Genomic DNA, 112,319 nt, shown 5'->3' with positions numbered 1-112,319 from the left:
GATGTCGTCGGCTCCGCCAGGCTCCTGCTTACCGAACTGGTTGCAGGGGAAGCCAAGCACCACCAGCCCTTGATCGGCGTATTTTTTGTACAGCGCTTCAAGACCCGCATACTGGGGCGTAAAGCCGCACTGGCTGGCCGTATTAACAACCAGAACCACCCTACCCGCATAGTCGGCCATAGAGATCGGTCGGCCATCAAGGCTGGTAGCGGTAAATTCGTAAAAGTGCGTCATCTGTGTGGTACCTGTTCTGCTAAATCGAGAGGTGGATACAAAAATACGAGGTTCAGGACTGACATTCCAGATCTTCGCGAGTGGGCCCCTGAAAGTAGACGGTACCAATATGGCAGCTACGGGGCTGAGTCAGCACAAAACGCACCGTTTCCCAGACAGATCGTCCATTCATTAAGCGCTCCCCCATTCGTGAGCGATCGTCGACAAGCGCGTCTATCCCGGTAAGTTCAAAATCGGGTGGATACAAGCCGGTCACCCTTATATTTTCCCGGGACAATTGTTTTGACAGTTTGGTGATAAAGCCGCTCATTCCATGTTTGCTGGCAAAAAAAGCGGGATGGGCAATGGAATCTGTAAAGTTCGGAATACCGCATGCGGATATAATCGCAATGATGTCTGCGCCGTCTGAACGTCGCAATCCTGAAAGCAACGCCTGGGTGAGCAGGATTGAACCTGTCAGGCCTGAACTGACGGTATTGACGATTTCTGTGCTCGATTGTTCGTCTAGAGTCCCTGACAGCCACTGAGCAGCATTCAGTAGTAAAATATCAATTGGCCTGTCTGCATGTAAGACCTGCGAAGAGAACTGAGAAACGGATTCCGGCTGGGCTAAATCGCAGAGATATCCTCTTGCCACACCCCCTTCAGCCGCGATGAGGGCGCAGGTTTTTTCTATATCCTCTACCCGACGGGCGCTAAAATCCACGTCAACGCCCTCTCGCGCCAGCCAGACGCACAGCGCCTGACCAAATCCCCCGCCGCCACCCGTGATAACAGCGCGTTTTCCTCTCAGCATAACTCTGCGTCCTTTATCGTGATGAGTCTGTGTCGGAGGATTTATAGCATGGTGAGGCGGGGTAACATCTTCCCGTTAGTGCCGTAGCGCGAACTTCCCGTCCTACACCGCCGACTTCGGCCGTAAATTCTCGTCAAACGTCAGCCGCTTGCGTTCAGGCTCAGCCTCGCGCAGCGGCTCGACCTGGTGCATAGTGAGCTTGCAGCGCTCCACCAGCACCTGATACTCCCGCGTGCCCTGCTGCTTCCAGGCCAGCTCCTGCTCGCTCAGCTCACGGATCGCCTTTGCCGGGCTGCCGATGATCAAATGGTTGGCAGGCATCTCCGCTTTGGCCTTCACGAACGCCGCCGCGCCGACGATGCTGTTTTCACCAATGACCGCCCCGTCCATCACCACCGCGTTCATGCCCACCAGCGCATTGCGACGGATCACGCAACCGTGAAGAATGGCGCTGTGGCCGATGTGCCCGTCCTCTTCCACCACCGTGTCCTGCTCCGGGAAACCGTGCATCACGCAGTTATCCTGAATGTTCGCCCCGTCTTTCACCACGATACGGCCAAAATCACCGCGCAGGCTGGCATTGGGACCGACGTAAACGCCTTTGCCCAGAATCACGTCACCAATGAGCACCGCTGTGGGATGAACGTAGCTCTCGTCCGGCACGACCGGCGTCAGGCCATCAATTTGATAAACAGGCATCTTCCCTCCTTATGCGCTTGTAAGACCACCAAAGCGTTGATAGTAGAGCGTGCCGGGCACGGGCAGTTCGCCGACAGAGGTTTCGCCCTTCTCGCTGACAAACGCCAGCGCCCCCGGCGCGACACGCTGATAGATATTAATGCAGAGCTGTCGGGCGCTTTGTCCCGCCCAGTGCGCAGGCAGTAACTCTTCCGGCAGCAGCGGGTCCTTCAGCACCACGCGACGATAAAAGTGAATCAGCAGCAGCTGGATCTGGAAGCAGCGTTCCGGCGTCAGCTCCTCTGGCGCAGCCTCTTTCAGCAGCGGCAGCAGCGGCCGGAATGAGCTGATAAACGACTCGTACATCGCGTTTTGCTCGGTTAACTGCCAGCACTCTTCTACGCGTGAACGCAGCGCGGCGCGCGAGAGCGCCAGCGGCGAGTGGGCTTCAAAGAAAATCACGTTTTCCGCCACGCCGGCATCGTGAAGCAGGGACTGCACGTCCGCCAGATGCTGTGACGGCGAGGCCATCAGGCTCGGCGCCAGCGTGCCAAACCCCTGCCAGATCAGCTGCTTTTTAACGTCGGCCAGGGTGGTTTTATCCAACCCCTCGGAGAGCAGCAATAACCATTTACCGTCCCAGGCGGGCAGTTCCGCGCGGTAGATCTTATTCTCCGCGCGACGCGTCAGACGCAGCCCCTTATCGCTCAGGCGGTAAAAGCTGCGTCGCCCGATGCGCGAGACGTCCAACCAGCCCTCTTTGTTGAGGCGAAACAGCGCGGTACGCACGAACCGTTCGCCAAACCCCATGCCTTCCAGTAAGGCAGCCAGGCTGCCGAGCCAAATCTCACCGCCGCGATGGGAAAGCGCGTCACCGTATAACGAGGAGATAAGCGAGGTCCCGCTGACGGGAACAGAGCTGACCGCGTGCTGGATAAAGGCGTCGAGTTTATTCATGTGATTCATTCTGTTGTTATTTTTGTCCTGGATGAATCATAGCATAGGACCCTCACCCTGACCCTCTCCCCAGAGGGGAGAGGGGAAAATGCCACACCGAGCAGTCCCTTCGCCCTTTCTGAGGAGGCAAAAGACCGCACCGTACCGTCCCTTCTCCCCTTCGGGGAGAAGGCCAGGATGAGGGGGGTGTTGTTTTAACCGTTGGCCGCAACTTTACGCAGGTCAAACACCCGGCAGGCTTTGCCCTCCGAGCGCGGGATGCTGCCGCAGTTCACGATCATGACGTCGGTGGAAATCCCCACCATCGATTTAATGCGGTGCCGCAGCTGGTGGCACACCTGGCAACGCTGCTCGTGGGTCAGCGTCAGGCTGCTCTCTTTCAGCTCCACCTTCACGGAAAGTGAATCAAGATGTCCGCGACGGTTCACCTCCAGCTGGTAGTGCGGAGAAAGGTGTTCGAACTTCACAATCTCCTCTTCCAACTGCGACGGGAAGACGTTGACGCCGCGAATGATCAGCATATCGTCGCTGCGGCCGCTGATGCGGTCCATACGGCGCATGCTGCGCGCGGTTGCCGGGAGCAGACGCGTCAGGTCGCGGGTGCGGTAGCGGATCACCGGCAGCGCCTCTTTGGTCAGCGTGGTGAACAGCAGTTCGCCCTGCTGACCGTCATCCAGCGGCGTGCCGTCGTTCGGGTTGACAATCTCCGGGTAGAAGTGATCTTCCCAGATGGTCGGGCCGTCGACGGTTTCGATACACTCCATCGCCACGCCCGGCCCCATCACCTCGGAGAGGCCATAGATATCCAGCGCCGTAATCCCTAAGCGTTTTTCAATTTCACGGCGCATGGCCTGCGTCCACGGCTCGGCGCCGAAGACGCCCACGCGCAGGGAACAGGTGCTGGCATCGCCGCCCATCTGGCGCTCCAGCTCCTCAATCAGGTTGAGACAGTAGGATGGCGTCACCATGATCATGTCCGGCTGGAAATCGCGGATCAGCTGCGCCTGTTTCTCCGTCTGGCCGCCGGACATCGGGATCACCGTCGCGCCTAAACGCTCGGCCCCGTAGTGCGCCCCCAGCCCGCCGGTAAACAGGCCATAGCCATACGCCACGTGAATTTTGTCCTTCGCGCTGCCGCCCGCCGCGCGCAGGGAGCGCGCCACCAGGTTGGCCCAGTTGTCGATGTCGCCCTGGGTGTAGCCGACCACCGTCGGTTTGCCGGTGGTGCCGGATGACGCGTGAATGCGCACCACCTGCTCCATCGGCACGGCGAAGGTATCGAACGGATAGTTATCCCGCAGATCCTGCTTGGTGGTGCACGGGAACTTACGGATATCCGCCAGCTCTTTGAAATCGTCAGGATGAACGCCCGCAGCATCAAACTTGCGTTTGTACATCGGCACGTTGTTATAGGCGTGATGCAGTGTCCATTTCAGACGCGCGGTTTGTAGCGCCTGTAACTCGTCAAGGGAGGCCGTTTCAATCGGATCAAGCTTTGTTGTATTTGTCATCGCAGGGTACTCACATTGTTTTTATGCTCAAACACGCTCAAGGATCATGGCAATGCCCTGACCCACACCGATGCACATCGTACACAGCGCGTAGCGCCCGCCGCATCGGTGCAGTTCGTTACTCGCGGCCAGCGCCAGCCTGGCGCCGCTCATGCCCAGCGGGTGGCCCAGCGCAATCGCGCCACCGTTCGGGTTGACGTGCGCGGCGTCATCCGGCAGGCCCAACTGACGCAGCACGCCCAACGCCTGCGCGGCGAAAGCTTCGTTAAGCTCAATGACGTCCATATCGTGAATACTGAGTCCGGCGCGCTCCAGCACCCTGCGGGTGGCCGGTACCGGGCCGAGCCCCATCAGACGTGGCTCCACGCCCGCCGTCGCCATCGCCACGATCCGCGTGCGAGGAACTACCCCCTGCGCCAGCGCCATCTTCTCGCTGGCGACAATCAGCGCCGCCGCGCCGTCGTTAACCCCGGAGGCATTTCCGGCCGTGACCACCCCGTTCTTACGGAACGGCGTTTTCAGCCCGGCAAGCTGTTCGAGCGTGGTGTCCGCGCGCGGATGTTCATCCACGCTGAACTCAGTGATCGCCCCTTTTTTACCCGGCACCGGCACCGGGACGATCTCCTGCGCCAGAACGCCGTTCTGCTGCGCCTGCGCGGTACGCTGCTGGCTGCGCAGCGCGAAGGCGTCCTGATCGGCACGGCTGATATTTAACAATTCAGCTACATTCTCTGCCGTTTCCGGCATACTGTCAGTTCCGAATTGCTGATGCATGAGCGGATTCACAAATCGCCAGCCGATGGTGGTATCGAAGATCTCCGCCTGTCGCTGAAACGCCGCGGTGGCTTTGCCCATCACAAACGGCGCGCGGGACATCGACTCCACGCCGCCCGCGATCAGCAGGTCGCCGTCGCCCGCCTTAACGGTGCGCGCGGCAAAACCAATCGCGTCCAGCCCGGAACCACACAGGCGGTTGATCGTCGTGCCGGAGACCGTCTGCGGCAGACCGGCCAGCAGCGACGACATGCGCGCCACGTTGCGGTTATCTTCCCCCGCCTGGTTGGCGCAGCCGAAAATCACGTCGTCAATCCGCTCCAGGTCGAGCTGCGGGTAGCGGGCCAGCAGCGCGCGCAGCGGCACGGCACCGAGATCGTCAGTTCGAACAGTGGAAAGCGCGCCGCCGTAACGGCCCACCGGGGTTCGAACGCCATCACAAATAAATGCGTCACGCATCAGGCCTCTCCTGTCACGCTGCCGCCGATGCGGTGAGATTTTCCGCGAAAAAGGGCGACGGTTTTCTGTTGTTGGTTCTGGATTTCAATGTCATACACGCCGGTCAGCTTGCCCTGATGCTTCACCCGCGCGGTGGCGGTGAGCGTGTCCCCGGCGAAGCCCGGTCGCAGAAAGTCAATCGAGCAGCCGGAGGCTACCGCCGCCAGCCCCTGACTGTTGCAGGCATAGGCAAAGGCGGTGTCCGCCAGCGAAAACAGCTGGCCGCCGTGGCAGGTTTTGTGGCCGTTCAGCATCTGCGGGGTAATGGTCATGGTCACCACCGCGTAGCCCTCGTCCATCTCGACAATGTCCATCCCCATCGCCTGCGCGCAGGCGTCCCGTTCGTACATGGTGCGGGCGTTATGCCAGGCGTTATGACTCATAGCTACTCTCCAGAAGCGCGCGCTGGCGCAGCAGTGAACAGGGGCGATAGCGCTCTTCGCCGTAATGACGCTGCAGGTTCTCCAGCAGCGTCAGCAGGCGCTGCCAGCCCAGGCGCTCGCCCCAGGCGATCGGCCCGCTCGGGTAGTTCACGCCCAGGCGCATGGCCGTGTCGATTCCCTTCTCGCTGGCGACCCCTTTTTGCAGGGCATCCAGCGCCTCGTTGGCAATCATCGCCAGCGTCCGCCAGATCAGCAGGCCGGGATAATCGGCGATTTGCACCACCCGATGCCCCTGCTGCTGCAGGTAGCGGATGGCTTTTTGCGTCGCGGTATGCGGGTTGCTGGCGGCGGCGGCAATGACCGCCACATCACGCTCAATCCGGTCGACCACCACCACCGGGCCGTTGAGCCGTAGCGCCAGCGCCTGCGCGGTCTCGCCCTGCGTTTCAACCAGATAGACATCATCTATTTCCGTGACACCGTCACGTCTTTTTTCTACGCGCATCGGGCTATAGCGGTCGTTCACCGACTCAACCCACTGCACGTCAGGTTTTTCACCCTGCCAGTCGTACACGCCCTTCCCGCTCTTTTTGCCCAGCCTTCCTGCCAGCACCAGTTCCTGCTGAACCAGCGAAGGCAGAAAACGACGCTCCTGCCAGAAGGCGTTAAATACCGAGCAGGTCACCGCAAAGTTGACGTCCTGACCAATCATGTCGGTCAGCTCCAGCGGCCCCATCGGGAAGCCGCCGCCTTCACGCAGGGCGGCGTCAATCACCTCCGGCGGAGCGACCTGTTCTTCCAGCGCGCGCCAGGCTTCGGAATAGAACGGACGCGCGACGCGGTTGACGATGAACCCCGGCGTTGACTGGCAGCGAACGGGCTGTTTGCCCCAGTTCAGCGCCAGCTCGCACAGCGCGTCGGCCACTTCCGGGGAGGTCGCCAGCCCGCTGACCACCTCCACCAGCTTCATGACCGGCGCCGGGTTAAAGAAATGCAGGCCTGCGACGCGTTCCGGGTAGTGGACGTCCGCCGCAATCGCCGTGACGGAGATGGAAGAGGTATTGCTGGTCAGCACCGTCTGCGGCAGGCAGATCTCAGCCAGTTGAGCAAACAGCGCCTTTTTCACCTCCAGACGCTCTGAGGCCGCTTCTATGACCAGATCGGCCGCGGAGAGCGCGTCGATATCGGTGACGGGAACCAGCCGGGCAAGGATCTGGCTGCCGGCATCGGCGGAGAGCTTTCCGCGCGTTACACGGGAGGCCAGACGCTGGCGGATCCCGTCGATGGCGCGCGAAATCGCATCGCTGGAGATGTCGTAGATCAGCACCGGATGACCATGGCTGGCGGCGACTTCGGCAATCCCTGCGCCCATCGTGCCGCTGCCGATCACGGCGACAGTCCGTATGTTCAGCATCTTATTTCCCCGTAAAGTTCGGCGCGCGCTTCGCCAGGAAGGCGCTGACGCCCTCGCGGTAGTCGTCGCTGCGCCCGGCCAGGCGCTGATAGTCGCGCTCCAGATCGAGCTGGGCGTCCAGAGTATTGGTTTCCGCAGCGTTGATCGCCTGCTTGATCAGCCCCAGGCCGAAGGTCGGCTGCGACGCAAAATGCAGTGCCATCTGCTGTGCCGTGGTGGAGAGCTGTTCGTCATCCACCACCTGCCAGATCATGCCCCACGCCTGCGCCTGTTCGGCGCTGAGTTTGTCCCCGAGCAGCGCCAGCCCCATGGCGCGGGCGCGTCCGGCCACGCGCGGCAGCAGCCAGGTGCCGCCGCAGTCTGGCACCAGGCCAAGCTTGCTGAAGGCCATCACGAAGTTGGCCGAACGGGCGGCAATCACCATGTCGCACCCGAGCGCCAGCGTGGCGCCCGCGCCCGCCGCCACGCCGTTAACGGCACAGATGACCGGCTTCGGCAGCTTTGCCAGGCGGCGCACCAGCGGGTTGTAGAAGGTTTCAACGGACATGCCCAGATCGGGCGCCGGGCCGTTGGGGTCGACGTTGCGGTCATTCAGGTCCTGACCGGCACAGAAACCACGTCCTGCGCCGGTGAGCAGCAGGCAGCGAACGGTGTCATCGCGCTCGGCCTGTTTCAGGCACTCGGCCAGCTGCTGGTGCATCACGTCGTTAAAGCTGTTCAGACGCTCCGGACGGTTCAGCGTAATGGTCATCACGCCCTGTTCTACATGACTGAGAATAAATTCCACAATTAGCGTCCTTTAAAGTCGGGGGTGCGTTTTTGTAAGAAGGCGTCGATGCCTTCCCGGCGGTCTTCAGTGGCGGAAAGCAGCGTAAACAGCTGGCGCTCCTGGGCCAGACCGGCCTGGAGCGGCACCTCCTGTGACTGCCGCAGCGCCTGTTTGGCCGCCTGCAGCGCCAGCGGCGAGTGGCGCGCCATCAGGGCCGCCTGCTTCAGGGCATACTCCAGCGTCAGCGCCACCGGGAAAACATCGCTCACCAGCCCGGCGTTCAGCGCCCGCTCGGCGGAAATGCTCTCGCCGGTCAGCACCATTTTGCTGGCGAGCGATTTCCCGATGCTACGGATAAGGCGCTGGGTGCCGCCCGCGCCGGGCATGATGCCGAGCGTGATTTCCGGCAGGCCGAAACGGGCGTTGTCACCGGCAATCACCACGTCGCACAGCAGCGCCAGCTCGCAGCCCGCGCCCAGCGCGAAGCCGTTCACGGCGGCGATCAGCGGTTTAGGAAAAGCGTTGATACGCGCCCACAGCTGCGGGCGAATATCGTTCAGGGTGGCAGGCAGGTCTTTCTCCGCCATCTCATTGAGATCGGCCCCGGCGGCAAAGCAGCGCTCGCTGCCGTAAATCACGCAGACGGCGATGTCGGCATCCACAGCGGCGGCCTCAAGCTGTTCCGCAAGCTGGGTCAACAGCGCGTTGTTGAGGGCGTTGCGCGCTGCCGGACGGTTTAGCGTCAGCTGCAGCACGCGGCCATGACGGGTAACAGTCAGCTCGCTCATGCCATCCCCTTCGCGTCGAAGTCGACGATCACGTCGGCGGTTAACGGTAAAGACTGGCAGCTCAGCACATACCCGGCGGCCAGCTCGTCCGGCTCCAGGCTGTAGTTGGTCGCCATGTCCACCTTCCCGCGCAGCACTTTGCATTTGCAGGTGGCGCAGACGCCGCCCTTGCAGGCATACGGCAGATCCGCCCCCTGACGCAGGGCGGCATCAAGAATGCTTTCGTCGTCCGCCGTCAGGGTAATTTCACGGTCGCGCCCGTCCTGGCGAACGGTCACTTTCTGTCCGCCCGCCTGCACGTGTACCGCGCGCTTAACGGTGATTCCGGAGGTGTTAAAGCGCTCAAGGTGAATGGATTTGTCCGGCATCCCCAGCGCCTTCAGCGTGGCTTCCGCGTCATCCATCATTGCGGACGGGCCGCAGATAAAGGCCTCGTCATACTGGCGGAAGTTGATCAGGGTTTTCGCCAGCGCCTGCAGTTTTTCCCCGTCGATGCGGCCAAAGAGCAGATCACTGTCCAGCCGCTCCTGACTGAAGATGGAGACCAGTTGCAGCCGCTGAGGGTATTTGTCCTTCAGGTCCGCCAGCGCCTGGCGGAACATCATGCTCTGGCTGCTGCGGTTGCCGTAGATCAGGGTGAAATGACTGTTCGGTTCGGTCGCAAGCGTCGCGGAGATAATCGCCAGCATCGGGGTGATCCCCGAGCCTGCCGCAATCGCCAGGTAGTGGCCTTCGCGTTCGGCCTGTGGCTGGTAGCCAAACTGCCCCTGAGGAACCATCACCTCCAGCGCCATGCCCGCTTTGATCTCATCCCGGGCATAGCGGGAGAAGCGCCCGCCGTCGATGGCTTTGACTGCCACGCTGATTTCGCCCGGAGCGGTACTCCGGCAGATGGAGTAGCAGCGGCGCAGCTCGTCTCCGCCAAGCGTCGTTTTTAACGTCAGGTGCTGGCCGGGACGAAAGCGGTAGGCCTCCTGCAGCGCCTGCGGCACCGCAAAGGTAATGGTCACCGCGTCGCGGGTTTCGGGTTCCACTTTTGCCACTGTTAATGAATGAAACGTTGTCATGGCAGCCTCAAATACATTTGAAATAGTCGAAGGGCTCGCGGCAGGAATTGCAGCGGTAGAGCGCTTTGCAGGCCGTCGAACCAAATTCACTGATAAGCGAAGTGTCGGTGCTGGCGCAGCGCGGACAGCTCACCTCCACCGGCGCGTGCGCGTGACAGCTATGCCCCACGGGCGGACTGATGCCGTACGCCCGCAGGCGCTCACGCGCGTCGGGGGTCATCCAGTCGGTGGTCCAGGCGGGTTCAAGCTGGAGCACAATGTGCACCGGAGTAAAACCGTGCGTAGTCATCGCCTCGCGGATCGCCCCCAACAGGTGTTCCGTCGCCGGACAGCCCGAGTAGGTCGGCGTAAAGCCAATGACCCAGCCTTCCCCCTGCGCCTTCACGCTGCGCACCATGCCTAAATCGGTGATGGTTAACACCGGCACTTCCGGGTCAGGGATCTGGCTTAGCAGCGCCCAGATCTGCGGGATTTGCGCGGGCGCGATGTCGACGAGGCGTTGCATAGCGTTCTCCTTTACCACTGCTGACCGGGATACGCGCGCTGGAGATACTGCATTTCCGCCAGCATCGGGCCCAGATGTTCGGTATGCAGCCCCTGCTTGCCCCCGGTGCGGTACGCCACCTCGGCGGGCACCTGCAGGCAGGCTTCATTCAGACCGGCATACACTTCGCTTTCCCACGGTTGGCGCAGGAGGCGCGGGTCAACCGCCACGCCGGACTCAATCAGCTCCCGTTCGACGTCATCGGCTTCAAACAGCTCGGCCGTAAAACGCCACAGGTTGTTGATGGCCTGCTGCATTTTTTGCGCGGACGTTTCGGTCCCGTCGCCCAGACGCACCAGCCAGCCGCGGCTGAAGCGCAGGTGGTAGCGCGCCTCTTTAATCGCTTTGGCGGCAATGGCGGCAAGCTGGCCGTCGCGGCTTTGGATCAGGCGTTCATACAGCGCCACGTTCCAGGCATCCATCAGGTACTGGCGGGCAATCGTGTCGGCGAAGCTGCCGTTCGGCTGCTCCACCAGCAGGACATTGCTGAACTGGCGCTCGTCGCGGCCAAACGCCAGCGTGTCTTCATCGCCCTGGCCTTCCCGCTGCGCGGCATAGGTCAGGAAATTGCGCGCCTGTCCCAACAGATCGAGGCCGATATTGGCGAGCGCGAGGTCGATTTCCAGCTCCGGCGCGTGGCCGCACCAGGCGCCGAGACGCTGAGAAAGCACCAGACCGTTGTCGCCCAGACGCAGGGCATAGGCAGTCACTGAATTCATTCTTTGCCTCACATGTGCTCGATGCCGTCAGGGATGGTGTAGAACGTCGGATGGCGGTAAACCTTGCTTTCCGCCGGATCGAAGAACTCGCCGCGCTCTTCCGGCTGGGAGGCGACAATCTCGCTCGCCTTAACCACCCAGATAGAACAGCCTTCGCTGCGGCGGGTATAGGCATCACGCGCATTTTCGAGCGCCATGCGATCGTCGGCGGCATGCAGACTGCCCACGTGACGGTGGGATAACCCTTGTTTGCTGCGTACGAACACTTCGTACAGCGGCCAGTAGACATTGCTCATCGTGATTCCTCTTAAGCCACTTTGCGGGCGTGTTGTTTTTCCGCGTGCGCCAGTGCGGCTTCCCGCACCCACGCCCCCTCTTCCCAGGCTTTACGTTTGGCGGCCAGGCGTTCGTGGTTGCAGATGCCGCGCCCGTTAATGACCTCGTCAAACTCCTGCCAGTCGATCTCGCCGAAGCGATAATGACCGCTCTCTTCATCAAAACGCAGGTCGGGATCGGGCACCGTCATGCCCAGCATCTCTACCTGCGGCACCGTGTTGTCGACAAAGCGCTGGCGCAGCTCGTCGTTGCCGAAGCGTTTGATTTTCCACGCCAGGCTGCGGGCGCTGTTCGGCGAATTGTCGTCGTTCGGCCCGAACATCATCAGCGCCGGCCACCAGAAGCGGTTGATGGCATCCTGCAGCATCTGGCGCTGGGCTTCACTGCCCTGCGCCAGCGCCATGCAGGCTTCAAAACCCTGACGCTGGTGGAAGCTCTCTTCTTTACAGATTTTCACCATCGCGCGGGCATACGGACCGTAGGAGGTTCGGCACAGCGCCACCTGGTTGACGATGGCGGCGCCATCTACCAGCCAGCCGATCACGCCGATATCGGCCCAGCTCAGGGTCGGATAGTTGAAGATGGAGGAGTATTTCATCTTGCCGTCGAGCATCTTCTGGTAGATGTCTTCCCGTGCGCAGCCCAGCGTTTCCGCCGCGCTGTAGAGGTAAAGCCCGTGTCCGGCTTCGTCCTGCACCTTCGCCAGCAGGATTGCCTTACGGCGCAGCGTCGGGGCGCGGGTGATCCAGTTCCCTTCCGGCAGCATGCCGACAATTTCGGAGTGCGCATGCTGGCCAATCTGGCGGATCAACGTCTTACGGTAGGCGTCAGGCATCCAGTCCTGAGGCTCAATCGCCGTCTCCTGCGCTATGCGCTGCTCAAACCGTTGTTCTTGCGTCACGTCATCACCTTTATGATTCGTTAGTTTGCAAATTAAAGCGTAATGTTGAATCACTTTGTTTTTTAAAAGTTACACAAAGGTTAAATATAACCCCAAGAATTGTTTCCTGATTATGTGACGCTGCTCGCAAGGCTTTTACTACAGCCCCGCTGAAGAGCGTCCTGGCGCGCCGTGTTTCATCAGAGCGGATCACAATGTTAACAATTCATTAAAACTCAGCTTGATTTTTATGATTCATGATCAAACTATTAATGGGTAAATTACGTAACATTTGGAGATAAGCAATGCAGCAGTTAGCCAGCTTCTTATCCGGTACCTGGCAGTCTGGCCGGGGCCGCGAACGCACTATTCATCACGCCATCAGTGGCGAAGCGCTGTGGAGCGTGACCAGCGAAGGGCTGGACATGGCGGCCGCCCGTCGCTATGCGATTGAGCGCGGCGGCGAAGCGCTTCACGAGATGACCTTTATCGAACGCGCGGCCATGCTGAAGGCGGTGGCAAAGCACCTGCTTAGCGAGAAAGAGACGTTTTATGCCTTATCCGCCCAGACCGGGGCGACAAAATCAGACAGCTGGGTCGATATCGAAGGTGGGATCGGCACCCTCTTCACTTACGCAAGCCTGGGCAGCCGCGAGCTGCCGGATGACACCGTGTGGCCGGAAGACGAGCTGATCCCGCTGTCAAAAGAAGGCGGCTTTGCCGCGCGTCACGTCCTGACCTCCAAATCCGGGGTGGCGGTGCACATCAACGCCTTTAACTTCCCCTGCTGGGGAATGCTGGAAAAACTGGCCCCGACCTGGCTTGCCGGCATGCCCGCCATCATCAAACCCGCCACCGCCACCGCACAGGTGACGCAGGCGATGGTGAAATCCATCGTCGACAGCGGGCTGGTGCCGGACGGCGCCATCAGCCTGATCTGCGGCGGTGCGGGGGATCTGCTCGACCAGCTCGACAGTCAGGACGTAGTGACCTTTACCGGCTCCGCCAGCACCGGGCAAAGCCTGCGCGTGCACCCGAATATTGTGGCGAATGCCATTCCGTTCACGATGGAAGCCGACTCCCTGAACTGCTGCGTGCTGGGGGAAGACGTCACGCCGGAGCAGCCGGAATTTGCCCTGTTCATTCGGGAAGTGGTGCGCGAGATGACCGCCAAAGCCGGGCAGAAATGTACGGCCATTCGCCGCATTATCGTCCCGCAGAGCCAGATTGACGCCGTGAGCCAGGCGCTGGTTGCCCGGCTGGAAAAGGTGGTGGTGGGCGATCCGGCGCAGGAAGGGGTAAAGATGGGCGCGCTGGTCAACGCCGAACAGCGTGCGGACGTGCAGGAGAAAGTGGAGCAACTGATCGCCGCAGGCTGCCAGGTCCGCCTGGGTGGCAAAGCGGATTTGCAGGCCGCTGGCGCGTTCTACCCGCCGACCCTGCTGTTCTGCCCGCAGCCGGATGAAACTCCGGCTGTGCACTCAACCGAAGCTTTTGGCCCGGTTGCGACGCTGATGCCGTATCGCCACGCGCGCCACGCAATGCAGCTTGCCCGCGCGGGCGGCGGCAGCCTGGCGGGCACGCTGGTTACCGCAGACCTGGACATTGCCCGCCAGTTTATTACCGGTGCGGCGCGCGCCCACGGGCGTATTCAGATCCTCAACGAGGAAGCCTCGAAAGAGTCCACCGGCCACGGTTCCCCGCTGCCACAGCTGGTGCACGGCGGCCCGGGCCGCGCGGGCGGCGGCGAAGAGCTGGGCGGCCTGCGTGCGGTGAAGCACTACCTGCAGCGCACCGCCATTCAGGGCAGCCCGACGATGCTGGCGGCTATTGGCAAACAGTGGGTGCGTGGCGCAGCGGTGCAGGAAGATCGTGTGCATCCGTTCCGCAAATACTTTGAGGAGCTACAGCCGGGCGACAGCCTGCTGACGCCGCGCCGCACCCTGACGGAAGCGGACATCGTGAACTTTGCCTGCCTGAGCGGCGACCACTTCTACGCCCATATGGACAAGATTGGCGCGGCAGAGTCGATCTTTGGCGAGCGCGTAGTGCACGGCTACTTCCTGATTTCTGCCGCAGCAGGGCTGTTTGTTGATGCGGGCGTCGGGCCGGTGATCGCCAACTACGGCATGGAAAACCTGCGCTTTATCGAGCCGGTTAAACCGGGCGATACCATTCAGGTGCGTCTGACCTGCAAGCGTAAAACGCTGAAGAAACAGCGCACCGCCGAGGAAAAACCAACCGGCGTGGTGGAATGGGCGGTTGAGATTTTCAACCAGCACCAGCAGGCCGTGGCGCTCTACTCCATCCTGACGCTGGTGGCGCGCCAGCAGGGGGATTTCTGACACCTTCCCTTCACCGCCTTTCCTGCCGGGTGGCGCGATGCTTACCCGGCCTACCACGACCAGCCGGGGTGTGACATCGCCCCGCTCTTTTTTTAACCTGGCAAGACTGGCAAATAATCTGGCAGATGCAGGCAAACGCTTTTCTCAGGCGCCTGTCAGGATAAGGCTGTCACAACACAATAAACACAACAAGATGAGGTCTACGATGGGAAGCAATTCTTCTTTTTCTGCCCGTAGAACGGCGCTGGCTATGGCCGTTGCGCTGTGTTGCGCCTGGCAATCCCCTGTTTTCGCCCACGGCAGTGAGGCGCATATGGTCCCGATGGACAAAACGCTGCAGGACTTTGGCGCCGACGTTCAGTGGGATGATTACGCACAGATGTTCACCATTGCGAAAGACGGCGCCTTTGTGAAGGTCAAACCGGGCGCGAAAACCGCCATCGTCAACGGGAAAACCCTCAAGCTCGAGGTGCCGGTGGTGATGAAAGGCAAAAAAGCCTTTATCTCTGACAGCTTCATCAACGATGTTTTCCAGTCCGGTCTTGACCAGACTTTCCAGGTTGAAAAACGCCCTCACCCGCTAAACGCGCTGACGGCGGACGAAATTAAGCAAGCCGTTGAGATTGTCAAAGCCTCAGCGGATTTTAAACCGAATACCCGCTTTACCCAGATTGCCCTTGCTGAGCCAGAGAAAGCCAAAGTGTGGGACTTTGTGCTTAACGGTATGGCTGTGGATGCCCCGCGTCAGGCAAAGATTGTGATGCTCGATGGAAAGCACGTTATCGAAAGCCTGGTGGATCTGAAGGATAAAAAAATCCTGCGCTGGGAGCCGGTGAAAGATGCGCACGGCATGGTGCTGTTGGATGATTTCACCGCGGTACAGCAGATCATCAACGACAGCACGGAGTTTGCCGAGGTGCTTAAAAAACACGGCATCACCGACCCGAAAAAAGTGATTACCACGCCGCTGACCGTCGGCTATTTCGACGGTAAAGATGGCCTGAAGCAGGAAGATCGCCTGCTGAAAGTGGTGAGCTATCTGGATGTCGGCGACGGCAACTACTGGGCGCACCCGATTGAAAACCTGGTGGCCGTGGTCGATCTTGAGCAGAAGAAAATCCAGAAGATTGAGGAAGGTGCCGTTGTTCCGGTTCCGATGACGCCGCGCCCCTACGATGGCCGCGACCGTATAGAGACGCCGAAAAAACCGCTCGACATCATTGAGCCGGAAGGCAAGAACTACACCATTACCGGCGATATGGTGCACTGGCAGAACTGGGACTTCCACCTGAGCCTGGACTCCCGCGTCGGCCCGATGATTTCAACCGTCACGTATAACGACAACGGCAAAAAACGCCAGATTATGTATCAGGGGTCGCTTGGCGGCATGATCGTCCCTTACGGCGATCCGGACGTGGGCTGGTACTTTAAAGCCTATCTTGATTCCGGCGACTACGGCATGGGCACCCTGACCTCGCCGCTGGTGCGCGGTAAAGACGTGCCGTCCAACGCGGTGATGCTCAATGAAATCATCCCGGACTACACCGGCGCGCCGATGGAGATCCCGCGCGCAATCGCCATTTTCGAGCGCTACGCCGGCCCGGAATATAAGCATCAGGAGATGGGCCAGCCTAACGTCAGCACCGAGCGCCGCGAACTGGTGGTGCGCTGGGTGAGTACCGTGGGCAATTACGATTACATCTTCGACTGGGTGTTCCATGAAAATGGCACCATCGGCATTGACGCCGGTGCGACGGGTATCGAAGCGGTGAAAGGCGTGCAGGCGAAAACCATGCACGATGCCACCGCCAAAGACGATACAAAATACGGCACGCTGATCGACCACAACATCGTGGGCACCACGCACCAGCACATCTACAACTTCCGTCTTGATATGGACGTGGATGGTATCAACAACAAGCTGGTTGCCATGGATCCGGAAGTGAAGCCGAATACCGCCGGTGGCCCGCGCACCAGCACCATGCAGATCAATCAGTACGATATTGATACCGAGCAGCAAGCAGCGCAGAAGTTCGACCCGGGCACGATTCGCCTGCTGAGCAACACCCGTAAAGAGAACCGCATGGGCAACCCGGTATCGTACCAGATCATCCCTTACGCGGGCGGCACGCACCCGGTGGCAACCGGCGCGAAATTTGCGCCGGACGAGTGGATTTACCATCGCCTGAGCTTTATGGACAAACAGCTGTGGGTGACCCGGTACCACCCGGATGAGCTCTACCCGGAAGGAAAATTCCCTAACCGCTCCGTGCACGACACCGGCCTGGGGCAGTACAGCAAGGATAACGAGTCGCTCAACGATCAGGATGACGTGGTCTGGATGACCACCGGCACCACCCACGTGGCGCGTGCGGAAGAGTGGCCGATCATGCCGACGGAATGGGTGCATACCCTGCTTAAACCGTGGAACTTCTTCGACGAGACGCCAACGCTCGGAAAGAAAAAAGACGAAAAATAACCATCCACCGGGCAATTGCCCGGTTTTTTTTGCCCTGAAGTTTGAGGATCGCCCTGGCTTGCTTATAGTTACTGATATCTCACCTGCATGATTTATCCCCCGGACGGGAAAGGCCTTTATGGAAAAAAGAAAACAACCGACGCTGGAACGGGCAACCTGGTCCACACGCCATGCCATGGTCATGCATGGGCTGGCGATGAACCTGCCGTGGCTCGCCTTCGTCAACGTCAGTTTCGCGGTGATGATCCTGCTGCGACACATCCTGCTTAAGGCCAGCGATCCCCTTTATCCCCACTCGCCGCAGCTGACGAGAATGGTCGATGCCTCCATGCTCGGCATTATTATTCTCTCTGCTGCGCTGATCCTGATGGCCTGGCGGCGTATCGCCGGAATCAGCGTGGTGTTGTTTATCTGTAGTGCCATCTGGTCGGTCTCCTGTTTCTGGTTCATCACGCAATTGCTACTGCCCCACGTCTGGCCGCTGTGCGTCATTCTGTTACTCGCCGGGTTAACGGCGCTCTATTTTTACCCTGAGGGGCTGCTCGCCTTTGTGCTCCCGCTCTGGATCACCCTGCCGGTTGCAAGCTGGGTACGCAATGATGGCCTAAACCTGCACTTCATCATCATCTGGAGCGTGTTTACGCTGATCCTGGTCTGCGGGCGTTTCATTCTGCTGAGCTGGTTTGACGAAGCCTGGCGACGTAACCAGCAAAATCAGCTGCTGATATCACGGCTGGACGCGCTGGCGCACCAGGACCCGTTAACCAAGACCGCCAATCGCCGGAAAATGGAGGTGGTGCTGGAGAACGCAGTTGAGCAGAAAAAAACCTTCTCGGTGATCATGCTGGATATCGACTACTTCAAGCGCTACAACGATACCTACGGGCACCAGGCAGGCGACGACTGTCTGACCCGCGTGGCGCGCGTGCTGAAGCAGTCGGTGCGCACACCTGATGATGTGGTGTCACGCTACGGGGGTGAGGAGTTCGTGGTCATCCTCTTCAATTGCCCGGCAAACATCGCGGAAAAGGTTGCCCTGCGTATTCAGGACGGCCTGCGTACGGAAGCCATACCGCACGACGCCTCCACGGTCAGCGACCATGTCACCGTAAGCATGGGGATTGCGAGCATGGCGGAGGGGCTGGCCGGCACCGAGATCATCGCTCGCGCCGATGCGGCGCTTTATCGCGCGAAAGAGGCCGGACGGGATCGGTGGTCGCTCTAAATAAAAGCCGGGTAACGCTGCGCTTACCCGGTCTACGGTTCGAGGTGTTGTAGGCCGGGTAAGCGCAGCGTTACCCGGCTTGCTTTTTAATACCGTACGCAAACCGACTTGGTTTCACACCAGCCGTCCAGCCAGTCCGGACCAAAGTCGCGCCCTGTCCCGGACTGCTTCATGCCGCCGAACGGCAGGTTGGCGTCGATCAGCGTATGGCTGTTGACCCAGACGGTGCCCGCCTGCAGCCGGTCGGTATATTCCAGCGCCTTGCTGATATTCTGCGTCCAGACGCTCGCCGTCAGGCCATAGTCGCTGTCGTTTGCCAGCTGCAGCGCCTCTTCCCCGTCGGCGACGCGCACCACGTTGACCACCGGGCCAAACACCTCTTCGCGGGTCAGGCGCAGCGAGGCATCCGGGTTCACCACCAGCGTAGGCGAAACGTAATAGCCTTTGCCTTCCGGCCCACGGTTACCGACAATCAGCTCCGCGTTGCGCGACTTCGCCTCATCGAGGAAGCTCTGCACCTTGTCACAGTGCGCACGCGACACCAGCGGGTTGATAAACGCCTCTGGCGACATGCCCGGCCCGACGCTGAGGGATTTCACCGCCTGCTCAAACCCGCTGACCAGCGTGTCGAACAGCGGCGCTTCAATATAGATGCGGGAACTTGCCGCACACACCTGCCCCTGGTTCAGGAAGCTGCCGGTCATCAGGCCTTCGATTACCCACGCCGGGTCCGCATCCCTGAGTACAATTGCCGGGTTTTTCCCGCCAAGCTCCAGGGTCACGCCGGTGAGCGTGTCCGCCGCCGCGCGGGCGATTTGCTTACCCGTCGCCGTTGAGCCGGTGAAGCTCACCTTAGCAATATGCGGATGCGAGGTCAGCGCAGCGCCACACACCGCGCCGCTGCCGGTCACCACGTTGAACACCCCGTCCGGGATGCCCGCTTCACTGGCCAGTTCCGCCACGCGCAGCATGGTCAGCGGCGTGGTTTCAGACGGCTTGATGACAATAGAGCAGCCCGCGGCCAGCGCTGGCATCACTTTCCACATCCCGATCATCAGCGGGAAGTTCCAGGGCACAATCCCGGCCACCACGCCAACCGGCTCTTTACGCGTCCACGCCTGATAGCGGGCGCCCTGCGGTAGCGGGATGGAGAGGTCGAGGGTCTTACCCGTAATTTTGGTGGTCAGCCCGGCGGTATAGCGCATCCAGTTCAGGGTGCAGCTGACTTCAAACATACGGGAGATGTTGATGGATTTGCCCTGCTCCAGCGTTTCAAGCTGGGCCAGCTCCTCGCTGTGCTGTTCCACCAGATCGGCGAAATGGAGCAGGATCCGCTCGCGCTCCGCTGGCAGCTTTCCGGCCCAGGTACGGGCCACAAAGGCGCGCCAGCCGGACATGACGGCACGATCAACGTCGTCGACGCTGGCGTCGGCAGTCGAGGCGATGACCTCGCCCGTGGCCGGGTTGTAGACATTCAGCCGCTTTTCACTGTCCGATGCGGCCTGACGCCCTTCAATCCACAGGCCATGCTGTCGGTCTAAAAATTGTTGCACGGCAGGCTGAATAGCTACCAGTGATTCAGACATAGGATACTCCTTCGTTATTCTTCGCAGGGTGTTCATCCAGTCTAAGTGGGGTTTTGCATTCTCGCTTTTGTCTCTGTGACATTCGCTTTGCCACCTGTGACAGGCTCCGCAAATCACGATAAATGCCGCTTATATCGCTGTTACCGGTGAGTGTTCTTTCCTATAGTCAGCCTCATAGCTCTGACAAAATGCAACACAAATGCAACAATGCGAAAACGTTGACGGTGCAGTGAGAGAAACGATGGCGTGTGCAAGCGAGCAGGAACAGTATCAGCAGTGGCTGGCGCAAATTAATCAGGTTTGCGGGCGTTTTAACGCGCAGCCCACCGAGGGAAAATTCTACGGCGAGCTGGAGACCAGCTATGCGCGCAGCCTGAAGCTCAGCACCGTCACCGCCGGCGGCGTCAACCTGTTCCGCTCCCGTCAGGAGATCAAACAGAGTAACGATGCCTGGTTCTATACCGTGTTCCAGCTCGAAGGGAGTGCGGAAATTGAGCAGGATGACCGTCGCGCGATACTCAGAACCGGTGATATTACGCTGATTGACGCCTCGCGCCCCTGCTCGATCAACTGGCAGGAAAAATCCCGCCAGATTTCGCTCCTGGTTCCCCGTCAGATTATTGAGCAGCAGTGCCGCTTTCAGGAGATAAGCTGCGCCACCGCCCTTTCCCGCACGCTGCCCACGGTACAGTTGAGCCATCGCCTGTTGATGGAGAGTATGAGCAATACCAGCCTGAGTGACCGGGAGAGCGAAGCGGCGCTCGAAGCGATGATCTGCCTGCTGCGCCCCGCTTTCCAGCAGCGCGAAATCATTCAGCCGCGTAAGGAACGCCAGTTCCAGCATGTGGTGGCGCTGATTGACGACCACATTCAGTCTGAATCGCTGCGCCCGGAATGGATTGCCGCCGAGAGCGGTATGTCCGTGCGTAGCCTTTACCGCATGTTTGCCGAGAAGGGGCTGGTGGTTGCACAGTACATTAAAAACCGCCGCCTGGATCGCTGCGCGGAGGTGCTGCGCGCTGCCGGTGATGACGAAAAGCTGGCGGGCATTGGCTACAGCTGGGGCTTCACCGACCATAGCCATTTTTCAACAGCGTTTAAGCAGCGCTTTGGCGTTTCGCCGGGTGAATACCGCAAGCGCTACCGCTAGCTATTTTTTGAGCCACTTTCCGTTAATGCCCTTCACGTACTCGCCCGGCTGCGCGCGGGCAACCAGTTTCTGCCCTGCCATTTTGGCCACTTCATCGACCGGCAAATTATTGCTGTCAGCCAGTTTCTGGTAGCTTTCCGTGCGCGCCGCGTTAATGCGATTAACCAGCGCCAGCGTTTCGGCGTCCTGTTGAATCGGGGCAAGATAACCGCTGAGGGTTTCCCCCACGCGCCCCTGTGCCCGGGCGTCGTTTAGGGTGAGCGTAGCCGCCTGCACGTTCATCCCCAGCGCCAGTAAAATCAGAGCTACTCGTTTCATGGCGTCCTCAGAACAGATCGCTGCGCGATTTCAGCAGGGTTTCAACGTCTTTATCGACCTTAATGTGGATCTCATGTTCGATTTTGACATTCATATTGATGGTAATCGGCTCCTTTGGCGCAGCGACTTCAATGCGCGGCGTACAGCCGGACAGTAGCACGGCAACGGCAACGGTGAGCGCACCAGCCATCTTTTTCATTGTTGTTCCTCACTTTCCTTGCCAGTCGAACTGCGGAGACCGGGTATCGCCGCGTGTTGCTCAAACCAGGTTTGCAGATTGTCTCCAAAACGCAGGCTGCGCCAGAGGGTAAAGACATTCTCGTCATGGGTATAGTTCAGGTTGACGGAGCTGCTCTTGCCATCGACCCGGCTGGTCCCCTTGATGGTCGCCTGCATGGTTAATTCACCCAGGTTATCTAAATTGATTCTCGTCCACGAACGCGAAATTTCCATATAGCGGAGCCAGTTAATCGCGGCACCCGCGACCATATTGTCTTTGACGATGGCGTCGGCCGTATCTTTGTCGATGCGCAGCGTCATAGGCCCCGGGTTAGTCAGCCAGCCATCCTTAATGATCCATTTTTCGTTGTCCAGCCAGAACGGCAGCGCCCCGCTGACCGGCCCCGACATGGCAAACTGTTTTGGATTGACGGCGCTAATCAGCTCGCTCGAAGAGATATTGTCTACCCGCAGCAGGGCCGGATCGTGCTGCGGCATCCGCAGCTGCTGCATGGTGATCTTCCCGCCGAGGGTTTCCACCTTCACGTTGGTGAGCAGCAGCGGATTGTCCTCCGTCCAGGGATAATCGCCCTGTAAATCCGCGGTAATGTTGCGCGCGGTCACCAGGTTTACCACTTCGCCAATGCGCAACGTGACCGGTCCGCGCGTGCCCAGAGACCAGGTTCCCTCGCTGAAGCGGAACGGCAGCACAAAATCGACGCCGTTTATCTGGTTGTCCGGCATCCAGGCGCTGCCGGATTTCAGCACCCCGTGACCACCCGCTTCAAAGCCCTGCTCGGCCGCCGCCGAGAAGGCAACCTGCGCATAAAGCTCACCGTCGCGCAGCGTCATTTTCCAGTCCGGCGGGATAAGCGGCTGGAATACGGTGAGGGACTGTTTCGGCCACCAGGCCTGCCCGCGCAGGCGCACGCCATCCCACCTTCCGTTGACCTGTACCGGGCCGATGTTGTCCGCATGGAGGTCGCCCTTAAACTGAAAAATTGTCGGGTCGGTGCCGTCGACGCTGAAGGTCAGGACCGATGGCGGCAACACGCTGCCGCCGGAGAACCGCGTTTGCCCGGCCTTCAGCGACAGCGCACCGCTGAAGGCCGGTTTTTCGGCATCGCGCAACCAGCGTACAGGCTGTTCCAGCACCAGACGCGGCTTGCTGACCTCCATCGTGCCGTACTGGAGCTTGTCAAAACCGGTGGAGAGCGCCGTCAGCTCAATAAGGTTGTCGCGCCACTCGCCCTTCCCGGCGACATCCCAGCGGGCATGCATCGGCGTAAAGCCGCCCTTCCCCCAGTATCGCCACTGCCACAGGCCGTTATCAGGTAAAAAGTCGTTGGCCTGACCGTCCAGGTGGAATTCAAAATCGCCCATCTCGTTTTCATGAGCGCGTAAAATCGCCTGTAAACGACCGTCCACGCCCTTCTGGGTGAGCTTCACGCCCGCCAGTGGCCAGCGGATTTCATCGATATCGAGTGAGTTAATGATGCGTCCTCGCGAGCGGAGCAGCGCGCCCGGCTCAAAGGCCAGCTGCGGTTCATACAGGCTGCCGGTCAGCGTGGCGGGCAATTTGGCGTAAAGAATGAGATCGTTTTGCTTCGCCTCGCCGCTCAGATGCAGCGGCATGTCGCTGTTTTCCATGCTGAGCCTGCCGGGCCCGATATTCAGTACCGCGTTGCCTTTCCCCGCATCGCCTTGCGTCAACACGTTCAGTCGTCCGGTCAGCGTGGCTTTCTCCAGCCCCTGCTGCCAGTTGTCGGCGCGAAGGGACACCCGCCCGCTCAGCGGCATACCCGAGAGATCCCAGTTCCAGCGTCCGTCGCTGATGTTGAGCTGTTCCGCCGTGATCTGCCACGGCAGGTCGAGAAGCGGATCGGGGTTGTCTCTCGCCATCACCACCAGCTGTCCCTGATTGTCTTCCCAGTCGAGATCGGCATCGACCAGAGACGTTAACTGTGGCACGTTAAAGGTCGCCACCGCGTGGCCTTTCACCGGCACGCCGTCCGGCACCAGCGGCAGGGTAAACTCGCCCACCAGCTTAACAGGCTGCGGCTGGTCAGGGAGCTGAACATCGAACTGGCTGACCGAGAGCGTCTGACCGCGAAGCGTGCCTTTAATGCTGACCTGCTCGCCTTTATAGGCGATCTCCTGGCTGGACGGGGTCAGGGACGCGTGAAGCTCACCCTGCCACTGCTGCCAGGGCGACAGCGTCAGGCGGTGAACCGTAAGCCAGGTATTGGGCAATACCGCCTGCCATTCCGCCAGCGTTTTCGGGGCGACCGTTGAAGGCGCTGACTGGGGAATTTTGCTCAGGCAGACGGAGTTAAGATCCAGCGCGCCGATGTCCAGCTTCCAGCGGCTGGGATGTGACAGCGTCACGTTATCGATGCGGGCAATTTCGCAGTCTTCCACCAGATAGCGAAGGTCGGGGATCACCAGCGCGTGGCGAGTCAGTTTCGGGCTCTCTTCGAAAGCGATGCGCGTCCCGACGGGAAGCCAGATCCCAGCGAGCGTCGGCACCCACTGGGCGAGCGTCATCAGCAGCGTCAGCGGCAACAGTATGAACAGCAGTAAAAGCGCAAGAGCGGCTTTGTATTTACCCTTCATGGGCAGTTAATATCCTGATTTAGCGAAAGAATTAAGCCGGCAGTGCCGATCATTGTCGCATGTTTAGCCAGTCAGTTGAAGGGAATGCCATTTTTAAGGATAGATGCTCTAGAATAATTGATAGAACTTATTGAATTCAATAATATTTTAGAAATTGTAAGATAATTTTAATCATGCTAACGTGAATGCAAAATCACTGGAGAAAGTCTTATGAAACTCGCGGTATACAGCACAAAGCAGTACGACAAAAAGTATCTGCAACATGTTAACGAGGCTTACGGGTTTGAGCTTGAATTTTTCGACTTTCTGCTGTCCGAAAAAACCGCTAAAACGGCGCACGGCTGTGAAGGCGTCTGCATTTTCGTAAACGATGATGGCAGTCGTCCGGTGCTGGAAGAGTTGAAAAAACAGGGGGTGAAGTACATCGCCCTGCGCTGCGCGGGCTTTAACAACGTGGATCTCGACGCGGCAAAAGAGCTGGGTCTGAAGGTGGTGCGCGTCCCGGCGTACTCCCCGGAAGCGGTGGCGGAACATGCGATTGGCATGATGATGTCGCTCAACCGTCGTATTCACCGTGCTTATCAGCGCACCCGTGACGCCAACTTCTCGCTGGAAGGGCTGACCGGCTTTACCATGTACGGCAAAACCGCTGGCGTGATCGGGACAGGTAAAATTGGCGTGGCTGCCCTGCGCATCCTGAAAGGCTTCGGCATGCGTCTGCTGGCATTCGATCCGTACCCAAGCGCCGCAGCGCTGGATCTGGGCGTGGAGTACGTCGATCTGCCGACGCTGTTCTCGCAGTCCGACGTGATCTCCCTGCACTGCCCGTTGACGCCGGAAAACTACCACCTGCTTAACCAGGCGGCATTTGACCAGATGAAGGATGGCGTGATGATCATCAACACCAGCCGCGGCGGGCTGGTTGACTCCCAGGCCGCTATCGAAGCGCTCAAGACCCAGAAAATTGGCGCGCTGGGGATGGACGTCTATGAGAACGAACGCGACCTGTTCTTTGAAGACAAGTCTAATGATGTCATCCAGGACGACGTGTTCCGTCGCCTCTCTGCCTGCCATAACGTGCTGTTTACCGGACATCAGGCGTTTCTGACTGCCGAAGCGCTGATCAGCATTTCGGAAACCACGCTGGGCAACCTTCAGCAGTTAGAAAAGGGTGAACCGTGCCCTAACGAGCTGGCTTAACTGCTACGCCGGGTGGGGCTAAGCCTCACCCGGCGCGTTTGTTTCCCAGCTCCGGTGCGCAACGCGCCACCAGAGCAGGACGGCAGCCAGCGCAATGGCGCTCAGGACACTGAATGCCGTCGCAAACGAGTAATGTCCGGCGATCGTCCCGGTTAACGCCGGGCTCATGGATGCCCCTACTCCCTGCATCAACATCACCACACTCTGCCCGGCATTGACGTGCCCGCTTCCACGCAGCAGCACCACAATAAACGACGGCACGACGACTCCCAGGATCCCGGCGGCCAGGCCGTCGAGAATTTGTACCGGGATCATCATTAACGGCGCGTCCGTGGATGCCGCCAGCGCCGCGCGCACCGGCATAACCAGCAGCGCCAGCATAATCAAGCGCCAGTAACCATAGTGTTCGATCCGGCGCGAGGCCCATATGGCGACGGGGATCATCACGGCCTGAGAGATGATGACGGTACCGGCCGCATACAAACCGGGGTTGATCGCGGCAGGTGCAGCGGCAACCCTCATACTTAGCATCGGCAGCAGCGCGGCGTTCGCCAGGTGGAACAGCAGCAGCGTCAGTCCGGTCACAAACAGCGCCCGGTTTTTCATCAGCACGGCAAAACCGGGGACCGGCAGGCTCGCTGAAGAGGACAGCCCGCGCGCCGCGTCGTTATCGATATCGCTGTTGCGAATGGCAAGCAGCGCACACAGCGTTAGCAGCGTGGTGCTGGTCATCAGCAGGAAAATCCCGCCCACGCCCCAGTACCACGCAATGCCACCCGCAATCAGCGCGGTGACAAAATTTCCGCCGTGATTGAAAGCCTCGTTTCTGCCCATCTGCGCGCTGAAGCCGCTCTGCCCGGTCAACCCCAGCGTAATCCCGGCGATCAACGGCCCGACAAATGCCGCACAGAGACCGGTGACGATTTGCGACACGGCGACAACGCCGCTCTGCTGGCTAAACCAGAGCAGAAGCGTGCTTAGTGTGATCAGAATGCACAGCAGCGCGAGTACAGCACGCTTGTTGCGGGAGGTGTCGGTGATGAACCCCGCCGGCAGCGTGGCCAGTAACCCCGCCAGCCCGCCGGCCGTCATCAGGATGCCAATATCATCAGGGGTCCAGTGGCGTTCGGTCAGAAAAATACCGAGAAAAGGCCCCAGGCCATCGCGGACATCTGCAATGAAAAAACTTGTCAGGCATAGCGCCCGCAGCGAACGAAGAGACATACTTCCTGCCTTGCCTGTTATCGCCTGTAAAAAAGAAAATGTAGTATACCGGGTATTTTTGAAAATCAGATGACGTCTTAAAAAACATGCCTTCCGAACTTAAACAATTCATAACGGACGTTGTTTTTTCACTTTACTCATAATCGGCCCTGACTATACTGGCAATAAATTTTCACAGGAGTCCTTCGTTGGAAAGTTATTTTATCGTCGATACGAAGGTAAGCTGACGCGATTTTCTCGCTGCTTACCTTAAAGGTGGGCAGCAATCCTCTTGACGTGATTGCATCCCAATACATTAAGAACGACCAAATTTTTGGGGCATCGCGATGTTCATGTTTCATCATTCACTCTTTCCACCGCCCTCGCGCTGACATGCTTTGCGTTTTAATGGCGTCATACTGTGCTTTGTGAAGCGCTGACGCTTATCGTTTAATCATGTTAACAGGCGACAGGCTGATGTTCCCTTATATCTCTCATCTGCTCGCAGCGATGCTGCTGGGCGCAATTATCGGCGCGGAAAGACAATGGCGCCAGCGTATGGCGGGGCTTCGTACCAATGCACTGGTTGCGACGGGCGCGGCCGTGTTTATTTTAAGTTCCCTCTCGACCTCACCCGATAGCCCGGGGCGCATCGCAGCGCAGATCGTCTCCGGCATAGGTTTTCTTGGCGCAGGCGTTATTATGCGTGAGGGAATGAATATCCGGGGTCTTAATACCGCCGCGACGCTGTGGTGTTCGGCCGGAATTGGCGTACTATGCGGATTAGGTCAATTCTGGAATGCCGGTATGGCCAGCGTGATTATCCTTTGTGCCAACATATTGCTTCGCGAAGCTGCGCAACGGATTAATCAACTGCCCGCGCTCCATGAAGGCGAAAAATGCTATGTCCTTAAAATCACCTGTAATGACGAGCATGAAGATGCGGTGCGGCAGAATATTGTCAACATGGCGAAAGAGTTGACGTTAAGCCTGAAAGCCATTTATTGCGATACGGCGCAAGCAGAAGGTAAAACCGAAATACGGGCCGAGGTGATGACTCGTGAGGAATACCGGAAATTACTCGAGCTAATTATGGGTAATATTGGCGGGAATAAAATTATGGCATCCGTAAGCTGTCACGCAATATGAATACGATACCGGGCATTGCGCCCGGTTGAGGCTTTGCTGTTTTGCAGAAAAGAGCAGTGACACGGAGAGAGTCATAGAGAAGCGCTGATTCTGGCAAGACTTTTCATCATTTTCGTCGTGAGGCTAAGCTGCTCGCTGCCCACAAGTTGGGACAATTCCTGCTTAGCGGATTGCCATACCGGAATAGCCTGTTCAAGCAGACGCCAGCCTTCCCCCGTCAACATGAGTCGTTTTCCTGAACGTCCACGCCCTCCAGTAGAGCCAATAATGCCTCGGGACTCCAGACTACGGATATTTCGACTCAGTGTTGTCGCATCCACCCCAGCTCTGGCGGCGAGTTCCGCAACGGTTTCATTAGGAGAACCCCCGATGCCAACTATCAGACTGAACTGTTCAGCGGTCAGATCAAACGGTCTGAAGCAGGCGTTGTAATAGCGCGTAATAGCCCGAGCAGTAGCGCGCGCCTGAAACGCCGGGCAGACTTCCGGAATGGCCTTCAACAACGTCACATCAATGTTGCTCATCATTTCATCTCGACATTCAATGCTAAAGTTAATAGTGTATATACACTATTAAGCATGTTTGAGGAACGGTTATGCCAGCCTTTGTTCATATCAACTTACGCGTTATTGACCCAGCCAGACAGGCCAGCCTTGCCCCCCGCTTCACGTCAGCATTAGAGGAAGCAGGCGGTAAAATTGTTCATTTTGGTGCTGTCGCACAGGTACTGGAAGGTGATGAAGAGCCGTTACCCTATGCGGGCATTTTTGAATTTCCGACGTTAGATCAGGCCCTTGCCTTCTATCATTCGGAAAAATATGCGCCGATTAAGGCTGAACGCCAGCTCGCCCAGGAAGCAAGAATGTTCATTGTCACGACGGAATGACAGGCAGGTTCAACTGTACCTAAATCACAGAACCGAAATTTGTCCCCGTTATGACAACCTGCTCTCTGTTTTGCTGGAAATAACGGTTTACCCTGAGTTGTGCAAAAAATACTCAGGAGGGACACATGTACAATTCAATTTTGGTTCCCATTGATATCTCCGAGGATAGCCTGACGCACATGGTTATCCCTTTCGTTCAGGCACATACCGCACTTAACACGGCCAAAGTCCACTTTCTTACCGTTATTCCTTCGCTTCCCTATTATTCATCGTTAGGTTTGGCCTACCCCGTAGAAATGCCGAAGATGAAAGAATTTCAGCACGCGGCCCTAGCAAAACTGGATGAAATAGTTAAGCAATTCAAAATTCCTTCAGACAAGATACAGACGCATGCCGTGACGGGGTCTCCGAAGGATCAGATCCTTAAGCTCGCAGATACGATCGGCGCCGACCTGATCATCATTGCCTCCCATAAGCCGGACATCTCGACCTATCTGTTGGGCTCAAACGCTGCGGCAGTGGTTCGGCATGCGAAATGCCCTGTGCTGGTGGTAAGATAAAAAAACCGGGCGTAACGCCCGGTTTTTTAAACCAACACCATGAGCCGCTCCTGACAGATAGCTACTCAGGAATGTGAGCAGGTTCACAATGCCTGACCTGCCTTACCTGTTCACGCAAAGCGCAAATGGCGACTGCAGATTGCCAATCAGCCAGCCATTACCTGCAGGTTCAATCTTCAGCTGGCGAACGGTTCCCTCGGGAACATAAAAGAAGCTGCTTTTAAAACTGTCATCATCAGCTGTATCACGTAGATTTTTAACGTAGCGCGTATCTGTAAGGGCAATCTCACCGGGTCTGTTCACCTCATAGCTAAAGAGAATTGTACGTGAGATGACATGAACGCCTTTGTCTGACTGGATATTCCCCGACAGGACAGCCTGACCCTCGTGGTTTTTATCTAAACGGAAAACAAACTCCAGCGTAGCGATGAAATCAGGTTCATAGTGGTTATAACGTAAAATTGTGGAACAGTTAATACTTAACGCACTCTGTTTATGACGCATGTGAACATAGAACCAGACCGAAAACGCCAGGATGAGGAGTAAAATTACGGCAGGGATCCCTGTTTTCTTATTGATTGCGTTCATAACCACTCCAGTAGTTATTCAGACAGGAGATGTAATTATTATTTTTTTGCGTGCATCGACTGATAAACGCCCTCCCCTTATTGCCGTACAGATAGGACTCTGAAACCTGATAGAGAAAAGATGTGCCTTCCAGACACTGAATATGACTTGAGTTAGCCAGTTCTAAAAAAAGTTCTTTTTTTTGCTCTGACAGGGATGCAGAGTTACTCTGGATTGTATAGACAGGACAGGTGTCGTAGTTAAACAAGAAATGGGGGTTAATCTGTTTTATTTCCATTAAGTCTTTCGACGGAGTTACGAGACCTGGCACAACTAACGTAGCGCTGATTAAAAGCACAATCAGTGCCAGCGTATAATGAAGAGCCCTGTACTTACCCACTAACTCCGTACGGTGGACTAGAGTTATTACCTCCGACTTCTCAATTTCTTTGAGTCGTCCATCAGCAATCGAAGATTCAGTGATATCCCTGACGTCAATATCGCTGTTAAACATAAAGCCGACCCTAGGCACTGTGGTAATACATTCATTGGTAATACCTAACTGGACGAAATGTTTTCTCAGTTCTGAAATGTATTTATTTAATGTGTGATTCGATGAGCGCAAGCCATGAGCATCCCAGACATTATCCAGGAGTTCATTCCGTGTCAGGACTTGACCATGCTTTTCGAGAAGGCATGTTAATAGCCTCTTCATTGTCAGGGTCAGAATGACAGTAGAGCCCTCGTCTCCGGATGGCCATATGGCACCATCTTCAGAGCGATAAAAAACCCTATTATCAATCACAAAAACCATCTCTGACTCCTTATCCATGATGGTAATTGAATGGATCCTCACGTTTATCCAACCTGCGAAAACCCATTAACTTCTTTCTCGCATCTTAGCACAGCCAGACGTGACAACGTCTTCAGCAGACTTATTACTTGTAAATGCAACATCAAACAGAACATAAATTTGTATTTTGATAAATTAGCAATACATGTATCTACACACCATTTTTAGTTGATAGGATTTCTCGCAGAAGTGAATGAGCAGGTTCTTATTCTTCAGGTGCAGCCATCCTACCTACCGCCATTCACAGTTCGGGGAAAGAAGAAAGAAGTGGTACCCCGGGTAGCGAATCCAGTAGATAAGGAGCGACATTATGATAAGCACCAAAATGCTCATTAAGGCAGAACGTTTCTTCATCAAAGCCCGTAGATTGATTAGAGAAAAAATCTTATCAGCGGAACTGACCGGCGCTGAATTTGTTCCCTTCATCCAGCCGGTATGTAAGGGCGATGAAATTGTAGGCGGAGAAGTATTACTTAGAGTTCTTAAAGATGGGATTTACCACTCTCCCGAAAAATACCTCTCTGCAATGGAATCATGCGAGGTGATTAATGATGTCACATGCAGCCTGATGTCTGATGTTAAAACATTTTTTGAAGACTACGAAGGAACGCTACCTGATGATTTTTATCTCTCCTTCAACATCTGTGCGAGACAGTTGAACTCTTCAAGAGTTATTGAAGCAGTTACGGACTTTAAGAAAGTGTTCGACGGACGCATTGCTGTCACACTGGAAATTGTCGAACGTGGAACAATGAACCTGGACGACTTTGCACTCGAGGCTATGCAGCAACTTACTGAGTCAGGTGTGCGATTTGCGATTGATGATTTCGGCAGCGGAAGTTCATGTCTCAAATACATTGAACATGCAGGTTTCTCAACACTCAAGATTGATAAATGCCTCACAATTGCAAGCAATGGATCATTAATCTATTCCGCGGTAATTGATTCCATTGTAGCTCTCGCAGAGCGATTGCAAATTCATGTTATTGCTGAAGGTATAGAAGATAAAGAACAACTATCTCTTTTGAAAGATAAAGGAGTGAGTATTTTTCAAGGTTATCTATTTTCAAAACCTGTAAGCATGCGCGAGTTTTGCTCGCACATATAACACTTTTCAAAAGCGTAAACACAGCAATTCGCAATCAATTATGAAAAAGCACTACTTAAATAACAGTAGTGCATTCCACCTGATCATTACAAATTTAAAATTGCCACCAAGGACAAATTATATATGTCAGCTAACTTCCCAAACCCTCCAGAGCTTCCGTCCTGGACAGGACCGGACGGAATTCTTTATGACTTTAACTATGGCGCGCGCGTTTTGCTTCCGGAAGGAAAATGGCACGTTATTTTAATGGACGACGACAGCGGTAATATTCTTTTCAGCTGTGATTCAGAAGGCGGCTGGGTAACCAGTAATAAAAAATATTACGTCCGCTTCCGCATTCAGGTATTCCACCAGGGATCGATGAGCCCGGTCCTGGATGAAACGCTGGATATGAAGGACAAGCCCGTCGTCATCTTTTTCCCGACGGGGACGCTTGGCGACATGCTTGGCTGGTTCCATTACGCAGAGCGTTTTCGCCAACTGCACCGCTGTCAGCTTGAGTGCGTCATGGGGCAGGAAATCATTGAACTGCTTAGCGCGCAGTACCCAGAGATCACGTTCTCCACAAAGGACGATCTCCAGACGGAAAATCCCTACGCGTCCTGGTATATCGGCCTTTTCTTTAAGGGCGACACCACTCATCAGCCCATCGATTTCAGGAAGGTCGGTTTCCACCGCAATGCCGGCTACATCCTCGGGGTGGATCCGCGTGAGTGCCCTCCCCGCCTGAAGCTGGATGCGGAGCGGAAAATTGCGGAGCCGTACGTCTGTATCGCCGCGCAGTCCACCAACCAGGCGAAGTACTGGAACAACGGCCATGGCTGGGCTGAGGTCGTCGCCCACCTTAAATCTCTGGGATACCGGGTGCTTTGCATTGACCGCCAGGCGCATTACGGCCAGGGCTTTATCTGGAACCACATTCCGCATGGCGCCGAAGACTTTACGGGCGATATCCCGCTCCAGGAGCGGGTGGACCTGTTAAAGCATGCGAGCTTCTTTATTGGTCTGGGCAGCGGGCTGTCATGGCTTGCCTGGGCATCCGGTATCCCGGTGGTGTTAATCAGCGGATTCAGTCTTCCCAACAGTGAATTTTACACCCCCTGGAGGGTGTTCAGCAGCCATGGCTGTAACGGCTGCTGGGATGACACGTCCGTTGATTTTGACCACGTGGATTTTTTGTGGTGTCCGCATCACAAGAACACTCCCCGACAGTACGAGTGCACAAGTCTGATAACCGGTCGTCAGGTTATCGGCATGGTGGACCGTCTGCATTCAGGATTAGTTGATAAGTAAAGGACGTAAATATGAACAAGATATATACCACGGTCTGGTGCGAGTCGCGCCAGCAGTGGGTGGTAACTTCTGAACTTGCGACCGGGTCCGGTCGTCCGAAGTTGACGCCGAAGAAAAGCGCACTGGCGCTGCTGCTGGGGGCTATATTACTGCCTTCCGGATCGGTCATGGCTGCGAATTATGTAGGTGAGACGGTAACGGGTATACAGGGTATTCATGCAGGCGATACGGCCAACTCTACCACCATTAACAGCGGTGGTAGTCAGTTCATCACCAGTGGCGGTTATACCTCTGCCACTACCATCAACACTGGTGGCTCTCAGCTCGTCTCCAGTGGCGGTTTTTCGACTGCCACCATCATCAACAGCGGCGGCTCTCAGCGCGTCTCTAGCGGCGGTATGACCAATGTCACCACCATCAACAACAGCGGCAACCAGAACGTCTATGATGGAGGCTGGTCCTATTCGACTATCATCAACAACCGTGGCACGCAGACCATCTTTAATGGCGGTACTGCCACCATTACTACTCTCAGCGGGGGTAATCAGCACGTCTCCAGTGGCGGCTCAGCAACCTCTACGACTATAAATAGTGGTGGTTATCAGTATGTCTCCAGTGGTGGTTCGGCAACCTCTACTACCATCAATAGTGCTGGCGTTCAGAACGTCCTCATTGGCGGCACAGCCTTCGAAACAATAATAAATAGCGGTCGACAAAACGTAGACGGACTTGGCTCGGCAACCTCTACTACCATCAATTCAATGGGAATACAGTTCATCAGCGCAGGCGGATCGGCGACCGCCACGACCATAGATGGTGGTTTTCAGAACGTCTATGGTGAGGCCACTTTAACCACTATCAACGACGGTGAACAGGATGTCTTCGGTAAGGCCATCTCCACCACTATCAACGGAGGTGTACAGTTCGTCTCCGGCACGGCAACCACCACTATTATTAACGGCGGCACGCAGCGTATCTCCGATGGAGGAACAGCCACCTCTACGACCATCAACAGAGGTGGCGAACAGCGACTCACTGCTGGCGGCGCAGCAACCACCACAACCATCAACAGCGGTGGTCAACAGTATATTTCCAGTGGTGGCTCTGCCATCTTCACCACCATCAACAGTGCCGGAGAGCAGCACGTATACAGTAGTGGTCTGGCCACTGACACCACCCTTAACAGCGGTGGTTTTCAGCTAATTTCTAGTGGTGGCCTGGCCACCTCCAGCACCATTAACAGTAGTGGTCGACAGTATGTTTCCAGTGGCGGTTCAGCAACCTTCACCACCATCATGACGAAGGGTCAGCAGTATATCTCCACGGGTGGCACTGCCACCGCCACTACTATCAACAGCGGTGGTGCTCAGTTCATTGATGGCGGTTTAGTCACCTCTACGATAATTAACGGTGATGGTTATCAGTATGTCTCCAATGGCGGTACGGCTACCTCTACAATAATCAACAGCGGTGGTGTTCAGTACGTCAGCAGTGGCGGTAGTGCTACAGATGTCACAATGAATGGTGGCTCACAGATTATCTGGGAGGGCGGAACGGTCACCAGTGTCGGCATCAATAGTGGGGGCTTGCAGACCTTAGGAAGTGGCGGTGCAACCATTTTTACTACCATCAACAGTAATGGTCTGCAGCGCGTCTTCGGCACTACCACCTCTACAACCATCAACAATGGTGGCAGTCAGTACGTCCATGCTGGTGGCCTGGCCACCTATACTACGATAAAAAGTGGTGGTGAGCAGGAGGTCACAGGTGAGGCTAATCAGACCATAATCAGCAGCGGCGGTGCTCAGTATGTCTCCGCTGGAGGCAAAGCCACCTCTACTACCATCGAAAGTGATGGCCAACAGAAGGTCTTCGGCACAATCACTGATACCACCATTGATGGCGGCCAGTCGTGGCTGTGGGCCGGAGCAGTGGCCGACGGCGAAACCAGAGTAAACGTCGGTGGCGAACTGCTGATGAATGCCGGCTCTCTCGCAACGGACGTAAACATCCAGGGAGGTACCCTTTCTGTTAACGACCTTTCCGATGCCATATCCGGCCCGGACACGGCTCAGGTTGGTAAGCTCACCATGGTCGGCGGCAACGTCAAATTCCTGCGCAACAGCGACGGTGAATTCGCGAAGCTGACGATTACGGAGCTGAGCGGCACCGGGAACTTCCTCCTGAACACCTCTCTCGCAGACCGTAAAGGCAACTTCGTCACTATCGAACAGGGCACAGGCCAGTTTGGTATTGCTGTGGCTGACTCCGGTAAGGAGATATCAGACCACACTGACCTGACGCTGAACCTCATCCACGAGAAAGGCGGTGACATTGACTTTGAAATGGTCACGGCATCCGGGCGAAGCACCCGATTCGTGGATGGCGGCACGTATATGTACACCCTGTACAGCCAGCAGGATAAGGACGGCCTCACCGGCGGTAACGTATGGTATCTGGGTGCCATGGGGAGTGGCGGTGAGAACCCGGGCGGTGAAAACCCGGGCGGTGAAAACCCGGGCGGTGAGAACCCGGGCGGTGAGAACCCGGGCGGCGAAAATCCGGGCAGTGGTGACAACGGCAACGCAGGAGGTAACGGAAATGGCGGTAAGAAGCCAATGACCACACCTGCAACTGATGCCATTCTGTCCATGTCCAATGCAGGTCTGAACGTCGTCCATTCCGAGCTAGATGGACTGCGCACGTATCGCGCTACTCTGGATAAAACCGGACCGGAAAGCAACGTCTGGGGTCATTACCTCGGCGGCAAAACCAACATTGATACCAGCAACGGCGCAGCCTACACCCTGAACCAGAACGGTATGGAAATCGGTGCTGATACCCGTACTGACTTTGACCGAGGCAGCCTCGTCACTGGCGCGTTCATGTCCTTTAGCGATAACAAAGTGAAACATGCCCGCGGCGGCAAGAGCAAAATCGACAGCTACGGCCTTGGCCTGTATGCAACCTGGTTCGATGCCAGCGGATTCTATGTTGACGGCGTAGTTAAGGGTAACCGCCTCAACAACAAACTGAGTGCAGTCATGACCAACGGCGGTAAGACCAGCGGAGACTGGAAACAATATGCGCTTAGCACAGCAGTCGAAGGCGGCTATCAGCTCGATCTCAAAGATGACGTAAGCATCACGCCTTATGGACGCCTGGCGTTTGTTCAGATGACCAGTGAGGATGTGAAACTCAGTAACGGCATGAAAGGCAACACGGGCACTCCACGTTCTGTTACGGGTGAAGCCGGTGCGAAGCTTTCCGGTAAGTTCAGTCTGGGTTCGACTGAGTTCAAACCTTATCTGTCAGCTGCGGTGGTGCAAGAGTTTGCTAACTCAAACGAAGTCACGATCAATGAGCGCAATCGCTTTGACAACAACGTCAAAGGCACATCAGGTAAGTACGGTCTGGGTGCATCGGTTAACGTTAGTAAAGACGTAACCTTGTACGGTGAGGCTAATTATCGTCAGGGCAGCCAAATCGAAACACCGATTCAGGGTGTGGCAGGTATCCGTATCGGATTCTGATGTTACCGCAGGGGCCTTTCGGCCCCTTTTCACTTTGTTCTGAGATGTTCAGGTTATGTTTATGCCCCACATGATTTTGACGAAAGATGTTTTTTTGAATAAAGCGCTGTCTGTCATCCTTCAGCAAGCGTCCCCCAGCAGAAAGGTTTGCGTCGTAGATATTGAATCATTCAGAAGCCTGGGCGCCATTTTCAACCTTCTGAAAAGAAAGAAACTCACTGAAAAGCATGAAATGATCTTCATCGGTGGCAAGGATGTCAGTTCAAGAGTTCTCGAACCGCTTGTGACAATCTACAGGAAATCGTGCTTTATGGACTTTCGAAAGCAGCTTACGGGCGGTCGGACGTATTCATCAGAATATGCGTTGAACCACATCGCACGCTGCAGAAGTCTGAGCATGCTTTCAGAACAGGAGAAAAAGACACTTTTCGCCCTGCTGGATACTGATGACACGGTTGCTGCTGCAAGAAAAATTTACCTGTCCCCCAAGACTGTCTATACCTACACCAATAATATTGGGCAAAAACTTAACCTGAATTCGATACTTCAGGTCAGGCAATTTATTCATTCTGAATTCGAATAGTCGTTGCGGGAAAAACAATAAAAACCGGGCGCGAAGCCCGGTTCTGTTATTTGCTACCGGCGGTTTTACGCGCTCAACCCACGATTCTCCAGCATCGGCTCAATCTTTGGATCGTGCCCGCGCCAGTTGCGATACAGTTCAGCTAAATCAGTACTATTGCCGCGCGACAAAATCGCCTCGCGGAATTTTTGCCCGTTTTCACGGGTCAGGCCGCCCTGCTCGACAAACCACTGATAGCCGTCGTCAGCGAGCATCTGCGTCCACAGGTAGGCGTAATACCCCGCCGCGTAGCCGCCGCCGAAGATATGGGCAAAATAGCTGCTACGGTAGCGCGGCGGCACGGCAGGCAGATCCAGCCCCTCTTTTTTCAACGCAGCCGCTTCAAAATCCTCCACGCTCGAAACGGCCTCGCCGATGCCATGCCAGTTCATGTCCAGCAGCGCGGCAGCCAGCAGCTCGGTCATGTCATAACCCTTATTGAAATGGGTCGCGTTGAGCATGCTTTCCCGCAGCGCGTCCGGCATCGGCTCACCGGTTTCGTAATGGCGCGCATAATGGGTAAACACCTGTGGATGGCTGGCCCAGTGCTCGTTGATTTGCGACGGGAACTCAACAAAATCACGCGGCGTATTGGTGCCGGAAAGCGTGGCGAACCGCTGGCTGGCAAAGAGACCGTGCAGCGTATGGCCAAACTCGTGGAACAGGGTTATCACGTCATCCCAGGAGAGAAGCGCGACACCGCCATTCGCCGGTTTTTGATAGTTACAGACGTTGTAGATCACCGGACGGGCAGCAAACTCGAAGGATTGCTCGACGAAATTCCCCATCCATGCCCCGCCCTGTTTGGAATCACGGGCAAAGAAGTCACCGTAAAACAGTGCCATGCCCTCACCAGTGTGGTCGAAAATTTCCCATACGCGGACGTCCGGGTGATACACCGGGATATCGAAGCGTTCGACGAAGCGAATGCCAAACAGCTGGCTGGCTGCCCAGAATACGCCATCCTGCAGCACGGTATTGAGCGCAAAGTAGGGCCTGATCTGCGACTCATCGAGGGCATATTTTGCCTGGCGCACGCGCTCCGCATAAAAGGCCCAGTCCCAGGCCTCCACGGTGAAACCGCCCTGCTCATCGTTGATAACGTTCTGAATATCCGCCTGCTCGCGTTCCGCGCGGGCGCGAGCGGCAGGCACAATGCCGCGCATAAATTCCAGCGCGGCGGCCGGGGTTTTCGCCATCTGATCGGCGATGCTCCAGCTGGCGTAATCCTCAAAGCCCAGCAGACGGGCCTGTCGCGCACGTAGCGCCGTCAGACGCAGGATCAGCGCGCGAGTATCGTTTTCATCCCCTTTCTGGGTACGCGTCCAGCCTGCGTTGAAGAGGTTTTCGCGCGTCTGACGATTGCGCAGCGCGGAAAGCGCGGGCTGCTGGGTGGTGTTCAAAAGCGGGATCAGCCAGCGATCGTTTAGCCCTCGCTCCGCGGCAGCCTGCGCCGCATCAGCAATCTCACCGGCGCTGAGCCCGTCAAGCTGGTGCGCGTAATCCACCACCAGCCCACCCGTTTTATCGGCCGCCAGCAGACGCTGGTTAAACTGGCTGGTCAGGGAGGCCGCCTCAGTATTCAACGCCTTCAGCTCGGCCTTTTCTGTCTCATTCAGACGCGCGCCGGCCAGAATAAACCGCTGATACGTCTCTTCGACCAGACGACGGGATTCGGCGTCCAGCGCGGCACGGTCCTGCCAGACGCTCTCCACGCGGGCAAACAGCACGTCATTCAGCCAGATATCGTTTGCCAGCGCGGCAAGCTCGGTGGAGAACTGTTCCTCCAGCTCCTGTAAATACGGATTGGTGTGCGCGGAAGTCATGGCGAAGAACACGCTGCTGACGCGCGCGAGCAAAGCGCCGCTTTTCTCCAGCGCCAGCACGGTGTTAGCAAAGTCAGGCGCAGCGGCCTGAGCGACAATCGCGTCAATGTCCACCCGCTTCTGGCGAAGGGCTTCATCGAAGGCCGGACGATAGTGACTGTCGTTGATCTCATCAAAATGGGGGGCCTGGTAAGGCAGCAGGCTGATGTTAAAAAAGGGATTCGTGGCCGTCATCTTTCGCTCCTGAGTACGGGTATCCTCCCAGAGTAGGCCAGGCCGCCTTCCCCTGCAACGCTGTCATACAAATGTTGCCTTAACGCACCCTCTGCGGCCGTGCTATGTTAGTACAACACAAAAAGCGTTGAGGAACAGTGAGATGATTATTTTAGTTACCGGGGCAACGGCAGGTTTTGGTGAAAGCATCACGCGTCGCTTCGTCGCCAACGGGCACAAGGTTATCGCGACCGGCCGCCGTCAGGAACGTCTGCAGGAGCTGAAGGACGAACTAGGCGACAGCATTCTGACCGCGCAGCTGGACGTGCGTAATCGCGCGGCGATCGAAGAGATGATTGCGAATCTGCCAGCAGAATGGCGCGCCATCGACGTGCTGGTCAACAATGCCGGTCTGGCGCTGGGCATGGAGCCTGCCCACAAAGCCAGCGTGGAAGACTGGGAAAACATGATCGACACCAACAACAAAGGGCTGGTCTATATGACCCGCGCGGTGCTGCCGGGCATGGTTGAGCGCAATCGTGGCCACATTATCAATATCGGCTCCACCGCCGGAAGCTGGCCCTATGCAGGCGGTAACGTCTACGGGGCGACGAAAGCGTTTGTGCGCCAGTTCAGCCTTAACCTGCGGACCGATCTGCACGGCACCGCCATTCGCGTCACCGACATCGAGCCGGGCCTGGTGGGTGGCACCGAGTTTTCCAACGTGCGTTTCAAAGGCGATGACGCGAAAGCAGACAAAACCTATGAAAACGCGAACGCCCTGACGCCGGAAGATGTCACCGAAACGGTCTGGTGGGTGGCGACGCTGCCAAAACACGTCAACATCAATACCGTAGAAATGATGCCGGTCAGCCAGAGTTTTGCCGGACTTAGCGTCCATCGTGGCTAACGCTGCCCTTCCCGGCCTGCGGGCCGGGTCTGTTTCGGGTTATAAAAGAATGGTAGTATGTTCAGGCTAACTCTCTGAGAAATGACAACTCATGGCCGCTGAATCGCAACTCAATCCCACCCAGCCCGTAAACCAGCAAATCTATCGCATTTTGCGACGTGATATTGTCCATTGCCTGATCCCACCGGGAACGCCGCTTTCTGAAAAAGAGGTGTCAGTGCGTTTTGACGTTTCCCGTCAGCCGGTGCGTGAAGCGTTTATTAAGCTTGCGGAAAACGGTCTGATTCAGATCCGCCCGCAGCGCGGCAGCTACGTGAACAAAATCTCCCTCTCTCAGGTACGCAACGGCTGTTTTGTTCGCCAGGCCATTGAATGCGCGGTGGCGCGCCGTGCTGCAACGCTCATCAACGACAAGCAGTGTTACCTGCTGGAGCAAAACCTGCATCAGCAGCGGATTGCGATTGACCGCAAGCAGCTGAATGATTTCTTCCAGCTTGATGATGAATTCCACCAGAAACTGGCGCAGATTGCGGATTGCCAGCTTGCCTGGGACACCATCGAAAACATCAAGGCCACCATCGACCGCGTGCGTTATATGAGTCTCGATCACGTCTCCCCGCCGGAAATGCTGCTCCGACAGCATCACGATATTTTCAGCGCGCTGGAAAAACGCGACCCGGACGGCGTGGAAAAAGCGATGACGCTGCATCTGCAGGAAATTAGCGAATCCGTGCAGCTGATTCGTCAGGAAAATAGCGAGTGGTTTAGCGAAGAGTAATATTACGCCGCCCCCTTTCGGACGCGGCGATGGGTTTAGCGAACGACTAACACCGGAATTGTGGCGTAGCGGAGGATAGATTCCGCATTTGATCCCAGCAGATGGGTGGTGATGCCCGGATTTTTCGACCCGATGACAATCACGTCATATTCCCCCTCCTTGCTCAGCCTGATAATTTCATCGCGGACGTTGCCAAAGCGCACCAGGCTGTCAATTTTCTCCGGCGAGATATCGAACAGTCTTTTTAACGCGTTCATTTTCTTACCGGATTCCTCGGTCATATACTCTTCGAACTTTTTAATATCGGCATTAAATCCGCGCAGCAGGGATCGGCTGCTGGCCGGCAGAATGTTGACCAGGGTAATCGAGGCGCCTTCCGCCTTCGCAAGGTTTGCCGCGTGGCGAACCGCTTTGTCGCTCAAATCCATTTCAAACACATCAACAGGCATCAAAATCTTCTTATACATAAGCCTGACTCCTTATTCCGATGAAAGGGTTATTTCCTGTACCCAGAATGGCACCGGGAATATAAACCAACCCTCAACGCTTCCCTTCTGAAACTATCAATAAATGAAAATAACGCTCTGCTTTGTCAATTGCTGTCGTGAACCGTCAGCGCCCGGCACAATAAAGAAAAAAGTGTGAGTTTGATCAAAAACAAAAACATGTGATGCAGACAGGCGTATTTATATGCTCCGTGAACGGCAACCCTGAAATAACGCCGTAACGAAAAGGTTAGAGAGGAGAAAATACCATGATGACATACGACCGTAACCGCAATGCAATCACCACCGGCAGCCGCGTCATGATTAGCGGCACGGGCAAAACTGGCGTGATTAAAGCGATCCACAGCGACGGGCTGGATGCCGCGCAGGTGCGCCGCAGCAAAACGGTTGAAGTGGAAGGATGCGAAGGTAAGTTCGAACCGATTGAGCTGATTCGCCTGGGTATGCACTAAACGGTGCGCAGACATGCCGCCGCGAACGGCGGCATGTGCTGAATTACCGTTGAGACACGTACTGAGCCACGGTCGCTTTCGCACCCTTTTGCAGCAGCGTCTGGTACGCCTTCATCACCGCATCAACAAAGACGGCTTCACGCGGTAATTCCTTGCCGAAGATGGCCTCGATGCCGAGCAGCGCCTTGACCCGGTTTTCCCCTTCCGCACTGCCTTTAACCGCCGCCTGAATCACTGCCAGCTGCGGATCGCTCACGTCAATCGCATTACCCTGCTCGTCCACGCCGCCGACATAGCGCATCCACCCTGCCACGCCAAGCGCCAGCAGCGGGAAAGGCTTCTGATGCACCAGGTGCCAGCGCACGGAATCCAGCATGCGCTGCGGAAGCTTCTGGCTGCCGTCCATCGCAATTTGCCAGGTCCGATGGCGCAGGGCCGGGTTACTGTAGCGGGCAATCAGGAGATCGGCATAGCGTCCTAAATCGACGCCTTTGACCTTCAGCGTAGGCGCCTGCTCGTTGAGCATCAGCGCGTGCGCGGCGATGCGGTAATGTTCATCTTCCATACAGTCGTTGATATGCTGGTAGCCCGCCAGATAGCCCAGGTAGGCCAGAAATGAGTGGCTGCCGTTAAGCATGCGCAGCTTCATCTCTTCAAACGGGATCACGTCCGACACCAGTTCAGCACCGGCTTTTTCCCACGCAGGACGGCCCGCCACAAAGTTATCTTCGATTACCCACTGGCGGAACGGTTCACAGGCCACCGCCGCCGGATCGCGCACGCCGGTCAGCCGTTCAATTTTATCCAGCGTGTCGGGGGTGACCGCAGGCACGATGCGATCCACCATGGTTGACGGGAAGGTGACGTGGGATTCGATCCAATCCGCCAGCTCACCGTCTACCGCACGGGCGTACGCGCAGATGACATTGCGCATCACGTGACCGTTCTCCGGCATGTTGTCGCAGGACATCACGCTAAACGCCGGCAGACCCGCCGCTTTGCGACGCGCCAGCGCTTCCACGACGACACCCGGCGCAGATTTTGGCTGGTGCGGGTTTTGCAGGTCGGCGACGATAAACGGATGATCGAGCATCAGTTGCCCGGTCGCCGGCGAGTGGCAGTACCCTTTCTCGGTGATGGTCAGAGAGACAATCGCAACCTGCGGGTCACACATCGCCGCCAGCACCGTCTCCAGCCCGTCAACCTGCGCATGAAGGGCCTTTTTGACCACGCCAACTACGCGGGAGGTCCACGCATCGGCAGACATTTCCGCCACGGTATAGAGGTTATCCTGCGCGTTCAGATCGGCAATCTGCTGCTCACCGCCAATCAGGTTAACCTCACAGTAGCCCCAGTCGCTGCCGTGCTCAGCGGCGAGGATATCGGCATACACTGCCTGATGCGCCCGGTGAAATGCGCCAAAGCCTAAATGAACGATGCGAGCTTTAAGGCTGTCGCGATCGTACTGAGGCAGCGTCGCATTGGCCTGTAATAAGGTATTTTCCATGATTAAGACTCGTTAATTAGAAAGCTGTGGATCGCTGCCGCTTTTTCTGAAGCGGCAGCGCCTGCTGACTACACCAACTAGAATGGCAGTTGGGGTAAAAAAATAACTGCCATCAACCATACTGATACTGCCGTTTGAGATTTTGATTTATATTAACTTTTGGTCATGTGGTGTGACATAAAAACAAAGTTGTGTGATAAGTCACGCAAGCTATAAACCACTAGCGTCGCGAGGAGACAGCGCCGTAACCGACCGTCTCTTTTGGCGCAGACTCAGCTGCGTCATGCACCGCGCTCAAATCACGGTCGCGCACTTCCGGCATCAGGATCGCCGAGACCAGTCCAATCACGGAATAGGCCACCAGCATGGCAACAATCGGCCACCAGGAGCCGGTCATATTGCAGAAGATCCCTGCCAGCACCGGACCAAAACCCACCGCCACCAGACCACCCGCCTCTTTGGAGATGGCCATACGCGTAAAGCGATTTCGCGAGCCAAACATCTCCGCCATGGTGATATTTTCCAGCGCGAAGAGCCCCAGAACGGCGAAGTTATGGATAACGATGATAGAGAGCATGATCGCCCCCGGCGCATAGCTCTTATCGACGATGATCGACAGCATTGGGTACGCGAGCAGAATGGCGGAGATATTGAGAATAATGTACGGCAGACGGCGCCCCACTTTATCGGAAAGCCAGCCCAGCAGCGGGATGGAGATAAACCCGAGAATGGAGCTGATCATCAGCGCATCGGTAGGGATGGCCTTATCGAACAGCAGCGTCTGGACCAGATAGCCCGCGAGGAAGGTCTGGATCAGCCCCGAGTTGCCCGCCTGGCCGAAACGCAGGCCAGTCGCCAGCCAGAAGGATTTGCTTTTCACCATGGAACCGAGCGACGTGTCCGGTTGCACAGTTTGTGCATCGTTCACTTTCTCAAAGACCGGGCTCTCCTTGAGATTCATACGCAGCCAGATGGCAAAGATCATCACCACGACGCTGGCGAGGAAAGGCACGCGCCAGCCCCAGGCGAGCAGCTGTTCACGGTCAAGGGCAAAGAACATGATGGCCCAGATCGCCGTTGCGCTCAGCGTCCCGCAGTTCGTGCCCATCGCCACCAGCGAGGAGATGATGCCGCGTTTTCCTTTCGGCGCGTACTCCGCCAGCATGGTCCCCGCCCCGGAGATCTCAGCCCCGGCGCCCAGACCCTGAATAATGCGCAGCGTCACCAGCAGAACCGGGGCAAAAATCCCGATCTGCGCGTAGGTCGGCAGGACGCCAATCAGCGTGGTGCAGATCCCCATCATAGTGATGGTGATAAACAGCACCTTCTTACGGCCAATGCTGTCGCCCATTCTGCCGAAGATAAAGGCCCCGACGATGCGCGCAATATAGCCTGCGCCGTAGGTCCCCATCGCCAGGATCAGCGCCATCGCGGCAGACTGTTCGGGGAAGAAGATCTCATGGAAGACCAGGGCGGCCCCCAGCGAGTAAAGCTGAAAATCCATGAACTCCAGAGCGGTGCCAAGCCAGCCGGAAACGGCGGCTTTCACCAGATCGGCGGTGGATCGTTGCGGTTGTACTTGTGTCATGATGGCTATCTCTGAAAGGTAAAATGCGAACCACATAGAGCCTGTCTGCGCAGGCTCTTAATCGCGTAAATGATTATTGGCCGAACGTGAGTAAGACTTTGCAGCACTGCCGCTGATCTTTCTCAAACAGTTCGATGGCGTCTGTTACGTAGTGATAGTCAAAAGTATGGGTGATCAGTTTTTCCGGATCGATCAGCCCCCTCTTCAGCCAGTCGATGACGACCGGGAATTTGTTGGCATTCAGGCGCGAGGAGAAGATCGCCAACTCTTTGCCGGTAATGCCCTGCTGAACAATCTGGCTCGGCTCGCTGGAAAAGCCCATCAGCACGATGCGCGCCGCTGGCGAGGCCAGGGTTATCGCTTCCTGCAAAATAGATGGATGGCAGGCGGCATCAATGATTAACGTCGGTTTGATGCCTTTTTCCTCCAGCGCGGCCTGCAGCGACTGCTCGCCGTTATTAAAGACCCAATCCGCGCCGCTGCGCCGCGCCATCGCCAGGCGCTCGTCTATGCGGTCAACCACGATAACCTGCTTCACCTTATAGACGCCTTTCAGCGCCTGCACGGTGACCAGTCCCATCGGGCCAGCGCCGTAAATCAGCGCGACGTCCTGTTCCGTCGGTTTCACCTGCCCCGTTACGTTGGCGGCGATGGTAAAGGGCTCAACCATGACGGCGTGTCGATCGGGAATGTCATCCGGAATGGCCCAGGCATTTTGAGCAGGCACTGCCGCATATTCACTGAAGCCGCCATCACGGTGCACCCCCAGCACGACCAGCGAGGTGCAGACGTTCGGTTTTCCCACGGAGCACGGGTAGCATTGTCCGCAACTGATCACCGGGTCAACCGCGACGCGCTGGCCCAGGCGGGCAGCGTCAACCCCTTCGCCTGTGGCGTCAATCACGCCAAAGAACTCGTGGCCGATCGTGCGTGGGTATTTCGCAAACGGGTTATGCCCGCGATAGATGTGGCTGTCCGACCCGCAGATACCTGCCAGCGTGATTTTCACGCGGACTTCGCCTGCGCCTGGTTCCGGGTGTGGCCGCTCTTCAATCACCAGTTGGTTTAGCTGCTGAATCACTACGCTTTTCATCGTTCGCTCCTCGCTTACCAGTTCCACAGCGTGCCGTCTTCAAGGCGGGCCACCGGCAGATAGGCCGGATCGTAGGGGTATTTCGCCGCCAGCTTTTCATCAAACTCAATGCCCAGCCCCGGCTTATCGCCCGGATGCATATAGCCGTTATCAAAGCGCCAGCTGTGCGGGAAGACTTCCAGCATCTGTTCGGAGTAGCCCATGTATTCCTGCACGCCAAAGTTCGGCACCCACAGGTCGAAATGCAGCGCGGCGGCATGACAAACGGGCGACAGATCCGACGGACCGTGTGAACCGGTACGCACCTGATAGAGCGAGGCAAAATCAGCGATGCGACGCATCCCGGTAATGCCGCCCGCGTGGGTAATGGTGGTGCGGATATAGTCGATAAGCTGCTCTTCGATAAGCTGCTTGCAGTCCCAGATGCTGTTAAACACTTCGCCTACCGCAATGGGGGTGACGGTGTGCTGGCGGATCAGGCGGAAGCAGGCCTGGTTTTCCGCAGGCGTTGGATCCTCCATCCAGAACATGCGGAATGCTTCGATGCTCTTGCCGAAGCGCGCCGCTTCAATTGGCGTCAGGCGGTGGTGCATGTCGTGCAGGAGGTGCTCATTGAAGCCGAATTTACTGCGCACCGCGTCGAACAGCTTCGGCGTGAAATCGAGGTATTTTTCGGTAGACCAGAGCTGCTCTTCCGGCCAGTCGCCTTTGGTCGCAGGCTCATAGGCCAGGCCCTTTCCTTTGGCCATGCCGTAGGTGGTTTTCATGCCCGGCACGCCGCACTGTACGCGGATCGCCTTGAAGCCCATCTCTTTATGACGGGCGTAATCTTCCAGCACGTCGTCAATGGTGTGGCCGGTAGTATGGCAGTAGACCATCACCCCTTCCCGGGAGGCGCCGCCCAGCAACTGGTAGAGCGGCATGTTGGCCGCTTTGGCTTTGATATCCCACAGCGCCATATCCACGGCGGAGATGGCCGACATGGTAACCGGACCACGACGCCAGTAGGCGCCTTTATAAAAGAACTGCCAGATGTCTTCGATGCGGTGCGCATCGCGGCCAATCAGCTGGGGGCAAAGGTGATCCTTCAGGTAAGAGGCCACGGAGAGCTCGCGTCCGTTTAGCGTAGCGTCACCGAGACCGACAATCCCCTCATCGGTGGTGATTTTAAGGGTGACAAAGTTCCGCCCCGGGCAGGTAACAAACACGTCAGCCGCGACAATCTTCATAATTCCTTTCCTTACATCGTTCGTTGTGATGCTGGAAATTTACCCACCAACCCTACTACCATACAAGTATAATGATCATAAAATCAGCTAACGATCACAAAACCCGGGGCTCACGCGCGCCCCCATCCCGCCACAATAATCAGCATACCGCACAGGGCAATCAGCGCCCCGGCCCAGTCGTATGCGCTGAGTTTGATGCCGTCCACCACGCGTAACCACAGCAGCGCCGTGCAGACATAGACGCCACCGTAAGCCGCGTAAACGCGCCCACTGGCCGCCGGATGCAGCGTTAACAGCCAGACAAACAGGGCCAGCGCGACGCTTGCCGGGATAAGCAACAGTACGGTTCCTCCCTTCTTCAGCCAGAGCCAGGGCAGGAAGCAACCGATGATTTCGCATAGCGCGGTGGCAAAAAAAAGCAGCGTCGTTTTAAGCATTTTTCACGTCAGGTGAGGATTTATTTAACCATCATACCTGATGATGCCCTTTACTTTTCCATACTTGCTCCGCGGGTATGCCGTCATTTCGCTTTAGTGTAGAATCTGTACGGGGTAACTTGATTATCTGCACCCATTTAAAAGGAAACGCTATGACCACATTAAGCAAACGCCTTTGTCTGACAGCCCTGCTGGCGCTGTCATCGTTCGCCTTTGCCGCCTCTGCGACAGCGGAAACCAGCAAGCTCATTATTGAGTCTGGTGACAGCGCGCAAAGCCGTCAGAACGCCGCCATGGACAAAGAACAATGGAATGACACCCGTAACCTTCGTCAGAAGGTCAACAAACGTGCTGAAAAAGAGTGGGACAAAGAAGATGTCGCTTTTGACGCGCGCGATAAGTGTCAGCAAAGTGCAAACGTCAATGCCTACTGGGAGCCTAACACCCTGCGCTGCCTGGATCGCCGCACTGGCCGCACGGTAGCCCCATAATGTCGGTGTCCTGCGACGTTAAACTCCGTCCGCTGGAGCGTGAGGACCTGCGCTTTGTCCACCAGCTCGACAATAATGCCAGCGTGATGCGCTACTGGTTCGAAGAGCCTTACGAGGCGTTTGTCGAGCTGTCCGATCTCTACGATAAGCACATTCACGATCAGAGTGAACGTCGTTTTGTGGTGGAGTGTGAAGGTGAAAAAGCGGGTCTTGTGGAGCTGGTTGAAATCAACCACGTTCACCGCCGGGCGGAGTTTCAGATCATCATCTCCCCTGAGCATCAGGGAAAAGGCCTTGCGTCACGGGCGGCTAAGCTGGCAATGGATTACGGATTCAACGTTCTGAATCTCTACAAGCTTTACCTGATTGTGGACAAAGAGAACGAGAAAGCGATCCATATCTATCGCAAGCTGGGCTTTATGGTGGAAGGCGAGCTGATTCACGAGTTCTTTATTAACGGTGAATACCGCAACACCATCCGCATGTGCATTTTCCAGCATCAGCACCTGGCCGGACACAAACCGTCAGGCGCCAGCCTGCTGAAACCTACCGCGCAGTGAGATTGATGACAAACCTTGTCATGAACCATTGCGCTGTCTTTCTTGCCGGGTGGCGCTGTGCTTACCCGGCCTACAGGGTGCTTCATTGTAGGCCCGTGCAAGCGTAGCGCCGCCGGGCGAAACGTACAAAATGCACGTTACTCTCAGTAATATTCAATCGTGTTCTTGATGGTGTACTTGCGCTCAACGGCGGGTTTGACGCTGTCGTCCGTGATCGTCAGATCGCAGCTCACCGGGTTATTGTGGCGGTCGTAATCGCAGCTCTGCTTCACGTTGCCCAGCGGCTTATCATTCAACATGCTCACTGCCGAGTAATCCATTCTTTTGCGAAGATCTTTAGACGGCGTCGACTGGACGGACAGATGCTGATCCCCGGAGACGGTGGTTTTGCCCAGTGGGTAGCCATCCGCGTCGTAGCGATACTTCACTTCCATCTCTTTGCCGTGCGCCGCCACCACAAAACCGTTGTCGTCGGTATCCCACGTCACCCCGGCTGACGGCAGTTCGGCCAGCTGGCATTTCCCCTGCAGCTTCACTTTGCGCTGCTGGGTTTCTGCGTCAAGATAGTAATTGGCATCCAGCACCAGCGCCACGCCGGTGTTGGCCTCCAGGTCGTGCAGCTCCAGCGTATCGAAACACCCTTCCGTCGAGACGGTGCCGGTGACCCGTTTGGACACTTCGCCCTTTTCGTTGAACAGCGTCTGGGTAAAGTCTTTGACCGGTCCGCGCAGCGGATCAAAATCAAACTCGTTTGAAAAACTCGCCATCTCGGGCGTAAACGACAGCGGCGCGGAGCTGTTGTCGCACCCCATCAGTGTTGCTGCCAGTAGCGTTATCGCTGCGTATTTCTTCACATTTATTACCGTACAGGGAGATTATTCCCAATCATATTAGCAAATACAGTTGTTTACACGAAGCCTGCTAAAATTAATCTCTACACAGAGAAAAGGAGCTACAGATGAAACGGTTACCCTGGATTACCGCCCTAGTGTTAATGAGTGCCTCAACAGCCGCGCTGGCGGCACCGGATTCCTGCGAGCGCGTGAAAAGCGACATTCAGCAGAAGATTATCAACAACGGCGTGCCTGAATCAGGGTTTACGCTGAGCATTGTGCCGAACGACCAGGCCGACCAGGCGGGCACGCAGGTGGTGGGCCACTGCGCCAACGACACCTTCAAAATTTTATACACCCGCACAGGCAGTGGTGCGGCAGCTGAAGCTCAGTAATTGACCCTCAATCCCCTTTGATTTGATGAGGATTAAGATTTAATACCCCCAAATAAGTAACACTCACCCCATCATTAGTCCGGATATCATTTCGGGAAAAATAATACGCAATTATAATGATGGGGTGAGCCATGTCCGATATTGAACATCACGGCGGAATTAGCCGTCGAACTCTCGTGAAATCTACGGCGATAGGTTCTCTGGCGCTTGCCGCTGGTGGGATCTCGCTGCCTTTTGGTTTAAAAAGCGCCGCCGCGGCGGTGAAGCACGCCGTCCAGCCGCCTGAAGATACCGTGGTGTGGGGCGCCTGCTCGGTCAACTGCGGCAGCCGCTGTGCGCTGCGTCTGCACGTGCGTGACAACGAAGTGTACTGGGTCGAAACGGACAACACTGGTGAGGATGTGTATGGCGATCACCAGGTGCGCGCCTGCCTGCGCGGACGTTCAATTCGCCGTCGCATCAATCACCCTGACCGTCTGAACTACCCGATGAAGCGCGTGGGCAAACGCGGCGAAGGTAAGTTCGAACGCATCACCTGGGATGAAGCGCTCGACACGATCGCCGCCAGCCTGAAAGACGTGGTGGCCGACTACGGCAACGAAGCGGTGTATATCAACTACTCCTCCGGGATTGTCGGGGGCAATATCACCCGCTCCTCCCCTTACGCTTCGCTGGTGGCGCGTCTGATGAACTGCTACGGCGGTTTCCTGAGCCACTACGGTACCTACAGCACGGCGCAAATTGCCTGCGCGATGCCCTACACCTACGGCAGTAACGACGGCAACAGCACCTCGGACATCGAAAACACCAAACTGGTGGTCATGTTCGGCAATAACCCGGCAGAAACGCGCATGAGCGGCGGCGGGATTACGTACTATCTGGAACAGGCTCGCGAGCGGTCCAACGCGCGCATGATTGTTATCGATCCGCGCTACACCGACACGGCAGCCGGACGTGAAGATGAGTGGATCCCAATCCGTCCGGGTACCGATGCCGCGCTGGTAGCGGGTATTGCCTGGGTGTTAATCGACGAAAACCTGGTCGACCAGCCGTTCCTCGACAAATACTGCGTCGGCTATGACGAAAAAACGCTGCCGGAAGGCGCGCCCGCTAACGGTCACTACAAAGCGTATATTCTCGGCCAGGGCGATGACAACACGGCGAAAACGCCGGAGTGGGCCTCCCGCATCACCGGTATTCCCGCCGATCGCATTGTTAAGCTTGCCCGCGAAATCGGCTCCGCGAAGCCGGCCTACATCTGTCAGGGCTGGGGACCACAGCGCCAGGCAAACGGCGAGCTGACGTCCCGCGCCATCGCGATGCTGCCGATCCTCACCGGAAACGTAGGGATCAACGGCGGGAACAGCGGCGCGCGTGAGTCCACCTACACCATCACCATCGAACGTATGCCGCTGCCGGATAACCCGGTCAAAACGCAAATTTCCTGCTTCAGCTGGACGGACGCTATCACCCGCGGCCCGGAGATGACCGCCCTGCGCGACGGCGTGCGCGGCAAGGATAAGCTGGACGTGCCGATTAAGTTCATCTGGAACTACGCGGGCAATACCCTCATCAACCAGCACTCCGATATCAATAAAACCCACGATATCCTGCAGGATGAAAGCAAGTGCGAGATGATTGTGGTCATCGATAACTTCATGACGTCGTCAGCGAAGTATGCCGATATCGTGTTGCCAGACCTGATGACCGTCGAACAGGAAGACATCATTCCTAACGATTATGCGGGTAACATGGGCTACCTGATATTCCTTCAACCCGTGACCGCGCCGAAATTTGAACGCAAGCCCATCTACTGGATCATGAGCGAAGTGGCGAAACGCCTCGGGCCGGATATCCATCAGAAATTCACCGAAGGACGGACGCAGGAACAGTGGCTGCAGTATCTGTATGCCAAAATGCTCGAAAAAGACCCTCATCTGCCGTCCTATGACGAGCTAAAAAAAATGGGCATTTACAAGCGTAAAGATCCGAACGGCCATTTTGTAGCCTATAAAAAATTCCGCGAAAATCCGGAAGCCAACCCGCTGAAAACGCCATCGGGTAAGATTGAAATATACTCCAGCAAGCTGGCGGAGATTGCGGCCACCTGGGAGCTGGAAAAAGATGAGACCATCAGTCCGCTGCCCGTCTACGCATCAACCTTCGACGGCTGGGATGCGCCCGAGCGCGCACAGTTCCCGCTGCAGCTGTTTGGTTTCCACTTTAAGGCCCGTACCCACTCGAGCTACGGTAATGTAGACGTGCTGAAAGCCGCCTGTCGCCAGGAGGTCTGGCTTAATCCTGTCGATGCTGAAAAACGCGGCATTAAGAACGGCGATACGGTGCGCGTCTTTAACGAACGCGGCGAGGTACGAATTGAAGCAAAAGTGACGCCGCGCATCATGCCCGGCGTGAGCGCTATGGGCCAGGGTGCCTGGCACGACGCCAATATGATTGGCGATCGCATCGATCACGGCTCATGCATCAACACCCTGACCACGCACCGCCCTTCACCGCTGGCAAAAGGCAACCCGCAGCACACCAATCTTGTGCAGATCGAGAAGGTGTAGCAAGTGAATGGCGTGGCCGTGGTTTATTCTATGATTTGTATTATCGGTTAACACAGTCGCGCGGACACTCTCCGCGCGAACAAGGAAGATGTAATGAAAGATGTCTCACATCGTGAATCGTTCACGTTCAGCGCCCGGGTGCTGGGCGCGCTGTTTTATTTCTCGCCAGACAGTGAGCAGGCCGCGCCGCTGGTGCAGGCCCTCACCGCAGGGGATTGGGTTCAGGACTGGCCCCTACCCCCGGAAACGCTGCAGCCTGTAGCTGACACTTTTGCCGCGTCTACCGATGAGCCGCTGAGGGACGCCTGGCAACGGCTGTTTGTTGGCCCTTACGCCCTGCCCGCGCCACCGTGGGGCTCCGTCTGGCTTGACCGCGAATCCGTACTGTTCGGCGACTCGACCCTCGCTCTGCGCCAGTGGATGCGGGAGAACGCTATCGCATTTGAAATGCAGCTGAATGAACCGGAAGATCACTTCGGGACTTTGCTGCTGCTGGCGGCATGGCTGGCCGAGAATGGCCGCGATGCGGAGTGCGCTCAGCTTCTGGCGTGGCACCTGCTGCCGTGGAGCACCCGCTTCCTGTCCGTGTTTGTCGACAACGCCGGACATCCGTTTTATACCGCGCTGGGTAAGCTTGCGCAGCTGACGCTCGCGGACTGGCGATCCGGGCTCCTTATTCCGGTTGCGGAAAAGACGCTGTATCGCTAAGGGGTGTGGCTTGCTCGCGGGTAGCGAGCAAGCTACGGTCAAAAGAGGAAGCTTAAAAAATTTAACTCGAAACAGGAGGCATATTGAATTTAATAATATAAAATAGCTTTTCCTGGTAAGGTCAACACTTTCGTTTGATACATACAAAACAAAACCATGACTAAAAATTATTCTTTCGAAGATAAACGCAAGAAATTACTTGTTACAGCCGTGATATTCAGCGTTTTAGGTGGATGGCTCTGGTATATGTCATGGGCATCTGGCATCTCCCATAATACTATATTAAAAAAATCCGTTCCTGAATGGATGACATATATTTCACTTGGCGTTTTGATTGGAACAATTTTTGTTATGCGCGCTTTTTACCTGCGCACTTTTAACAAAACATTAGAATATATTGCCAGTGCTTTTTTTAGCGGCTTTTGCCTTGGGTTTGTATTGAGCTTAAATTGCTATGATATTTATGTCTATCTCTTCCCGGACAAAATAATTGGCTATGAATCTGAATATGAGGTTGTCTTTCCGGGGCCTTCGAGAGGTAAGTATGGCCATTGTGAAGCGGGTCTCTGGTTAAAAGATCAGAACACCAACAGATGGATTCAGCTTTGTACAAACAAAGAATATCTGCACAGCCACCGTAAGCAGGGAATGACTGGGGTGTGGGTAACAGCTCGTGTGAATAATATTGGAAGTTACATTGTGAATTATGAGTTTATTTATTTGTAGGCACGACCCTATCTATTTTTGTTCCGGCAAAAATGAATGGTACTCAAGGTCCGCTCCTTGCTTATAGCCGTCAGCCTGATACGTCGCACCACAGATTGCGCATTCACAGCGGAGAAACCGGCTATGGGCAGGGTCATCTCAAAATCGAATCAGGGTAAATTTCATTCATACCCCCACATTTAGTGGTGGATACGTGACGACTGTTCATCTATTCTGCTTTTTCAGCGAGCAAGCCGGAGTCATTTTTAGTGGATAATCCCATATTTCTGAAAACTATCATTATCTTTATTCTCATCCTGTGGGTAATAGACGTAGTCAGGAGAAAGAAAAAAAAGCGTTATGACTCCGCTATAGCAGAGGCTAATGCCAGAGAACGCTATGAATGGCGCTATCTCAGATGGAGTTGGCAGGCAATACGAGTGGCGGCGGCAGTGTATATCTTTGTTCAGCTGATTCAGTTTTTACTGAGATAGATGGCAGAAGAAGGTAAGACAGGCTAGGAACACCTCACTGTCCAGGCCAACTGTAGTTGCGCCTCGGTGGTAGAAAGTGTGAGGGTTCCCTGCCTGCCAGTAGCATGCGTTACAAGCCTTTAACCAGTATTTGGTTATGTATCACTGACTGATTCCCCCTCACTCGCACTCTCTTTACTTTGAATGAACCGAAGTGCCAGGTAGAGGTCTGGCGCCAGAATCATGTCATCATCATTCATTGTTGGCCGACTGTCTTTAAACCAGCGTGTTAATTCCGTTTTCCTGCCCGCAAGGATTAATTTAATCTGTCGGCCTTTCAGGTCACGCTTTAACTCATTAATGGTTGCCAGGACGCTGATGTCTGAATAGGTGAAGCAGGCAACGGCATCAATGACCACCCATTTAGGTTGTATGGCTGCCCCATCAACCAGGTTCAATACCCGACGTTTAAAATAAGCCACATTAAAATAGGTCAACGGTGAGTTAAATCGATACATCAGCACGCCCGGGACCATTTTAATATCGGTGGTATTCCCTAACGAGTGAATCATTCCATCTTCGTCAGTGCCCAGCAGGTGCTCAGAGGGACGAAATACTGTACGAAGGAATTGTAACAACCCAAGCAACACCGCAAGGCCAATCCCCTGGATAACGCCGATAATTAAAACACAGCCAAACGTGAAGAAGGCCAGGCGAAATGCCTGTTTATTTCTGCGTCTCAGGTTCCATAGTCCACGTAAATCAATCAATGACCACGATGCATACATTAGAACAATACCTAACGCAGATACCGGAATGTATTGTAATGGCTGTGTGAAAAACACCACGACAATACCGATGATCAAGGCGGCGACCACGGAAACCAGCTGGCTTTTCCCCCCAACCGAATCATTCACCGCGGTCCGGGAATCGGCGCCACTGATAGCAAACCCCTGAGATAACCCCGACATAATGTTCGCAATACCCAGCGCACGGAACTCTGCATCCGCATTAATTTCGTAGCCATTTTTCGCGGCAAAACTGCGGGCGGTCAGCATCAGACTGACAAAACTGACCAACGCCAGGTTCAGCGCCGGGATCACCAAATCACGCATCGGCCCCGGCTGGAACGCCCCCCAGTGAACGACCGGTAAACCAGGCTGGAAGCCATCTCCCCCTATCGTGGCAATACCGTACTGTTGCGCAGAGGTCACCCATACCAGTGCCGTTGTTATTACAATGGCGATTAAAGGTGCTGGCCACTGGCCGCGATACGTTTTGATCACCATTAAAATAATTAACGTAAAAAGGGATATTCCTACGGTTAATAAATGGCTATCTGAAAGTCGACCTGGCAAGGCGATTATTTTTTCAATAACCTGCGCCTCATCAAGCTTGATCCCCAATACCTTGCCTAATTGCCCGACAATAATCGTCACGGCTACGCCATTAAGTAATCCGGTAAGAATGGGATGAGAAAGCAGATCCGCGAGCGCGCCCAGGCGAAATTTACTTGCAAGGAGGCACCACCCGCCCATCATCAATGTCATGATGATCGTCAGCTGCCAGTGCAGTTCGGGATTCCCGGCAGAAAGCGGAAATACGACGGCCGCAATCACCGCACAGGTTGTGGCATCAGGGCCCACAATAAGCTGGCGTGAAGAGCCAAACAGTGCGTAAGCTATCATTGGTAAAACGCAGGAATAGAGCCCTACAATTGCCCCCACACCCGCCAACTCAGCGTAAGCAATCGCAACAGGGAGCGCGACAGCCGCAACGGATAACCCCGCTTTAACATCATGTTTTAGCCAGCTTTTATCGTAGGCCAACAAATTTTGTAGCCCTGGCATGTAGTTCAACAATAGCTTTCCGAACACGTTATTCTCCGGACATGAATATTACCCACGAAATGTTGCCACACTTTTAAGTGAGGTTCTGGCTTTCAGATGCTCCGGCCGGAGGCCCCCCGCTCAGGTCCTGTAAATACTTAACTATTTTATTATTCTGACTGGTGTTAAACATAGTTCAAAAACGAACGGTTAGTCGGAGTAGAACCGGCAGCCTGGTCAGCGACGTTGTAACCCGTTATTGGTAGTTGAAAAGAGGCCAGGAAGTGCGGAAGAATATTTAAACATTACTGAAGCTAAAATGGATTGCGGGATAAGAGGTGGGAATGTCTCAAGCAGTAAAGAAAATCGCTGTAGTGGCTATAGTGGTGAACCTGGCCGCGGGATGCGCGCCGCTACACCCTTCCGGCTGCCATAAGACCACGGCAACGGGTAATTGCGGTTCAGGACGCTGGGACGATCAGGATGAATGGGGCGCGCAGGCGCGGGCAATCAGGGCGGCAATAAACGCCGAAATTGAAGAGCCGCAACACTGGAAAGGGAAACAATGCAGGTTGCATATTGAATTTGCTCAGGATGGCACACCTTTAAGCATCTCAACCAGTAACGGCAATAGCGCCTATTGCGAAGCGATAAAATCAGCCGCCCATAAAGCCAAATTCCCGGCCTTCAGCAATCCGGAAGTTTATAGAGATTTTCAAAAATCAGGCTTCAACATGCGCGGTTAGCTTTAAGATTATGTCTTGAATGGCGCGCTTTGCTAAACTCCGCCATGCTGCTTCAGGCCATGTTCTCTTTATGTCATGAGCGGATTTTTGGGTAGTTTCAGTAGGACGGTATTTCAGCATAATGCGACTGTCTGTAAGCGTGGTTGTTTTTAATACAGCCACACACTACTGAATCTAGCTCCGGCAGGCGCTACCACCCCACAAAAGAAAGGATGCACGAGATCGAGCTATGCGTACTCATCAACAGAATAAGTCCCGTAAGCTGTATCGCAGCGTCAACACCACTACACGACACCAATCTAATAATCCTGGTGCTGAGTATCGCTGGGAACGCAACGGTAAAAAAGTCGGAAATGAGCTACTGGCAAAGCGCGGGACAATGCATGGCAGACAGAAGCGTGGCCGAGATTACACACCCTTGTTTTATTTCCTGATCAAACACATTGGCAAACCATGGGATGAAATATTCAGTGAAGTATGTGGGCGTCTTGATACTACCGAGCCTGTATTCTGGTTAGTCGCACGACATGAACATCAGCGAAGAGATTTAGTCTGCATTGGTGAAAGTAGTTTTTATCCGGGTCTGTTTGTTGATGAGAATGGGATTCTTCAACAGGTAAATCCTTCAATTTCGGGAAAGGACGTGAAAGTAACTTGCCGCTGCTGCACACACACCTATATTGGTGAACCTGTCCCCTGGATAGAGTAACTGACAACATTTCCTGGGCTGACATGAGTGCCGCTGACACCATCTATGAGAGCGATTGCAAACTTCCGCTCCTCGATACAAACTGACCTACTATTTCTGCAATGTCAGTTTTGTGCCAGGGGCAGAAAGTTAGCCTCGAGTCGAAAAATAACGATTAATATTGCAGCTTGTTGTCCGAGTCTTGTATTTTTATCAAATTCTAAATGAATAAGGCATCTACTAAACTCAACGCGCTGGCACTAGAGGTAAGGGCAATTCGTATTCTGGCCTCCTTATACTGAACATTAGGAATCTGAGCTATGTGTATGGGATGGTGCAATCTGAGGTGAGCTGAAAAAGCCAATCCAGCCTCGTTGTCCAGATTTAAAAAAAGCATGAGAAGCCCAAGATCAAGACTGAAAGCTAACTGTAGTCGCCAACCTACATGGAGAAAATTTTATGGCAGTAGAAAATCGAGAAAGACTTAACGAAATCATTCGTGAACTAAAAGCCGGTATGCCCTCAAACCCAATATCAGTGCGAGAATTCATAAGCTGGTTTGGCGCAGAGCGTCGAGGCTACATGGTTGCGTACAAAATTCGCAAAGCATTAGAAAACTTAGGAGTTAAAACCCAACCTGATTTTGATAGTGTGCCGCTGGATGCAAAAATTACTATCTATGCACCTCCTAGGAGTGACGCAACGACCCATGAAGCGGGTGAATGCTTAGACGAAGCAACCGAATCAGGTAACGGCGGATTAGCTATACCTGAAACAGTATTTCAGCCGCAAGATGAACTAATTTCCGGTGCAGTTTCCGAGCCAGCCTTCCGTGTTAGTCGACTCGAAGCATCAGATGTTAAGCTAGTGACCGTGAAACCTGACGCCACATTAACAGAAGCCATCACATTGATGTTACGGCATGACTACTCTCAACTACCCGTTATGACCAGCGAGCGAGATGTTAAAGGTGTCATTAGTTGGGAAAGCATTGCTCCAAAACTAGCGTTGACCAAATCCGAATCTGCGGTTGTGCGTGATTATATGAAGCCACACAGGGAAATAAACGCCAGCGACTCTATTTTTTCTGCACTACCTAGAATTATTGAGTATGCTTACGTATTAGTACGATCTGCTGATCAAAGAATTAGTGGGATTATAACTACTACCGATCTTAGCTCTCAGTTCAGACAGTTGTCAGAACCTTTTCTTTTACTATCTGAAATCGAAAATCATATTCGTAAGCTGATAGATGGTAAATTTACGAAAGATGAGCTTGTTAGCATAGTTAATCCATCTGACAGCGAGCGGGTTATAGAGTCGGTTGCAGATTTAACCTTTGGGGAATATATACGACTTTTTGAAAATCCAGAATTGTGGAAAAAAACCGAACTTCAAATAGATAAGAAAATCTTTACTAAAGAGCTCGACAAGGTCAGAATAATTCGTAACGACGTGATGCACTTTGATCCAGATGGTATCTCAGAGGAAAATCACGAGCTTCTTCATAACTTTGTAAGGTTTATTCATACCATACAAAGCTTATCAAGAAAATAAGAGTTACTTGCTCCCTGTTGATTAACACCTAGCAATGTTAGTAATGCGACTATTTGGGTGCGAGATGAACTGTTAACTTTCGCTCCTCGCTCACAGCGGACCTTAAGCTCAGTCAGATCGTCCGCATCGAGCCAGAGGCGGACTGTACCAGCCGTGTACTGAATTGAGATGACTCGCAGGGGACGCCCTATTACACGGCTGATTTAGTCACCACTAAACATCCTAAAAAGTAACTATTGTTCCTTTGAATACTCATCTGTTTGCGGAGAATAATGCTGACAAACACATGCCAGCTTATTCCCATCAGGATTGCGCAGATAGGCAAGGGCCATACGCGGGTCGTGTACCCGGCGCGCCTTCATTCTTCCCTCCCGCAAGGAGGCCTGCCGCATGGAACTGTCTGACAAGGTCCGCGTTGTCTTCACCGAAAGCGAACATTGTCCCGCTCCCGTGACGCAAGATCTCAACTTTCCGTATGTATGCTAAAATTTTTACAGCTGCAGGCCAAAAATTAGTTCTTATAAATTCAGTACGTTAGCCAAAGTGAGCGGATATGGATAATATTCCACATAAGCAGACAGCCCGTAAAAGATACCCCGCATGGCTGTGGTGCGGAAATTTTTGTCTGGTTACTTGGAATTGCTCTGCAGATGAAATAAATCTGTATTCTATAAACACTGGCTCATACGTTTATCATCTGACAAATAATCACGGACAATACACGGAGAACTTTGAAAACAAGTTTATATCCGTGGAGAGGAAATTTACGGACACATCGAAATATAGTGTTGTGCTAGGTACAATGAAAAACAGCTTTAATGACAGATGTCTGGCTGCCGGCGTAAGAAGAGACTGGGCTGGGTGGAATAACGGTTGGGTTTTTAAGGGAATCTATGGATATGTAGGCGAATTTTTCTTTGATACATTCGATGATTGTGGTGACCATGGTTCATACCATGATTTTAAAAAAGTAACAGGGATAGGATTTTCTCCCTACATATATCACGGATTCCAGTATAATTTTACGTCTTATTTTGGCATGGATGTGGGTATTATCATCCCCTCCGTGTTTGTCATTACAGCACAATGGAGCTTTAGATAAATCCGTCAACCACATGTGCTGTAACTGACAGCAAGAGGTTCCGCCCCGCCATCTAAACCGGAGCGGCTTATATACGGCTCAAGACCACCAGCCGCCGCAACCCACAATTAAAAACTGTACGTCACCTTCAAACTCCCCGTGGGCGACGTTTTGCGTTGCACAATGGGACTGTCACCTGCATCCCCCGTCAGCTGCGTCACGCCCGCAGAGGCAAGTACGCTCCAGCGAGAGGTGAGCTTGTGGGTCCAGTCAAGGTTCATCGACCAGGCATAAATCCCGGCCCCGGCGTCATGTCGGGCAAAGCCCGATGCGGCCGACTGGGCGGCGTTGACCCCGTAATACGTCTGCATATACTTGTCGGATCCCCAACTGCCGGTCAGTGCCAGCGTCACCGCATTTGTTGGTGAGGTATAGAGCGGGCTGCTCAAGCCGAAATGCACCGCCTCTCCGTTGTCTCTCTCCGACACCGGAACCTCAGCCTGCAGCTGCAGATTCAGCCAGTCGGTCACCTTGTACCCCAGCCCGGGCACCACGATAGCCGAGCCTTTAATCTCTCCCATCCCTCTCAACTCGTCGCTGCCAGAGCTGATCGAATCGCTGCTCACGTCTTTATCTTTACGGCCAACTCGATAGCTCAGCGCTGCGCTGTAATCCAGGTTGCCAACGTTGTTACCGTAACCGATCCCTCGCGTGGTGCCGATAAAGAAGCCATTTGCCATGGAATAGTCCACTACCTGAGCCGCTGAGACGCGGGTTTTATCTGAACCCGAGTAGCGCGGCCCCACATCCACGCCGCCCCCCAGGGTTAAGACGTTACCCTGACGCTGTTCTTCCGCCAGTACAGGCGTAGCCAGTAACGCCAGAACGACGCCCGGCACGAGGGTTTTCAGGCAGCGGTCCGAAAGTAAATGAGGGAACGTATGACGCAGTTCAATATTTCTCATTAAGGAAGTCCTTATGGATTCAAATGATGACGATGCAGGCGGTTAAACGCCGGAACGCCCATTTTGAAGAGTGACCCTAAGGTTCTTATGAGCCGAAAATGAAGAAACACTGAAGCGCGGGCAGGTGCTGTCATCCGGACAGATTTCCTGCTACCGTTTTTTTCTTAAGTTATTCTTCATTCACGGTTGATACCGTTACCAATGTGAAAATTCTACTTATCGAAGACGACCTGGATCTCGGCAATGGCGTACGTATCGCCCTCTCAGATCAAGGATTTGACGTCATATGGGTTCGCCGTAAAGAGGATGCGCTGCATCAGCTTGACGTCTGCGTGCCGGAACTTATTTTGCTCGACCTGGGGTTGCCCGACGGCGATGGCATGAGCCTGATGACGCGTTTGCGTCAGCAACTCAAGGGGATCCCCGTCATCATCCTGACGGCGCGAGGGACGCTGCAGGATCGCCTGTGCGGGCTGGATGCCGGCGCGGACGACTATCTCGTCAAACCCTTTATTCTCGCCGAGCTGCTGGCGAGAGTGCGAGCCCTTGCACGACGCAGCTACGGTTTTGAAAATGAGGCGATAGAAATTCGCGGGCTATCCCTTCATGTCCCGACGCGCCGCGTGACGGTGAGTTCGCGGCATATCGATTTAACGGCCAGTGAATACGCGCTGCTGGAAACGTTGATGCTGCGCGCGGACCGCGTGCTGACCCGGCGGTTTCTGGAAGAAAGGATATTCGGCAACAAAGAGAACCTCAGCAACGCGCTCGACGTGCATATGGGAAATTTACGGCGAAAAATCGGCGACGGCTATGTGCGAACGGTCCGGGGCGTCGGGTACGTTATTGATACCGTCTCAATACAGAAGGTGACCGGTTAATGCAAAACGTCTGGTATCACCTGAGGCGTCCGACGCTGGTAAGGCGAATTATCATCGCCCAGATGCTGCTGCTTACCCTGCTGTGGTGTCTTTTTTTAACCTTTATTCTGTGGGAGGACCTGCGTAGCCCCCCTATCCTCACGGGCAGTAAAACGTACGAAACTGTTTTTACCCTGGCTGAGCGTATGGACAGACGCCCGCAGGATCGTACCGCCGTGCTGGAGGCCTTCAGCAAGGCGCTGCGTGAAGGTTACGGCGGAGGGGAAGATCCCGTGCTGTCGATTAACCTCATCGTTCGCAAAAATAATACCGTTATTTTTGCCTCCGACGGTGCGCCCGCAGGGATAACAAACACCCGGTTCGGCGAACTGGAGCATGTTCAAAGTGGTGATCGAACCTGGACCAGTCGCACCCTCAAATCCCCGCACTCCGACGTGGAGGTTACCCTTTTCACCCCGGCCAGCGGCTGGAACTTCTTTATTTACCTGAACTCACGCGGGTACTACATCCTGCCGCTGCTGGTCTGCTTCCCTTTTCTGCTGTTTCCCGCGTGGCTGTCAATACGCATTGCGATGCGTCCCTGGAATAAGGTGGTCGATGAGATTACGTTACGCACACCGGACGATCTCTCCCCGTTAAAAGCCGTACCGAAGCACAGAGAGCTTCGCCAGATGGTGGACGCGATCAATGACTTCCTTACCAGGGTGCGTGAAAGCGCGGAAAGGGAGCGTGTTTTCATCGCGGATGCCGCGCACGAGCTGCGTACGCCCCTCGCGGCGATGCGCATCAACGTGGAGGCGCTGCAGTCCTGGGTCATCAGCGAAAGCCAGCAGGAGCTGCTTGCCGGCGTGATCCGCAGCAACAGCCGCGCCGCGCGTCTCGTCAATCAGCTGCTGCTGATGATGCACAGCGAAGCGCGTATTGATACGGCCATGGAGCCCGTGCCGCTGACGACGCTCATCCAGGCGCGCATGGCCGAGCTGGAGCCCTTAGCGTCTGCGCGGAGGATCGAGCTGGAGTTCTTTGCCGAGGATGAAGTGTGGATCTCAGGCGTCAGGGAACGCCTGGTGTCGCTGATTGATAATCTCATTGAGAACGCCGTGAAATACAGCCCCGAGGGCGGGCGGATTCAGGTCGACGTGCGTGCAGGCGATCGCGTCGCTCAGCTGCGCGTCTCCGATGCGGGCCCGGGTATTCCGGTCGAGCTGCAGGAGCGCGTGTTCGACCGCTTTTTCCGCGATCCCAATCAGGTGCAAAGCGGCAGCGGGCTGGGGCTTGCCATCGTCAAAGCGGTGGCGCAGCAACACAACAGCAGCGTAATTCTGAGTACCTCTGCAGAAGGTGGCCTCCTGGTGACGGTTGACTTCCCGAACCGCACGTTTAGCTAAAGCAGAACAGGGGGTTTGATCGCAAATGCCGCAGATTGCTTCAAAATAATTACCGTATTTGTTATATTGTTGTTTATTGCTTATTCACCTCTGCGGTGCCAAAAAGAACAAGATTCACCGCAACCCAGGACAGAGAAATGTTAGATTACCGCTTCCCGACAGCTTTGCAGATGGTTCTCAGCGTAGCGATGGCGGAGCAATTGGGTGAACGTTCAACGAGTGCGATTCTGGCCTACGGCCTGGAAGCGAACCCGAGCTTCATCCGCAAATTGATGGTTCCGCTGACGCGAGACGGCATTATCGTCTCAACGCTTGGCCGTAACGGCTCCATTCATCTTGGTCGCCCACCGGAAGAGATCACCCTGCGCGACATCTACCTGTCGGTCATCGAAGATAAAAAGCTGTGGGCGTCGCGCCCTGACGTACCGGCTCGCTGCGTGGTCAGCGCTAACGCGTGCTGGTACTTTAAATCAATTTCCGAAGAGGCCGAGCAGGCGTCGTTAGCGGTACTGGCCCGCCATACCGTAGCAAGTGCCCTGGAAGCGGTGAAAAACGCCGACAGCAGCGGCTGGGATCCGCTCCCCGACCTCATCGCCCAGTATCAAAAAACGTCGTAACGTTTTACCTGATGCGAAAAAAAACCGCCTTCACTGTGAAGGCGGTTTTTTATTATCAGCAACGTCCCTACGCGGGCAGCACGTCCCTTTCCTCTTTCTTCCCACGCGTGACGAACTTACGCAGCGTCACGTAGAACACTGGCGTCAGGAACAGACCGAACAGCGTCACCCCCAGCATACCGGAGAACACCGTGATCCCGGTGACGCCACGTACTTCTGCGCCCGCGCCGTGGCCGAGGATCAGCGGAATGGTCCCGGCAATAAAGGCGATGGAGGTCATCACAATCGGGCGTAAACGCAGGCGGCACGCCTCCAGCGCGGCCTCCATGATGCCTTTACCCTGAATTTCCAGCTCGCGGGCAAACTCCACAATAAGAATGGCGTTTTTACAGGCCAGCCCCATCAGCACCACCAGCCCCACCTGCACGAAGACGTTGTTATCGCCCCCGGTCAGCCAGACGCCAAACAGCGCGGAGAGCATCGTCATCGGCACGATGAGGATCACCGCCAGCGGCAGCGTCCAGCTTTCATACAGCGCCGCCAGCACCAGGAATGCCAGCAGCACCGCGACCGGGAAGACGATCAGCGCCGTGTTGCCCTGGGTGGCCTGCTGGAAGCTCAGATCCGTCCATTCTATGTTCATCCCGTTCGGCAGGATCTGCTTAGACATCGCGTCCAGCTGCGTCATCGCCTGCGCAGATGAGAGCACGCGCGGGTCGGCATCGCCAATCAGGTCCGCCGCCGGGTAGCCGTTGTAGCGGATCACCGGATCCGGCCCGTAGGTGGTCGTGATGTTTACCATACTGCCAATCGGTACCATTTCGCCCTGGCTGTTACGGGTGCGCAGATTCGCAATATCTTCCACGCTGTCGCGGAACTGCCCGTCCGCCTGCGCCATCACGCGCCAGGTACGTCCGAACTGGTTGAAGTCATTGACGTACGACGAGCCCAGATAGGTTTGCAGCGTCCCGAAGAGATCGGTCAGCGACACGCCCTGCGCTTTCGCCTTATCGCGGTCAACCTGCACGTCCAGCTGCGGCACGTTAGCCTGGTAGGTTGAGATCGGGAAATGCATCCCCGGCGTCTGCATAATCGCACCGGACATGGTGTTCACCGCATTTTGCAGCGCGCCATAGCCCAGACCACCGCGGTCCTGGATGTACAGGGAATAGCCCGACCCCTGACCCAGCCCTAAAATCGGCGGCGGCAGGATGGAGAAGCCAAAGCCCTGCTGGATTTGCGCGATTTTCGCGTTAATCTCGGCATTAATTTCCGCCGCGGAATGTTTACGCTGGTCGAACGGCTTCAGGCCGAAGAAGACCGTCCCGGTATTCGGCGTATTGGTGAACTGCAGCGCATTCAGCCCCGGAAACGCGACCGCATAGTCCACGCCTTCGGTATTCATCCCGATTTCGCTCATTTTGCGGATCACCGCATCGGTGCGGGCCAGCGAAGAGCCTTCCGGCATTTTCACGCCGCCGATCAGGTACAGCTTGTCCTGCGTCGGAATAAACCCGCCGGGCACCGCTTTAAACATGACGCCTGCGGCACAAAGCAGCAGCAGATAAACCACGAATACCGCGCCGCGTCGTCCCAGCGTTTTGCCCACCAGCCCCTGATAGCCGTTTGAGCTGCGGAGGAAGAAGCGGTTAAACGGACGGAAAATCCAGCCGAAGAGACGATCGATAAGCCGGGTCGGGAAATCTTTCGGCGCGCCGTGCGGCTTTAACAGCAGTGCCGCCAGCGCCGGAGAGAGCGTCAGCGAGTTAATCGCTGAAATCACCGTAGATATCGCGATCGTCACCGCAAACTGCTTGTAGAACTGGCCGGTAACGCCCGACAGAAACGCCATCGGCACAAACACCGCGCACAGCACCAGCGCAATCGCGATAATCGGCCCGGACACTTCACGCATCGCCTGGTGCGCGGCCGCAAGCGGCGCAAGCCCCTCTTCGATATTTCGCTCGACGTTTTCCACCACCACGATGGCGTCGTCCACCACGATACCGATGGCGAGCACCAAGCCGAACAGGCTGAGGGTATTCAGCGAGAAGCCCAGCAGGTAGAGAATGCTGAAAGTACCCACCACCGACACCGGCACCGCGATCAGCGGAATGATCGACGCGCGCCAGGTTTGCAGGAACAGAATGACCACCAGCACGACCAGCACCACGGCTTCCAGCAGCGTCTGCACCACCGCACGGATCGAATCACGCACGAAGACCGTCGGATCGTAAGGTGCCGCCCACTTCATGTCTGCCGGGAAGCGCGTGGACAGTTCGTCCATTTTCGCGCGCACCGCGTTAGACAGATCGATGGCGTTCGCCCCCGGCGACTGGAAGATACCAATCCCGACCGCATCTTTATTGTTCAGCTGGGAACGCAGCGCATAGCTCCCGGAGCCCATTTCAATCCGCGCCACGTCGCGCAGGCGGACGACCGTACCATCCTGCGTTGTTTTCAGGACAATATTGCCAAACTCTTCTTCGGTATGCAGGCGGCCCTGGGCGTTAATGGAGATCAGGAAATCACTCTCTTTCGGCAGCGGCTCGGCGCCAAGCTGACCGGCAGAGACCTGTACGTTTTGCTCCTGCATCGCCGTGACCACGTCCGAGGCGGTCAGACCGCGCGCCGCCACTTTATTTGGGTCCAGCCAGACGCGCATCGCGTACTCGCCGGAGCCGAAAATCTGGATCTGGCCGACGCCGGGCAGGCGCGCCAGCTCATCCTTCACCTTCAGCGTGGCGTAGTTGCGCATATACAGCGAGTCGTACTTACCGTTTGGCGAAAACAGATGCACCACCAGCGTCAGCGTCGGGGACTGTTTCTGGGTGGTAATGCCCAGACGCCGCACGTCTTCCGGCAGACGCGCCTCGGCCTGCGCAACGCGGTTTTGCACCTGAACCTGCGCCTGGTCAGGATCAGTTCCCGGACGGAAGGTCACGGTAGTCACCAGCACGCCGTCCGAACCCGCGACGGATTTCATGTACATCATGTTCTCAACGCCGTTGATCGCCTCTTCCAGCGGCGTCGCCACGGTCTCAGCAATCACTTTCGGGTTGGCGCCCGGGTACTCCGCGCGCACCTGCACGCTTGGCGGCACGACATCAGGGTATTCGCTCACCGGCAGCAGCGGGATGGCGATTAACCCTGTGATAAAAATCAGAATCGACAGAACGGCAGCAAAGATCGGCCTGTCGATGAAAAAGCGGGAAAAGTCCATGGGTTGGATTCTCAGGTCAAGGGATCAGTTGAGGGCGCTGGTGGCGGTCATGGCAACGGTTTTGGCGTTAACCGGCATACCCGGCATAAACACTTTCTGTAAACCCTCGACGATGACTTTGTCGCCAGGGTTCAGCCCCTGCCGCACAATGCGTAAACCGTCTGCCAGACGTCCCGGCGTAATGTCACGACGCTGCGCTTTCCCCTCTTTATCCACGATATAGACGTATTTACGATCCTGATCGGTCAGCACCGCCTTGTCGTCGATAAGCGTGGCTTTGAATTCCGCGCTGCCCGGCAGGCGTACGCGGGCAAACAGTCCCGGCGTGAACTGACGCTGGGAGTTATCCAGCAGCGCGCGCATGCGGATGGTCCCGGTGCTCGGCGTAAGCTGGTTATCCAGGAAATCCACTTTGCCCTGGTGGGGATAGCCCTCCTCGCCCGTCAGGCCAATCTCAACCGGCAGCGCCGTGTGATTGCTGGACGCCCCCTGCCCGCTGCGGGCCAGGTTTTGATAGTGAAGGTAGGTTGACTCGTCCACGTCAAAGTAGACGTACACCGTCTTCTGCGAGACCAGCGTGGTGAGGACGCTGGCGGTGTCGCCCGCAGTCACCAGGTTCCCGCTGGTGATCAGCGCCCGGCTGGCGCGACCATCGATAGGCGCGGTCACTTTGGTGAAGTCCAGGTTGAGCTGGGCTGCGTCAACCGCCGCCTGCGCGGCGCGAATGTCGGCCTGCGCCTGAACGGCAGCCGAACGACGCTGCTCCCACTCTTCCCGTGAGACCAGATGGGTATTGATCAGCTTATCGGTACGGTTAGCTTCACTTTGCGCGAGGCTGGCCTGCGTTTTGGCTCTCGCCAGGTTCGCCTGCGCCTGTTCCAGCGCGGCGCGATAGGTACGATCATCAATGGTGAACAGCACCTCGCCCTTCTTCACTTCCTGGCCGTCGGTGTAATTCACCTTATCAATGTAGCCGGAGACGCGCGGGCGCAGTTGAACGCTCTCCACCGCTTCAATCCGGCCGTTAAAGCTATCCCACTGGCTAATCGATTTCACCACCACGTCAGCGGCACTCACGGCAGGCGCAGGTGGCGCGGCATTTTGCGCGACGCTATTATCGCATCCGACGAGCAGCACGGAGAGCAACATGGCCCCCAGCGCGCTCAGATGAGAATTACCCCAGGTTTTTTGCAGGCTCATTATTTTTATTCCGATAATTGTCGCCACCGGGCAAGACGCAGCAGGAGGCACCGCGCCACTTCCTTTGTCCGGGGGCTGTCTTAAGGCCATTTGTGTCGTTCATCGCCACAAAACTGTAACAGTTGCGAATACACTATTCGCGGCGATTGTAGGAAGGCGCTTAACTAAGTGCAAGAATAATTGTTGCACTTTATGTGCTATTTGAGTGGATGTGAAAAGACCCGTTTCGATCAGGGATTTAAATGCAACAATAAAACTTGCAATTACTGCAAAAACGCGCCACCTTTAAATGCAACAGACAAAGATACTTTTTCATCCGCTGCGTGGGGGTAACCAGATGAACACTGGCGCATTTATGCATGATTTACTCGACTGGATCGACAACAACCTGGACAGCCGACTGGACATTGAGACCGTCGCCAGGCGTTCCGGCTACTCAAAATGGCACCTCCAGCGCCTGTTCAAAGAGCATACGGGCTATCCCCTCGCCGGGTATATTCGCGCGCAAAAGCTGCAAAAATCGGTTGAGCGGTTATCCCACAGCGATGAACCGATTCTGAACGTGGCCATCGCGCTGGGCTTTGACTCCCAGCAATCCTTCAACCGCAGCTTTAAGCGTCAGTATGGTCAGGCGCCTGGGGCATGGCGACGCAGTATGGGTGGCCCGGAAACACAGCAGCTTCGCCAGTAATGCATATTTTGCTGCAACATCGATCTGTTGCTGCTATACTGTATATAAATACAGTATAGCGAGGTGCACGATGGCTGTTGAAACAAAATTTGTTGTCGTAAGAAAAGGTGAAGAGAAAATGACATTTGCCAGTAAGAAAGAGGCTGACGCTCACGACAAGCTGCTCGATATGGCAGACGCGTTCACCGACTGGCTGTTGCAAAGCGGAATGCAGATGGATGAAACGCAGGCTGAAAATCTTGGCCTGTATCTCGCCGAGCAGAAAGAGACCGTGCAGCATATTCTGCGTACCAGCAAGCTTCCCGATCTCACTGCTCCAGCTGTAGCGGATACAACTGACTCCGATGCGGCTGACACGAAAAAAATCAGGGCTGTGAAAGCGGCCTGATTGTCAGAAAATCATCACCGTTCTGGAAGCCGTAAGCAGATAACTGCTTACGGCTTTTTGGCTATCTGTAGTACTCTCCTGCTGATTGATGTTAACGATACCATCATTTCAAAGCAGGAGATGATGCACTTACATAAAAAAATAGGACTTTCGGGAAGATGACGTGGGTTCAGTCCTTTTAAATAATTTAGAAATATTCATTTTTGTGATTAGAAATCCATACGAGGCTTGAGTCACGATAGTCGTCGTTAGTGGATGCTATCAGCGAGCATTTATCTGCATTACCATCAGCGGTGTAAGCACAACTTTGCTTCACCATGAAAGTGATGTCCTCTCTTTTCGACACTAATTCTGAGTCAAGGAATTGCGCACTCCCGGATGGGTAAACGATGTGTTCATCTTTTGGATCTTTGTAGTTTATTATGCGAACGGGGAATTGGCTGTTATGATACTCATATCGCTCTACAACTTCGCCCGTATCTTTGTCCATTATTTTTTCCAGCAAGCCACGTATATTATAACTGAGTAAGTAATTACCCTTTTCATTCTCAAGCTCAGTAATTTCGCAGCGCTCATTTATTTTTCCGGTAATACGCTGGCCTTTAAGTGACGTCAGTAAGCCCTCTTTATTGACCAAATGAAACTCTCGATCATTTGCCTTGTCAACCATGTTGATACTCGTAAAGCATCCGCTGCGATCATATCTAACTTCTGTCATAACCTGAAGTTTACCTGTAACATCTCGCATCCACTGGAGGCTATGTTTTACGTTCCCGGTTGTTGCATCATGATCGAATAAAAGAGCAGCATTTAAGACCGCCGGTTTGAATTGAGTAAATGCCGCGACATCAAATGATAACGTCAATAATAATAGATTTAAAAAAACACCTGTTTTCATAAGTCATCCCTTTATTAATAAAATAGTATTCAACGATGATGTGAATTCGCGCTCTCATATTTTACGAATAATCAAAGCGTTTCCATGACACACGTTAAGTGTCTGCTTTTTGTTCTAATCAATCGATACAAGGGCCCCTCATTTTTTGTGTGCACTCGCTTTCCGACGGATCTCAATCATCCTGATATACATATCACGCAACTCCTTATTCTGCTTGATTACCATTTCTTTGGGCAAGGATTCTCTCTCACGATTCCATTCATCAACGACACCCTGGCACGCCAGATAAGCGTCATTAACAATATTTTCAGCTGGAATCATCGTGTTGATATAGGGAAAGGTATGTTTGTTCAGGCATACAGAGACAGGTGGGCCATAATCATGTTCTTCGGCATGTAAGGTAATAGCAATAAGGAGGATAAACAATGTTAGAAATCTCAACTTTTTTTCCCCTGATAAATACTGTTTCGTCAAATGACTGTCTTCCGGGGAGTTATCGACTTTGTGCAAAAAATCTTTAGTTACCCAAGGAAGTTATTATCCTGCTGTAGGGACTGCTGACACAAAACCTGACAGATGAAGGTTTTAATGACTTGATATCAGTTTAGAAATCACCCCGTTGAGCTCACAATTCATAGCAGGCGTAACCTTAAAACTATCCGCTTCTATGCTAAACCTTCCAACCACAAAACCTGGTAGCTATACAAACACGCAAGACTGTTAAGTTAATACACTTCCCCCTCTCTGAGGAAATACGCATGACCCCACATCCGCTACACCAGATCATCGAATCCTGTGACCACGCCATCACAAACAAAAACTATGACGCCCTGATGGAGTACTACGCCGACGATGCGGCTCTGGTGGTCAAGCCAGGCATGACGGTTAAAGGCAAAGAAAACATCCGCAACGCGTTTATTGCCATCTCGGATTATTTCCAGGACCAATTGATTGTGGAACAAGGAGAGATGCAGGTGATCGAAGGCGGTGACAATGCCCTCGTTATCATGGAAACCGTTCTGCGTTTTCCTGATGGTCAGGGTGGAATAACGGAAATGTCGCGCCGCGCGACCTATGTTTTTCGGCTGGAAAGCGACGGTCGCTGGCTTTGTACTATCGACAACTCCTACGGTACTTCGCTTCTGGATACCGGGAACCGATCGCGTTAATCACACTTTCAAAGGGGCGCTGCCGCCCCTCCACGCCAGCCCCTTAATGCGCGCTTAATTTCATAAGGTTACTTTGCGGATTGCGAGGCGCCTTCCAGAATGACAACGCTGCCCTAAATTTTAAGGGTATCATTCACCGCTCTAAGCGCAGGCGACACGTTGTGGTGCGGATAATAAAGGAACATTCCGTCCATACGCAGGCTATAGCGTTGCAACACCCGGAAATCGGTTGAGCACTTAAGACGCAGCGATGAACCGATTTTGAACGTGGCGATCGCGCTGGGCTTTGACTCCCGGCAGTCCTTCAACCGTAGCTTTAAGCGTCAGTATGGCCAGGCGCCTGGGGCATGGCGGCGGAGCATGGGTAGCCCGGAAACGCAGCAGCTACGCCAGTAATGCATATTTTGCTGCAACTTTGATCTGTAGTTGATACTCTGTATATAAGTACAGTATATCGAAGTGCACGATGGCTGTTGAAACAAAATTTGTTGTCGTAAGAAAAGGTGAAGAGAAATGACTTTTGCCAGTAAGAAAGAGGCTGAAGCGCATGACAAGCTGCTCGATATGGCAGACGCGTTCACCGACTGGCTGTTGCAAAGCGGAATGCAGATGGATGAAACGTAGGCTGTAAATCTTGGCCTGTATCTCGCCGAGCAGAAAGAGACCGTGCAGCATATTCTGCGTACCAGCAAACTTCCCGATCTCACTGCTCCAGCTGTAGCGGATAAAACAGAATCCGACGCGGCTGACGCCAAAAAAAACAGGGCTGTGAAAGCGGCCTGATTGTCAGAAAAATCATCATGCATTTTGAACTCTTCACCAGGCCCGGCAGCCAATTCCGGGCTCACTCTTTGCCAGAGATTCCCTCCTTAATAACTGCTCTTTCATTCTTCAATCACAGTCATTGCACGTCATGCCTGCGATCGTTTTTAAACTGATGGTTTTATCAGGTATAAATATCGCTGATGTCGTATGAAACATTTTAATAATGAAGGAATTAGCTGCAGTCCGTAGTGATCTTCATCCTGGGATGAGATATAACCTGCTGCGGAAATTAACATTCTTGTAACGTTGATAAGGCTAAACAAATGAAGCAGGTTGGTATTGTTGGTTGGCGAGGAATGGTCGGTTCTGTTTTATTACAGAGAATGGTCGAAGAGAACGACTTCGACGGTATCTCAGCGCATTTTTACAGTACTTCAAGCGCCGGGGCCGCCGGTCCAGTCATTGGCGGCGTCAGCTACACACTCAAAGATGCTAATTCCATCAGTGATCTGGCCGAAATGGATATCATCATTACCTGTCAGGGCGGTGATTACACAAAAGCAATCTACCCTGCTTTGATTAATCGTGGGTGGCAAGGCTACTGGATTGACGCGGCCTCAGCGCTACGGATGGATGAGAAAGCCTGCATTATTCTCGACCCCGTCAATCGCCCGACTATTGATCGTGCCGTTAAAGAGGGAATTAAACTTTTTGTCGGTGGCAACTGTTCCATCACGCTGAGTCTCATGGGGCTGGCAGGGTTGATTAAGGCTGACCTGATCGAATGGATGAGCGTTATGACCTATCAGTCTGCATCAGGTGCGGGGGCGCAATATGTCAGGGAATTAATTGTTCAAAGTGCCTGGATCAGTAAGCATTTGTCCTCTGATGAACTGGCATCATCAGGTTCAGTGCTGCCTTTAGTCAATAAAGTCAGTACGTTAATTAACAGCGCTGACATGCCGATACAGAATTTCGGCGCACCTTTAATGGGCAGTATTATACCGTGGATTGACAGCGATTTGGGGGATGGTAATAGCCGTGAAGAGTGGAAAGGTGAAGCCGAAACAAACAAAATTCTTGGTTTGTCTCCTGGTGCGATCCCGGTCAATGGATTGTGTATTCGTGTTGGCGTTATACGCTGCCACAGCGCCGCAATCACCCTGAAGCTCAGGCGTGACGTCAGCGAAGAAGAATTCGCAGCGTTAGTGACGCATTCTCATCCCTGGGTTAACTATGTGCCCAATAACAAAGTTGAAAGCGTCAGTAAATTGACCCCGGCTTATATCAGCGGTTCGCTTCAGGTTGGTATTGGCCGTTACAAGAAGATGTCACTTAACAACGATCCAATCTATTCGGTTCTGACGGTTGGCGATCAGCTATTGTGGGGCGCGGCGGAGCCCTTGCGCCGCATGTTGAATATTCTGCTGGGCAAAATCTAAAACATCTTTTCTGAATAAAAGCATCTACTGAACAGGTGCTTTTATTGTATTGTCTCAGCAGGTTCGTGCCAACGCCGCCAAAATCATTTCACGCGCGTGACGCAATACCGATTTTATTTCGTCTGCCGGGATATCAGCGAGCCCCAGTCCGCGTAGCAGGAATATGCCTTCTACAGCGAGAAACGCGTGCCTGACATCGGCCATCTCCTCTCCAGCCTCGCGTAGTGGTTCGAGGAGTGAGCGATACAGGTTGCGAACGGGTTCCAGCATACCTGGCGCATGCACGAGAGCCGTGATAAGAAACGCCGCCATCTGTGTTACAGCATCCTCCTCCTCCAGCGCTTCCTCGATGTGCGCAAGAATTAATTCTCGTGGCCCTGCGGCGGTATCTGTAAGACGCTGGCTGACTGCCTGCTGGAAACGCGTCACTTCTCGCTCAAGCACGGCGTATATCAGGCCATCCTTTGATGAAAAGGTATACACAAGGCCGCCTTTACTGATGCCAGCACGTTCCGCGACGGCATCCAGCGTAAATATGCGCCCTCCAGACTCAAGGATGATGCTTTCAGCAGCATCTAAAACGTGCTCTCTGTCGATCTCTTTTTTACGTGTCACAACTTCCCCTTGTCTTTTTCGACTGATCAGTCGCATAATATTTTCGACTGGCCAGTCAGATTAGCACTGCAAGCCTTGCCCGACAAGATTGCAATGCGTTCATTCCCTGATAAACCTATGAAAGGCAAGAAAATGAATGAATTATTACCCTCTGCAGCACTCGCACATTTTGTGATGAAAGTGAACGATGTTGATGCCAGCTATGCATTTTACCGGGGACTAGGCCTGCGTGCGCTCGACAAATTTCCGGGCATGGCGATTATTGAGTTACGCGGCGGCACCCATTTGTTGTTGACCGAAAAGGATGCCCCTGAAACGCAGAATTTGCATATCAGCCGCGTTGGTCAGCGGCCAGATTTTGCTGCAGAAAAAATTGATCTCATGATCGCTGGCCATTCCAGATCGGAACTTGAAACGTATCGAACTGGCCTCATCGCAAAGGGATATTCACCTCAGGAAATTGCGCAGGAAACGCTGTTTGGACATCATTATTTTTCCCTACAGGATCCGGATGGAAACGGTATAAGTTTCTACACCAGCCACTGTAGCCAACAGCCTGTTTAAATCAGTTTTAGACTGCGAAGTGCTCTCCGAAAGTGCTTCGCACTACTACCTTCAGTTGCCCCCACCAAATTTTGCCCCAACCTCCTCCGTGCAACTGGTGTATTGTTCCTAAACAACTCATTCCTCTAAAGGACACCTGCGCAATGATCAGCATCCTCGGCAAAACCACCTCCATCAACGTTCGTAAAGTGCTCTGGACCTGCGAAGAAGCGGGCATCGCGTATCAACAGGAAGATTACGGCAGCGGTTTCGCCTCGACGGAAACGGATGCCTTCCGCGCCCTGAACCCCAACGCCATGGTGCCGGTGCTTATTGATGGCGATTTCGTGCTGTGGGAGTCCAATTCCATCTGCCGTTATCTGGCGCGCAAGGCCGAACGTCACGATCTGCTGCCCGCAGAACCGCAGGCCTGTGCCAACGTAGAGCGCTGGATGGACTGGCAGGCCACTGAATTTAACAACGCCTGGCGCTATGTCTTCCCGGCGCTGGGGCGTAAAAACCCGGACTTTAACGACCCTGAGCGCATTGCGGCAGGAATCAAGGAGTGGAACCACTGCATCACCATTCTGGAACAACAGCTGCAGCGCACCGGGGCCTTTGCGGCGGGCGAGACGTTTACCCTCGCTGACGTGGTGCTTGGGCTGTCGGTGAATCGCTGGAAAATGACGCCGTTTGATAAGCCAGACGTGCCCGCCATTGAGGCCTGGTTCGAGCGCCTTAACCAGCGTCCGGCATTTTTGCGTCACGGCAATAACGGCATGGTGTAAAACTCAATGCCTGAATGAATACCGCAACGAGGCTGTTTTTTTAATTACGAAACCCTGATTGTCGTCAGAGGGAATAATAATTAAGCCATATCCTGGACAGCCCGTTGCACCGCTTTGCTAGCCTGAATAGTCAGGCAAAGCTCAACCCGGAGGTATTCTTGCTGATTAAACTCAAGAAAGAACGAACGCATCAGGAGGATCGCCGGCTTGCTCTCTGGCTGGCGACCTCAGCAGGTTTGCTGAACGCCATCGCCCTCGGGGCATTTGGTTTTTTCCCCTCACACATGACCGGCAACACCTCACAGTTATCCAGCGAAGTTTCTTCTACCGATCTGAGCGATATTATTTTCTTCGGCTCGATAATTCTCTCTTTTGTGGCTGGCGCCATTATTGCGCGCACGATCGTCATATGGGGTATTATCCATAACGTCAGGCTGGTTTTTTGCCAGATTCTTTTTGTCGAGGGGATATTACTGACCGGCGTTTCCTTCTACGAAATGTATTTCCATGCGCTCACCAGCAATCGCGAAATTATTCTTTTTCTCTGCTTTCTGATGGGCATTCATAATTCCACCTCCACGCAGCTTTCCGGCGGACGGGTAAGATCGACGCACATTACCGGTACGTTAACGGACGCGGGGATTTCCCTGGCCTCCGTCATGGTGGCGATGCTGCGCCGGGATTACTCCAAAGATACGGCGGCGCAAAAAAGTCAGCTAAAAACCCACTTAACCACCCTGTTTTCGTTCATTACGGGCGGTATTGCGGGGCTGCTGCTGTTCAGATGGATTGGCTTCAACGCTATGCTGGCGCTGGGGTTGATACTCGCGGTTGTCGCCACCGTCTCAATTATCACCGTCTCGTCGAGGGTTCGACGGGTTCGCGCTGGCGTCTGAGGGTTGCAACTGCCCCAGCAGGCGCTGCATGTTGTCATCACAGGTGATGCCCTCCGGCCTGTGGGTGATACTCGTGACCAGGTCCAGCAGCTCCCTTCGGTTTTCCTCCAGCTGCTTCTGCATCGCCTCTATTTCAGCAATGCGTGTCTTCAGGGACTGGATCAGTCCCTCATGATCCCAGCGCTGTTGCGGCTGCGGCAAGAAGCGCCGTATTTGCTCAAGGGTGAACCCGGTACGTTGTGCATTGTCGATAATGTTCAGCAGCGCAACCGCATCAGCGGAATAGGTACGGTACCCGTTCCCGTGCCTGACGGGTCGCGGCAGTAAGCCTTCCGCCTCATAAAACCGAATGCGCGACGGGGTAATTCCCGTCATTTTCGACAGCTCGCCAATTTTCATTTCGTCCGCTCTGGCATATTGACCTTAAAGTTAACTTTAAGCTTAAACTTTTTATGCGGTCAACCGGATCGTCATCTCATCAGGAGCTAAAATGCACACTATTCTGGGCGCCAGCGGGCAAATTGCCCGTGAACTTGCCCGCGAGCTTAAACGCGAATATACCGACGAGATCAAGCTGGTCAGCCGCCATCCGCAGAAAGTCAACGCCAGCGATAGCACGGTTGCAGCCGATCTCCTGGATGCGCAGCAGACGCAGGTGGCGATTAACGGTAGCGATACGGTCTATTTTACTGCCGGTCTGCCGCCTGATTCCGCGCTGTGGGAGCGTCATTTTCCGACCATGCTGGACAATGCCCTGGAGGCCACGCGTAAGGCGGGGGCAAAATTCGTCTATTTCGACAACACCTATATGTACCCCCAGAGTAACGTGCCGCAAACCGAAGTGACGCGCTTTGCGCCCCGGGGGCGGAAAGGCCACGTGCGCGCCCTGATGGCAAACCGGGTGCTTGACGAAATGCAACGGGGCGACATTCCCGTCCTCATCGGTCGGGCCCCGGAGTTTTACGGGCCTGAGAAAACGCAGAGCTTCACCAATACGCTCATTATCGACAGGCTGAAGCAGCATAAGCGTCCGCGCGTTCCGGTGCGTGACGACACGCTTCGCACCCTCATCTGGACGCCGGATGCCAGTCGCGCGCTCGCTCTGCTGGGCAATACCCCTGAGGCCTACGGGCAGACGTGGCACTTGCCCTGCTGCGATGAAAGGCTGACGTACCAGCAGTTCGTCACTCTCGCCTGTGAGGTCTTTGGACAGCCAGCGGACTACTCCGTCCTCGGCAAGTTGGCCTTCGCCGCGACGGCGCTGTTTTCGCAAGGCGCGCGCGAAATGCGCGAGCTGTTGCCCCGGTACGAGGCTGACAACCTGTTTGATTCGACGAAGTTTAAAGAGCATTTCCCTGCGTTCACCGTTACGTCATACCGGAAGGGACTCGAGAACATCTGGCAAGAGTGGAAATCAAAAGAGCCCGGTGCAGCGTAATTACGGCGCCGCGTCACCGGGAATGCGGTGTATTATTCGTGACAACGTCACATTCAAATCTCTTCTTTAGGACTATTCTGCCCGCCCCACAATCAGGCCTTACGCCATAAGGCCTGACCTGAGGTTGCCACTAGTTTCATAGGGTTACTGATTTTCCCTCTTCGCTGGAACCCTTCCCAAACGCTTGCTATAGGTCATCTACCCCTGCCGAAACATGGCATAACAACAGGCAACCGGTGGTTGCTATAACGCATGCGCACAGGGAGACACACCGCAATGCACCCATTACTCAAACGTTCGCTGCTGTTTGTCGGCGCCATTATTGTGGTCCTCGCCCTCCTCGTCTGGGGGATCGGGCTGGAGACCATCAAAGCGCGTCGGGTTGACCTGATCTATCTCGGGCAACAGCATATGATTCTGGTTTTCTCATCAATGTTCTTTGCCCTGCTGGTGGGTATTCCGGCGGGTATTCTGCTGAGCCGCCCGGCCGCGCGGGGTATCGCCGAATATGTGATGCAAATCTTCAATGTCGGCAATACGCTGCCACCGCTGGCCGTGCTGGCCCTGGCGATGGTGGTGATCGGCATCGGCGATACGCCCGCCATCATCGCCCTGTTCCTCGCCTCGCTGTTGCCGATCGTGCGTAATACCTATGCCGGGCTGTGCTCGGTCCCGCCGTCGCTGCTGGAAGCAGCAAACGGCATCGGGATGACCAAATGGCAGCGTCTGCGCCAGGTTGAGCTGCCTGCCGCCTGGCCGGTTATGCTCTCGGGGATCCGCATCGCCACCGCCATTAACGTCGGTACCGCACCGCTGGCGTTCCTGATTGGTGCCAGCAGCTACGGCGAGCTGATTTTCCCCGGCATTTATCTGAACGATTTCCCGACCCTGATCCTCGGCGCGGCGGCCACTGCCCTGTTCGCACTGATCCTCGATACCCTGCTGGCGGCGCTGGGTCGCGTGATGAGTCCCCATCTCGCTCGATAACAATAACAAGGAGCTTTTATGAGACTGTTTTCCGGCCTGACGGCGCTGTGTGCCGCGGCGCTGTTCACCAGCCAGGCGATGGCGGCCCCGCTGATTCTGGCAACCAAGAGCTTTACCGAGCAGCATATTCTCTCGGCGATGACCGTGCAGTACCTGCAAAAGAAAGGATTCCAGGTTCAGCCGCAAACCAATATCGCCACGGTGATTTCCCGTAACGCGATGATCAACAAGCAGATTGACATGACCTGGGAGTACACCGGCACGTCATTAATCATCTTTAACCACATCAACAAGCGCATGTCGCCAGAGGAGTCTTACGAGACGGTGAAACGTCTGGACGCGAAGCACGGTCTGGTCTGGCTCAAGCCCGCCAACATGAACAACACCTATGCGTTCGCCATGCAGCGCAAGCGCGCCGAGGCGGAACATATCAACACCATGTCGGACATGGTGGCGAAGATTGAGCAGATCCGTAAAACCAACCCGGACAAAAACTGGCTGCTGGGCTTAGACCTTGAATTTGCCGGACGCAGCGACGGCATGAAGCCGCTTCAGGCCGCCTATAAGATGGACCTGGACCGCCCGCAGATCCGTCAGATGGACCCCGGTCTGGTCTATAACGCGGTGCGAGACGGCTTCGTCGACGCCGGGCTGATTTATACCACCGACGGGCGCGTGAAAGGCTTCGACCTCAAGGTGCTGGAAGATGATAAAGGCTTCTTCCCGAGCTATGCGGTCACCCCGGTGGTCCGTAAGGACACGCTAGAGGCCAATCCGGGCCTGGAAGAGGCGCTGAACACCCTCTCTGCCCAGCTCAACAACGACGTTATCACCGAACTGAACAAGAAGGTGGATATCGACCATCAGTCACCGCAGCAGGTCGCCCGTGATTTCCTGCGTAGCAAACAGCTGCTGTAGGAGGCGCTATGGAGACGATTCACTACATTCTGGACAACTGGGACTACCTGTTAACCCTGACGCTGCAGCATCTGTGGCTGGTGGCGCTGGCCGTGGGCTTAGCCATTCTCATCGGCGTCCCGCTCGGCATTCTGATTGTTCGCCACAAGTGGCTGGCAACGCCGGTGCTGGGGATTGCCACCATCGTGCTGACCATTCCCTCCATTGCGCTGTTTGGCCTGATGATCCCGCTGTTTTCGCTGATCGGTCAGGGGATTGGCGCCCTGCCCGCGATCACGGCGGTGTTTCTCTACTCGCTGCTGCCAATTGTGCGTAACACCCATACGGCGCTCGACAGCCTGCCGCCTGGCCTGCGTGAAGCCGGACGCGGCATCGGCATGACCTTCTGGCAGCGCCTGCGCTGGGTCGAAATCCCGATGGCGCTGCCGGTGATTTTCGGCGGGATCCGCACCGCCGTGGTGATGAACATCGGCGTGATGGCGATTGCCGCAGTGATCGGCGCGGGCGGTCTGGGCCTGCTGCTGCTCAACGGCATCGGCGGAAGTGATATCCGCATGTTGATTGCGGGCGCGCTGATGATTTGTCTTTTAGCGATTGTGCTCGACTGGCTGCTGCACCGTCTGCAGGTGGTTCTGACTCCAAAGGGGATTCGATAATGATAAAACTGGAAAACCTCACCAAACACTTTTCACAGAAGCACGGCCAGACCTTTAAGGCCGTCGACAACGTCAACCTGAACGTGCCCGAAGGGGAAATGTGCGTCCTGCTCGGCCCGTCAGGCTGCGGGAAAACCACCACCCTGAAGATGATTAACCGTCTTATTACACCCAGCAGCGGGACGATCCTGATTAACGGTGAAGACACCAGCGGGATGGACACCGTCACCCTGCGCCGCAACATCGGCTACGTGATCCAGCAGATTGGCCTGTTCCCGAACATGACCATCGAAGAGAACATTACCGTCGTGCCGCGCATGCTGGGCTGGGATAAAGCGCGCTGTAAAACCCGCGCCGAAGAGCTGATGGATATGGTGGCGCTGGATCCGCATAAGTTCCTGAATCGCTATCCGCGTGAGATGTCCGGCGGCCAGCAGCAGCGCATCGGCGTGATCCGCGCCCTGGCGGCGGATCCTCCGGTACTGCTGATGGATGAACCCTTCGGCGCGGTGGACCCGATTAACCGCGAGGTGATCCAGAACCAGTTCCTGGAGATGCAGCGCAAGCTGAAAAAAACCGTCATGTTGGTGAGCCACGATATCGACGAGGCCCTGAAGCTCGGCGACCGTATTGCGGTGTTCCGTCAGGGGAAAATCGTGCAGTGCGCCAGCCCGGACGAACTGCTGGCGAAACCGGCGAACGAGTTTGTCGGCTCGTTTGTCGGTCAGGACCGCACCCTGAAGCGCCTGCTGCTGGTCTCGGCGGGCGACGTCACCGACCAGCAGCCGACCATTACGGTGCGGGGCTCTACTCCGCTCCCTGAAGCCTTTGCGACCATGGATGATAACGATATTCGCGCGATTACCGTAGTTGACGAACACGGCAAACCGCTGGGCTTTGTGAAGCGTCGCGAAGCGCGTAACGCCAGCGGAACCTGCGCCGACATCCTGCATCCGTTCCGCATGACCGGCAAAGCGGAAGACAACCTGCGCGTGGTCCTGTCACGCCTGTATGAGAGCAACACCAGCTGGATGCCGATCGTGGATGAGGACGGGCGCTACAACGGCGAGATTTCTCAGGACTATATTGCCGAGTATCTCAGTTCAGGGCGTACGCGTCGGGCGCTGAATATTCATAGCGACAGCTAACCTTTCTGGCCGGGCATCGCCCGGCTTTTTCGCACGCATACCTTTTGCTAACCCCGCGATTTGCCGCCACAATATTGTATCGTCCTCGTTTACTCGCGACCCATGCAACGTCTTCATACGTACCCCGACATCCGCGCGATGTTTCGCCGACTGCTGATTGCCACCGTCACCGGCGTGCTGGCCGCGCTGGCCGTTGCGGTGTTCCGCCACAGCATGTACCTGCTGGAGTGGCTGCTTCTCAGCAACGACAGCGGCAGCCTGGTGAATGCCGCCGCCTCGCTCTCACCCTGGCGGCGCGCGCTGACGCCCGCGCTGGGCGGGCTGGCTGCCGGACTGTTGCTCTGGGGATGGCAACGGCTGACCGCCCAGCGGCCTCATGCCCCCACCGATTATATGGAAGCGCTGGAGACCGGCGACGGCCAGTTTGATTACGGCGCCAGCCTGGTGAAATCCCTTGCCTCATTGCTGGTCGTCGCCAGCGGAAGCGCCATCGGGCGTGAAGGGGCGATGATCCTGCTTGCCGCCCTCGCCGCCTCCTTTTTTGCCCGGCGCTTTACGCCCAAATCTGAATGGAAGTTATGGATCGCCTGCGGCGCCGCGGCCGGGATGGCCAGCGCCTACCATGCTCCGTTAGCCGGAAGCCTTTTCATTGCGGAGATTCTATTTGGCACCCTGATGCTGGCCTCGCTCGGGCCCGTGGTTATCGCGGCGGTGGTGGCGCTTCTCACCACGCAGCTCCTGGCACCGGGTGCCGGCACGCTCTACGCGGTCCATTTGAGCGGCATCCTCACCGCGGCCGATTATGCCCTGCTGGTCGCGATGGGGCTGGTGGCGGGTCTATGCGGGCCGCTGCTGATGTGGCTGATGGCGTTCAGCCACGGTCTTTTCCTGCGCCTCAAACTTTCGCCGCCGTGGCAGCTGGCGCTCGGCGGTGCGATCGTCGGACTGCTGTCTCTTCTGACGCCGAAGGTGTGGGGGAACGGCTACAGCGTGGTGCAGGCTTTTCTGCTCGCGCCGCCGCTGCTGTCGGTGATTGCCGGGGTGTTCATCTGTAAATTGCTGGCAGTACTGGCGAGCAGCGGGTCGGGCGCGCCGGGCGGCGTGTTCACGCCGACGCTGTTTGTTGGCATGGCGACAGGCATGCTGTTTGCTCAACTTTTCGCGCTGTGGCTGCCGGGTTCTGAGACGGCAATTTTGCTGGGGCTGGCAGGGATGGCAACGCTACTCGCCGCTACCACGCACGCGCCCATTATGTCGGCGCTGATGGTCTGTGAAATGACCGGACAGTATTTTTTACTGCCCGGTTTGCTGGTCGCCTGCGTGCTGGCGTCCGTGCTGTCGCGGACGTTACGCCACGACTCTGTCTACGGTCAACACGCCACCGAGGGCAGAGAGATCGATGTACTGCGCTAGTTCGCGCTGCTCGGCGCGAGGCAGATAAGGCAGCTCACCCACCAGCGGTCCGGGCAGTTTAGCGCTCAGCACGTCGATGATCTCCGCATAGTGCGCGAGGCCCGGGTTGATGCGGTTGGCCACCCAGCCCATCAGCGGCAGACCGTCATTGGCAATCGCCTGCGCCGTCAGCAGCGCGTGGTTGATGCACCCTTCCTGGATCCCCACCACCATCACCACCGGAAGCTGTTCCTGCACGACCCATTCCGACAGCGGGCGCAGGTCGTTCATCAGGCTGCGCCAGCCGCCCGTCCCTTCGACCACCACGTGATCCACCTTCTCGCTCAGGTTCGCCAGGCCGTCGGACAACAGGGGATAATTAATCAGGCCGCTGTGCGCCACGCTGCTCTCCTCTTCGCTTAACGCGATGGGATTGACCGCATGATAAGGCAACTCCAGTGACGAGACGCTTTGCAGCACCAGGGCGTCTTTATTACGCAATCCCTCTGGCGTCTCTTTACTCCCTTTTGCGACCGGTTTGTACCCTGCCACGCGTTTACCGCTTGCTGCCAGCGCCTGCAGCAATGCGCGGGATACGACGGTCTTGCCGACAGAGGTATCAGTACCAGTAACAAAGAAACGCTTAAGCATGACTCACTCCACCTCTTGGGTATGCTTCGAAAATATAAACCAGGTAAATAATTCAGTGGAGGAAGTCTAAGGGATGCGTGCGCTACCCGGCTTGAGATAGCGCAATTTTTCTTACATCTGCGGAAAAGAGTTAACCCTGTAACAGGCGGATCAACAGCGAGCCGTTATACATAGCATCTTTGACCAGCGCCGCGCCTGCCATCGTGCCCTGATTGGAAAACTGGGTGCTTTCTACCGCAATATTCCGGCTGTAGGCGGGAAGCGACTGCTGCTGAATACAGGCCGTAATCGCCGGGAAGAGGATCTCCGCCGCCTGGCTGAGCGGTGAGCCAATAAGGATTTTTTGCGGGTTGAAGAGGTTCACCATAATTGCCAGAATGCGGCCAACGTTATTCCCCACCCCGGTAATAATGTCCTTCGCCAGCAGATCGCCCTGACGCGCGGCGGCGCAGAGAGAATCCACCGTTAAGGGTTGTCCGTGCAGCGAGGAGCTCATGGACTGGCTGAGCCTGACCTGCGCCAGCTCCAGCACGCTTTCCACGCTGGCAATGGTCTCCAGACAGCCGTGGTTGCCGCAGTAGCAGCGCTTGCCGTACGGGTCGACCTGGGTGTGGCCAATTTCCACCAGGCTGCTGCTTCCGGCATGGAGAAGACGTCCGTCGGTGATCACCCCCGCCCCGACGTTATGATCGATAACCACCTGAATCACATCCCGTGCGCCGCGGGACGCGCCGAAGAGCGCCTCCGCCATCGTCCAGGCGCTGATGTCATGCTGAATGTAGACCGGCACGCCGGTATGGTTTTTCAGTACCTCTCCCAACGGCATCTCTTTGACATCGTCATAAAACGGCATGCGGTGGACAATACCATTTTCGGTATCAATAATGCCCGGCATGGTGATGGCAATCGCCGTTAAGCGTTCAAGCCGCTGCTGATGGCGGATAAAGAAGCGATCGATGTGCGAGACAATCGCCTCGAGGAGCGATTCCTCGGCGTTGAGCGGCAGTTCAAGACGGTCCTCTACCACCAGCTTGCTGCTCAGATCGCGCAGCGCAAGGAAGATCTCGCCGCGGCTGATGCGCAGCGACAGGTAGTGCCAGGCTTCCGTTTCCACCACCAGCCCGACTGCCGGACGGCCACGGCTGCCCGGCTCCTGAATTTCCGTTTCCTGAACCAGGTGCGCTTCCAGCATCTCGCGGACAATCTTGGTGATACTGGCGGGTGCCAGCTGTGCCAGGCGCGAAAGATCGATACGCGAAACCGGACCAAGCTGATCGATCAGGCGATATACCGCGCCAGCGTTGGTCTGCTTAATCTGATCAATGTGCCCTGGCTGACTATCAGCGACCACCTCGTACTCCCTTATTTTCGAGCTTCGAAATAAACTGTTGGCTATGGTGAAGCACTTGCATGGCTGCCGTCAAATATTTACTTAGCCATGTGATTTACTGCACATTTTTGCCCACTTTTCCCTGAAAATGCCCCCCGGCGGAGACGTTCATCAACTGCTGTTTGAAGCGCTGTGCGGCATGGCTCTGTTCGCGATGTTTTGCCCAGACCAGCCACATCTCTGAAACGGCATCCTCTTCGGCGATGGTCACCCAGCGCATTTCGCGCAATTGTACCCGTTTAAAGGAGGCCGGAAGAATAGAGACGCCCAGCCCGGCGGCGACCAGCCCGATAATGGTCATCGCTTCCCCGACTTCCTGGGTAATAACCGGGGCAAGATCGTAGCGGCGCATCAGCCCCAGGATATCGTCATACAGACCCGTTCCGACCTGCGGATCAAAAAAGACAAACGGCTCTTTTGCCAGCTCTGCCAGCGACACCGTCGGACGCGACGCCAGCAGGTGATCGTGTGGGATCATGGCCATCAGCGGCTCGCGCAGGATCACCTCCCACGCCAGCGAGTCCGGCAGCTGGGTATTACGCATCAGCCCCAAATCCAGCGAACCTTCATTTAGCGGCGCAATCTGCTCGCGGGTATTGATCTCGCGCGTCTGAATATGAACATCCGGAAAATGGCGGCGGAATGACGACAGCGTTTCCGAGACGGCGCTGATAAACGGCGCGGACGAGGTAAACCCGATTCGCAGCTCTCCGGCCTCCCCGAGATATAGCCGTTCTGCCCGAGCGGCGGCGTCCTCAACCATGCTCAGAATTTGTCGGCTGTCGATGAGAAATTGCTTGCCCGCCGCCGTCAGGCTCACGCTGCGGTTGGTGCGGGCCAGCAGGCGCGCGCCGACCTGCTGCTCCAGGATCTGAATCTGCTGGCTTAACGGTGGTTGAGAGATATTCAGCCGTGCTGCCGCGCGGCCAAAATGCAGCTCTTCGGCGACGGCGACAAAGTAGCGAAGATGACGCAGCTCGATATTCATATTTCTAACGTATCATTTGAGATTATTAATATATTAGACAGAATATTTACATTTTCCTACCCTGAAGAGGTGGTCATACCCGTCACCAGAAATCACGGGGATGTTTAAGCAAGGAAACTGTGTGAGTCGTACAACTGCCATTGATATCGATCCGGCCAGCGATATCAATGATTTACCAGCAACATCGCAGCCGGTTCAGTTCATTAAACGTGGTACTCCCCAATTTATGCGCGTCACGCTGGCGCTCTTTTCCGCCGGTCTGGCCACCTTCGCCCTGCTCTATTGCGTTCAGCCGATCCTGCCCGTGCTCTCCCATGAGTTTGGCGTATCGCCTGCCAGCAGCAGCGTTTCACTCTCCATTTCTACCGGGATGCTGGCGATTGGCCTGCTCTTTACCGGCCCTCTTTCCGACGCCATTGGGCGTAAACCGGTGATGGTAACCGCGCTGATGCTGGCTTCGGTCTGTACGCTACTCTCGACCATGATGACCAGTTGGCACGGCATTCTGGTGATGCGCGCGCTGATCGGACTCTCGCTCAGCGGCGTGGCGGCGGTCGGGATGACCTACCTCAGCGAGGAGATCCACCCGAGCTTTGTTGCCTTCTCTATGGGGCTATACATCAGCGGGAACTCGATTGGCGGGATGAGCGGACGTCTGCTGAGCGGGGTATTCACGGACTTCTTTAGCTGGCGTATTGCGCTGGCGGTCATCGGCTGTTTCGCGCTGGCATCTGCCCTGATGTTCTGGAAAATTCTGCCGGAATCGCGTCATTTCCGCCCGACATCGCTGCGCCCGAAAACGCTGTTTATCAACTTCCGTCTGCACTGGCGCGACAAGGGGCTGCCGCGCCTGTTCCTGACCGGCTTCCTGCTGATGGGCGCCTTCGTCACGCTGTTTAACTATATTGGCTATCGCCTGATGCTCTCACCGTGGCATCTGAACCAGGCTATTGTCGGTTTACTCTCGGTGGCTTATTTGACCGGTACGTGGAGTTCACCGAAGGCCGGGGCGATGACCGCACGCTATGGACGCGGCCCGGTCATGCTGTTCTTCACGGCGGTGATGCTGGTCGGCCTGCTGCTGACGCTCTTCTCCTCCCTGTGGCTGATTTTTGCCGGCATGCTGCTCTTTTCTGCGGGGTTCTTCGCGGCCCACTCGGTCGCCAGCAGCTGGATTGGCCCGCGCGCGCGTCGCGCCAAAGGTCAGGCATCGTCTCTTTATCTGTTTAGCTATTACCTGGGGTCCAGCATCGCCGGGACGCTCGGCGGCGTGTTCTGGCATAACTACGGCTGGAACGGCGTGGGCGGGTTTATCGCGCTGATGCTCTGTGCCGCACTGCTGGTGGGCGCAAGTCTTCATAAACGTCTGAGATAATATGCTCGCGGGCGGATGTCCGGTAAGACGAGCTCCAGCTAAACGGCACCAGCGTACTGGTGCCGTTTTTCGTTCAGGAATCCCAGGCCTGTTCTATCTTACCGGCTTCAAACTGCGGAGGCGGTTTTCGGAAACGGCGCGTGAGCCATGTCAGGTAAAGGATCCCCAGTGCCGCCCAGATGAGGCCAAGCGTCAGGGACGTCGCTTCGAGGTTTATCCACAGCACGCCGACCGTGACGGCACCAATGAGCGGCAGCAGGAGATAGTGGAACCGATCTTTCCACGTTTTGTTCAGCCCCTTACGCCGCCAGAAATGGTTGTACACCGAGAGATTAACAAACGTAAACGCCACCAGCGCGCCAAAGTTGATCAGCGCCGTCGCGGTCACGAGATCAAAGTACAGGGCCGACAGCGCCACTATCCCAACCATAATGACGTTCAGGGCCGGCGTACGCCATTTCGGATGCACGTAGCCAAACACCCGCTCCGGAAACACGTTGTCACGCCCCATCACATACAGTAAGCGCGAGACGCTGGCGTGCGAGGCCAGGCCTGAAGCGAGCGTATTCACAAACGTGGTACACAGAAACACCGACTGGAAAAGCTTGCCGCCCACGTACAGCGCGATTTCCGGCAGCGCGGCGTCCGGGTTCTTGAAGCGGGCGATCGTCGGGAAAAAGAGCTGCATGAAAAACGAGGCAACAATGAATATCAGCCCGCCATACAAAGCGGTGAGGAAAATGGCTTTGGGGATCACCCGCGCCGCATTTGGCGTCTCTTCCGACAGCGTGGTGACCGCGTCAAAGCCGAGGAAAGAGAAGCAGACGATAGTCGCGCCGGTAATAATCGGGATCAGGTGAGCGTTCTCGCTGATAAACGGCTGGAGCGACCAGACGGTGCCGACGCCCTCCCCCTTATGCAGTCCGTGCACCACGAGGATGACAAACACCACCATGATGGCGATCTGCACCAGCACAAACAGGGTGTTGAAGTTGGCGACAAGATTCACGCTCTTCAGGTTCGCCAGCGTCAGGATCGTCACAAACCCCACCACCCAGACCCACGGCGGAACTTCAGGGAACAACGCGGAAAGGTAGATCTTCGCCAGCAGCACGTTAATCATCGGCAGGAAGAGATAGTCCAGCAGCGATGACCAGCCGACCATAAAGCCTAAATGGGGGCCGATCGATTTCTGCGTGTAGGTGTACGCGGAGCCCGCTTCCGGGAACTGCCGTACCAGTTTGCCGTAGCTGATGGCGGTAAACATGACGCCAGCCAGCGCCAGGAGATACGAGGCGGGCACGTGGCCGTTGCTAATACCGGACACAATGCCGAAGGTATCAAACACGGTCATAGGAGTGAGGTAAGCCAGCCCCATCATGACCACCTGCCAGAGCTTGAGGGAACTGCGCAGCCGGGTTCTTCCGGCCATGCGCGGCGAGTCAAGAGAGGTGTTAGTCGCCATAAACCGTCCCCCCCATGCTTACCGTGGTTTGCAATCGCGCTGTCCTTAACGCAAACCTGCTTAGCAAAGGGGGAAGTTGTAAAGAACACACGCGATCGTACCAGCGCACCGTCTCTGGCTCGCACTCACAGCAGGCGCCTGACTGGCCCCCTTCGCCCTGCGGATAGTTGAACATCTGCATCATTTCCTACCTCGTCACACAGTGTCGTTAAGAAAATCCCTGTGCCGCCTGCGCTCCATAACGCGACTCCCGGGAGATAGCTGGCATGCCAGCAAACAGTTAGGCCAGGCTCCGCGCAGGCCGTTTGGTGATACGTATGAGATGAAACAAAGCGGCCCCTTACCGGGGCACGTCATCAGGCGTTTTTGAGCATCCACTCAATTTCAGTTTCGGTAATCAGGCGTTCAAACTGCAGTAATTCATCATTTTTGCAGGCGTGATAGACGTGGCAGAAACGTTCGCCCAGCCGCTCGCGAAGGCTATCGTTTTGCATAAATTCCCACAGCGCATCGCTCTGACGAATCGGGAACGGCAGTCCGTCCTGCTCCAGACCATTGCCTTCCACTTCTTCCTGCAGGGGCAAATCGTTATCAAGCCCATGTAAAATACCGGCAAAAATCGCCGCCATCACCAGATACGGATTCGCGTCAGCGCCCGCCACCCGGTACTCAACCCGATGGTTATGGCGATCGCCGCAGGGGATACGCAGGGCAACGGTGCGATTATTGTGTCCCCATGAGGCCTGCGTCGGCACGTACATTCCCGGCTGGAAACGGCGATAGGAGTTGACGTTCGGTGCCAGCAGCGCCATGGACGCAGGCATCAGATCGATCATCCCGGCCAGCGCGCGTTTCAGCAGTGCGGAATCCTCGCCGTTGGCGTCTGCGAGCACGTTTTCGCCTCGGTTGTTTTGCATGCTGATGTGGATATGCATCCCGCTGCCCGCATGCTCTTCATACGGCTTTGCCATAAACGTGGCGTGCATCTTATGTTTTTCCGCCATCTGCCTGACAAGACGTTTTAGCGCCAGCGCATCGTCGCAGGCATCGAGCACGTTTTCCGTATGGTGCAGGTTTATCTCAAACTGGCCCGGGGAGGCCTCAGCCACTGCCCCGTCAGCGGGGATCAGCTGCAGCTGCGCCAGTTCGTCAATGTCGTTCAGCACGTCAGCAAAATGGTTAAGATTATCAACCGAGTAGACCTGACTCTGCGTGTTGCGCACGTCGGTGCCCGGCGTGCAGGGTGGCTGCAGATAGCCGTCGGCATCGCGTTTACGGTCAAGTAAATAGAACTCCAGCTCTACCGCTACCACGGGGAACAGACCGCGCTGGCGCAGCTGCTGCCAGAGTCGGTTGAGTACGTTCCGCGGCTCAACGTCAAAGGGAGCGCCATCTTCATCGACCATGGTGAGCTGCACCTGACCAATGTATTCCGGGTCGGCGGCGGACGGTGTCAGGGTGCCCGGCACCGGTACGCAGATGCAGTCCGGCTCGCCGAGCTCCTGCCCCAGGCCCGCCTCTTCTACGACGTTACCCAAAATGTCCATGGCGAAAACCGATGCCGGGAAATAGCAGCCTTTTTCAAGCTTGCTCAGTCCGGCAACCGGGATGCGTTTGCCGCGAAAACAGCCGTTCAGGTCGGTCAGGAGGACATCAATAAACTGGGTGTCAGGATACTTTTCTAAATAGCGCTTCACTTCCTGCGTAAAGGCGCTGCCCCGCCTCTCATCCGTGTGCTGCACAAAGTTCTCAACTTCTACGATATTGGTTTCCATGATTTACCACCGTTTTTGGATTTGCGTTCGCTGCTCTGGACTGTCAAATATAATGTCCACCCTATCGAATCTGTATGCAAATAAATTGTTTGTCAAATGTTAAATTAAGTTTGCAAAAGGTAGATCCCGTTGCTAGATTGAGAAAATATTGAACGAAAAGGCCGTTTTTCAGGCGATAATGGCCTAAATTTAGTCCACTTTGTGAGGGCGATCATGGAAAATATAATGAACAAGCCAGTTATTGGCGTGGTGATGTGTAGAAACAGGCTTAAGGGTCATGAGACCCAGACCCTGCAAGAAAAGTACCTGAATGCCATTATTAACGCGGGAGGCTTACCGATTGCCTTACCGCATGCGCTGGCAGAGCCAGAGCTCCTTACCGCTCTGCTCCCAACCCTGGACGGGATTTACCTGCCGGGCAGCCCAAGTAATGTGCAGCCGCACCTTTATGGTGAAAACGGCGATGAGCCTAACGCCGATCCCGGGCGAGATCTTCTGAGTATGGCGCTGATTGCCGCCGCGCTCGAAAGGCGCATCCCCATTTTCGCCATCTGCCGGGGGCTGCAGGAACTGGTTGTTGCAACGGGAGGGACGCTGTATCGCCGCCTGTTCGAGCAGAACGACCTGCTCGAGCACCGGGAAGATCCTGAACTGCCGGTTGAGCTACAATACGCCCCGTCTCATGAAGTTCAGGTTCAGGAGGGAGGACTGCTGTCTCAATTAATACCAGGCTGTAACACATTTTGGGTAAACTCGTTACACGGGCAAGGTGCACGGACGTTAGGACCACGGCTTCGCGTGGAGGCCCGCTCGACGGATGGGCTGGTCGAGGCGGTCAGCGTTCATGACCACCCTTTTGCCCTCGGTGTGCAATGGCACCCCGAATGGAACAGCAGCGAGTACGCCCTGTCACGTATGTTGTTTGAAGGTTTTATCACCGCCTGTCAAAGCCACATTGCCGAGAAGCAACGGCTTTGACCACTACCGTAAAGGAAATGCAACTATGAGCGATGACGGACTGGCGCCAGGGAAACGTCTGTCTGAGATCCGCCAACAGCTGGGTCTCTCGCAGCGGCGTGCCGCCGAACTGTCTGGGTTAACACACAGTGCCATCAGCACCATTGAGCAGGACAAAGTCAGTCCTGCCATCAGTACGCTACAGAAGCTGCTGAAAGTTTATGGGCTGTCGCTCTCGGAATTCTTTTCGGAACCGGAAAAACCTGATGAACCGCAGGTGGTTATTAATCAGGAAGACCTTATCGAAATAGGCAGTCAGGGGGTTTCGATGAAGCTGGTTCATAACGGAAATCCGAACCGTACGCTGGCGATGATTTTTGAAACTTACCAGCCTGGAACCACGACCGGAGAGAGGATCAAACACCAGGGTGAGGAGATCGGTACGATACTGGAAGGTGAAATATTGTTGACCATTAATGGCCAGCAATATCACCTGGTTGCGGGGCAGAGCTATGCCATCAATACCGGCATACCACACAGCTTCAGCAACACCTCGGCAGGCATCTGCCGCATTATCAGTGCCCACACCCCCACCACGTTCTAATTACCACTCAGTCCCGGCGTAAGCGCGCTTACGCCGGGACACATAAAAACGATCAATGTCGGCATTTAACGGGTTAATTCCCGGGATGCCCCACGGCTTCGTATTGCCTGAAACGGCCATGCCTTTATTTATCTGATTGCGAAAGAAAGGAGTGAATATGCATTTTCAGCACCTGACTTACTGGCAGGATAAAGCAAAAAACAGCGCCATTGAGACCCGGTTATTTATTAACGGCGCCTATTGTGACGCCGCCGATAACACCACGTTTGAAACCGTCAATCCCGCGACCCAGCAGACGCTGGCGAACGTCGCCCGGGGCAAACAGGCGGACGTGAACCGCGCGGTTCAAGCCGCGCGTGAGGTATTTGAGCGCGGTGACTGGTCGCAGGCGTCTCCGGCGCAGCGCAAGGCCGTGCTAAATACGCTCGCCGATTTGATGGAACGCCATAGCGAAGAGCTGGCCTTGCTGGAAACGCTGGACACCGGTAAACCCATCCGCCACAGCCTGCGCGACGATATTCCCGGCGCGGCGCGCGCCATTCGCTGGTACGCCGAAGCGGCGGATAAAGTCTACGGCGAAGTGGCGCCTACGGGGCCGGGCGAGCTGGCGATGATCGTGCGCGAGCCGATCGGGGTTGTTGCGGCCATCGTTCCCTGGAACTTCCCGCTGCTGCTGGCCTGCTGGAAGCTGGGCCCGGCGCTGATCGCGGGCAATAGCGTGGTATTGAAACCGTCGGAGAAATCACCGCTCACCGCCCTGCGGCTGGCCGGACTGGCGAAAGAGGCGGGCCTGCCGGACGGCGTGCTGAATGTGATAAGCGGTTACGGCCACGAAGCGGGCCAGGCGCTGGCACGTCATCCGGAGGTCGAGGTGCTGACGTTTACCGGCTCTACCCGTACCGGCAAGCAGCTGTTGAAGGACGCGGGAGAAAGCAACATGAAGCGCGTCTGGCTGGAGGCAGGCGGCAAGAGCGCCAACATTATCTTTGCCGACTGTCCGGACCTGGACAAGGCCGTGAGCGCGACCGCCGCCGGGATTTTTTACAACCAGGGGCAAGTCTGTATCGCCGGTACCCGCCTGCTGCTCGAAGAGAGCATCGCCGATGAATTCCTGACCAAGCTGAAAGCGCAGGCCCGTCACTGGCAGCCGGGCGATCCGCTCGACCCCGACAGCACGATGGGCATGCTCATCGACGCTGCGCACGCCGATACCGTCCACACGTTTATTCGCGAGGGAACCCGGAAAGGCTCGCTGCTGCTGGACGGGCGGGAACAATCATGGCCTTCCGCAGTCGGTCCAACCATTTTTGTCGACCTCGAGCCCGACTCCCCGCTGTGCCGGGAAGAGATTTTCGGCCCGGTGCTGGTCGTCACCCGATTTAAAACCGAAGAGAACGCCTTAACGCTGGCCAACGACAGTGAATACGGGCTTGGCGCGGCGGTATGGACCCGCGATCTCTCCCGGGCGCACCGCATGAGCCGCCGCCTGAAGGCCGGCTCAGTCTTCGTCAATAACTATAACGACGGTGATATGACCGTTCCCTTTGGCGGCTATAAGCAGAGCGGCAACGGTCGCGATAAGTCCCTGCACGCGCTGGAAAAATTCACTGAACTGAAAACCATCTGGATTGCCCTGGAGCCTCAATCATGACCGAACATACCACCAGCTACTACGCGGCCAGCGCGAACGCTTACGAACCTTTCCCGACGCTTAACGAGTCGATCAGCTGTGACGTGTGCGTGGTGGGCGGCGGCTATACCGGCCTCTCCTCCGCGCTGCATCTCGCCGAAATGGGCTATGACGTGGTGCTCCTTGAAGGGGCGCGCATCGGTTTCGGCGCCAGCGGACGCAACGGCGGCCAGCTGGTTAACTCCTACAGCCGCGATATCGACGTGATCGAGAAAAACTACGGGCCCGATGCCGCCAGAATGCTCGGGAGCATGATGTTTGAAGGCGGGGAAATCATTCGGGAGCGCATCCAGCGCTATCAGATCCAGTGCGACTATCGTCCCGGCGGGCTGTTTGTGGCGCTAAACCACAAGCAGCTGGAGACGTTGGAGGAGCAAAAAGCCAACTGGGAACGCTACGGCAACACGCAGCTCGAGTTGCTGGACGCCAGCGCCATCCGCCGGGAAGTCGACAGCGAACGCTATACCGGCGCGCTGCTGGACCGCAGCGGGGGGCATATTCACCCGCTGAACCTGGCGATCGGCGAAGCAGACGCCATTCGCCTGAACGGCGGGCGGGTATATGAACAGTCCCCGGTGACCGCCATTCAGCACACCAGCCCGGCCGTGGTGAGCACGCAGCATGGCCAGGTGACGGCCCGCTACGTGATCGTCGCCGGGAATGCTTATCTGGGCGATAAGATCGAACCGGAACTGGCAAAACGCAGCATGCCCTGCGGCACCCAGGTGGTGACCACCGCCCCGCTGCCGGAAGAGGTCGCCCGCACGCTGATCCCCAATAACTACTGCGTGGAAGATTGTAACTACCTGCTGGATTACTACCGTCTCACCGCCGACAACCGCCTGCTGTACGGTGGTGGCGTCGTCTATGGCGCGCGCGATCCGGACGATGTCGAGCGCCTGGTGATGCCAAAGCTGCTCAAAACCTTCCCTCAGCTGGCAGGCGTCAAAATCGACTACCGCTGGACGGGCAACTTCCTGCTGACCCTGTCGCGTATGCCGCAGTTTGGTCGTCTGGATAAAAACATCTATTACATGCAGGGCTACAGCGGCCACGGCGTGACCTGCACCCACCTGGCCGGACGGCTGATCTCGGAACTGTTGCGCGGTGACGCTGAGCGCTTTGATGCGTTTGCTAATCTTCCGCACTATCCCTTCCCGGGCGGTCGCAGCCTGCGGATTCCATTCACGGCGATGGGCGCGGCGTATTACAGCCTGCGCGATCGTCTTGGCGTATGATCGTTTTCGACAAAAGGGTATCTGACATGAGTAATCAGGAATTTCATCAGCGCAGACTTTCTGCCACCCCGCGCGGCGTTGGCGTAATGTGTAATTTCTTTGCCCGCTCGGCGGAGAATGCCACGCTTACCGACGTGGAAGGCAACGACTATATTGATTTCGCCGCCGGGATCGCGGTACTGAATACCGGCCATCGTCATCCTGAACTGGTGGCCGCGGTGGAAAAACAGCTTCACCAGTTCACCCACACGGCCTACCAGATTGTGCCGTATGAAAGCTACGTTTCATTAGCCGAAAAACTTAACGAGCTGGCCCCGGTGCAGAGCCCGGCCAAAACGGCGTTCTTCACAACGGGCGCGGAGGCGGTGGAAAATGCCATTAAAATCGCCCGGGCCCACACCGGCAGACCGGGTGTGATTGCCTTCGGGGGCGGTTTTCACGGCCGAACCTATATGACCATGGCGTTAACCGGCAAGGTCGCGCCTTACAAGCTCGGATTTGGTCCCTTCCCGGGGTCGGTTTATCACGTGCCGTATCCCTCCGAGCTGCACGGCATCACGACGCAGGATGCCATCACGGCGATAGAACGCCTGTTCAAAGCAGATATTGAGGCGAAACAGGTGGCGGCGATTATTTTTGAACCCATTCAGGGTGAAGGCGGATTCAACGTCGCCCCGCCAGAGCTGGTGGCCGCCATCCGCCGCATCTGTGATGAGCACGGGATCGTGATGATCGCCGACGAAGTGCAGAGCGGCTTCGCCCGTACGGGTAAGCTGTTTGCCATGGAACACTACGCGGACAAACCCGACCTGATGACGATGGCTAAAAGCCTGGCAGGCGGAATGCCGCTGTCCGGCGTGGTGGGTCGCGCCGACATCATGGACGCGCCGGCTCCCGGCGGCCTGGGGGGAACCTATGCCGGCAACCCGCTTGCGGTGGCCGCCGCGCACGCGGTGCTGAAGATTATCGACAACGAGTCGCTGTGCGCGCGCGCCCGTCAGCTGGGCGATCGGCTGAAAGCCACGCTGGAGGAGATTCAGGGCACCTTCCCTGCGCTCGTGGCGATAAGGGGAAGAGGATCGATGATCGCGGCGGAGTTTTTTGATCCCGAGAGCCGTGAACCTTCAGCCGCCATCGCGCAGGCGATCCAGCAAAAGGCGCTCGCTCAGGGCCTGCTGTTATTGATCTGCGGCCAGTACGGCAACGTGATCCGCTTCCTTTATCCGCTGACCATTCCGGATGCCCAGTTCAACCAGGCGCTGGCGATCCTGCAACAGGTTATGCGCGATAAGTCCTGAGTGCCCACCGAAAACCGTCTCCCGGAATGCCGGGGACGGTTTCAACGGAGGAGATCTGCACAGATTTCCTCCGCGTGGGAAATGTTGGGGAATTTGGTCTGTTTCATTGTATGCTCCCTGAAACACATCCCCGGCATGAGGAAATAAGAATTGGAAAAAACATCAGCCTATCAGTCACTTGTGAAAACCTTCCAGCGCCTCTCCCGCTTCTCGCACCTCTCCTCCATCGCCAGCTGGGACATGTTCACCATGATGCCGCCCGGCGGCAGCGCCGCGCGCGGCGAGGCGCTGGCGGAAATGAGCGTCCTGCAGCACCAGCTCCTGACCGATAAAAAAGTCGGCGACCTGTTAGCCGCGGCGGCAGGGGAAGATCTGAATGACGTCGAACAGGCCAACCTGCGGGAAATGACGCGCCACTATCAGCAGGCCTCGCTGCTGCCGGAAACGCTGGTGGAAGCCAAATCCCTGGCGGGCAGCAGGTGTGAACATGCCTGGCGTACACAGCGTCCCGCTAACGACTGGCAGGGTTTTTCCGCCAACCTGAAAGAGGTGGTCAAACTCAGCCGTGAAGAGGCGCGCCTGCGGGCGGAAGCCAAAGGCTGTACGCCGTACGATGCGTTACTGGATATTTTTGAACCCGACATGACCAGCGCCCGTCTGGACGTGCTGTTCGGCGACATGAAGTCCTGGCTGCCGGACCTGCTGGCAAACGTCGTGGAAAAACAGGCTCAGCGATCGTTTGTTCCTCCTCAGGGGCCTTTCCCGACGGCAACACAGCGTGAACTGGGCCTGGAAGCCATGAAAATGCTCGGCTTCGATTTTAACGGTGGTCGCCTGGACGTAAGCGCGCACCCGTTCTGCGGCGGCGTACCGGAGGACGTGCGCATCACCACGCGCTATGACGAGGATGAGCTTCTTAGCGCGCTGTTTGGCGTGATCCACGAAACCGGACACGCGCGCTACGAACAAAACCTGCCGCGCGCGTGGGCAGGACAGCCGATTGCGCTGGCCCGCTCAACCGCGATCCACGAATCCCAGAGCCTGTTCTTTGAGATGCAGCTGGGACGCAGTGAAGCCTTCCTCAAGCATCTTCTCCCTGCGGTGCATGCCCGCTTTGGCAGCCAGGCGGCGTTCAGCGAAGAGAACTTTATCGCCTGGAACCAGCGCGTGAAGCCGGGCTATATCCGCGTCGATGCGGACGAAGTGAGCTACCCGGCGCACGTGGTGCTGCGCTATGAGATTGAGCGGTCGCTGATCAACGGCGAGATCGAAGTGGACGATATCCCTGCCCTGTGGGACGAGAAAATGCAGGCCTGGCTCGGGTTATCCACCAAAGACAACTACCGCAACGGCTGTATGCAGGATATTCACTGGACCGACGGCGGTTTTGGCTACTTCCCATCCTATACGCTGGGGGCCATGTATGCCGCGCAGCTGTTCCATGCCGCGAAAACGGCGCTTCCGGGTCTGCAGGCCTCCATCGCTGAGGGCGATTTTTCTGCACTCTTTGACTGGCTGCGTCAGAACATCTGGCAGCACGGCAGTCGCTTCAGCACGTCGCAGTTAATCACCCAGGCGACGGGCGAGGATCTGAACATCCGTTACTTCCGCGAACATCTGACCTCCCGCTATTTGTAATCTGTTTGGCCGGGGGTGAGGGATCTCAGGTAAAAGAGCCGTATGTTCCCCCCTCACCCCAGCCCTCTCCCTCAATGGAGAGTGGGCCGTCTGTGCTAGCCCCCCGGCAATGTACATATGGTTACACGCCGATACCAATCACTCACGGAAACCCCGAGTTTACAGGGATATAGTTATTTCAACGGCCCCGCAGTGGGGTTAAATGAAAAACCAAATTCGAGGGTATGAGAATGAATAAAGTATTAGCTCTGGTTGTTGCCGCTGCTATGGGTCTGTCTTCTGCTGCATTTGCTGCTGACACTACCGCAACTGCTGCACCGGCTGCCGCACCTGCTGCAACCACCACCGCAGCCCCAGCAAAAGCGGTTCATCATAAGAAACACCACAAAGCTGCAGCGAAAAAAGAAGCCGCTGCACCTGCAACCGCAGCACCAACCGAGCAGAAAGCGCAGGCTGCCAAAAAGCACCACAAAAAAGCCGCTAAACCGGCTGTAGAGCAGAAAGCGCAGGCCGCTAAAAAGCACCACCACAAAAAAGCCGCTAAACCCGCTGTAGAGCAGAAAGCGCAGGCTGCTAAAAAGCACCACCACAAAAAAGCCGCTAAACCGGCTGTAGAACAGAAAGCTCAGGCTGCTAAAAAGCATCACAAAAAAGCAGTAAAACACGAAGCTGCTAAACCAGCTGCACAGCCAGCTGCGTAAGAGTACAAGCTAAACCGTGCCCTTCGGGGCACGTTGGTAAACCGGCGCCGAACCGGAACAGGTTCCGCGCCGTTTTTTTTATCCGGAGGGCGTATGCTGCGACGCTATCGGTTTGAGCTGATTCTGATCCTGCTTATTTTATGCGCGCTCATCGCCAGCCACTTTTATCTTTCCTGATTGTAGCACGCTGATTTTACTCCCACTTTAGCGCTGTCCCGTCTATAGTATTTTCATAGGGTTCACTTTTAATAATCATAATTACCCCCACCAGAGTGTGATATGCGTAAATCTGTTGTGTTGTTACTGGGAACGTTTGGTCTTTTTTCTGGATTCTCACATGCGGATGATGGCGGTGATGACACCATTAGCGCGAAAGAGCTAAAGACGCTTTTTTTCGGTCATGACGATCGCACGCGCGTCGCCGATCCCACCCAGGCGCCCTGGGATGCTATAGGTCAACTGGAAACCGCCAGCGGTAACTTATGTACTGCGACGCTGATTACCCCACAGCTTGCCCTGACAGCAGGCCACTGTCTGTTAACGCCGCCAAACGGCAAGCCGGATAAAGCGGTGGCCTTGCGGTTTGTGTCGCAAAAAGGCACCTGGCGCTATGAAATTCACGGCATTGAAGGCCGGGTCGATCCGTCTCTCGGCAAACGCCTGAAACCGGATGGTGACGGCTGGATCGTGCCACCGGCGGCCGCCTCATGGGACTTTGGCCTCATCGTTTTACGCTACCCCCCTTCCGGCATTACGCCGCTGCCGTTATTTGACGGCGACAAAGACGCCCTCACCGCCGCGCTGAAAGCCGCCGACCGGAAGGTGACGCAGTCCGGCTATCCTGTCGACCATCTGGATACGCTTTACACGCACTCCGACTGTATAGTGACGGGCTGGGCGCAAACCAGCGTACTCTCGCACCAGTGCGATACGTTGCCGGGTGACAGTGGCTCACCGCTGATGCTGAAAACAGATAACGGCTGGCAGTTGATCGGTGTGCAGAGCTCTGCACCGGCGGCGAAAGATCGCTGGCGCGCAGATAACCGGGCCTTGTCCGTGACCGGTTTTCGCGACAAGCTGGAAGCGCTGGCGCAGCAGTAAATCAGCATCGTCTGACCTGATGTAATGCCCTGATTGACTCAATCGGCATCGGCTGGCTGAACCAAAAACCCTGCAGTTGATCGCAGCCAGCCAGCCGCAGCAGTTTCATTTGTCTTTCGGTCTCGACCCCTTCGGCGACCACCGCCATCCCCAGCGCGTTGGCGATCCGCACCGTGCCGCTTACCAGCGCGGCCGCCTGTTCATCGTTGTCCACCAGCCCTGCCAGCGATTTATCAATCTTGATCGTGTCGAAGTTAAAACGCCGCAAATAGCCAATGCTGGAATAGCCAGTGCCAAAGTCATCCAGCGCCACCGCGGTGCCCAGCGCTTTAAGATTGGCTATCGCCATGCGGGCACGCTCCGGGTTTTCCAGCACATAGGACTCCGTGACCTCCAGTTGCAGTCGGTTAGCAGGGAAATGAGTGGTCTCCAGCACGCTGGCCACTTTGTCTTCGAAGGCGGGATCGCGGAATTGCGCGGGAGAAATGTTAACGGAAAGCGTTAAGTCACCGTACGGCTGGAGATCCTGACAGGCGCGCTGCAGCACAAACTGGCCAAGCTTGTAAATCAGACCGCTGGTCTCCGCAATGGCGATGAAGGTATCCGGGCCCAGCGGCCCGTCCGGGCGACGTGGCCAGCGGACCAGCGCTTCGACACTGCTCATTTTCTGGCTGCGGGCGTCAATAATCGGCTGATACCAGACCTCAAACTCATCGCGCTCCAGACCGTTACGGATCTGATTTTCAATCGCCAGCTTGCGCTCCCGGGCGCTGTTCAGCTCGGCGTCGTAGTGGGTGATACGCCCTTTCCCGCTCATTTTGGCATGGTACATGGCAATATCGGCGCGGCGAAACAGCTCGGAGCTGGTGCATTCAATCAGGGTTCCGCTGGCGATACCGATACTGGCGCCGATATGGATCGTGCGTTCCCCCAGCTGAATCGGGGTAATGAGAAAATCCAGCACCGAAACGGCAAAGGCGGTGGCCTGTGTTTCTGCCTCATCACCGCCGATGGTCATGGCAAACTCATCCCCGCCCATACGCGCCAGCATTCCCCCCGGCGGCACGCGTTCACTCAGCGTTTTCGCAATCGCCACAATGAGATCGTCTCCCACGCTGTGTCCGTAGATGTCATTCACGTCTTTAAAACCATCCAGATCGATAAACACCACGCTTTTGACGTCGATATCGCCGCGTAGACTCACCCGATCCAGCGCTTCGATGAGCGCTCGTCGGTTCGGCAGATGGCTTAGCCAGTCCGTTCTCGCCACCAGACGCGCCTGGCTTTCTCCTCGCGCAAGCTTGTACAGCCCCACGCTGCTCACCAGAATAAAGAGCAGGATCAGGGCCGATGCCAGCACAACAATCTGCGTGATATCAGAGGATGCCGCCCGGGCGGCCTGCGCCCCCGGAAGCCGTGCCTGCCAGTTAAGATAGCCCAGCTGCTCCCCTGCCGAACTGCGCAGCGGCATACTCATTTCGTTAATTTTTTCCGGCGTAAAGTGCAGATTATCGATCTGAAAGGTCGCCCCCAGGTCGGCTAAGATTCTGGCGTTCAGATGACGGGTGATCACCAGATAGCGGCGCGTTTCGTCGGTCACCTGTAATCTTCCGACCATCGGGCGAATCAGCCCAATGCCCACAAAGGCGACGCCGCTTCGCGTTTTGCTTATCCCGGCATAGATATTTTTATCGCTTGATAAGGCGCGCGCGTGCTGAGCAATCAGGGCTTTTAGTCCCTTACCGAAAAAATCGAGATTCGTCTCCTGAAAAGGCTGACTTTGAAACGATCCCCAGATGACATCGAAATGTTCATCAAGCACGAAGGTACCATCATAGAGGTTGTTGATTTTAAAGCCGGCGCCCCAGGTGTTATACAGCCAGTCGGTATCGAGCGTGGGACGGTAGGCCTCCCGCACCGCATCGTCCCAGACGGCGTTATCCAGCACCAGCGAGGAGACGCGGTTAACCGATGTCTGAATGGCCCCCTGCACGGAAAGCGCCGTGCGGTGTTCATCAATTTCATTGGTTTTGGTGCTGATAAGATGCAGGGAAAGATAGAGGAGTGCGACGACGGAGATGATTAAGCCGATGCCCGCCATAAAGACCATGGCAAACAACGTTCTCGCGGTGGGAATATTGCGCCAGCTTAATGTGCGATACATCAGCCATCCTCTTTAAGGTTTTGCTTTTCTAAGCGTAATACAGGCAGCGAATTTCGCTGCCTGTAAAGGATGGCTTTATGAACGTCAGGCAAGTTTTATCATAATCATACCTGCAAGCAGCAAGATGAGTCCCATCCAGCCCTTGTTATTTAAACGCTGACCGAAAAGCACCCAGCCTGCAGCCAGCGTCGCGGCGATACCAAAACCGCCCCACAACGCATAGGCGACCGAAAGATCGATCCCCTTTACCGCCTGGGACAGCGCGCTGAACGCCCCCAGAACCGCGGCAATCGACATCAGGCCGTAGAATTTACGGCGAAAACCATCGGAGAATTTCAGCAGAACGTTCGCCAGAATTTCCAGCACGATGGCGAACCCCAGCCAGGCCGCATGAACCCACTCAAACTGTTGCATGGTTCTGCTCCTTCTGCACTTTAGACGGCTTACGGGTACCTGATTTAATCAGCACAATACCCGCGACCAGCGTCGTTAACCCGGCGACCTTCATTGTTGTTAATGTTTCGTCAAATATCAGCACGCTGAACAGCGTAATCAACAAAATACCGATCCCTTCCCACAGGGCATACGCGACGCCCAGCGCAATTTTTTTCACCGCGAACGAGAGGAAAATATACGAAAGCGAAATCATCACCAGCATCAAAATAAAACCGGTGTTGCCATCGCTGACGCTAGCCCACTTCATCGACAGCGTGCCGGTAATTTCAGCGATAATAGCCAGGGCTAATAAAATCCAGTAAAACATGTTTTTCTCCTGCTTGAGAATATAATCCATCGTGGCCCGCTGCGTGCAGCAAACCCAAAAATACGAATTGAAATCAGTCAGCTAAGCGCTTAGCGCCAGCTCAGGCAGAAGAAATGACTATAGTGCGGTGCGCCAGTGTTGCTCACCAGAAAGCAGGCAGAAAGAGGTGGAGTATACAGCAGTATTGTTTGAAGAGTACGTCCTGAACATATTGTCCATAAAATTACAATTATCCGCGTTGTTGCTTCTCGTCTTTGCGGATGAAAATTGTCCTCGGTAGTTAAACACACCGAATTTGTACCATAACCCAGGATTTTACTCAAAGTCTTTGCAATTCTTTACCCACTCCGTTTGATTTTGGTTAGTTTATTGCAATGCCTTTCACCTTTATTATAAATATAAAGAAAATTTCGGAGTCACCATGGCTAAACCCATCATTACCCTGAACGGGTTAAAAATTGTCATCATGCTGGGCATGCTGGTGATCATATTGACAGGCGTGCGCTTTGCCGCCGACATTATTGTGCCCTTTATTCTGGCCCTGTTTATTGCGGTGATCCTCAACCCGCTGGTTCAGCGCATGACGCGGCTACGCATCCCGCGCGTGCTGGCCATCACGCTGCTTATCAGCATCATTATTGTGGCGATGGTACTGCTGGTGGCTTATCTGGGGACCTCGCTCAATGAACTGGCGCGAACGCTGCCGAAATACCGCTCTTCGCTGGCAATACCGCTGCTGCAGCTGGAGCCCTGGCTGCAACGCGCGGGTATCGAAGTCTCGGTTGAAGAACTGCTGAAATATATCGACCCCAATGCGGCGATGACGATCGTCACCAGCCTGCTGGCTCAGCTTTCCAATGCCATGACCTCCATTTTCCTGCTGTTTTTAACGGTGGTGTTTATGCTGCTGGAGGTGCCGCAGCTTCCTGCAAAGCTGCAGCAGATAATGGTCCGTCCGGTCGAAGGAATGGGGGCGATTCAACGCGCGCTGGACAGCGTCTCCCGCTATCTGGTGCTGAAAACGGCCATTAGCCTGGTGACGGGCGTTGTCGTCTGGGTGATGCTTCTGGCGCTGGACGTCCGCTTTGCGTTCGTCTGGGGGTTACTGGCGTTTGCGCTTAACTACATTCCCAACATCGGCTCCGTGCTGGCGGCGATCCCCCCTATTCTTCAGGTGCTGGTTTTCAGCGGGCTTTATGACGCGCTGATCCTGCTGGCCGGATACCTGGTCATCAATCTGGTGTTCGGTAACATACTGGAACCCCGCATGATGGGCCGGGGCCTGGGGCTGTCCACGCTGGTGGTCTTTTTGTCCCTGATATTCTGGGGCTGGCTGCTCGGGCCCGTTGGGATGCTGCTCTCCGTTCCGCTCACCATCATTGTCAAGATTGGTCTGGAGCAGACGGCGGGCGGGCAAAGTATCGCCGTGCTGCTGAGCGATATGAGCCATCACTAGCCGTCATTCCGCCATCGACAGGAGGGGCTTGCGGGTCCTTCCACCTTCACGATAAGCGCTGAGCGCCCTTCGCCACTCCGCCAGCGGGTACACCGTAACGTCGCTGTACTCACTGTCGGGCAACCTCAGCCAGATGCGATCGAACTCCGCGCGCCACGCCTCAACGCTGAGCGCATCCAGACCGTTTCGGATATGGAACCACGCCACGCGCGGCGCAGGCCGCCGCTGTGTGAAGGTTTGCCCGGAGAGCAGCCCGTAGCAGACAAACATGCCCTGCTCGGGCATCACGCTGAGGATCGTTTCCGCAAGCGGCCCGCCGGTGGCATCGTAGACGATATCGCTACGGGCAGCGACGGTACCGATTCTGTTTGCGTCATGCTGTGCGACAGGCGTGATGCCCATCGCCTCCAGCCGTTCAGCATGCACGGCAGAGCGGTGAATCCCATAAACCGCTTCCGCCCCCGCCTGACGCGCCCACTGCCCCAGCAGAATGGCGCAATCCGATCCGGCAGCCGTGAGCAAGACCCGCTTTCCACGCGGCGGGTAGCGGGTCAGCATCATCTGCGCCGCCAGCGGGTTAATATAGGCCCGCGCGGCCAGATGTGCGTCGACGGTGTCCGGAACGGGTATCGCATACTCTGCCGGGCAATCCACATAGCGCTGCCAGGTGCCCTGACCGCGCAGCGGCAGGACGCGCTGCCCCACCAGATGCTTAAACGAGGCGGGCGCCTCGGTGACAACACCGACACCTTCATACCCCGCGACCGCCGGTAACGGGGTTCTGTGGCGATAGGCACCGGTGATGGGGATAAGATCGGACGCGTTGACCGGAGAAAACAGCATTCGCACGCGGAGCTGTCCCGGCGCAAGCGCGCCCGGCGGCGCGGTTTCAGGTTGCAGAACAGATTCTGGCTCGCCAAACCGGCGATACCAGAGGGACAGATTTTCCATTACGATCTCAAGGCTGATAGCGGAACTACTCGCGCCAGCCCATTGCCGGTGCGACATGTTTGAGAATAGACTCAATCACGTGCGCATTATAATCCACACCCAGCTGGTTCGGCACGGTCAGTAAGAGCGTGTCCGCCTCGGCAATCGCCTCGTCCTTTTTCAGCTGTTCAACCAGCTTTTCCGGCTCCGCGGCATAGCTGCGCCCGAAGATGGCGCGCGTTTTCTCATCAAGATAACCCACGCTATCGCTGTCGTTGCGGCTGGCCCCGAAATACATCCGGTCACGGTCGTCCATCAGCGCAAAAATACTGCGGCTGACCGACACCCGCGGCTCACGCGTATGCCCCGCCTCTTTCCAGGCCTGACGGTACGCACGGATCTGTTTTGCCTGCTGAATATGGAACGGCTCACCGGTTTCATCGTCCTTCAGCGTTGAGCTTTGCAGGTTCATGCCCAGTTTTGCGGCCCACACGGCCGTCGCATTGGAACCCGCCCCCCACCAGATACGCTCGCGCAGCCCTTCTGAATAAGGCTCCAGGCGCAGCAGCCCCGGCGGATTCGGGAACATGGGCTGCGGGTTCGGTTTGGCAAACCCTTCCCCACGCAGCACCTCAAGCAGCACCTCGGTATGACGACGCGCCATATCCGACTCGTTTTCCCCTTCCTGCGGGACATAGCCGAAATGACGCCAGCCATCAATAACCTGCTCCGGGGAGCCACGGCTGATGCCCAACTGCAGGCGACCACCGGAAATCAGGTCCGCCGCGCCCGCATCTTCAGCCATGTACATCGGATTTTCATAGCGCATATCAATCACGCCGGTGCCGATTTCGATGGTCTTCGTTTTTGCGCCAATGGCGGCCAGCAGAGGGAACGGCGAGCTAAGCTGTCGCGCGAAGTGATGCACGCGGAAATAGGCGCCGTCTGCCCCCAGCTCTTCAGCCGCCACGGCTAAATCGATGGACTGCAGCAGCGTGTCAGCCGCTGAGCGCGTGCCGGACTGCGGCGAAGGCGTCCAGTGACCAAACGATAAAAACCCGATCTTTTTCATAACTCTGTGTCCTGATAATGCATTGCGTTCTGTCCACTTTACGCATTACCCGGTAAGAATAAATGCCGTTTATTTAACGGAATGATTCAAATAAATTGATTGAAATAGTTTCATGTCCCTCAGGTAAAAACCCGTTGGTTATCCGTTTGAATTAACGTTACTACTATAGGTCGGGACCTTTCACACTGGATAAAAAATGAAAAGACGCTATGTTGTGGCGGATGTTTTTACTGACACGCCGTTTCTGGGTAATCCTGTTGCCGTCGTACTCGATGCGGAGGGCATGAGTAAAGCACAAATGCAGCAGGTCGCCGTTGAGTTTGGTTACAGCGAAACGACGTTTGTGCTGCCGCCAGACAATCCATCTAATACAGCACGCGTCCGAATTTTTACGCCCTCGCGCGAGATCCCCTTCGCCGGGCACCCGAATGTGGGTACCGCCTACGTGCTCGCTCATCACACTACGATGAATCATCAGCACCTGCCTGATACACTGCACTTCGAGGAAATCGCTGGCCTGGTGCCCGTGCGCCTGCTGCGTGACAACGATACGGTGACGGGTGCAGAACTCCTGGTGCCAGAGGCACTCTCCTGCCGCTCTGAAGTTAGCCCGGAAAAGGTGGCTGCCTGCTTGTCCCTGAACGCAGAAGATATCCGTACCGAGGTACATATGCCCGTCGTCGCGTCGGTGGGTCTGCCCTTCCTGATAGCCGAGCTGGCCTCTCGCGAGGCGCTCCGTCGATGCGTGCCCAATTTACAGGGTTTTCGTGCGACGTTACCACTGGACGGTGCAGTTTCACTCTATGCCTATACCCTGGATTCAGATTCCGATGCACCCTGCGATGTCCAAGCACGCATGTTTACGCCCCGAATGACGGAAGATCCTGCAACAGGCAGCGCGACCGCCGCTGTTACGGCGCTACTGGCATTACACCGCGACAAAACGACGCTTGACCTGACAGTCAGTCAGGGGGTCGATATGGGACGAGCAAGCGTACTGTTCACGGGATACGATGCCACCTCAGGAAAGGCGGTGGTTCGCGTCGGCGGAAAATGCGTCATTACGCTTGAAGGCACATTCTCACTCTAACGGAGGAAGCGTATATACATTTACAGTGCCTGATGAGATATATTGGCTCACTATTTTTATGACAGGTAAAACCGGCAATGGCTTTGATCCCCAAAAACTACGCGCGGCTGGAAAGCGGCTATCGCGAAAAAGCAATAAAAATCTATCCATGGGTGTGTGGACGCTGCTCGCGCGAGTTTGTCTATTCCAATCTGCGTGAACTCACGGTTCACCATATCGATCACGACCATACCAACAACCCGGAAGATGGCAGCAACTGGGAGCTGTTGTGCCTGTTTTGCCACGATCACGAGCATTCGAAATACACCGAAGCAGATCAGTACGGCACCACCGTCGTGGCCGGGGAAGACGCGCAAAAAGACGTGGGCGTCGCCACGTTTAACCCGTTTGCCGATTTAAAAGCGATGATGGATAAGAAGAAGTAATCCTCTCGCCCCCTCGCTCACATCGTGCTCTGCGAATTTAAAATGTCCAGGTGATAGCGGCGGTTGCAGACCCCTCATTGCGCCGCATCACGATCGGGCTTTCTTTGGCATGGTCGCCAAGCCAGGTATAGTCCGCGCTGAGGACAGTTCCCCAGTGAGCATCGAACTGATGGCTCCAGGTCAGGCTGGTGTCGACGCCATAAAATCCACCCGGCGCTGAATAGCGGCGATAGCCGGTGCGGCGGCTCTGCTGCTCACTGACGCCATACCAGGTATTCATATAACGGCTGTCGCCAAACTGGGCCGCAGACTGAAAGGCTATCGTGTCCTGGTTATTTTGTACCGGGATCAGCGTAACGGAGGCCTGATAGCTTGCCCCCTGACTGTCCGTTAACGGCAGCGTCGCTTTGCCTTCCATGCTCAGCCATGGCGCGGCCTGCCAGCCCACGGCAAGGCCGGTATTCAGGGTGGCATTAATGTCCCCCATCCCTTTCAGGTTGTTTGCACCCTCACGCCAGCCAGAATTTTTATCAGCCCTTCCGGGGTCGTAGCCCAGCGTGTGTTCGAAATACCAACCGCTGTCGTTTTGCAGGTCATATCCCACCCCTTTTTGTGCATCAACAAAGAAAGCGCCTTTGCGTCCCTGCAGCACTGGAACCACCTGCCACACCTGCTTGTCTGAGCCTGAGTAACGCGGGGCATATTGCCCTCCCAGCCCGACGGTTAAGGAATCGGACGCGGTGCCATCATCCGCCTGCGCGGCGGATGCCAAGACCATCAGAAGCGGGACGGACATATACAGGACTTTTTTTATCGCTATCATACTGCTCTCCTTACAGACGCTGGCGTCTCCTGAGACAGGGACAGCCATACAATGTTGGCGCAGTATGATTTGGCTGAATCAATGAATCGTCGGGATAGTGTTAAGAAATGGTCAAGGTGAACGGATGTTATCCAGAAGAGTACTGATTATTGAAGATGACGCCGACGCGGCTGGCGTGCTCGAAGCCTATTTACGGCGTGAAAATTACGACGTGACCATTACCGGAGACGGTCTTTCCGGGCTGGATATGGCGCAGCGGTGGAAGCCCGACCTCATCCTGCTGGACGTAATGCTGCCGGGACTTAACGGCACCGAGGTGCTGGCGGGCCTGCGTCGTAAAAGCGATGTGCCGGTGATCATGGTCACGGCTATGGGGGATACTCCCGATCGCATTGGTGCCCTGCGTTACGGTGCCGATGATTACGTTGTGAAGCCTTATCATCCGGGCGAAGTGGTGGCGCGGGTGCAGGCGGTGCTGCGGCGCAGCAGTAAAAAAGAGACAGAGGAAAAGATCCTTCGCTGGCAAACGCTGGCGGTGGATGTCGCCGCCATTGTGGCGTACGTGGACAACGGCGACGACACGCCTGTGATGCTCGATCTTACGCCAACGGAATTCTCGCTTCTGGCAACGCTGCTGCGCTCGCCTGCGCACCCGTTCTCTCGCCAGTATTTACTGGAACACTGTTTGCCGGAAAGCGAGGCGCTGGAGCGCGTGGTGGACACCCATATTTATAACCTGCGTAAAAAACTCGAAGCGGTGGGTATTTCCGGCGTGCTGATCAACGTGCGCGGCGTGGGTTACAGGTTCAGACAGCCATGATAAAAAACCGACACGCCTCTCTGTGGCGCTGGATTTGCGCACGCATTTTAGCGCTGGCCATCGGCAGCGTGATCGTCATTGCCACCTGCATGTGGCTGCGCTATGCGGTCCAGAACTACTGGATCATGGGCAGGATGCCGCCAGCGGTCCGGCAGGAGTTTCTGACGCTCAGCCAGAACCCGCAGGCCAACCCGGCCCGCTTCCACTCGATTGTGGACACCTGGTGGGGCCTGAGCTATTCCACGCCGTCCATCGCCTCAGCGGACTGGGTCACGGTGGCCCTGCTGGTGCTGGTGATGATCCCGTTTATTGTGGTGATGGGGCTCAAACACGCCCGCCCGCTGGCACTGCAGTTCAGCCGACTTCGCGATGCGGCAAAGGATGTCGCCGAAGGTCAGTTTGGCCGTCAGGCTGAGCTGATCAAAGATGCACCGGCAGAAATGGTCAGCTTTGCGACCGACTTTAACTCTATGACGGGACAACTCGCCCGCTATGAGAAAGAGCTCCGCGCCTCGCACGTCGCGATGGCGCATGAGCTGCGCTCGCCCCTGACGGCCGCCATCGGGCGTCTGCAGGGCATGCTAGACGGCGTGTTTGATGCCAGCCCGGTGCAGTTGGGCATGGTGATGAAACAGCTCCAGCACCTCAACCGCCTCACCGATGAACTCCACCTTCTCTCTTTGGCAGACGCGGGTAACCTTGTGCTGGAGGACCAGCCGTTCTGTCTGGATGAGCTGATTCAGGAGCGGGCTGCCTGGATCATGCCCCAGGCGGATGCGCATCATTTCAGGATAACGCTGCGTAACCCGCACACCAGCCCCTTCCGGGGCGATGCGTTCCGTATGGGACAGGTCGTTACCATCCTCATGGAAAATGCGCTACGTTACGGACGCGAAGGCGGCCACCTTGAGGTGGCTCTGCATTACGCCAGCGGGCATTACATCCTCGAATTCACCGATGACGGGCCGGGCGTGTCGCCCCAGTTCCTACCGGAAATGTTTAAACGCTTTAGCCGCGAGGAGCAGTCCCGCGCGCGGCATTCCGGCGGCAGCGGCCTTGGTTTGTCCATTGCCCGGGCGATTTGCCAGGCGCATGGGGGTGAGATTAGCGCGTCATTACCGGAAACCGGCGGCCTCGCGGTGTGCATTTTGTTGCCCTGGCATCCGTCCGATAATGAAAATCTCCACTCTTGATAAAGCCTTGACAGAACATCGAATCTTTCTCGACGTAGCGCGCATTTAATAACGCCATTCCCTTTATGGAGCGGCGTTATGTCAGACGAATTTTTTCTCTCCCTCCGCCACTGCCTGCATCATTTGTACGGCGTGGCGCGCACCCTTTCCTGGCTGAATTTTCTTCCCCTGGCCCTGCTTGCGCTGGCGATTTTTCCGATGACCGGCTGCGGTGATAAACACGAAAACAAACCTGACCCAGTGCGTAAGGTACGCTACGTCGTCGTTGGCACCGCCCACTCCCTTCCCGCGCTGGAAAGAACCGGTGAGATCCATGCCCACGATGAAACGACCCTGAGCTTTCGCACCGGAGGCGGGATACTGACGCGTAGCGTTGATATTGGCGACCGGGTCACTTCCGGACAGCTGCTGGCCACGCTTGATAATACGACCGGGCAAAACCAGCTCGACAGCGCCGCGGCCGACTATGAAGGCGCCAAAGCCTCTGCCCAGGTCGCCGCGCTTAACGTCAGTCGCATGCAAAAGCTTATGCCAACAGGCGCGATAGCCCGCACGCAGCTCGACAGCGCCCGGGCTGACTGGCTTGTCGCCCGCGCGCGCTTAAAAAGCAGCGAGGCCGCATGGCGAAATGCCCGCGAAAGTCTCGGCTGGACGCACCTGATCGCGCCGCAAGCGGGCGTCATCACGGCCGTGAGCGCCTCTGCGGGACAGGTTGTCAGCGACGGCCAGTCCGTGCTGACGCTGGCGACCGGGGAAGCCCGCGACGTGGCGTTTGACATTGCCGCGCCCGATGCGATCCCGTCTCTGGATAAAGCGATTTTGCAGGTTTCCCTCCTCAGCGACCCGTCGGTGCAGGCGTCTGCCGTACTGCGGGATATCACCCCGCAGGCCGATCCTCAGACCCGCACGTGGCGCGTCAGAGCCACCCTGCAAAACCCGCCGACGGCCATGGCGCTGGGCGCCAGCGTCACCGTGACGTTGCCCTCCGACGCCCCGCACGGGTACGCGTTTCCCGCGTCGGCGCTGACCCGCGTCGGCAACAAACCGGCCGTTTTCGTCATTACCCCGCGTTCGCAGGCGCAGCTGCGCGTGGTGGTGCCCGTCGGCTATACGGTCTCCTCCGTCATAATTGCCTCCGGCCTTGAGCCAGGCGATCGGGTGATTACGGCGGGTGTGAGCACATTACGATCCGGCGAGGCGGTGATGGCCGGAGAGGTTCAGCCATGAACACAGAATCGGAAACCAAATTTAACCTCTCCGCCTGGGCGC

The 112,319-nt window shown here is 55.9% G+C and carries 110 protein-coding genes and 3 pseudogenes (2 of these 113 cut by a window edge); 60 read left to right on the top strand and 53 right to left on the bottom strand.

The window, feature by feature from the left end; genetic code table 11:
• The 15 genes from ACMGGQ_RS08850 to paaA form a co-directional block, all read right to left on the bottom strand.
• Positions 1-234: the 5' end (the start) of a glutathione peroxidase gene (locus ACMGGQ_RS08850; RefSeq protein WP_414455135.1), read on the bottom strand. The gene continues 249 nt to the left of window position 1, outside the view; 234 of the gene's 483 nt are visible here — the first part of the coding sequence; its start codon is at positions 232-234; its stop codon lies off the left edge, out of view.
• A gap of 52 nt (positions 235-286) precedes the next feature.
• The gene (locus ACMGGQ_RS08845; RefSeq protein WP_414455134.1) at positions 287-1,030 is read right to left on the bottom strand and encodes an SDR family oxidoreductase; all 744 of its coding nucleotides are present in this window, start codon (positions 1,028-1,030) and stop codon (positions 287-289) included.
• A gap of 102 nt (positions 1,031-1,132) precedes the next feature.
• Entirely contained in the window at positions 1,133-1,729 is a 597-nt protein-coding gene (paaY, locus tag ACMGGQ_RS08840; protein ID WP_045910436.1) for a phenylacetic acid degradation protein PaaY, read from the bottom strand.
• A gap of 9 nt (positions 1,730-1,738) precedes the next feature.
• Complete coding sequence (gene paaX / locus ACMGGQ_RS08835; RefSeq protein ID WP_028016008.1) at positions 1,739-2,674, bottom strand: phenylacetic acid degradation operon negative regulatory protein PaaX; 936 nt, start codon at positions 2,672-2,674, stop codon at positions 1,739-1,741.
• 185 nt (positions 2,675-2,859) lie between these two features.
• The gene (gene paaK, locus ACMGGQ_RS08830; RefSeq protein WP_248221303.1) at positions 2,860-4,176 is read right to left on the bottom strand and encodes a phenylacetate--CoA ligase PaaK; all 1,317 of its coding nucleotides are present in this window, start codon (positions 4,174-4,176) and stop codon (positions 2,860-2,862) included.
• Between the two features lie 27 nt (positions 4,177-4,203).
• A complete protein-coding gene (pcaF, locus tag ACMGGQ_RS08825) occupies positions 4,204-5,409 on the bottom strand; it encodes a 3-oxoadipyl-CoA thiolase (protein ID WP_420289876.1) in 1,206 nt (401 codons plus the stop codon).
• Positions 5,409-5,831: a hydroxyphenylacetyl-CoA thioesterase PaaI gene (gene paaI, locus ACMGGQ_RS08820; protein WP_008502373.1), complete on the bottom strand. Its 423-nt coding sequence runs from the start codon at positions 5,829-5,831 to the stop codon at positions 5,409-5,411. The genes pcaF and paaI overlap by 1 nt, the downstream gene beginning before the upstream one ends.
• Complete coding sequence (gene paaH, locus ACMGGQ_RS08815; RefSeq protein ID WP_420289875.1) at positions 5,821-7,245, bottom strand: 3-hydroxyacyl-CoA dehydrogenase PaaH; 1,425 nt, start codon at positions 7,243-7,245, stop codon at positions 5,821-5,823. Before paaH ends, paaI begins: the two co-directional genes overlap by 11 nt.
• 1 nt (position 7,246) lies before the next feature.
• The gene (gene paaG, locus ACMGGQ_RS08810) at positions 7,247-8,035 is read right to left on the bottom strand and encodes a 2-(1,2-epoxy-1,2-dihydrophenyl)acetyl-CoA isomerase PaaG (RefSeq protein ID WP_086374926.1); all 789 of its coding nucleotides are present in this window, start codon (positions 8,033-8,035) and stop codon (positions 7,247-7,249) included.
• Positions 8,035-8,802 (bottom strand): 2,3-dehydroadipyl-CoA hydratase PaaF, encoded by a 768-nt coding sequence (gene paaF, locus ACMGGQ_RS08805; RefSeq protein WP_420289874.1) that lies wholly within the window; start codon positions 8,800-8,802, stop codon positions 8,035-8,037. The genes paaG and paaF overlap by 1 nt, the downstream gene beginning before the upstream one ends.
• Positions 8,799-9,869 carry a 1,2-phenylacetyl-CoA epoxidase subunit PaaE gene (gene paaE, locus ACMGGQ_RS08800; protein WP_196352335.1) on the bottom strand — a complete coding sequence of 357 codons (1,071 nt, stop codon included), beginning with the start codon at positions 9,867-9,869 and terminating at the stop codon, positions 8,799-8,801. Before paaE ends, paaF begins: the two co-directional genes overlap by 4 nt.
• Positions 9,870-9,876: 7 nt before the next feature.
• On the bottom strand, positions 9,877-10,374 hold the full coding sequence (paaD, locus tag ACMGGQ_RS08795; RefSeq protein ID WP_048030646.1) for a 1,2-phenylacetyl-CoA epoxidase subunit PaaD: 498 nt from the start codon (positions 10,372-10,374) through the stop codon (positions 9,877-9,879).
• An 11-nt stretch (positions 10,375-10,385) separates the two neighbouring features.
• Entirely contained in the window at positions 10,386-11,132 is a 747-nt protein-coding gene (gene paaC / locus ACMGGQ_RS08790) for a 1,2-phenylacetyl-CoA epoxidase subunit PaaC (RefSeq protein ID WP_325818449.1), read from the bottom strand.
• A gap of 8 nt (positions 11,133-11,140) precedes the next feature.
• The gene (gene paaB / locus ACMGGQ_RS08785; RefSeq protein WP_008502380.1) at positions 11,141-11,428 is read right to left on the bottom strand and encodes a 1,2-phenylacetyl-CoA epoxidase subunit PaaB; all 288 of its coding nucleotides are present in this window, start codon (positions 11,426-11,428) and stop codon (positions 11,141-11,143) included.
• Positions 11,429-11,439: 11 nt separating this feature from the next.
• Entirely contained in the window at positions 11,440-12,369 is a 930-nt protein-coding gene (gene paaA / locus ACMGGQ_RS08780; RefSeq protein WP_048222992.1) for a 1,2-phenylacetyl-CoA epoxidase subunit PaaA, read from the bottom strand.
• 284 nt (positions 12,370-12,653) lie between these two features.
• On the opposite strand from paaA, the gene paaZ reads away from it, so the two are divergent.
• From paaZ to ACMGGQ_RS08765, 3 genes are all read left to right on the top strand, one after another.
• Positions 12,654-14,693, top strand: a complete 2,040-nt coding sequence (paaZ, locus tag ACMGGQ_RS08775) for a phenylacetic acid degradation bifunctional protein PaaZ (RefSeq protein WP_420289873.1) — start codon at positions 12,654-12,656, stop codon at positions 14,691-14,693.
• A 205-nt stretch (positions 14,694-14,898) separates the two neighbouring features.
• On the top strand, positions 14,899-17,172 hold the full coding sequence (gene tynA / locus ACMGGQ_RS08770) for a primary-amine oxidase (RefSeq protein WP_406914961.1): 2,274 nt from the start codon (positions 14,899-14,901) through the stop codon (positions 17,170-17,172).
• Between the two features lie 118 nt (positions 17,173-17,290).
• Positions 17,291-18,397, top strand: a complete 1,107-nt coding sequence (locus ACMGGQ_RS08765) for a diguanylate cyclase (protein ID WP_045910425.1) — start codon at positions 17,291-17,293, stop codon at positions 18,395-18,397.
• Between the two features lie 86 nt (positions 18,398-18,483).
• On the opposite strand, the gene ACMGGQ_RS08760 is transcribed toward ACMGGQ_RS08765, so the two are convergent.
• The gene (locus ACMGGQ_RS08760; protein WP_420289872.1) at positions 18,484-19,983 is read right to left on the bottom strand and encodes an aldehyde dehydrogenase family protein; all 1,500 of its coding nucleotides are present in this window, start codon (positions 19,981-19,983) and stop codon (positions 18,484-18,486) included.
• Positions 19,984-20,224: 241 nt separating this feature from the next.
• On the opposite strand from ACMGGQ_RS08760, the gene feaR reads away from it, so the two are divergent.
• The gene (gene feaR / locus ACMGGQ_RS08755; RefSeq protein ID WP_262749959.1) at positions 20,225-21,133 is read left to right on the top strand and encodes a transcriptional regulator FeaR; all 909 of its coding nucleotides are present in this window, start codon (positions 20,225-20,227) and stop codon (positions 21,131-21,133) included.
• Here feaR and ACMGGQ_RS08750 read toward each other — a convergent pair whose 3' ends face one another.
• Genes ACMGGQ_RS08750 through ACMGGQ_RS08740 form a run of 3 tightly spaced genes read right to left on the bottom strand, consistent with a single transcriptional unit; the run spans position 21,134 to position 24,286 of the window.
• Complete coding sequence (locus ACMGGQ_RS08750; RefSeq protein ID WP_008502387.1) at positions 21,134-21,451, bottom strand: YdbL family protein; 318 nt, start codon at positions 21,449-21,451, stop codon at positions 21,134-21,136.
• 7 nt (positions 21,452-21,458) lie between these two features.
• Positions 21,459-21,650, bottom strand: a complete 192-nt coding sequence (locus ACMGGQ_RS08745; protein ID WP_196364644.1) for a YnbE family lipoprotein — start codon at positions 21,648-21,650, stop codon at positions 21,459-21,461.
• Positions 21,647-24,286: a YdbH family protein gene (locus ACMGGQ_RS08740; RefSeq protein WP_420289871.1), complete on the bottom strand. Its 2,640-nt coding sequence runs from the start codon at positions 24,284-24,286 to the stop codon at positions 21,647-21,649. The genes ACMGGQ_RS08745 and ACMGGQ_RS08740 overlap by 4 nt, the downstream gene beginning before the upstream one ends.
• Before the next feature lie 210 nt (positions 24,287-24,496).
• On the opposite strand from ACMGGQ_RS08740, the gene ACMGGQ_RS08735 reads away from it, so the two are divergent.
• Entirely contained in the window at positions 24,497-25,486 is a 990-nt protein-coding gene (locus ACMGGQ_RS08735; protein ID WP_028013015.1) for a 2-hydroxyacid dehydrogenase, read from the top strand.
• Positions 25,487-25,504: 18 nt separating this feature from the next.
• On the opposite strand, the gene ACMGGQ_RS08730 is transcribed toward ACMGGQ_RS08735, so the two are convergent.
• Positions 25,505-26,710, bottom strand: coding sequence for an MFS transporter (locus ACMGGQ_RS08730; protein ID WP_420289870.1), 1,206 nt, complete (start codon positions 26,708-26,710; stop codon positions 25,505-25,507).
• A 456-nt stretch (positions 26,711-27,166) separates the two neighbouring features.
• Here ACMGGQ_RS08730 and ACMGGQ_RS08725 point away from each other — a divergent pair, with 456 nt between their 5' ends.
• Positions 27,167-27,838 (top strand): MgtC family protein, encoded by a 672-nt coding sequence (locus ACMGGQ_RS08725; protein WP_045910420.1) that lies wholly within the window; start codon positions 27,167-27,169, stop codon positions 27,836-27,838.
• 71 nt (positions 27,839-27,909) lie between these two features.
• On the opposite strand, the gene ACMGGQ_RS08720 is transcribed toward ACMGGQ_RS08725, so the two are convergent.
• Positions 27,910-28,365, bottom strand: coding sequence for a MarR family winged helix-turn-helix transcriptional regulator (locus ACMGGQ_RS08720; RefSeq protein ID WP_420289869.1), 456 nt, complete (start codon positions 28,363-28,365; stop codon positions 27,910-27,912).
• A gap of 68 nt (positions 28,366-28,433) precedes the next feature.
• On the opposite strand from ACMGGQ_RS08720, the gene ACMGGQ_RS08715 reads away from it, so the two are divergent.
• Together ACMGGQ_RS08715 and uspF are read left to right on the top strand one after the other, a co-directional pair.
• Entirely contained in the window at positions 28,434-28,724 is a 291-nt protein-coding gene (locus tag ACMGGQ_RS08715; protein WP_032674687.1) for a DUF1330 domain-containing protein, read from the top strand.
• Between the two features lie 125 nt (positions 28,725-28,849).
• A complete protein-coding gene (gene uspF / locus ACMGGQ_RS08710) occupies positions 28,850-29,284 on the top strand; it encodes a universal stress protein UspF (protein WP_048222978.1) in 435 nt (144 codons plus the stop codon).
• A gap of 102 nt (positions 29,285-29,386) precedes the next feature.
• On the opposite strand, the gene ACMGGQ_RS08705 is transcribed toward uspF, so the two are convergent.
• Complete coding sequence (locus tag ACMGGQ_RS08705) at positions 29,387-29,872, bottom strand: hypothetical protein (RefSeq protein ID WP_420289868.1); 486 nt, start codon at positions 29,870-29,872, stop codon at positions 29,387-29,389.
• Positions 29,856-30,665 carry a winged helix-turn-helix domain-containing protein gene (locus ACMGGQ_RS08700; protein WP_420289867.1) on the bottom strand — a complete coding sequence of 270 codons (810 nt, stop codon included), beginning with the start codon at positions 30,663-30,665 and terminating at the stop codon, positions 29,856-29,858. Before ACMGGQ_RS08700 ends, ACMGGQ_RS08705 begins: the two co-directional genes overlap by 17 nt.
• Positions 30,666-31,014: 349 nt before the next feature.
• On the opposite strand from ACMGGQ_RS08700, the gene ACMGGQ_RS08695 reads away from it, so the two are divergent.
• The 4 genes from ACMGGQ_RS08695 to ACMGGQ_RS08680 all read left to right on the top strand — a co-directional run bounded on the left by ACMGGQ_RS08695 (position 31,015) and on the right by ACMGGQ_RS08680 (position 37,221).
• Positions 31,015-31,812 (top strand): EAL domain-containing protein, encoded by a 798-nt coding sequence (locus tag ACMGGQ_RS08695; protein WP_420289866.1) that lies wholly within the window; start codon positions 31,015-31,017, stop codon positions 31,810-31,812.
• Between the two features lie 123 nt (positions 31,813-31,935).
• Entirely contained in the window at positions 31,936-33,105 is a 1,170-nt protein-coding gene (locus ACMGGQ_RS08690) for an autotransporter strand-loop-strand O-heptosyltransferase (protein ID WP_420289865.1), read from the top strand.
• Positions 33,106-33,116: 11 nt separating this feature from the next.
• Positions 33,117-36,638: an autotransporter outer membrane beta-barrel domain-containing protein gene (locus tag ACMGGQ_RS08685; RefSeq protein ID WP_420289864.1), complete on the top strand. Its 3,522-nt coding sequence runs from the start codon at positions 33,117-33,119 to the stop codon at positions 36,636-36,638.
• A gap of 61 nt (positions 36,639-36,699) precedes the next feature.
• The gene (locus tag ACMGGQ_RS08680) at positions 36,700-37,221 is read left to right on the top strand and encodes a LuxR C-terminal-related transcriptional regulator (RefSeq protein ID WP_353145578.1); all 522 of its coding nucleotides are present in this window, start codon (positions 36,700-36,702) and stop codon (positions 37,219-37,221) included.
• 65 nt (positions 37,222-37,286) lie between these two features.
• Here ACMGGQ_RS08680 and dcp read toward each other — a convergent pair whose 3' ends face one another.
• On the bottom strand, positions 37,287-39,320 hold the full coding sequence (gene dcp / locus ACMGGQ_RS08675) for a peptidyl-dipeptidase Dcp (protein ID WP_420289863.1): 2,034 nt from the start codon (positions 39,318-39,320) through the stop codon (positions 37,287-37,289).
• A gap of 142 nt (positions 39,321-39,462) precedes the next feature.
• Between dcp and ydfG the strand changes: the two genes are divergently transcribed.
• Both ydfG and ACMGGQ_RS08665 read left to right on the top strand, forming a co-directional pair.
• On the top strand, positions 39,463-40,209 hold the full coding sequence (ydfG, locus tag ACMGGQ_RS08670; RefSeq protein ID WP_023292548.1) for a bifunctional NADP-dependent 3-hydroxy acid dehydrogenase/3-hydroxypropionate dehydrogenase YdfG: 747 nt from the start codon (positions 39,463-39,465) through the stop codon (positions 40,207-40,209).
• Positions 40,210-40,300: 91 nt separating this feature from the next.
• Positions 40,301-40,987, top strand: a complete 687-nt coding sequence (locus ACMGGQ_RS08665; RefSeq protein WP_008502405.1) for a GntR family transcriptional regulator — start codon at positions 40,301-40,303, stop codon at positions 40,985-40,987.
• A gap of 35 nt (positions 40,988-41,022) precedes the next feature.
• On the opposite strand, the gene ACMGGQ_RS08660 is transcribed toward ACMGGQ_RS08665, so the two are convergent.
• Entirely contained in the window at positions 41,023-41,454 is a 432-nt protein-coding gene (locus ACMGGQ_RS08660) for a universal stress protein (RefSeq protein WP_024909093.1), read from the bottom strand.
• A 287-nt stretch (positions 41,455-41,741) separates the two neighbouring features.
• Here ACMGGQ_RS08660 and ydfZ point away from each other — a divergent pair, with 287 nt between their 5' ends.
• On the top strand, positions 41,742-41,945 hold the full coding sequence (gene ydfZ / locus ACMGGQ_RS08655; protein WP_014883679.1) for a putative selenium delivery protein YdfZ: 204 nt from the start codon (positions 41,742-41,744) through the stop codon (positions 41,943-41,945).
• 43 nt (positions 41,946-41,988) lie between these two features.
• Here ydfZ and ACMGGQ_RS08650 read toward each other — a convergent pair whose 3' ends face one another.
• The 5 genes from ACMGGQ_RS08650 to ACMGGQ_RS08630 all read right to left on the bottom strand — a co-directional run bounded on the left by ACMGGQ_RS08650 (position 41,989) and on the right by ACMGGQ_RS08630 (position 47,799).
• Entirely contained in the window at positions 41,989-43,452 is a 1,464-nt protein-coding gene (locus ACMGGQ_RS08650; protein WP_420289862.1) for a mannitol dehydrogenase family protein, read from the bottom strand.
• Between the two features lie 220 nt (positions 43,453-43,672).
• Complete coding sequence (locus tag ACMGGQ_RS08645) at positions 43,673-45,040, bottom strand: MFS transporter (RefSeq protein ID WP_420289861.1); 1,368 nt, start codon at positions 45,038-45,040, stop codon at positions 43,673-43,675.
• Positions 45,041-45,113: 73 nt separating this feature from the next.
• Complete coding sequence (locus ACMGGQ_RS08640) at positions 45,114-46,133, bottom strand: Zn-dependent oxidoreductase (RefSeq protein ID WP_420289860.1); 1,020 nt, start codon at positions 46,131-46,133, stop codon at positions 45,114-45,116.
• 14 nt (positions 46,134-46,147) lie between these two features.
• Entirely contained in the window at positions 46,148-47,362 is a 1,215-nt protein-coding gene (gene manD, locus ACMGGQ_RS08635) for a D-mannonate dehydratase ManD (protein ID WP_023292552.1), read from the bottom strand.
• A gap of 110 nt (positions 47,363-47,472) precedes the next feature.
• Positions 47,473-47,799 carry a YnfA family protein gene (locus ACMGGQ_RS08630; RefSeq protein WP_024909097.1) on the bottom strand — a complete coding sequence of 109 codons (327 nt, stop codon included), beginning with the start codon at positions 47,797-47,799 and terminating at the stop codon, positions 47,473-47,475.
• A gap of 152 nt (positions 47,800-47,951) precedes the next feature.
• Here ACMGGQ_RS08630 and ACMGGQ_RS08625 point away from each other — a divergent pair, with 152 nt between their 5' ends.
• The gene (locus ACMGGQ_RS08625) at positions 47,952-48,290 is read left to right on the top strand and encodes a DUF1283 family protein (RefSeq protein ID WP_023335541.1); all 339 of its coding nucleotides are present in this window, start codon (positions 47,952-47,954) and stop codon (positions 48,288-48,290) included.
• The gene (speG, locus tag ACMGGQ_RS08620; protein WP_048030664.1) at positions 48,290-48,850 is read left to right on the top strand and encodes a spermidine N1-acetyltransferase; all 561 of its coding nucleotides are present in this window, start codon (positions 48,290-48,292) and stop codon (positions 48,848-48,850) included. The genes ACMGGQ_RS08625 and speG overlap by 1 nt, the downstream gene beginning before the upstream one ends.
• 143 nt (positions 48,851-48,993) lie before the next feature.
• On the opposite strand, the gene ACMGGQ_RS08615 is transcribed toward speG, so the two are convergent.
• Positions 48,994-49,704: a YnfC family lipoprotein gene (locus ACMGGQ_RS08615; RefSeq protein WP_072052294.1), complete on the bottom strand. Its 711-nt coding sequence runs from the start codon at positions 49,702-49,704 to the stop codon at positions 48,994-48,996.
• A 104-nt stretch (positions 49,705-49,808) separates the two neighbouring features.
• On the opposite strand from ACMGGQ_RS08615, the gene ACMGGQ_RS08610 reads away from it, so the two are divergent.
• The 5 genes from ACMGGQ_RS08610 to ACMGGQ_RS08590 all read left to right on the top strand — a co-directional run bounded on the left by ACMGGQ_RS08610 (position 49,809) and on the right by ACMGGQ_RS08590 (position 54,555).
• Entirely contained in the window at positions 49,809-50,078 is a 270-nt protein-coding gene (locus ACMGGQ_RS08610) for a DUF1161 domain-containing protein (protein ID WP_045910412.1), read from the top strand.
• A gap of 131 nt (positions 50,079-50,209) precedes the next feature.
• A complete protein-coding gene (gene ynfE, locus ACMGGQ_RS08605; protein WP_420289859.1) occupies positions 50,210-52,648 on the top strand; it encodes a selenate/tellurate reductase subunit YnfE in 2,439 nt (812 codons plus the stop codon).
• A 93-nt stretch (positions 52,649-52,741) separates the two neighbouring features.
• Positions 52,742-53,356: a Tat proofreading chaperone DmsD gene (dmsD, locus tag ACMGGQ_RS08600; protein ID WP_420289858.1), complete on the top strand. Its 615-nt coding sequence runs from the start codon at positions 52,742-52,744 to the stop codon at positions 53,354-53,356.
• Positions 53,357-53,512: 156 nt separating this feature from the next.
• Positions 53,513-54,082, top strand: a complete 570-nt coding sequence (locus ACMGGQ_RS08595; RefSeq protein ID WP_045910409.1) for a hypothetical protein — start codon at positions 53,513-53,515, stop codon at positions 54,080-54,082.
• 248 nt (positions 54,083-54,330) lie between these two features.
• The gene (locus ACMGGQ_RS08590; protein WP_069719325.1) at positions 54,331-54,555 is read left to right on the top strand and encodes a hypothetical protein; all 225 of its coding nucleotides are present in this window, start codon (positions 54,331-54,333) and stop codon (positions 54,553-54,555) included.
• A 134-nt stretch (positions 54,556-54,689) separates the two neighbouring features.
• Here ACMGGQ_RS08590 and ACMGGQ_RS08585 read toward each other — a convergent pair whose 3' ends face one another.
• Positions 54,690-56,411, bottom strand: coding sequence for a SulP family inorganic anion transporter (locus ACMGGQ_RS08585; protein ID WP_420289857.1), 1,722 nt, complete (start codon positions 56,409-56,411; stop codon positions 54,690-54,692).
• Positions 56,412-56,707: 296 nt separating this feature from the next.
• Here ACMGGQ_RS08585 and ACMGGQ_RS08580 point away from each other — a divergent pair, with 296 nt between their 5' ends.
• The 4 genes from ACMGGQ_RS08580 to ACMGGQ_RS08565 all read left to right on the top strand — a co-directional run bounded on the left by ACMGGQ_RS08580 (position 56,708) and on the right by ACMGGQ_RS08565 (position 60,456).
• Positions 56,708-57,109: a cell envelope integrity TolA C-terminal domain-containing protein gene (locus ACMGGQ_RS08580; RefSeq protein ID WP_239516630.1), complete on the top strand. Its 402-nt coding sequence runs from the start codon at positions 56,708-56,710 to the stop codon at positions 57,107-57,109.
• A gap of 229 nt (positions 57,110-57,338) precedes the next feature.
• Complete coding sequence (locus tag ACMGGQ_RS08575; protein WP_048222943.1) at positions 57,339-57,818, top strand: hypothetical protein; 480 nt, start codon at positions 57,339-57,341, stop codon at positions 57,816-57,818.
• Positions 57,819-58,256: 438 nt separating this feature from the next.
• Positions 58,257-59,354, top strand: coding sequence for a CBS domain-containing protein (locus tag ACMGGQ_RS08570; RefSeq protein ID WP_420289856.1), 1,098 nt, complete (start codon positions 58,257-58,259; stop codon positions 59,352-59,354).
• Between the two features lie 553 nt (positions 59,355-59,907).
• Entirely contained in the window at positions 59,908-60,456 is a 549-nt protein-coding gene (locus ACMGGQ_RS08565; RefSeq protein WP_420289855.1) for a hypothetical protein, read from the top strand.
• Between the two features lie 107 nt (positions 60,457-60,563).
• Here ACMGGQ_RS08565 and ACMGGQ_RS08560 read toward each other — a convergent pair whose 3' ends face one another.
• Positions 60,564-61,400: a MipA/OmpV family protein gene (locus ACMGGQ_RS08560; RefSeq protein ID WP_262808180.1), complete on the bottom strand. Its 837-nt coding sequence runs from the start codon at positions 61,398-61,400 to the stop codon at positions 60,564-60,566.
• A gap of 203 nt (positions 61,401-61,603) precedes the next feature.
• Here ACMGGQ_RS08560 and ACMGGQ_RS08555 point away from each other — a divergent pair, with 203 nt between their 5' ends.
• From ACMGGQ_RS08555 to ACMGGQ_RS08545, 3 genes are all read left to right on the top strand, one after another.
• Positions 61,604-62,281: a response regulator transcription factor gene (locus ACMGGQ_RS08555; RefSeq protein ID WP_045910403.1), complete on the top strand. Its 678-nt coding sequence runs from the start codon at positions 61,604-61,606 to the stop codon at positions 62,279-62,281.
• Complete coding sequence (locus tag ACMGGQ_RS08550; RefSeq protein WP_420289854.1) at positions 62,281-63,669, top strand: sensor histidine kinase; 1,389 nt, start codon at positions 62,281-62,283, stop codon at positions 63,667-63,669. Before ACMGGQ_RS08555 ends, ACMGGQ_RS08550 begins: the two co-directional genes overlap by 1 nt.
• A gap of 137 nt (positions 63,670-63,806) precedes the next feature.
• The gene (locus ACMGGQ_RS08545; RefSeq protein ID WP_025760257.1) at positions 63,807-64,286 is read left to right on the top strand and encodes an RrF2 family transcriptional regulator; all 480 of its coding nucleotides are present in this window, start codon (positions 63,807-63,809) and stop codon (positions 64,284-64,286) included.
• Between the two features lie 67 nt (positions 64,287-64,353).
• On the opposite strand, the gene oqxB is transcribed toward ACMGGQ_RS08545, so the two are convergent.
• Both oqxB and ACMGGQ_RS08535 read right to left on the bottom strand, forming a co-directional pair.
• Positions 64,354-67,509 carry a multidrug efflux RND transporter permease subunit OqxB gene (oqxB, locus tag ACMGGQ_RS08540; protein ID WP_021241210.1) on the bottom strand — a complete coding sequence of 1,052 codons (3,156 nt, stop codon included), beginning with the start codon at positions 67,507-67,509 and terminating at the stop codon, positions 64,354-64,356.
• A 24-nt stretch (positions 67,510-67,533) separates the two neighbouring features.
• The gene (locus ACMGGQ_RS08535) at positions 67,534-68,709 is read right to left on the bottom strand and encodes an efflux RND transporter periplasmic adaptor subunit (RefSeq protein WP_023292563.1); all 1,176 of its coding nucleotides are present in this window, start codon (positions 68,707-68,709) and stop codon (positions 67,534-67,536) included.
• 337 nt (positions 68,710-69,046) lie between these two features.
• Here ACMGGQ_RS08535 and ACMGGQ_RS08530 point away from each other — a divergent pair, with 337 nt between their 5' ends.
• Complete coding sequence (locus ACMGGQ_RS08530) at positions 69,047-69,400, top strand: helix-turn-helix domain-containing protein (protein WP_025911432.1); 354 nt, start codon at positions 69,047-69,049, stop codon at positions 69,398-69,400.
• A 70-nt stretch (positions 69,401-69,470) separates the two neighbouring features.
• Positions 69,471-69,788: a YebG family protein gene (locus ACMGGQ_RS08525; RefSeq protein ID WP_045335983.1), complete on the top strand. Its 318-nt coding sequence runs from the start codon at positions 69,471-69,473 to the stop codon at positions 69,786-69,788.
• Between the two features lie 187 nt (positions 69,789-69,975).
• On the opposite strand, the gene ACMGGQ_RS08520 is transcribed toward ACMGGQ_RS08525, so the two are convergent.
• Both ACMGGQ_RS08520 and ACMGGQ_RS08515 read right to left on the bottom strand, forming a co-directional pair.
• A complete protein-coding gene (locus ACMGGQ_RS08520) occupies positions 69,976-70,686 on the bottom strand; it encodes a YnfC family lipoprotein (protein ID WP_420289853.1) in 711 nt (236 codons plus the stop codon).
• Between the two features lie 138 nt (positions 70,687-70,824).
• Positions 70,825-71,196: a hypothetical protein gene (locus ACMGGQ_RS08515; RefSeq protein ID WP_080474224.1), complete on the bottom strand. Its 372-nt coding sequence runs from the start codon at positions 71,194-71,196 to the stop codon at positions 70,825-70,827.
• A gap of 248 nt (positions 71,197-71,444) precedes the next feature.
• Here ACMGGQ_RS08515 and ACMGGQ_RS08510 point away from each other — a divergent pair, with 248 nt between their 5' ends.
• Positions 71,445-71,855, top strand: a complete 411-nt coding sequence (locus tag ACMGGQ_RS08510) for a YybH family protein (RefSeq protein WP_069719331.1) — start codon at positions 71,445-71,447, stop codon at positions 71,853-71,855.
• Positions 71,856-71,968: 113 nt separating this feature from the next.
• Here ACMGGQ_RS08510 and ACMGGQ_RS08505 read toward each other — a convergent pair.
• A pseudogene (locus ACMGGQ_RS08505) lies at positions 71,969-72,076 on the bottom strand (LysR family transcriptional regulator); the annotation flags it as partial.
• Here ACMGGQ_RS08505 and ACMGGQ_RS08500 point away from each other — a divergent pair.
• The 3 genes and pseudogenes from ACMGGQ_RS08500 to asd all read left to right on the top strand — a co-directional run.
• Positions 72,075-72,251 (top strand): annotated as a pseudogene (locus tag ACMGGQ_RS08500) (helix-turn-helix domain-containing protein); the annotation flags it as partial. The pseudogenes ACMGGQ_RS08505 and ACMGGQ_RS08500 overlap by 2 nt on opposite strands.
• 70 nt (positions 72,252-72,321) lie before the next feature.
• Positions 72,322-72,638 (top strand): annotated as a pseudogene (locus ACMGGQ_RS08495) (YebG family protein).
• A 305-nt stretch (positions 72,639-72,943) separates the two neighbouring features.
• Positions 72,944-74,062, top strand: coding sequence for an aspartate-semialdehyde dehydrogenase (gene asd / locus ACMGGQ_RS08490; RefSeq protein WP_196364659.1), 1,119 nt, complete (start codon positions 72,944-72,946; stop codon positions 74,060-74,062).
• A gap of 54 nt (positions 74,063-74,116) precedes the next feature.
• Here asd and ACMGGQ_RS08485 read toward each other — a convergent pair whose 3' ends face one another.
• Positions 74,117-74,677 (bottom strand): TetR/AcrR family transcriptional regulator, encoded by a 561-nt coding sequence (locus tag ACMGGQ_RS08485; RefSeq protein ID WP_420289852.1) that lies wholly within the window; start codon positions 74,675-74,677, stop codon positions 74,117-74,119.
• 132 nt (positions 74,678-74,809) lie between these two features.
• Here ACMGGQ_RS08485 and ACMGGQ_RS08480 point away from each other — a divergent pair, with 132 nt between their 5' ends.
• The 3 genes from ACMGGQ_RS08480 to ACMGGQ_RS08470 all read left to right on the top strand — a co-directional run bounded on the left by ACMGGQ_RS08480 (position 74,810) and on the right by ACMGGQ_RS08470 (position 76,904).
• Positions 74,810-75,241, top strand: a complete 432-nt coding sequence (locus ACMGGQ_RS08480) for a VOC family protein (protein ID WP_420289851.1) — start codon at positions 74,810-74,812, stop codon at positions 75,239-75,241.
• Positions 75,242-75,384: 143 nt separating this feature from the next.
• Positions 75,385-76,008 (top strand): glutathione S-transferase family protein, encoded by a 624-nt coding sequence (locus ACMGGQ_RS08475; RefSeq protein ID WP_334761825.1) that lies wholly within the window; start codon positions 75,385-75,387, stop codon positions 76,006-76,008.
• A 158-nt stretch (positions 76,009-76,166) separates the two neighbouring features.
• Positions 76,167-76,904 (top strand): YoaK family protein, encoded by a 738-nt coding sequence (locus tag ACMGGQ_RS08470; RefSeq protein WP_420289850.1) that lies wholly within the window; start codon positions 76,167-76,169, stop codon positions 76,902-76,904.
• On the opposite strand, the gene ACMGGQ_RS08465 is transcribed toward ACMGGQ_RS08470, so the two are convergent.
• Positions 76,854-77,303 carry a MerR family transcriptional regulator gene (locus tag ACMGGQ_RS08465; RefSeq protein WP_262808129.1) on the bottom strand — a complete coding sequence of 150 codons (450 nt, stop codon included), beginning with the start codon at positions 77,301-77,303 and terminating at the stop codon, positions 76,854-76,856. The genes ACMGGQ_RS08470 and ACMGGQ_RS08465 overlap by 51 nt on opposite strands.
• A gap of 91 nt (positions 77,304-77,394) precedes the next feature.
• Between ACMGGQ_RS08465 and ACMGGQ_RS08460 the strand changes: the two genes are divergently transcribed.
• The 6 genes from ACMGGQ_RS08460 to clcB all read left to right on the top strand — a co-directional run bounded on the left by ACMGGQ_RS08460 (position 77,395) and on the right by clcB (position 83,464).
• A complete protein-coding gene (locus ACMGGQ_RS08460) occupies positions 77,395-78,342 on the top strand; it encodes an NAD-dependent epimerase/dehydratase family protein (protein ID WP_420289849.1) in 948 nt (315 codons plus the stop codon).
• A 276-nt stretch (positions 78,343-78,618) separates the two neighbouring features.
• The gene (osmY, locus tag ACMGGQ_RS08455) at positions 78,619-79,329 is read left to right on the top strand and encodes an osmoprotectant ABC transporter permease OsmY (protein ID WP_167213022.1); all 711 of its coding nucleotides are present in this window, start codon (positions 78,619-78,621) and stop codon (positions 79,327-79,329) included.
• 18 nt (positions 79,330-79,347) lie between these two features.
• Complete coding sequence (gene osmX / locus ACMGGQ_RS08450) at positions 79,348-80,247, top strand: osmoprotectant ABC transporter substrate-binding protein OsmX (protein WP_417929077.1); 900 nt, start codon at positions 79,348-79,350, stop codon at positions 80,245-80,247.
• An 8-nt stretch (positions 80,248-80,255) separates the two neighbouring features.
• Positions 80,256-80,903 (top strand): osmoprotectant ABC transporter permease OsmW, encoded by a 648-nt coding sequence (gene osmW, locus ACMGGQ_RS08445; protein WP_014169860.1) that lies wholly within the window; start codon positions 80,256-80,258, stop codon positions 80,901-80,903.
• Complete coding sequence (osmV, locus tag ACMGGQ_RS08440) at positions 80,903-82,051, top strand: osmoprotectant ABC transporter ATP-binding protein OsmV (protein WP_045353850.1); 1,149 nt, start codon at positions 80,903-80,905, stop codon at positions 82,049-82,051. The genes osmW and osmV overlap by 1 nt, the downstream gene beginning before the upstream one ends.
• 102 nt (positions 82,052-82,153) lie before the next feature.
• On the top strand, positions 82,154-83,464 hold the full coding sequence (gene clcB, locus ACMGGQ_RS08435; RefSeq protein ID WP_072061297.1) for a voltage-gated ClC-type chloride channel ClcB: 1,311 nt from the start codon (positions 82,154-82,156) through the stop codon (positions 83,462-83,464).
• Here the strand turns inward: clcB and bioD are convergent.
• The 3 genes from bioD to ACMGGQ_RS08420 form a co-directional block, all read right to left on the bottom strand.
• Positions 83,399-84,094, bottom strand: coding sequence for a dethiobiotin synthase (gene bioD / locus ACMGGQ_RS08430; RefSeq protein WP_045910385.1), 696 nt, complete (start codon positions 84,092-84,094; stop codon positions 83,399-83,401). The two genes, clcB and bioD, sit on opposite strands and share 66 nt — an antisense overlap.
• A gap of 130 nt (positions 84,095-84,224) precedes the next feature.
• Complete coding sequence (gene mlc / locus ACMGGQ_RS08425; protein WP_045910384.1) at positions 84,225-85,445, bottom strand: sugar metabolism global transcriptional regulator Mlc; 1,221 nt, start codon at positions 85,443-85,445, stop codon at positions 84,225-84,227.
• A 94-nt stretch (positions 85,446-85,539) separates the two neighbouring features.
• Positions 85,540-86,472, bottom strand: coding sequence for a LysR family transcriptional regulator (locus ACMGGQ_RS08420; protein ID WP_420289848.1), 933 nt, complete (start codon positions 86,470-86,472; stop codon positions 85,540-85,542).
• Positions 86,473-86,593: 121 nt separating this feature from the next.
• Here ACMGGQ_RS08420 and ACMGGQ_RS08415 point away from each other — a divergent pair, with 121 nt between their 5' ends.
• A complete protein-coding gene (locus ACMGGQ_RS08415; RefSeq protein WP_420289847.1) occupies positions 86,594-87,847 on the top strand; it encodes an MFS transporter in 1,254 nt (417 codons plus the stop codon).
• A gap of 73 nt (positions 87,848-87,920) precedes the next feature.
• Here the strand turns inward: ACMGGQ_RS08415 and ACMGGQ_RS08410 are convergent, their stop codons facing one another.
• From ACMGGQ_RS08410 to ACMGGQ_RS08400, 3 genes are all read right to left on the bottom strand, one after another.
• The gene (locus ACMGGQ_RS08410; protein WP_008502450.1) at positions 87,921-89,312 is read right to left on the bottom strand and encodes an APC family permease; all 1,392 of its coding nucleotides are present in this window, start codon (positions 89,310-89,312) and stop codon (positions 87,921-87,923) included.
• Positions 89,302-89,487 carry a hypothetical protein gene (locus ACMGGQ_RS08405; protein WP_418251760.1) on the bottom strand — a complete coding sequence of 62 codons (186 nt, stop codon included), beginning with the start codon at positions 89,485-89,487 and terminating at the stop codon, positions 89,302-89,304. The genes ACMGGQ_RS08410 and ACMGGQ_RS08405 overlap by 11 nt, the downstream gene beginning before the upstream one ends.
• A gap of 181 nt (positions 89,488-89,668) precedes the next feature.
• On the bottom strand, positions 89,669-91,087 hold the full coding sequence (locus ACMGGQ_RS08400) for a glutamine synthetase family protein (protein ID WP_420289846.1): 1,419 nt from the start codon (positions 91,085-91,087) through the stop codon (positions 89,669-89,671).
• Between the two features lie 213 nt (positions 91,088-91,300).
• Here ACMGGQ_RS08400 and puuD point away from each other — a divergent pair, with 213 nt between their 5' ends.
• The 8 genes from puuD (at position 91,301) to ACMGGQ_RS08360 (ending at position 100,314) form a co-directional block, all read left to right on the top strand.
• A complete protein-coding gene (gene puuD, locus ACMGGQ_RS08395; protein ID WP_045910614.1) occupies positions 91,301-92,065 on the top strand; it encodes a gamma-glutamyl-gamma-aminobutyrate hydrolase in 765 nt (254 codons plus the stop codon).
• Positions 92,066-92,090: 25 nt separating this feature from the next.
• Positions 92,091-92,648, top strand: coding sequence for an HTH-type transcriptional regulator PuuR (gene puuR / locus ACMGGQ_RS08390; protein ID WP_008502454.1), 558 nt, complete (start codon positions 92,091-92,093; stop codon positions 92,646-92,648).
• Between the two features lie 157 nt (positions 92,649-92,805).
• Complete coding sequence (gene puuC, locus ACMGGQ_RS08385) at positions 92,806-94,299, top strand: aldehyde dehydrogenase PuuC (protein WP_420289845.1); 1,494 nt, start codon at positions 92,806-92,808, stop codon at positions 94,297-94,299.
• A complete protein-coding gene (locus ACMGGQ_RS08380; RefSeq protein WP_063621496.1) occupies positions 94,296-95,576 on the top strand; it encodes an NAD(P)/FAD-dependent oxidoreductase in 1,281 nt (426 codons plus the stop codon). Before puuC ends, ACMGGQ_RS08380 begins: the two co-directional genes overlap by 4 nt.
• Positions 95,577-95,602: 26 nt before the next feature.
• Entirely contained in the window at positions 95,603-96,874 is a 1,272-nt protein-coding gene (puuE, locus tag ACMGGQ_RS08375; protein ID WP_196346224.1) for a 4-aminobutyrate transaminase, read from the top strand.
• 150 nt (positions 96,875-97,024) lie between these two features.
• Positions 97,025-98,512 (top strand): carboxypeptidase M32, encoded by a 1,488-nt coding sequence (locus ACMGGQ_RS08370; protein WP_063621494.1) that lies wholly within the window; start codon positions 97,025-97,027, stop codon positions 98,510-98,512.
• A 230-nt stretch (positions 98,513-98,742) separates the two neighbouring features.
• Positions 98,743-99,213: an acid resistance repetitive basic protein Asr gene (asr, locus tag ACMGGQ_RS08365; RefSeq protein WP_045910376.1), complete on the top strand. Its 471-nt coding sequence runs from the start codon at positions 98,743-98,745 to the stop codon at positions 99,211-99,213.
• Between the two features lie 279 nt (positions 99,214-99,492).
• Positions 99,493-100,314: a trypsin-like serine peptidase gene (locus ACMGGQ_RS08360; RefSeq protein ID WP_045910375.1), complete on the top strand. Its 822-nt coding sequence runs from the start codon at positions 99,493-99,495 to the stop codon at positions 100,312-100,314.
• A 1-nt stretch (position 100,315) separates the two neighbouring features.
• On the opposite strand, the gene ACMGGQ_RS08355 is transcribed toward ACMGGQ_RS08360, so the two are convergent.
• The 4 genes from ACMGGQ_RS08355 to ACMGGQ_RS08340 all read right to left on the bottom strand — a co-directional run bounded on the left by ACMGGQ_RS08355 (position 100,316) and on the right by ACMGGQ_RS08340 (position 103,529).
• Positions 100,316-102,478: a bifunctional diguanylate cyclase/phosphodiesterase gene (locus ACMGGQ_RS08355; RefSeq protein ID WP_420289844.1), complete on the bottom strand. Its 2,163-nt coding sequence runs from the start codon at positions 102,476-102,478 to the stop codon at positions 100,316-100,318.
• A gap of 84 nt (positions 102,479-102,562) precedes the next feature.
• Entirely contained in the window at positions 102,563-102,892 is a 330-nt protein-coding gene (mdtI, locus tag ACMGGQ_RS08350; protein ID WP_045910373.1) for a multidrug/spermidine efflux SMR transporter subunit MdtI, read from the bottom strand.
• Positions 102,879-103,241 (bottom strand): multidrug/spermidine efflux SMR transporter subunit MdtJ, encoded by a 363-nt coding sequence (mdtJ, locus tag ACMGGQ_RS08345; protein ID WP_008502463.1) that lies wholly within the window; start codon positions 103,239-103,241, stop codon positions 102,879-102,881. The genes mdtI and mdtJ overlap by 14 nt, the downstream gene beginning before the upstream one ends.
• 117 nt (positions 103,242-103,358) lie before the next feature.
• Complete coding sequence (locus tag ACMGGQ_RS08340) at positions 103,359-103,529, bottom strand: hypothetical protein (RefSeq protein WP_085930315.1); 171 nt, start codon at positions 103,527-103,529, stop codon at positions 103,359-103,361.
• A 133-nt stretch (positions 103,530-103,662) separates the two neighbouring features.
• On the opposite strand from ACMGGQ_RS08340, the gene ACMGGQ_RS08335 reads away from it, so the two are divergent.
• The gene (locus ACMGGQ_RS08335; RefSeq protein WP_032651092.1) at positions 103,663-104,697 is read left to right on the top strand and encodes an AI-2E family transporter; all 1,035 of its coding nucleotides are present in this window, start codon (positions 103,663-103,665) and stop codon (positions 104,695-104,697) included.
• Positions 104,698-104,700: 3 nt separating this feature from the next.
• Here ACMGGQ_RS08335 and ACMGGQ_RS08330 read toward each other — a convergent pair whose 3' ends face one another.
• Both ACMGGQ_RS08330 and ACMGGQ_RS08325 read right to left on the bottom strand, forming a co-directional pair.
• Positions 104,701-105,648 carry a zinc-dependent alcohol dehydrogenase family protein gene (locus ACMGGQ_RS08330; protein WP_420289843.1) on the bottom strand — a complete coding sequence of 316 codons (948 nt, stop codon included), beginning with the start codon at positions 105,646-105,648 and terminating at the stop codon, positions 104,701-104,703.
• Between the two features lie 25 nt (positions 105,649-105,673).
• Entirely contained in the window at positions 105,674-106,699 is a 1,026-nt protein-coding gene (locus ACMGGQ_RS08325) for an LLM class flavin-dependent oxidoreductase (RefSeq protein ID WP_045910371.1), read from the bottom strand.
• Between the two features lie 196 nt (positions 106,700-106,895).
• Here ACMGGQ_RS08325 and ACMGGQ_RS08320 point away from each other — a divergent pair, with 196 nt between their 5' ends.
• Both ACMGGQ_RS08320 and yajD read left to right on the top strand, forming a co-directional pair.
• A complete protein-coding gene (locus ACMGGQ_RS08320) occupies positions 106,896-107,789 on the top strand; it encodes a PhzF family phenazine biosynthesis protein (protein ID WP_262796153.1) in 894 nt (297 codons plus the stop codon).
• Between the two features lie 77 nt (positions 107,790-107,866).
• Positions 107,867-108,214 (top strand): HNH nuclease YajD, encoded by a 348-nt coding sequence (yajD, locus tag ACMGGQ_RS08315; protein ID WP_420289842.1) that lies wholly within the window; start codon positions 107,867-107,869, stop codon positions 108,212-108,214.
• A 37-nt stretch (positions 108,215-108,251) separates the two neighbouring features.
• Here yajD and ACMGGQ_RS08310 read toward each other — a convergent pair whose 3' ends face one another.
• Entirely contained in the window at positions 108,252-109,037 is a 786-nt protein-coding gene (locus ACMGGQ_RS08310) for a MipA/OmpV family protein (RefSeq protein ID WP_420289841.1), read from the bottom strand.
• A gap of 124 nt (positions 109,038-109,161) precedes the next feature.
• Between ACMGGQ_RS08310 and ACMGGQ_RS08305 the strand changes: the two genes are divergently transcribed.
• The 4 genes from ACMGGQ_RS08305 to ACMGGQ_RS08290 form a co-directional block, all read left to right on the top strand.
• Positions 109,162-109,857, top strand: coding sequence for a response regulator (locus ACMGGQ_RS08305; protein ID WP_063621489.1), 696 nt, complete (start codon positions 109,162-109,164; stop codon positions 109,855-109,857).
• Positions 109,854-111,050 (top strand): sensor histidine kinase, encoded by a 1,197-nt coding sequence (locus ACMGGQ_RS08300; protein WP_420289840.1) that lies wholly within the window; start codon positions 109,854-109,856, stop codon positions 111,048-111,050. The genes ACMGGQ_RS08305 and ACMGGQ_RS08300 overlap by 4 nt, the downstream gene beginning before the upstream one ends.
• Positions 111,051-111,128: 78 nt before the next feature.
• Positions 111,129-112,277, top strand: coding sequence for an efflux RND transporter periplasmic adaptor subunit (locus ACMGGQ_RS08295; RefSeq protein ID WP_420289839.1), 1,149 nt, complete (start codon positions 111,129-111,131; stop codon positions 112,275-112,277).
• Positions 112,274-112,319, top strand: the 5' end (the start) of a protein-coding gene (locus ACMGGQ_RS08290) for an efflux RND transporter permease subunit (protein WP_420289838.1). It continues 3,032 nt past the right edge of the window; 46 of the gene's 3,078 nt are visible here — the first part of the coding sequence; the start codon lies at positions 112,274-112,276; its stop codon lies beyond the right edge, outside the window. The genes ACMGGQ_RS08295 and ACMGGQ_RS08290 overlap by 4 nt, the downstream gene beginning before the upstream one ends.

Origin of the sequence: Enterobacter sp. BNK-13 (genome assembly GCF_048685015.1) — a bacterium.
Taxonomy (GTDB): Bacteria; Pseudomonadota; Gammaproteobacteria; order Enterobacterales; family Enterobacteriaceae; genus Enterobacter; species Enterobacter quasiroggenkampii.
Note: the sequence above shows the minus strand (reverse complement) of the source record. Positions and strands in the feature narration are given on the sequence as shown.

Excerpts from the sequence above, each read along its gene's own strand:
- ACMGGQ_RS08845 (WP_414455134.1), bottom strand. The coding sequence starts at position 1,030 with ATGCTGAGAGGAAAACGCGCTGTTATCACGGGTGGCGGCGGGGGATTT.
- paaY (WP_045910436.1), bottom strand. The coding sequence starts at position 1,729 with ATGCCTGTTTATCAAATTGATGGCCTGACGCCGGTCGTGCCGGACGAG.
- paaX (WP_028016008.1), bottom strand. The coding sequence starts at position 2,674 with ATGAATCACATGAATAAACTCGACGCCTTTATCCAGCACGCGGTCAGC.
- paaK (WP_248221303.1), bottom strand. The coding sequence starts at position 4,176 with ATGACAAATACAACAAAGCTTGATCCGATTGAAACGGCCTCCCTTGAC.
- pcaF (WP_420289876.1), bottom strand. The coding sequence starts at position 5,409 with ATGCGTGACGCATTTATTTGTGATGGCGTTCGAACCCCGGTGGGCCGT.
- paaI (WP_008502373.1), bottom strand. The coding sequence starts at position 5,831 with ATGAGTCATAACGCCTGGCATAACGCCCGCACCATGTACGAACGGGAC.
- paaH (WP_420289875.1), bottom strand. The coding sequence starts at position 7,245 with ATGCTGAACATACGGACTGTCGCCGTGATCGGCAGCGGCACGATGGGC.
- paaF (WP_420289874.1), bottom strand. The coding sequence starts at position 8,802 with ATGAGCGAGCTGACTGTTACCCGTCATGGCCGCGTGCTGCAGCTGACG.
- paaE (WP_196352335.1), bottom strand. The coding sequence starts at position 9,869 with ATGACAACGTTTCATTCATTAACAGTGGCAAAAGTGGAACCCGAAACC.
- paaD (WP_048030646.1), bottom strand. The coding sequence starts at position 10,374 with ATGCAACGCCTCGTCGACATCGCGCCCGCGCAAATCCCGCAGATCTGG.
- paaC (WP_325818449.1), bottom strand. The coding sequence starts at position 11,132 with ATGAATTCAGTGACTGCCTATGCCCTGCGTCTGGGCGACAACGGTCTG.
- paaB (WP_008502380.1), bottom strand. The coding sequence starts at position 11,428 with ATGAGCAATGTCTACTGGCCGCTGTACGAAGTGTTCGTACGCAGCAAA.
- paaZ (WP_420289873.1), top strand. The coding sequence starts at position 12,654 with ATGCAGCAGTTAGCCAGCTTCTTATCCGGTACCTGGCAGTCTGGCCGG.
- tynA (WP_406914961.1), top strand. The coding sequence starts at position 14,899 with ATGGGAAGCAATTCTTCTTTTTCTGCCCGTAGAACGGCGCTGGCTATG.
- ACMGGQ_RS08765 (WP_045910425.1), top strand. The coding sequence starts at position 17,291 with ATGGAAAAAAGAAAACAACCGACGCTGGAACGGGCAACCTGGTCCACA.
- ACMGGQ_RS08760 (WP_420289872.1), bottom strand. The coding sequence starts at position 19,983 with ATGTCTGAATCACTGGTAGCTATTCAGCCTGCCGTGCAACAATTTTTA.
- feaR (WP_262749959.1), top strand. The coding sequence starts at position 20,225 with ATGGCGTGTGCAAGCGAGCAGGAACAGTATCAGCAGTGGCTGGCGCAA.
- ACMGGQ_RS08750 (WP_008502387.1), bottom strand. The coding sequence starts at position 21,451 with ATGAAACGAGTAGCTCTGATTTTACTGGCGCTGGGGATGAACGTGCAG.
- ACMGGQ_RS08745 (WP_196364644.1), bottom strand. The coding sequence starts at position 21,650 with ATGAAAAAGATGGCTGGTGCGCTCACCGTTGCCGTTGCCGTGCTACTG.
- ACMGGQ_RS08740 (WP_420289871.1), bottom strand. The coding sequence starts at position 24,286 with ATGAAGGGTAAATACAAAGCCGCTCTTGCGCTTTTACTGCTGTTCATA.
- ACMGGQ_RS08735 (WP_028013015.1), top strand. The coding sequence starts at position 24,497 with ATGAAACTCGCGGTATACAGCACAAAGCAGTACGACAAAAAGTATCTG.
- ACMGGQ_RS08730 (WP_420289870.1), bottom strand. The coding sequence starts at position 26,710 with ATGTCTCTTCGTTCGCTGCGGGCGCTATGCCTGACAAGTTTTTTCATT.
- ACMGGQ_RS08725 (WP_045910420.1), top strand. The coding sequence starts at position 27,167 with ATGTTCCCTTATATCTCTCATCTGCTCGCAGCGATGCTGCTGGGCGCA.
- ACMGGQ_RS08720 (WP_420289869.1), bottom strand. The coding sequence starts at position 28,365 with ATGATGAGCAACATTGATGTGACGTTGTTGAAGGCCATTCCGGAAGTC.
- ACMGGQ_RS08715 (WP_032674687.1), top strand. The coding sequence starts at position 28,434 with ATGCCAGCCTTTGTTCATATCAACTTACGCGTTATTGACCCAGCCAGA.
- uspF (WP_048222978.1), top strand. The coding sequence starts at position 28,850 with ATGTACAATTCAATTTTGGTTCCCATTGATATCTCCGAGGATAGCCTG.
- ACMGGQ_RS08705 (WP_420289868.1), bottom strand. The coding sequence starts at position 29,872 with ATGAACGCAATCAATAAGAAAACAGGGATCCCTGCCGTAATTTTACTC.
- ACMGGQ_RS08700 (WP_420289867.1), bottom strand. The coding sequence starts at position 30,665 with ATGGTTTTTGTGATTGATAATAGGGTTTTTTATCGCTCTGAAGATGGT.
- ACMGGQ_RS08695 (WP_420289866.1), top strand. The coding sequence starts at position 31,015 with ATGATAAGCACCAAAATGCTCATTAAGGCAGAACGTTTCTTCATCAAA.
- ACMGGQ_RS08690 (WP_420289865.1), top strand. The coding sequence starts at position 31,936 with ATGTCAGCTAACTTCCCAAACCCTCCAGAGCTTCCGTCCTGGACAGGA.
- ACMGGQ_RS08685 (WP_420289864.1), top strand. The coding sequence starts at position 33,117 with ATGAACAAGATATATACCACGGTCTGGTGCGAGTCGCGCCAGCAGTGG.
- ACMGGQ_RS08680 (WP_353145578.1), top strand. The coding sequence starts at position 36,700 with ATGCCCCACATGATTTTGACGAAAGATGTTTTTTTGAATAAAGCGCTG.
- dcp (WP_420289863.1), bottom strand. The coding sequence starts at position 39,320 with ATGACGGCCACGAATCCCTTTTTTAACATCAGCCTGCTGCCTTACCAG.
- ydfG (WP_023292548.1), top strand. The coding sequence starts at position 39,463 with ATGATTATTTTAGTTACCGGGGCAACGGCAGGTTTTGGTGAAAGCATC.
- ACMGGQ_RS08665 (WP_008502405.1), top strand. The coding sequence starts at position 40,301 with ATGGCCGCTGAATCGCAACTCAATCCCACCCAGCCCGTAAACCAGCAA.
- ACMGGQ_RS08660 (WP_024909093.1), bottom strand. The coding sequence starts at position 41,454 with ATGTATAAGAAGATTTTGATGCCTGTTGATGTGTTTGAAATGGATTTG.
- ydfZ (WP_014883679.1), top strand. The coding sequence starts at position 41,742 with ATGATGACATACGACCGTAACCGCAATGCAATCACCACCGGCAGCCGC.
- ACMGGQ_RS08650 (WP_420289862.1), bottom strand. The coding sequence starts at position 43,452 with ATGGAAAATACCTTATTACAGGCCAATGCGACGCTGCCTCAGTACGAT.
- ACMGGQ_RS08645 (WP_420289861.1), bottom strand. The coding sequence starts at position 45,040 with ATGACACAAGTACAACCGCAACGATCCACCGCCGATCTGGTGAAAGCC.
- ACMGGQ_RS08640 (WP_420289860.1), bottom strand. The coding sequence starts at position 46,133 with ATGAAAAGCGTAGTGATTCAGCAGCTAAACCAACTGGTGATTGAAGAG.
- manD (WP_023292552.1), bottom strand. The coding sequence starts at position 47,362 with ATGAAGATTGTCGCGGCTGACGTGTTTGTTACCTGCCCGGGGCGGAAC.
- ACMGGQ_RS08630 (WP_024909097.1), bottom strand. The coding sequence starts at position 47,799 with ATGCTTAAAACGACGCTGCTTTTTTTTGCCACCGCGCTATGCGAAATC.
- ACMGGQ_RS08625 (WP_023335541.1), top strand. The coding sequence starts at position 47,952 with ATGACCACATTAAGCAAACGCCTTTGTCTGACAGCCCTGCTGGCGCTG.
- speG (WP_048030664.1), top strand. The coding sequence starts at position 48,290 with ATGTCGGTGTCCTGCGACGTTAAACTCCGTCCGCTGGAGCGTGAGGAC.
- ACMGGQ_RS08610 (WP_045910412.1), top strand. The coding sequence starts at position 49,809 with ATGAAACGGTTACCCTGGATTACCGCCCTAGTGTTAATGAGTGCCTCA.
- ynfE (WP_420289859.1), top strand. The coding sequence starts at position 50,210 with ATGTCCGATATTGAACATCACGGCGGAATTAGCCGTCGAACTCTCGTG.
- dmsD (WP_420289858.1), top strand. The coding sequence starts at position 52,742 with ATGAAAGATGTCTCACATCGTGAATCGTTCACGTTCAGCGCCCGGGTG.
- ACMGGQ_RS08595 (WP_045910409.1), top strand. The coding sequence starts at position 53,513 with ATGACTAAAAATTATTCTTTCGAAGATAAACGCAAGAAATTACTTGTT.
- ACMGGQ_RS08580 (WP_239516630.1), top strand. The coding sequence starts at position 56,708 with ATGTCTCAAGCAGTAAAGAAAATCGCTGTAGTGGCTATAGTGGTGAAC.
- ACMGGQ_RS08575 (WP_048222943.1), top strand. The coding sequence starts at position 57,339 with ATGCGTACTCATCAACAGAATAAGTCCCGTAAGCTGTATCGCAGCGTC.
- ACMGGQ_RS08570 (WP_420289856.1), top strand. The coding sequence starts at position 58,257 with ATGGCAGTAGAAAATCGAGAAAGACTTAACGAAATCATTCGTGAACTA.
- ACMGGQ_RS08565 (WP_420289855.1), top strand. The coding sequence starts at position 59,908 with ATGGATAATATTCCACATAAGCAGACAGCCCGTAAAAGATACCCCGCA.
- ACMGGQ_RS08560 (WP_262808180.1), bottom strand. The coding sequence starts at position 61,400 with ATGAGAAATATTGAACTGCGTCATACGTTCCCTCATTTACTTTCGGAC.
- ACMGGQ_RS08550 (WP_420289854.1), top strand. The coding sequence starts at position 62,281 with ATGCAAAACGTCTGGTATCACCTGAGGCGTCCGACGCTGGTAAGGCGA.
- ACMGGQ_RS08545 (WP_025760257.1), top strand. The coding sequence starts at position 63,807 with ATGTTAGATTACCGCTTCCCGACAGCTTTGCAGATGGTTCTCAGCGTA.
- oqxB (WP_021241210.1), bottom strand. The coding sequence starts at position 67,509 with ATGGACTTTTCCCGCTTTTTCATCGACAGGCCGATCTTTGCTGCCGTT.
- ACMGGQ_RS08535 (WP_023292563.1), bottom strand. The coding sequence starts at position 68,709 with ATGAGCCTGCAAAAAACCTGGGGTAATTCTCATCTGAGCGCGCTGGGG.
- ACMGGQ_RS08530 (WP_025911432.1), top strand. The coding sequence starts at position 69,047 with ATGAACACTGGCGCATTTATGCATGATTTACTCGACTGGATCGACAAC.
- ACMGGQ_RS08525 (WP_045335983.1), top strand. The coding sequence starts at position 69,471 with ATGGCTGTTGAAACAAAATTTGTTGTCGTAAGAAAAGGTGAAGAGAAA.
- ACMGGQ_RS08520 (WP_420289853.1), bottom strand. The coding sequence starts at position 70,686 with ATGAAAACAGGTGTTTTTTTAAATCTATTATTATTGACGTTATCATTT.
- ACMGGQ_RS08510 (WP_069719331.1), top strand. The coding sequence starts at position 71,445 with ATGACCCCACATCCGCTACACCAGATCATCGAATCCTGTGACCACGCC.
- asd (WP_196364659.1), top strand. The coding sequence starts at position 72,944 with ATGAAGCAGGTTGGTATTGTTGGTTGGCGAGGAATGGTCGGTTCTGTT.
- ACMGGQ_RS08480 (WP_420289851.1), top strand. The coding sequence starts at position 74,810 with ATGAATGAATTATTACCCTCTGCAGCACTCGCACATTTTGTGATGAAA.
- ACMGGQ_RS08475 (WP_334761825.1), top strand. The coding sequence starts at position 75,385 with ATGATCAGCATCCTCGGCAAAACCACCTCCATCAACGTTCGTAAAGTG.
- ACMGGQ_RS08465 (WP_262808129.1), bottom strand. The coding sequence starts at position 77,303 with ATGAAAATTGGCGAGCTGTCGAAAATGACGGGAATTACCCCGTCGCGC.
- ACMGGQ_RS08460 (WP_420289849.1), top strand. The coding sequence starts at position 77,395 with ATGCACACTATTCTGGGCGCCAGCGGGCAAATTGCCCGTGAACTTGCC.
- osmY (WP_167213022.1), top strand. The coding sequence starts at position 78,619 with ATGCACCCATTACTCAAACGTTCGCTGCTGTTTGTCGGCGCCATTATT.
- osmX (WP_417929077.1), top strand. The coding sequence starts at position 79,348 with ATGAGACTGTTTTCCGGCCTGACGGCGCTGTGTGCCGCGGCGCTGTTC.
- osmW (WP_014169860.1), top strand. The coding sequence starts at position 80,256 with ATGGAGACGATTCACTACATTCTGGACAACTGGGACTACCTGTTAACC.
- osmV (WP_045353850.1), top strand. The coding sequence starts at position 80,903 with ATGATAAAACTGGAAAACCTCACCAAACACTTTTCACAGAAGCACGGC.
- clcB (WP_072061297.1), top strand. The coding sequence starts at position 82,154 with ATGCAACGTCTTCATACGTACCCCGACATCCGCGCGATGTTTCGCCGA.
- bioD (WP_045910385.1), bottom strand. The coding sequence starts at position 84,094 with ATGCTTAAGCGTTTCTTTGTTACTGGTACTGATACCTCTGTCGGCAAG.
- ACMGGQ_RS08420 (WP_420289848.1), bottom strand. The coding sequence starts at position 86,472 with ATGAATATCGAGCTGCGTCATCTTCGCTACTTTGTCGCCGTCGCCGAA.
- ACMGGQ_RS08410 (WP_008502450.1), bottom strand. The coding sequence starts at position 89,312 with ATGGCGACTAACACCTCTCTTGACTCGCCGCGCATGGCCGGAAGAACC.
- ACMGGQ_RS08405 (WP_418251760.1), bottom strand. The coding sequence starts at position 89,487 with ATGTTCAACTATCCGCAGGGCGAAGGGGGCCAGTCAGGCGCCTGCTGT.
- ACMGGQ_RS08400 (WP_420289846.1), bottom strand. The coding sequence starts at position 91,087 with ATGGAAACCAATATCGTAGAAGTTGAGAACTTTGTGCAGCACACGGAT.
- puuD (WP_045910614.1), top strand. The coding sequence starts at position 91,301 with ATGGAAAATATAATGAACAAGCCAGTTATTGGCGTGGTGATGTGTAGA.
- puuR (WP_008502454.1), top strand. The coding sequence starts at position 92,091 with ATGAGCGATGACGGACTGGCGCCAGGGAAACGTCTGTCTGAGATCCGC.
- puuC (WP_420289845.1), top strand. The coding sequence starts at position 92,806 with ATGCATTTTCAGCACCTGACTTACTGGCAGGATAAAGCAAAAAACAGC.
- ACMGGQ_RS08380 (WP_063621496.1), top strand. The coding sequence starts at position 94,296 with ATGACCGAACATACCACCAGCTACTACGCGGCCAGCGCGAACGCTTAC.
- puuE (WP_196346224.1), top strand. The coding sequence starts at position 95,603 with ATGAGTAATCAGGAATTTCATCAGCGCAGACTTTCTGCCACCCCGCGC.
- asr (WP_045910376.1), top strand. The coding sequence starts at position 98,743 with ATGAATAAAGTATTAGCTCTGGTTGTTGCCGCTGCTATGGGTCTGTCT.
- ACMGGQ_RS08360 (WP_045910375.1), top strand. The coding sequence starts at position 99,493 with ATGCGTAAATCTGTTGTGTTGTTACTGGGAACGTTTGGTCTTTTTTCT.
- ACMGGQ_RS08355 (WP_420289844.1), bottom strand. The coding sequence starts at position 102,478 with ATGTATCGCACATTAAGCTGGCGCAATATTCCCACCGCGAGAACGTTG.
- mdtI (WP_045910373.1), bottom strand. The coding sequence starts at position 102,892 with ATGCAACAGTTTGAGTGGGTTCATGCGGCCTGGCTGGGGTTCGCCATC.
- mdtJ (WP_008502463.1), bottom strand. The coding sequence starts at position 103,241 with ATGTTTTACTGGATTTTATTAGCCCTGGCTATTATCGCTGAAATTACC.
- ACMGGQ_RS08335 (WP_032651092.1), top strand. The coding sequence starts at position 103,663 with ATGGCTAAACCCATCATTACCCTGAACGGGTTAAAAATTGTCATCATG.
- ACMGGQ_RS08330 (WP_420289843.1), bottom strand. The coding sequence starts at position 105,648 with ATGGAAAATCTGTCCCTCTGGTATCGCCGGTTTGGCGAGCCAGAATCT.
- ACMGGQ_RS08325 (WP_045910371.1), bottom strand. The coding sequence starts at position 106,699 with ATGAAAAAGATCGGGTTTTTATCGTTTGGTCACTGGACGCCTTCGCCG.
- ACMGGQ_RS08320 (WP_262796153.1), top strand. The coding sequence starts at position 106,896 with ATGAAAAGACGCTATGTTGTGGCGGATGTTTTTACTGACACGCCGTTT.
- yajD (WP_420289842.1), top strand. The coding sequence starts at position 107,867 with ATGGCTTTGATCCCCAAAAACTACGCGCGGCTGGAAAGCGGCTATCGC.
- ACMGGQ_RS08310 (WP_420289841.1), bottom strand. The coding sequence starts at position 109,037 with ATGATAGCGATAAAAAAAGTCCTGTATATGTCCGTCCCGCTTCTGATG.
- ACMGGQ_RS08305 (WP_063621489.1), top strand. The coding sequence starts at position 109,162 with ATGTTATCCAGAAGAGTACTGATTATTGAAGATGACGCCGACGCGGCT.
- ACMGGQ_RS08300 (WP_420289840.1), top strand. The coding sequence starts at position 109,854 with ATGATAAAAAACCGACACGCCTCTCTGTGGCGCTGGATTTGCGCACGC.
- ACMGGQ_RS08295 (WP_420289839.1), top strand. The coding sequence starts at position 111,129 with ATGTCAGACGAATTTTTTCTCTCCCTCCGCCACTGCCTGCATCATTTG.